Origin of the sequence: Pelomonas sp. Root405 (assembly GCF_001425165.1) — a bacterium.
Classification (GTDB): Bacteria; Pseudomonadota; Gammaproteobacteria; order Burkholderiales; family Burkholderiaceae_C; genus Pelomonas.
This window is the reverse complement of sequence record NZ_LMDU01000005.1, coordinates 1-81,083: the sequence shown is the minus strand read 5'-3', so window position 1 is coordinate 81,083 and position 81,083 is coordinate 1. Positions and strand designations below refer to the sequence as shown.

The 81,083-nt window shown below is 68.9% G+C and carries 71 protein-coding genes and 2 pseudogenes; 50 read left to right on the top strand and 23 right to left on the bottom strand.

Annotation, left to right across the window (positions count from 1 at the left end; all coding sequences use genetic code 11):
- Window positions 1-9: 9 nt before the first annotated feature.
- The 8 genes and pseudogenes from ASC81_RS28275 to ASC81_RS08815 form a co-directional block, all read left to right on the top strand.
- Window positions 10-1,043 (top strand): annotated as a pseudogene (locus ASC81_RS28275) (glycoside hydrolase family 1 protein); the annotation flags it as partial.
- 1 nt (window position 1,044) lies between these two features.
- On the top strand, window positions 1,045-1,209 hold the full coding sequence (locus ASC81_RS28270) for a family 1 glycosylhydrolase (RefSeq protein ID WP_369820847.1): 165 nt from the start codon (window positions 1,045-1,047) through the stop codon (window positions 1,207-1,209).
- A gap of 87 nt (window positions 1,210-1,296) precedes the next feature.
- Window positions 1,297-2,775: a GH1 family beta-glucosidase gene (locus ASC81_RS08840; protein WP_082536382.1), complete on the top strand. Its 1,479-nt coding sequence runs from the start codon at window positions 1,297-1,299 to the stop codon at window positions 2,773-2,775.
- Entirely contained in the window at window positions 2,772-4,214 is a 1,443-nt protein-coding gene (locus ASC81_RS08835; RefSeq protein WP_056265459.1) for an MFS transporter, read from the top strand. Before ASC81_RS08840 ends, ASC81_RS08835 begins: the two co-directional genes overlap by 4 nt.
- Entirely contained in the window at window positions 4,211-5,809 is a 1,599-nt protein-coding gene (locus tag ASC81_RS08830; protein WP_056265456.1) for a family 43 glycosylhydrolase, read from the top strand. Before ASC81_RS08835 ends, ASC81_RS08830 begins: the two co-directional genes overlap by 4 nt.
- Window positions 5,806-7,389, top strand: a complete 1,584-nt coding sequence (locus ASC81_RS08825; RefSeq protein ID WP_056265453.1) for a cellulase family glycosylhydrolase — start codon at window positions 5,806-5,808, stop codon at window positions 7,387-7,389. The genes ASC81_RS08830 and ASC81_RS08825 overlap by 4 nt, the downstream gene beginning before the upstream one ends.
- Window positions 7,386-8,534 carry a glycoside hydrolase family 5 protein gene (locus ASC81_RS08820; RefSeq protein WP_056265450.1) on the top strand — a complete coding sequence of 383 codons (1,149 nt, stop codon included), beginning with the start codon at window positions 7,386-7,388 and terminating at the stop codon, window positions 8,532-8,534. Before ASC81_RS08825 ends, ASC81_RS08820 begins: the two co-directional genes overlap by 4 nt.
- A gap of 113 nt (window positions 8,535-8,647) precedes the next feature.
- Window positions 8,648-11,167, top strand: coding sequence for a response regulator (locus tag ASC81_RS08815; protein ID WP_056265446.1), 2,520 nt, complete (start codon window positions 8,648-8,650; stop codon window positions 11,165-11,167).
- On the opposite strand, the gene ASC81_RS08810 is transcribed toward ASC81_RS08815, so the two are convergent.
- From ASC81_RS08810 to ASC81_RS08800, 3 genes are all read right to left on the bottom strand, one after another.
- Window positions 11,164-11,646, bottom strand: coding sequence for a hypothetical protein (locus tag ASC81_RS08810; RefSeq protein ID WP_056265442.1), 483 nt, complete (start codon window positions 11,644-11,646; stop codon window positions 11,164-11,166). The two genes, ASC81_RS08815 and ASC81_RS08810, sit on opposite strands and share 4 nt — an antisense overlap.
- A gap of 7 nt (window positions 11,647-11,653) precedes the next feature.
- The gene (locus tag ASC81_RS08805; protein ID WP_056265439.1) at window positions 11,654-12,331 is read right to left on the bottom strand and encodes an NIPSNAP family protein; all 678 of its coding nucleotides are present in this window, start codon (window positions 12,329-12,331) and stop codon (window positions 11,654-11,656) included.
- A 70-nt stretch (window positions 12,332-12,401) separates the two neighbouring features.
- Window positions 12,402-12,872 (bottom strand): Lrp/AsnC family transcriptional regulator, encoded by a 471-nt coding sequence (locus tag ASC81_RS08800; protein ID WP_056265438.1) that lies wholly within the window; start codon window positions 12,870-12,872, stop codon window positions 12,402-12,404.
- 99 nt (window positions 12,873-12,971) lie between these two features.
- Between ASC81_RS08800 and ASC81_RS08795 the strand changes: the two genes are divergently transcribed.
- The 6 genes from ASC81_RS08795 to ASC81_RS08770 all read left to right on the top strand — a co-directional run bounded on the left by ASC81_RS08795 (window position 12,972) and on the right by ASC81_RS08770 (window position 18,625).
- Complete coding sequence (locus tag ASC81_RS08795; protein ID WP_056265435.1) at window positions 12,972-13,346, top strand: VOC family protein; 375 nt, start codon at window positions 12,972-12,974, stop codon at window positions 13,344-13,346.
- Between the two features lie 123 nt (window positions 13,347-13,469).
- Complete coding sequence (locus ASC81_RS08790; RefSeq protein ID WP_056265432.1) at window positions 13,470-14,255, top strand: DUF1521 domain-containing protein; 786 nt, start codon at window positions 13,470-13,472, stop codon at window positions 14,253-14,255.
- A gap of 13 nt (window positions 14,256-14,268) precedes the next feature.
- Window positions 14,269-15,399 (top strand): hypothetical protein, encoded by a 1,131-nt coding sequence (locus ASC81_RS08785; RefSeq protein ID WP_056265429.1) that lies wholly within the window; start codon window positions 14,269-14,271, stop codon window positions 15,397-15,399.
- Between the two features lie 60 nt (window positions 15,400-15,459).
- Complete coding sequence (locus ASC81_RS08780) at window positions 15,460-16,113, top strand: hypothetical protein (protein WP_056265426.1); 654 nt, start codon at window positions 15,460-15,462, stop codon at window positions 16,111-16,113.
- Between the two features lie 113 nt (window positions 16,114-16,226).
- Window positions 16,227-17,810 (top strand): TIGR02594 family protein, encoded by a 1,584-nt coding sequence (locus ASC81_RS08775; RefSeq protein ID WP_056265422.1) that lies wholly within the window; start codon window positions 16,227-16,229, stop codon window positions 17,808-17,810.
- A 32-nt stretch (window positions 17,811-17,842) separates the two neighbouring features.
- On the top strand, window positions 17,843-18,625 hold the full coding sequence (locus tag ASC81_RS08770) for a hypothetical protein (RefSeq protein ID WP_056265419.1): 783 nt from the start codon (window positions 17,843-17,845) through the stop codon (window positions 18,623-18,625).
- 27 nt (window positions 18,626-18,652) lie between these two features.
- On the opposite strand, the gene ASC81_RS08765 is transcribed toward ASC81_RS08770, so the two are convergent.
- On the bottom strand, window positions 18,653-19,213 hold the full coding sequence (locus ASC81_RS08765; RefSeq protein ID WP_056265415.1) for a cysteine hydrolase family protein: 561 nt from the start codon (window positions 19,211-19,213) through the stop codon (window positions 18,653-18,655).
- Between the two features lie 215 nt (window positions 19,214-19,428).
- On the opposite strand from ASC81_RS08765, the gene ASC81_RS08760 reads away from it, so the two are divergent.
- Window positions 19,429-21,093, top strand: coding sequence for a LysM peptidoglycan-binding domain-containing protein (locus ASC81_RS08760; protein ID WP_056265412.1), 1,665 nt, complete (start codon window positions 19,429-19,431; stop codon window positions 21,091-21,093).
- An 11-nt stretch (window positions 21,094-21,104) separates the two neighbouring features.
- On the top strand, window positions 21,105-21,662 hold the full coding sequence (locus ASC81_RS08755; protein ID WP_056265409.1) for a hypothetical protein: 558 nt from the start codon (window positions 21,105-21,107) through the stop codon (window positions 21,660-21,662).
- 20 nt (window positions 21,663-21,682) lie between these two features.
- Here ASC81_RS08755 and ASC81_RS08750 read toward each other — a convergent pair whose 3' ends face one another.
- From ASC81_RS08750 to ASC81_RS08705, 10 genes are all read right to left on the bottom strand, one after another.
- Window positions 21,683-22,408: a DUF6683 family protein gene (locus ASC81_RS08750; RefSeq protein ID WP_156391928.1), complete on the bottom strand. Its 726-nt coding sequence runs from the start codon at window positions 22,406-22,408 to the stop codon at window positions 21,683-21,685.
- 41 nt (window positions 22,409-22,449) lie between these two features.
- Window positions 22,450-24,117 (bottom strand): hypothetical protein, encoded by a 1,668-nt coding sequence (locus ASC81_RS08745; RefSeq protein WP_156391926.1) that lies wholly within the window; start codon window positions 24,115-24,117, stop codon window positions 22,450-22,452.
- The gene (locus tag ASC81_RS08740; protein ID WP_056265400.1) at window positions 24,095-25,750 is read right to left on the bottom strand and encodes a hypothetical protein; all 1,656 of its coding nucleotides are present in this window, start codon (window positions 25,748-25,750) and stop codon (window positions 24,095-24,097) included. Before ASC81_RS08740 ends, ASC81_RS08745 begins: the two co-directional genes overlap by 23 nt.
- A 110-nt stretch (window positions 25,751-25,860) precedes the next feature.
- Window positions 25,861-26,589, bottom strand: a complete 729-nt coding sequence (locus tag ASC81_RS08735; protein ID WP_056265397.1) for a DUF6683 family protein — start codon at window positions 26,587-26,589, stop codon at window positions 25,861-25,863.
- A 51-nt stretch (window positions 26,590-26,640) separates the two neighbouring features.
- Window positions 26,641-27,984 (bottom strand): PD40 domain-containing protein, encoded by a 1,344-nt coding sequence (locus tag ASC81_RS08730; RefSeq protein WP_156391924.1) that lies wholly within the window; start codon window positions 27,982-27,984, stop codon window positions 26,641-26,643.
- 69 nt (window positions 27,985-28,053) lie between these two features.
- A complete protein-coding gene (locus ASC81_RS08725; RefSeq protein ID WP_156391922.1) occupies window positions 28,054-28,737 on the bottom strand; it encodes a hypothetical protein in 684 nt (227 codons plus the stop codon).
- A 163-nt stretch (window positions 28,738-28,900) separates the two neighbouring features.
- The gene (locus tag ASC81_RS08720) at window positions 28,901-29,602 is read right to left on the bottom strand and encodes a DUF6683 family protein (RefSeq protein WP_056265389.1); all 702 of its coding nucleotides are present in this window, start codon (window positions 29,600-29,602) and stop codon (window positions 28,901-28,903) included.
- A complete protein-coding gene (locus tag ASC81_RS08715; protein ID WP_056265386.1) occupies window positions 29,599-30,249 on the bottom strand; it encodes a GNAT family N-acetyltransferase in 651 nt (216 codons plus the stop codon). Before ASC81_RS08715 ends, ASC81_RS08720 begins: the two co-directional genes overlap by 4 nt.
- Window positions 30,246-30,539, bottom strand: coding sequence for a flagellar biosynthetic protein FliO (locus ASC81_RS08710; protein WP_056265383.1), 294 nt, complete (start codon window positions 30,537-30,539; stop codon window positions 30,246-30,248). Before ASC81_RS08710 ends, ASC81_RS08715 begins: the two co-directional genes overlap by 4 nt.
- A 12-nt stretch (window positions 30,540-30,551) precedes the next feature.
- The gene (locus ASC81_RS08705; RefSeq protein WP_056265380.1) at window positions 30,552-31,760 is read right to left on the bottom strand and encodes a flagellar biosynthesis protein FlhB; all 1,209 of its coding nucleotides are present in this window, start codon (window positions 31,758-31,760) and stop codon (window positions 30,552-30,554) included.
- Between the two features lie 392 nt (window positions 31,761-32,152).
- On the opposite strand from ASC81_RS08705, the gene ASC81_RS08700 reads away from it, so the two are divergent.
- From ASC81_RS08700 to ASC81_RS08545, 32 genes are all read left to right on the top strand, one after another.
- Window positions 32,153-32,830 (top strand): lytic transglycosylase domain-containing protein, encoded by a 678-nt coding sequence (locus ASC81_RS08700; protein ID WP_056265376.1) that lies wholly within the window; start codon window positions 32,153-32,155, stop codon window positions 32,828-32,830.
- Window positions 32,827-34,809 (top strand): flagellar biosynthesis protein FlhA, encoded by a 1,983-nt coding sequence (locus ASC81_RS08695; protein WP_056265373.1) that lies wholly within the window; start codon window positions 32,827-32,829, stop codon window positions 34,807-34,809. Before ASC81_RS08700 ends, ASC81_RS08695 begins: the two co-directional genes overlap by 4 nt.
- Window positions 34,806-36,686, top strand: coding sequence for a type III secretion system outer membrane ring subunit SctC (sctC, locus tag ASC81_RS08690; RefSeq protein WP_056265370.1), 1,881 nt, complete (start codon window positions 34,806-34,808; stop codon window positions 36,684-36,686). Before ASC81_RS08695 ends, sctC begins: the two co-directional genes overlap by 4 nt.
- Window positions 36,687-36,691: 5 nt before the next feature.
- Window positions 36,692-37,687, top strand: coding sequence for a hypothetical protein (locus ASC81_RS08685; protein WP_056265367.1), 996 nt, complete (start codon window positions 36,692-36,694; stop codon window positions 37,685-37,687).
- Window positions 37,688-37,747: 60 nt separating this feature from the next.
- Window positions 37,748-38,044 carry a hypothetical protein gene (locus ASC81_RS08680; protein ID WP_056265363.1) on the top strand — a complete coding sequence of 99 codons (297 nt, stop codon included), beginning with the start codon at window positions 37,748-37,750 and terminating at the stop codon, window positions 38,042-38,044.
- Window positions 38,041-38,436 (top strand): hypothetical protein, encoded by a 396-nt coding sequence (locus ASC81_RS08675; RefSeq protein ID WP_056265359.1) that lies wholly within the window; start codon window positions 38,041-38,043, stop codon window positions 38,434-38,436. The genes ASC81_RS08680 and ASC81_RS08675 overlap by 4 nt, the downstream gene beginning before the upstream one ends.
- Window positions 38,433-39,164, top strand: a complete 732-nt coding sequence (gene sctJ / locus ASC81_RS08670; protein ID WP_056265353.1) for a type III secretion system inner membrane ring lipoprotein SctJ — start codon at window positions 38,433-38,435, stop codon at window positions 39,162-39,164. The genes ASC81_RS08675 and sctJ overlap by 4 nt, the downstream gene beginning before the upstream one ends.
- Window positions 39,157-39,672, top strand: a complete 516-nt coding sequence (locus ASC81_RS08665; protein WP_056265350.1) for a hypothetical protein — start codon at window positions 39,157-39,159, stop codon at window positions 39,670-39,672. Before sctJ ends, ASC81_RS08665 begins: the two co-directional genes overlap by 8 nt.
- Window positions 39,669-40,310: a FliH/SctL family protein gene (locus tag ASC81_RS08660; RefSeq protein ID WP_056265346.1), complete on the top strand. Its 642-nt coding sequence runs from the start codon at window positions 39,669-39,671 to the stop codon at window positions 40,308-40,310. The genes ASC81_RS08665 and ASC81_RS08660 overlap by 4 nt, the downstream gene beginning before the upstream one ends.
- Window positions 40,307-41,638 (top strand): FliI/YscN family ATPase, encoded by a 1,332-nt coding sequence (locus tag ASC81_RS08655; protein WP_082536379.1) that lies wholly within the window; start codon window positions 40,307-40,309, stop codon window positions 41,636-41,638. The genes ASC81_RS08660 and ASC81_RS08655 overlap by 4 nt, the downstream gene beginning before the upstream one ends.
- A gap of 73 nt (window positions 41,639-41,711) precedes the next feature.
- On the top strand, window positions 41,712-42,185 hold the full coding sequence (locus ASC81_RS08650) for a hypothetical protein (protein WP_056265339.1): 474 nt from the start codon (window positions 41,712-41,714) through the stop codon (window positions 42,183-42,185).
- A gap of 4 nt (window positions 42,186-42,189) precedes the next feature.
- The gene (locus tag ASC81_RS08645) at window positions 42,190-42,801 is read left to right on the top strand and encodes a hypothetical protein (RefSeq protein WP_056265336.1); all 612 of its coding nucleotides are present in this window, start codon (window positions 42,190-42,192) and stop codon (window positions 42,799-42,801) included.
- The gene (locus tag ASC81_RS08640; RefSeq protein WP_056265334.1) at window positions 42,798-43,805 is read left to right on the top strand and encodes a hypothetical protein; all 1,008 of its coding nucleotides are present in this window, start codon (window positions 42,798-42,800) and stop codon (window positions 43,803-43,805) included. The genes ASC81_RS08645 and ASC81_RS08640 overlap by 4 nt, the downstream gene beginning before the upstream one ends.
- Complete coding sequence (locus ASC81_RS08635) at window positions 43,802-44,860, top strand: sensor histidine kinase (protein WP_082536378.1); 1,059 nt, start codon at window positions 43,802-43,804, stop codon at window positions 44,858-44,860. The genes ASC81_RS08640 and ASC81_RS08635 overlap by 4 nt, the downstream gene beginning before the upstream one ends.
- Window positions 44,857-45,498: a response regulator transcription factor gene (locus ASC81_RS08630; protein ID WP_082536377.1), complete on the top strand. Its 642-nt coding sequence runs from the start codon at window positions 44,857-44,859 to the stop codon at window positions 45,496-45,498. Before ASC81_RS08635 ends, ASC81_RS08630 begins: the two co-directional genes overlap by 4 nt.
- The gene (locus ASC81_RS08625; RefSeq protein WP_056265325.1) at window positions 45,495-46,175 is read left to right on the top strand and encodes a hypothetical protein; all 681 of its coding nucleotides are present in this window, start codon (window positions 45,495-45,497) and stop codon (window positions 46,173-46,175) included. The genes ASC81_RS08630 and ASC81_RS08625 overlap by 4 nt, the downstream gene beginning before the upstream one ends.
- 8 nt (window positions 46,176-46,183) lie before the next feature.
- Window positions 46,184-46,843 carry a type III secretion system export apparatus subunit SctR gene (sctR, locus tag ASC81_RS08620; RefSeq protein ID WP_056265322.1) on the top strand — a complete coding sequence of 220 codons (660 nt, stop codon included), beginning with the start codon at window positions 46,184-46,186 and terminating at the stop codon, window positions 46,841-46,843.
- A 114-nt stretch (window positions 46,844-46,957) separates the two neighbouring features.
- Entirely contained in the window at window positions 46,958-47,233 is a 276-nt protein-coding gene (gene sctS / locus ASC81_RS08615) for a type III secretion system export apparatus subunit SctS (RefSeq protein ID WP_056265319.1), read from the top strand.
- On the top strand, window positions 47,233-48,018 hold the full coding sequence (gene sctT, locus ASC81_RS08610; RefSeq protein ID WP_056265315.1) for a type III secretion system export apparatus subunit SctT: 786 nt from the start codon (window positions 47,233-47,235) through the stop codon (window positions 48,016-48,018). The genes sctS and sctT overlap by 1 nt, the downstream gene beginning before the upstream one ends.
- Window positions 48,019-48,113: 95 nt before the next feature.
- Window positions 48,114-48,569: a hypothetical protein gene (locus tag ASC81_RS08605; RefSeq protein ID WP_156391918.1), complete on the top strand. Its 456-nt coding sequence runs from the start codon at window positions 48,114-48,116 to the stop codon at window positions 48,567-48,569.
- Window positions 48,570-48,600: 31 nt separating this feature from the next.
- A complete protein-coding gene (locus ASC81_RS08600) occupies window positions 48,601-48,822 on the top strand; it encodes a hypothetical protein (protein WP_056265307.1) in 222 nt (73 codons plus the stop codon).
- Window positions 48,815-49,417 carry a hypothetical protein gene (locus tag ASC81_RS08595; RefSeq protein ID WP_056265304.1) on the top strand — a complete coding sequence of 201 codons (603 nt, stop codon included), beginning with the start codon at window positions 48,815-48,817 and terminating at the stop codon, window positions 49,415-49,417. The genes ASC81_RS08600 and ASC81_RS08595 overlap by 8 nt, the downstream gene beginning before the upstream one ends.
- A 102-nt stretch (window positions 49,418-49,519) precedes the next feature.
- Window positions 49,520-49,984 carry a hypothetical protein gene (locus tag ASC81_RS08590; RefSeq protein ID WP_056265299.1) on the top strand — a complete coding sequence of 155 codons (465 nt, stop codon included), beginning with the start codon at window positions 49,520-49,522 and terminating at the stop codon, window positions 49,982-49,984.
- A 33-nt stretch (window positions 49,985-50,017) separates the two neighbouring features.
- Window positions 50,018-50,353 (top strand): hypothetical protein, encoded by a 336-nt coding sequence (locus ASC81_RS08585; protein ID WP_056265296.1) that lies wholly within the window; start codon window positions 50,018-50,020, stop codon window positions 50,351-50,353.
- Window positions 50,354-50,453: 100 nt separating this feature from the next.
- Window positions 50,454-50,834 (top strand): hypothetical protein, encoded by a 381-nt coding sequence (locus tag ASC81_RS08580; protein WP_056265293.1) that lies wholly within the window; start codon window positions 50,454-50,456, stop codon window positions 50,832-50,834.
- A gap of 67 nt (window positions 50,835-50,901) precedes the next feature.
- Entirely contained in the window at window positions 50,902-51,990 is a 1,089-nt protein-coding gene (locus ASC81_RS08575) for a DUF3616 domain-containing protein (RefSeq protein WP_056265292.1), read from the top strand.
- A 175-nt stretch (window positions 51,991-52,165) separates the two neighbouring features.
- Window positions 52,166-52,420 (top strand): hypothetical protein, encoded by a 255-nt coding sequence (locus tag ASC81_RS08570; protein WP_056265289.1) that lies wholly within the window; start codon window positions 52,166-52,168, stop codon window positions 52,418-52,420.
- 153 nt (window positions 52,421-52,573) lie between these two features.
- Window positions 52,574-61,045, top strand: a complete 8,472-nt coding sequence (locus ASC81_RS08565) for a hypothetical protein (RefSeq protein WP_156391916.1) — start codon at window positions 52,574-52,576, stop codon at window positions 61,043-61,045.
- On the top strand, window positions 61,045-64,290 hold the full coding sequence (locus ASC81_RS08560) for a hypothetical protein (RefSeq protein ID WP_056265284.1): 3,246 nt from the start codon (window positions 61,045-61,047) through the stop codon (window positions 64,288-64,290). The genes ASC81_RS08565 and ASC81_RS08560 overlap by 1 nt, the downstream gene beginning before the upstream one ends.
- A gap of 3 nt (window positions 64,291-64,293) precedes the next feature.
- The gene (locus ASC81_RS08555; protein ID WP_056265283.1) at window positions 64,294-67,602 is read left to right on the top strand and encodes a hypothetical protein; all 3,309 of its coding nucleotides are present in this window, start codon (window positions 64,294-64,296) and stop codon (window positions 67,600-67,602) included.
- Window positions 67,603-67,635: 33 nt separating this feature from the next.
- On the top strand, window positions 67,636-68,556 hold the full coding sequence (locus ASC81_RS08550) for an aldo/keto reductase (RefSeq protein ID WP_056265463.1): 921 nt from the start codon (window positions 67,636-67,638) through the stop codon (window positions 68,554-68,556).
- Window positions 68,553-69,146 (top strand): hypothetical protein, encoded by a 594-nt coding sequence (locus ASC81_RS08545; RefSeq protein ID WP_056265280.1) that lies wholly within the window; start codon window positions 68,553-68,555, stop codon window positions 69,144-69,146. Before ASC81_RS08550 ends, ASC81_RS08545 begins: the two co-directional genes overlap by 4 nt.
- A 499-nt stretch (window positions 69,147-69,645) precedes the next feature.
- Here the strand turns inward: ASC81_RS08545 and ASC81_RS08540 are convergent, their stop codons facing one another.
- The 9 genes from ASC81_RS08540 to ASC81_RS08510 form a co-directional block, all read right to left on the bottom strand.
- Window positions 69,646-71,202, bottom strand: coding sequence for an SGNH/GDSL hydrolase family protein (locus tag ASC81_RS08540; RefSeq protein ID WP_156391914.1), 1,557 nt, complete (start codon window positions 71,200-71,202; stop codon window positions 69,646-69,648).
- 125 nt (window positions 71,203-71,327) lie between these two features.
- Window positions 71,328-71,513 (bottom strand): phage integrase N-terminal SAM-like domain-containing protein, encoded by a 186-nt coding sequence (locus tag ASC81_RS26490; RefSeq protein ID WP_082536376.1) that lies wholly within the window; start codon window positions 71,511-71,513, stop codon window positions 71,328-71,330.
- A 1,013-nt stretch (window positions 71,514-72,526) separates the two neighbouring features.
- Window positions 72,527-73,063, bottom strand: a complete 537-nt coding sequence (locus tag ASC81_RS27805; protein WP_162253755.1) for a hypothetical protein — start codon at window positions 73,061-73,063, stop codon at window positions 72,527-72,529.
- A 626-nt stretch (window positions 73,064-73,689) separates the two neighbouring features.
- On the bottom strand, window positions 73,690-74,286 hold the full coding sequence (locus ASC81_RS26935; protein WP_156391912.1) for a hypothetical protein: 597 nt from the start codon (window positions 74,284-74,286) through the stop codon (window positions 73,690-73,692).
- 293 nt (window positions 74,287-74,579) lie between these two features.
- Window positions 74,580-76,004, bottom strand: a complete 1,425-nt coding sequence (locus ASC81_RS08530; protein WP_156391910.1) for a hypothetical protein — start codon at window positions 76,002-76,004, stop codon at window positions 74,580-74,582.
- Entirely contained in the window at window positions 76,001-76,387 is a 387-nt protein-coding gene (locus ASC81_RS08525) for a hypothetical protein (RefSeq protein ID WP_056265270.1), read from the bottom strand. Before ASC81_RS08525 ends, ASC81_RS08530 begins: the two co-directional genes overlap by 4 nt.
- Window positions 76,377-77,546 (bottom strand): hypothetical protein, encoded by a 1,170-nt coding sequence (locus ASC81_RS08520; RefSeq protein WP_056265268.1) that lies wholly within the window; start codon window positions 77,544-77,546, stop codon window positions 76,377-76,379. Before ASC81_RS08520 ends, ASC81_RS08525 begins: the two co-directional genes overlap by 11 nt.
- Window positions 77,547-78,052: 506 nt before the next feature.
- Window positions 78,053-78,676, bottom strand: coding sequence for a tyrosine-type recombinase/integrase (locus ASC81_RS08515; RefSeq protein WP_056265265.1), 624 nt, complete (start codon window positions 78,674-78,676; stop codon window positions 78,053-78,055).
- A gap of 162 nt (window positions 78,677-78,838) precedes the next feature.
- Window positions 78,839-79,384, bottom strand: coding sequence for a fatty acid desaturase (locus ASC81_RS08510; RefSeq protein WP_056265262.1), 546 nt, complete (start codon window positions 79,382-79,384; stop codon window positions 78,839-78,841).
- Between the two features lie 929 nt (window positions 79,385-80,313).
- On the opposite strand from ASC81_RS08510, the gene ASC81_RS08505 reads away from it, so the two are divergent.
- Window positions 80,314-80,652, top strand: coding sequence for a hypothetical protein (locus ASC81_RS08505; RefSeq protein ID WP_056265260.1), 339 nt, complete (start codon window positions 80,314-80,316; stop codon window positions 80,650-80,652).
- A 171-nt stretch (window positions 80,653-80,823) separates the two neighbouring features.
- Window positions 80,824-80,985, top strand: a pseudogene (locus ASC81_RS08500) (IS30 family transposase); the annotation flags it as partial.
- Between the last annotated feature and the right edge of the window lie 98 nt (window positions 80,986-81,083).

Genomic DNA, 81,083 nt, shown 5'->3' with positions numbered 1-81,083 from the left:
TATCACCGCCTGTTTGCCAGCATGAAGAAGCACGGCATCGAGCCCTGGGTGACGATGTTCCACTGGGACCTGCCGCAGGCGCTGGAAGACCGCGGCGGCTGGGCGTCGCGCGTGACGGTGGACGCGTTCGCGCGCTATGCCGACACCATCGTCAAGGCCTTCGCCGGCGAGGTGAAGCACTGGATCACGATGAACGAGATCCGCTGTTTCACGCAGCTGGCTTATGGCTACGGCACCAAGGCGCCCGGCCGCACCGAGAGCGCCGCGGTGGTCAACCAGACCTTCCACCATGCGCTGCTGTGCCACGGCCATGGCGTGCGGGCCGTGCGCGAGTTCGGCGGCGCCGGCGCGGTCGTCGGCCTGACGGACAACCTCGATGTCTGCATTCCCGTGACCGAGACGCCGGCCGACATCGCCGCGGCCAAGGCCTGGTTCCTGCAGATGAACGCGCATGTGCTGGGCGCCATGCATGCCGGCCGYTATCCCGCGGAGTACCTCGAACGCGTCGGCCCGGATGCGCCCGATGTGCGGCCGGGCGATTTCGACCTCATCAGCCTGCCGACTGACCACCTCGGGCTGAACATCTACACRGGGACCTATGTGCGCGCCGGCAAGAACGGCGCCGCCTTCCAGGCCCTGCCGCCGCCCGTCAACTACCCACGSGCCGACAGCCCCTGGCTGCGCCTCGTGCCCCAGTCCATCTACTGGGCCACRCGCTTCGCCGCGGAGTGCTACGGCCACCAGGCKCTCTAYATCACCGAGAACGGCTGCGGCTACAACGACGAGCCGGTCGTCGACGGCGAGGTGCTGGACCTGCACCGCCGCGACTTCCTGCGCAAYCACCTGCGYGAGGCCCACCGCGCGATTGCCGACGGCGTGCCGCTGAAGGGCTACTTCCTGTGGTCGTTCATCGACAACTACGAGTGGGAAGACGGCTACCAGCGCCGCTTCGGCATCGTGCATTGCGATTACGCCACGCAAGTGCGCACGCCCGCTTTCACCGTCGATAGGGCCGCGCAGCTTGGCGCGCAGGTCGAGGATCTNCTGAAGGGCTACTTCCTGTGGTCGTTCATCGACAACTACGAGTGGGAAGACGGCTACCAGCGCCGCTTCGGCATCGTGCATTGCGATTACGCCACGCAAGTGCGCACGCCCAAGCTGTCGGCGCGCTATTACGCCGATGTGATCCGTGAACGCCGAATCCTCTGAAATGAAGCGGGTCGAGCCAAGCCCTCTATATTCCCTCGCGCCGCAGCGGGCCTCCGCCCCCCATGCGGTCTACCGAGGACCATCCAGATGACTTCTTCTCGCCCCCTGCGCCGCCGCCAGCTCCTTGCCGCCACCACCCTGCCGGTACTCGCGCCGGCCGCGTTGGCCGCGACGCCACAGCCCCTTTCTGCGGCCAAACTGACAGCGTTGACATACGCCAGCGCCTTCCCTGCGGATTTCGCCTTCGGCGTCGCTGCGGCGTCCGCGCAGATCGAGGGCGCGGCCTTCGAGGACGGCAAGGGCGAGTCCGTCTGGGACCGCTTCGCCCGCATCCCCGGCAAGGTCTACCAGGGCCACACGCCCGACGTGGCCTGCGACCACTACCACCGCTTCGACGAAGACTTCGCCTTGATGGCCTCGCTCGGCATCAAGAAGTACCGCCTGTCCCTCGCCTGGCCGCGCATCTACCCGAATGGCGACGGCGCGCTGAATCAGAAGGGGCTGGACTTCTATCACCGCCTCTTCGCCAGCATGAAGAAGCACGGCATCGAGCCGTGGGTGACGCTGTTCCACTGGGACCTGCCGCAGTCGCTGGAGGACCGCGGCGGCTGGACCTCGCGCGTCACGGTCGATGCGTTCGCAACCTACGCCGACACCGTCGTCAAGGCCTTCGCCAAGGACGTGAAGCACTGGATCACGTTGAACGAGATCCTCTGCTTCACGCTGCTGGGCTACGGCACCGGCACCAAGGCGCCGGGCCGCAAGGAGAGCGCCAAGGTCGTCAACCAGACCTATCACCACGCGCTGCTGTGCCACGGGCACGGGGTGAGGGCCGTGCGCAAGTTTGGCGGCAAGGGCGCCGTCGTCGGCCTGACCGACAACTGCGCCGTGTCCGTGCCCGTGACGGAAACGCCGGCCGACATCGCCGCCGCCAAGGCCTGGTTCATCGACCGCAATGCGCAGATCCTGGGCGCCATCCAGGCCGGCAAGTACACCGCCAACTTCCTGGCGCGCGTGGGTGCCGACGCGCCCGACGTGCAGCCCGGCGACTTCGCCCTCATCAGCCTGCCGACCGACTTCCTCGGCCTCAACATCTACAGCGGCACCTTCGTGCGCGCCGCCAAGACCGGTGCGACAGATAGCGGCTACGAAACGCTGACCAACCCCACCAACTATCCCCGCGCAGACAGCCCCTGGCTGCGCCTCGTGCCGCAGTCCATGTACTGGGCCACGCGCTTCTGCCACGAGGTCTACGGCCACGCCGCGATCTACATCACCGAGAACGGCTGCGGCTACGACGACGAGCCCGTCGTCAACGGCGAGGTGGTGGACCTGCACCGCCGCGACTACCTGCGCAGCTACCTGCGCGAGGCCCATCGCGCCATTGCCGACGGCGTGCCGCTGAAGGGCTACTTCCTGTGGTCGTTCATCGACAACTACGAATGGGAAGACGGCTACCAGCGCCGGTTCGGCATCGTCCACTGCGACTTCAAGACGCAGGTCCGCACGCCCAAGCTGTCTGCCCGCTATTACTCCGACGTCGTGAAGACAAGAAAGATCCTGTGAACGCCAGCACCCTCCACATGGCGCAGCTTGCGCCAGCGGCCAGCGACCGCCTGCCCATGCGGCAGAAGGTCGGCTTCGGCCTTGGTTCCATCCTCGACATGTGGGGGCACTGGCTCTACCCGTCGCTGGCCTTCCACGTCTTCAACATCTTCCTTGGCGTGGCGCCGGGCCTGATCTCGACGGTGCAGATGGTCAAGATCTTTATCGACGCGGCCAGCGATGCGATCTTCGGCTGGATCTCGGACAACACGCGCACCCGGTACGGCCGGCGGCGCCCGTTCATCCTGATCGGCGGCATCCTGGCCGGCATCGGCCTGCCGCTGATGTTTGCCGTCGGCAAGGGCTGGACGGACATGCAGTACTTCGCCTTCATGCTGGTCAGCATGGTGATCTACGTGCCCATCATGAGTTGCTTCAACATGCCCTGGGTCAGCCTCGGCTCGGAAATGACGCCCGACTATCACGAGCGCACGACCGTGATGGCCATCCGCAACGTCATCCAGAAGGGGCCGGAGCTGGCGATGTTCTTCGCCGCGCAGTTCACGACGCTGGCCATCTTCAACGACCCCGACACCGGCAAGCCCGACATCCTGCGCGGCGCGCAGACCTATTGCGCCATCCTGGGCGCCATCATGGTGGCGGTGTCCATCGCCATCTTCCTGATGGTGCGCGAGCGCTACTACGAAAAGCTGGTGTCGCGCACGCAGACCCACATCCCGTTTGCCGACACGCTGTGGCGCACCCTGCGCTGCCAGCCCTTCCGCCATGTGCTGCTGATGGCGCTGGCCTACGGCATCGGCACGGCGATGGTGGGCGCTTTGGGCTACTACGCCACGGTCTATTACGTCTGCCAGGGCGACATCGTGCTGGCGACGAAATGGAACACCGCGATGGGCCTGGCCGGCATGGCCTTCGGCTTCGCGGGCATTCCGTTCTTCTGGTGGCTCGCACGCCGCTTCGGCAAGCGCGCGGCCTTGGCCACGGTGCTGGCGTTGGCCATCTGCGCCTTCATTGGCGACTGGTGGTTGTATGACCCGGCGCGGCCCTACCTGCAGCTGTTCGCCTGCGGCTTCGTCGCCTTCACCGGCGCGGGCTTCTGGACGCTGTACAACGCCACCATCGGTGACGTGGTGGACTACGACGAAGCCCAGACCGGCCAGCGTCGCGAGGGCTCGTTCTCCGCCTGCCAGTCGTGGATCACCAAGGTGGGCATCGCCCTGGGCGTGGGCGCTTCGGGCTGGATCCTGCAAGCCACCGGCTTCGATTCCAAGCAGGCCATCCAGACGCCCGAGGCCATCTTCTGGATACGCATCCTGCTGTCTGGCATCCCCGTTATCGGTCTGGTGCTGGCGCTGATCGCCATCCTGCGCTTCCCGCTGACGGAGGCCCGCATGCTGGAGATTCGCGGGCAACTCGAAGCCACGCGGGGCAAGGTATGACGATTTCACGACGCACGGCGCTTCAAGCCGCACTGGCGGGAACGGCGGTCAGCCCTGCACTGGCCGCACCGCGCTTCGCCGCCGGCATCGAAGGCCAGCGCAAGGCCGACCTGGGCAACGGCACCTACCTGAACCCCATCGTCGCCGGCGACCACGCCGACCCGACGATCCTCAAGGACGGCGCCGACTACTACATGACGTTCTCGTCCTTCCAGTCTTACCCGGGCGCCGTCATCTGGCACTCGCAGGACCTGGTGAACTGGACGCCGATCACGGCTGCGTTGACGCAGCCCATCGGCACGGTGTGGGCGATGGACCTCATCAAGCACGCGGGCCGCTTCTACATCTACATCCCGGTGCTGCAGGACAACGGCACGGGCGTCTACGTCATCCATGCCGATGACATCCGCGGCCCGTGGAGCGCGCCTGTCGACCTGAAGATGCCTGGCTGCATCGACCCCGGCCACGTCGTCGGCGAAGACGGCAAGCGCTACCTCTTCGTCAACGGTGGCCGCCGTGTGCGGCTCAAGGACGACGGCCTTGCCACCGACGGTCCGCTGGAGGACAACGCCTGGAAGCCCTGGCAGTACCCCAAGGACTGGGTCGTCGAGATGTTCGCGCCCGAGGGCCCGAAGCTGTTCAGGCGCGGCGAGTGGTTCTACCTGATCTCGGCCGTCGGCGGCACGGCCGGCCCACCCACCAGCCACATGGTCACCGTCGCCCGCTCGCGCTCCGTGCACGGCCCGTGGGAAGACGCCCCTAACAATCCCATCGTGCGCACCGTCAGCGCCAGCGAACCCTGGTGGTCGCGCGGCCATGCGACTGTCGTCGAAGGGCCGGCAGGCGACTGGTGGATGGTCTATCACGGCTATGAGAACGGTTTTCGCACGCTCGGCCGCCAGGCGCTGCTGGAGCCGGTCGAGTGGACGAAGGACGGCTGGCTGCGCGCCAAGGGCGGCACGCTGGACCGGCCGCTGCCCAAGCCCCGATTGAGAAGTCCTGGCGGCAAGCCGAGCAAGGCCGGCTTCGCACTGTCCGACGACTTTTCCAGCGGCAGGCTGGGTCTGCAATGGGCCTTCCACGCGCCCAGCCCGGATGAAGCCAAACGCCTGCGCTTCGAAGACAAGTCGCTCCTCATCCGCGGCAAGGGCAAGGCGCTGCCCGACTCCTCGCCGCTGACCTGCCAGGCCGGCGACCGCAGCTACGAGGTCTCGGTCGAGCTGGAGATCACCGGAGGCGACCCCAATAGCCACGGCGGCCTGGCGCTGTTCTACGAAGAGCGCGGCCACGTCGGCATCGGCTTCAGCAGCACGCAGATGTTCACCTACGGCTACGGCCAGGAGCATTCGTGGATGCGCGAAAGCATGGCCACCCGCCGCGTCCATATCCGCCTCGTCAACCGCGAGAACGTCGTCACCTGGCACTACTCGCACGACGGCGGCAAGACCTGGAAACAGCATTCATGGCAGATGGAGGTCTCGGGCCTGCATCACAACGTGTTCGGCGGCTTCGTCAGCCTGCGGCCAGCGCTGTTCAGTGCCGGGGCCGGAGAAGTGCGCGCCCGCAACTTTGTCTACAGAGGACTTCCCACATGACTTCGCTCCGTTCGCTCCGCCGCCGCCAACTGCTTGCAGCCGCCGCGCTGCCGCTCATGACCACGCCCTCTTTTGCCGCGCCGCAGAAGCGCCGCATCGTGCTCGACCTAGCCCAGGCCACCCAGCCGCTGGACCGATTCTTCGATCACTGCGTCGGCGCCGACTACCCCGGCACGACCTTCCGCCCCGATGCGCTCGCGCAGTTGAAGACGACGGTGGACGAGCTGGGCTTTCGCTACCTGCGCTTCCACGCGATCTTCCACGACGTGTTCAAGACGGTCACGCGCGACGCCGCCGGCAAGCTGGTGTTCGACTTCACCAACATCGACAAGCTCTACGACTCGATGCTGGCGAGGCGCATCAAGCCCTTCATCGAGCTGGGCTTCACGCCACTGGCCCTGAAGACCTCGGACAACAAGATCTTCTATTGGGAAGGCAACACCTCCCATCCCGAACCGACCGGATGGGTCGCGCTGATCGACGCCTTCACGCGCCATCTGCTGCAGCGTTATGGCGAGAAGGAAGTGCGCACCTGGTATTTCGAAGTCTGGAACGAACCCAACCTCGACGGCTTCTGGGAGAAGGCCGATCAAAAGGCCTACTTCGATCTCTACACGCGCACGGCCAAGGCCATCAAGGCCATCGATCCGCAGCTGCCGGTCGGCGGCCCGTCCACGGCCGGCGCGGCGTGGGTGCCGGAGTTCCTGGCGCATGCCAAGGCGACCAACACACCGGTGGACTTCATCACCACTCACACCTACGGCGTGGACGCAGGGTTTCTGGACGAGTACGGCGTGGAAGACCGCATGCTGTCGCCCAGTCCGGATGCCATCGTGGGCGACGTGCGGCGCGTGCGCAAGGAGATCGAGGCTTCGCAACTGCCCGGCCTGCCGCTGTTCTTCACCGAGTGGAGCACCAGCTACAACCCACGGGACCTCGTGCACGACAGCTACATGAGCGCGGCCTACGTGCTGACCAAGCTGAAGCAGACGCAGGGCCTTGTGCAGCACATGAGCTACTGGGTCTACAGCGACCTGTTCGAAGAACCCGGCCCGCCCGACGCGCCCTTCCACGGCGGCTTCGGGCTGATGACGCGCGAGGGCGTTCGCAAGCCGACCTGGTTCACCTACAAATACCTGGCCGCGCTGCAGGGCAAAGAGGTGCCGAGCAGCGACCCGTTCAGCTGGGCGGCGAGCGACGGCCAGCAGGTCAACGCCATCCTCTGGGACTGGCGCAACACCGACCAGAAGGTCAGCAACCGCAGCTTCTTTGGCAAGCCGCGGCCGTCCAAGGACGTCGGCACGGCCACTGTCGAACTGCGCAACCTGCCGCCCGGCCGCTACACGCTGACGCAGCGCCGCACGGGCTACGAAGTCAACGACGCCCATACCGCCTACCTGAAGATGGGCTCGCCCAAGAACCTCGACGCGAAGCAGCTCGCCACACTGCAGGGCCTGACGACGGACAAGCCCGAAGTTCGGCGTGAGCTGGTCGTGGGCGCCACCGGCACGGCCACCGTGACGCTGAAGCTGCGCAGCCACGACGTCGTGTTGCTGAGCCTGCAGAAGGCAGGCGCATGAAGCGACGCAACGCGCTCGTGGCGCTGCTGCCGCTGGCGGGCTGCGGCGGTGGCGGCGCGGAAGCTGCATCCACGCCCGCACCGGCACCGGCACCCGCACCCACCGGCATGCGCGACCTGACCAGCCTGCAGTTCAGCAAGCTGATGGGCTCGGGCTGGAACCTCGGCAACGCGCTCGAAGCCATCGGCGGCGAAACCGCCTGGGGCAACCCGGCCACCACGCAGACCTTGATGAACGCCGTCAAGGCCGCCGGCTTCAAGACCGTGCGCATCCCCGTGTCTTGGAAGCAATACGCCGACGCCAACGACAACATCAGCGCAACCTGGATGGCGCGCGTCGCCGAGGTCGTGGGCTTCGCGCAGAAGGCTGGCCTGTTCGCCATCATCAACATCCATTGGGATGGCGGCTGGATGCAGCCCACCTTGGCCGCCCAGGCGATGGCCAACGCGCGCATCACCAAGTTCTGGACGCAGATCGCGAATCACTTCAAGGGCCATGACGACACGCTGCTGTTCGCCGGCACCAACGAAGTCATGGTCACCGACGACTACAGCACGCCCAAGGCCGAGTACGTCATGGTGCAGAACGGCTTCAACCAGGCCTTTGTCGCCGCCGTGCGCGCCACCGGCGGCAACAACGCCATGCGCCATCTCGTCGTGCAGGGCTTCAACACCAACATCGACCACACCCTCGCCTTCGCCGTCATGCCCACCGACTCGGCCAGGGACAGGCTGATGATGGAAGTGCACTACTACGACCCCTTCAACTTCACGCTCAACGAGAAGAGCACCACCTGGCAATGGGGCGCCGGCGCGACCGACCCCAAGGCCAGGGAAGCCGGCTTCGATGAAGCCTGGGCCGACGCGCAGTTCCAGAAGATGAAGACGGCCTATGTGGACAAGGGCATCCCCGTCATCCTTGGCGAATTCGGCGCCATCCGCCGCACCGAGTACCCGGGCGCCGAGGCGTATCGCCTGGCCTGGAACAAGCACGTTGCCCGGTCGGCCTGGACACGGGGCCTGGTGCCGGTCTACTGGGACGCCGGTGCGGCCACCCAGAACCACAGCATGGGCCTGTTCAACCGCACCAGCGGTGCGCAGGTCTACCCCGAGCTGATCAAGGCCCTGGTCGACGCGGCGCGTTGACCGACGCGCGGCACGCTGCCGGCGTAACGTTTGCAAGCGCCACCGAAAGCCGCGACGCACATCGACTATCCTGTTAGCGAGCGCCCTCAACACGGGCGCGGCACGGAGCCGATGTGCAACCAAGCGGCCAACCCCGGGAGGGTGGTGCTTCTTTCGAGGAGGGCGCAGCCCGGAGCGGGCCGGCCTTCCTGCTGGACCAGCCTGCCGGCCCGCGCGAGCGCCGCCATGCGCTGATCGTCGTGCTGCTGTCGGTGCTGGTGTTTGCCGCCCTGGTGCCCTTTGCGAAGGTGAAGCTGGCGCCGGTGCCGGCCTTCATTCCCATTTACCAGTCGGCCCTGGTGCTGACGGACCTGATCACGGCCGTGCTGCTGTTCGGCCAGTACCGCATCCTGCGCTCGCAGGCCCTGCTCGTGCTGGGCTGCGGCTACCTGTTCACGGCGCTGCTGACGACGGCGCACACACTGAGTTTCCCGGGCCTGTTCAGCACCACCGGCCTGCTGGGCGCCACGACACAGACCACCGTCTGGCTCTACATGCTCTGGCATGCGGGCTTTCCGGTCTTCGTGCTGGGCTACCTGGCACTCAAGACGCGACCCCGGCTGGCCGTGCCGGCGCAGCTCTGGCCGGCCGTCACGCTGGTGGCCGGCGCCGGCTGCATCGCGCTGACGACGCTCGGCCACGCCTGGCTGCCCGACCTGCTCGTCGGTGGCCGCTATTCGCTGACCTTCCAGCTCACCGTCGGCTGCGTCTGGGCCCTCAGCCTGGTCGCGCTGGCCGCGCTGTGGCGCCAGAAGCCGCGCACCGTGCTCGACCTGTGGCTGATGGTGGTCTGCCTGGCGTGGTTGCTCGACATCGCGCTGGCGGCCATGCTGAACGGGGCGCGCTTCGACCTCGGCTTCTACGCCGGCCGCATCTATGGCCTCGTCGCCTGCTCGGTCGTGCTGCTGGAACTGCTGCAGGAAAACAGCACGCTGTATGCGCGCCTGTTCAAGGCCTACGAAGCGCGCCAGCAGCAAAGCGAGGCCCTGGCCATCGCACGCGACGAGGCCCAGGCTGCCAATGCGGCCAAGAGCCTTTTCCTGGCCAGCATGAGCCACGAGATCCGCACGCCGATGAACGCCGTCATCGGCCTGACCAACCTCGTGCTGGAGACCCGTCTGGACCCGCGCCAGCGCGACTACCTCGGCAAGGTGCAGACCTCCTCCAAGGCCCTGCTGACGCTGCTCAACGACATCCTCGACTACTCCAAGATCGAGGCCGGGAAGATCACGCTGGAGGCCGAGGAGTTCAGCCCCGAGGAGCTGATCGAGAACGTCGGCCACCTCTTCTCCGCGCGACTGGAGGAGGCTGGGCTGGACCTGATCTTCGAGTTCGACGAGCGCCTGCCCGACCGCCTCGTGGGCGACAGCCTGCGCCTGACGCAGGTGCTCAGCAACCTCCTGGGTAATGCCATCAAGTTCACGCCCAAGGGCGAAATCGTCGTGGGCGCTGAAATGCGCGGCGAGCAGGGCGGCCGCGTGCACCTCGCCATCAGCGTGCGCGACACTGGCATCGGCATGTCGCCCGCGCAGGTCGGCCAGCTCTTCCAGGTCTTCGGCCAGACCGACGCCTCCATCGCGCGTCGCTACGGCGGCACCGGCCTGGGCCTGGCCATCTCCAAGCGACTGGTGGAGCTGATGGACGGCAGCTTCGACGTCCGCAGCGAGCCGGGCAAGGGCAGCACCTTCAGCTTCAGCTGCAGCTTCGGCAAGGCCAAGCCGGGCGCCGAGCGCATCGACCTGCACCGCATCCGCGGCATGCGGGCGCTGGTCGTGGACGCCCAGCCCACCGAGCGCCTCGTCCTGCAACAGATGCTGCAGAGCTGGCGCTTCCAGGTCGGGGTCGCCTCATTTGGCGACGAGGCCCTGTACCGCCTGCGCCAGGCCGACCCGAGTCACCCCTACGAGCTGCTGCTGATCGACTGGAAGACCACGGGCGCCGACTTCGTCGACGCGGCCTGCCGCATCGCCGTCGAGCGCGGCGCGCCGGCGCCGGCCGTCATCGCGCTCGGCAGCCTGCATGCCAGCCTCGGCGTTGCCGAGGAGCTGCAGAGCCGGCCCGACGCGCAGGTGCTGGTCAAGCCGGTCACGCCGTCGCGCCTGTTCGATGCCCTCGCCCAGCTGCAGCGCCGCGCGCCGGTGGTGGCCAGCCCTGCGGTGGCCAGCAGCAGCATGGCCGACCTGGCCGACAGCATGCGCGCCATCCATGGCGCACGCGTGCTGCTGGTCGAGGACAACCCCGTCAACCAGCAGGTCGCCTGCGCCTTCCTGGAGATGGTCAAGCTGCAGGTCGAGGTGGCCGAGAACGGCCTGGAGGCCATCGAGCGCATCCGGCACGAGGCCTTCGACGCCGTGCTGATGGACATGCAGATGCCCGAGATGGACGGCCTGACTGCCACGCGGCTGATCCGTGCCATGCCGGAACACGCGCGCCTGCCCATCATCGCGATGACGGCAGGCGCCATGGAGACCGACGTGCAGGACTGCCTGGCCGCGGGCATGAACGCCCACGTCAGCAAGCCCATCGACCCGCGGCAGCTGGTGCGCACGCTGCTGGCATGGGTGCCGCCGGCGGCGCGCGGCCAGCAGGCCTAGGTCGCCAGCCGCTCGAAGTCCATCACCCAGTTCGTCTCCCAGGTCTGGCCGCCGTCGGCCGAGAAGGCCTGCTGCCAGCGCGGCTTGGCGGTGGCGGTGTCGGTCCAGCGGAAGCGCACGCGCACGGGCTGGCCGCGCAGTTCGTCGTCGCACTGGAACTCGCCCACGCCATCGACAAAGCCACCCACGACCGGCGGATCCAGGCGATGCGGGTTGCGGCTGTCGATCCACCAGATCGACCATTGCCGCGTGGCCGGGTCGAAGGTCCGCATGGATGCCGCGCGGTAAGGCCCGGTCGGCAGCTCCAGCACGTTGTCGTCGATGTTGCCGAGGCCGCCGAGCAGCGGCCACATGCGGCAGTTGCCGCTGAAGCTCTCCCACTCCTCGCAGCCAAGCAGGCGCTCTTTCAGGCGGCGGTGGCTGATCTGCCAGTGGCCGATCAGGAAGTCAAAGTCTTGCGGTGTGGATTGGTTATTCATGGCGATGTCAAAGGCGGATTGCGGATCGGTTGGTGGGAGACAGGCGCAGATGCTGGCTGGCGCGCGCCTGCCAGGGCTGCAGGCGGGTGTCGATGTCGTTCGCCCAAGCCTCCGCAGCGGCAGCGTCGCTGAACAGGGCCAGGGCGACCAGCACCGGCTCGCCCTCACGCAGCGGCAGGCGCGGGAAGTTGTTGGACGCCGCCTCGCTGACATACCAGGCCAGCGCCGCGGTAGCCTGGCAATGCGCCAGCAGCGCGGCGTCGGCCGGTGCCTTCAGGTGCAGCACGAGCACGCGCAACAGCCCTCGCGCGTCGCCTTCGACGCATGGCGGATGGGGCAGCGCTGCACCGTCCCAGGCCGGGCGCAGCAGCAGCACGTCGTCGGAGTCGATCATGGTCGCGTTGGCCGCATCGCGGTGCGCCGCCCAGGCCGGGCCACCGTAGAAGGCGGGCAGCGCATCGCCGCGTGCAGCCATGTCGGCAAAGCCACGGAACCAGACGAAGCGGTCGGCGTCATCCAGGTCGCGGAACTGGCCGAGCACGCGCATGCCGACCGCCTCCTGCGTATCGACGAACTCGCGGTCGAACAGCTCGATCAGCGTGTCGCGCTGGCCGGGGTGTAGGGTGTACTGGCGCAGCTCGACGACACGGCAGTCGGGCGCGGCAGGGAGAGACAACGATGGCATCGGCAGGTTTCCACGGGGTTCAGCGAGCGCCGCAGTCTGCGCCGCCTCAGCTGACAACCTGCGGCAGCAGTCAGTCGGCAGGCACCGGCAATGCGAGCCCGCGCTTGAGCACACCCATCGCGACCTGCGTCGTGTAGCGGCGCACGTTGGCGTTGTCGGCCAGCAGCCGCGCCATCAGCGCCTCGTAGGCGGTCGCATCGGGCGCGGTGACGACGAGCACGAAGTCGGCCTCGCCGGTCACATAGAAGGCCTGCTGCACCGCCGCTTCGGCGTCCAACCAGGCGCGCAACCGCGCCATCAGCTCGGGCCGCTCGCTCTCGACCTGAAGGCCGGCGATGAAGGTCGTGGGCCGCCCGACCTGCGCCGCATCGAGCACGGCGACCTGCCGCACGATCACGCCCTGCTCGCGCAGCCGGCGCAGGCGCCGCTGGATGGCCGACGGCGACAGGCTGACATGCTCGGCCAGTTGCTCGGCGGTCAATGCCGCGTCCTGCTGCACAAGAGCAAGCAGCTGGCGGTCGAAGCGGTCCAGGTCAGTCATCGAGATTGCGGCCAAACGGCGGGAGGGCGGCCGATCTTGCCGCAAATCGTCGCGGTCCCGTTTCTAGGATGACGGGCTTTCCCACTGGAGTTCTTCCCGATGATCGACCACGTGTCCCTGGGCACCCGCCGCTATGCCGAATCGGTGGCTTTCTACAGCCAGGTGCTGGCGCCGCTCGGCATGGCGCTGCTGCGCGACACCGGCGCCGAGGCCGCCTTCGGCACGCCCGAGCGCTGGTGCTTTTTCCTCTACCCGGTGCCGGACGGCGAGGCCGTCGCGGCACGCGGCGCTCACGTCGCGCTGGGCGCACCGGGCCGCCAATCGGTGGCCGCCACGCACGCGGCCGCACTCGCTGCCGCGGCCCGAGACATCTTCACGCCGCGCACGCGGCCCGACATCAGCGACACCTACTTCGGCGCGATGTTCCATGACCTCGACGGGCACCGCATCGAGGTGCTGACCCACGACGCTTGACGGCGTCATTGCGGCCGACCCTAGCTGCGGCTGCCCCGAATTGCGGGTGGCCGCAGCTAGCGGGGTTGAACGGTTACGAATGCAATGGCATCGCGACTGAATCAAACCCCTGAGGAGCTTTCAATGACCACCATCCAAGCGACCAGCACGGCGTCGCTCAGCACCACGTCAGCCCTGTCCGAGTCCAACCCGACCAACGCCAGCACCAAGATGGAAGGCGGCAAGGCGGTGTTCGAGAACGACAACTACCGCATCACCGCGGGCGACAACAACGAAGTCCACATCTTCAACAAGAAGACCGGCGAGGACTACAAGATCTGGGGCGACCCGCACGTCAACATCGACGGCAAGCACGAGTTCGACTTCTGGGGCACGACCACCTTCGCGCTGGAAGACGGCACCAAGGTCACCATCGAGACCACGCCCTGGAACGGCAACCAGAACGCGACGGTGGCCAGCACGGTCAACATCACCAACGGCGACTACGGCGTGCAGATCAAGGGCGTGGACACCAACAAGGTGGGCGACCTCAAGATCAACGAGGCGAAGGGCTGGGGCGAGACGCTGGACTGGACCCACGACGACGGCAACGTGCTGCAGGAGAACCCGGCCGGCAAGGGCTTCCTGGCGGTGGACGCCGACGGCAAGATCCAGAAGGTCGACCAGAACTACATCAACAAGACCGACCTGCAGCTCAACGCCGGCAAGCCGGCCAAGCCGGTGGACCAGGGTGCGCAGGACCGCGCAGCCGACTTCGTCAAGGACCTGTTCAGCATGTTCAGCGGCCTGCTGTCGGCCTCGTTCACTGGCGCCTTCCTGGGCGCGCTGGCGGCCTCCAGCGAGAGCCGCGAACCCGCGGCCCGCGATGCCAACCGCTTCTCGCTGACCTTCGTCCGCCTGGACTTCTGAACGGGAGACCGCCATGAGCGTGCAAGCCCTTGACGGCGGCGGTTCCGCCGTACGGTCAACGCCGGTCACGCGCGACCCCGCCGCCGAGGTGGTGGGCCGCGCGACCGACCCGCGAACCGGCCAGGTCGACACCCAGCGCCTGGCTGGCTGGGTGGTGGACGCCCGCCGCAGCGACCCGCAGAACGCCGAGACCGCACACGCGGCCATCGAGCGCAACCTGCTGGACTCGGGTCGCCTCGTCGAGCTGGGCCACTATCACGAGGACCTGCGCCAGGCGGCCGCTGCTGGCGGCACGCCGCCCGCAGCGGCGGCCGGCGCCGACCCCATCCCGGGCGCGGGCCTCTGGGCGGCGGGCCAGGGCATGGTGCAGGGGGGCGGCCAGGTGCTGCGCGACAACCCCATCCTCGTCAAGCAATGGGAGGCCACGACCAGCGCCTGGACGGGCCGGGGCGGCTTCACCCGCGGGCTGACGCAGCTGCTCAATGACGGCGGCATCCAGATCGCGCCGGGCGTCAATGCGTCGCCACCGGGTTCGCTCGGTCGCACGTCGGGCGTGCCGTCGGCGGTAGCCAACAACACCAACGGTTCGCTGGCGCGCGACGCCATCGCCGACCGCTGGCGGGCCGCCGGTGCCGACGTGCGCGTCGAAGTGCCGGTGCAGAACGGCGCGCGCGTGGTGGACGTGGTGGTTCAGCCGCCAGCGGCCGACCCGCGCATGGCCCAACGCATCGAGATCGAGTCCAAGGTCGGCCGCACCGGGTTGGGCAGCAGCATCCGCGGCCAGGTGGCGCATGACGTGGAGCGGCTGCAGGCCAACCGCACCATCCGTGGCGGCGGCCAGCTGCTGGAAAACGTCGGGCGTGTCGCACGGCCCGTCGGTGTCGTGCTGGACGCCATCTCCCTCACCCAGGCCTACAAGGCCGACGGCAATCGCATCGGCGAGAACACCGGGCGTACAGCGTCCGGCGTCGCCGGCGGCGCGCTCGGGGGCTGGGGCGGCGCCGCGGCGGGTGCGGCCATCGGCACGGCCATCTTCCCCGGCGTGGGCACGGTGGTCGGCGGTGTGGTCGGCGGCATCGCCGGCGCCTTCGCCGGCGACACGGCCGGCAAAGGCATCTTCGATACGGTAAAAGGCTGGTTCTGACCCTGGCCTGCTCTTGAATGGGCGGCCCACGAGGCCGCCCATTTTTCTTGCCTGCTCACCATGATGAACCTCATTCAGCGCTGGTTCTCCCCACCCCGGGCTACCGGCTGGGATTTGGGCGACTACCCGCCTTTCGAACTGCCCCACCCCGGCTCAGGCGCCGTGCTCAGCGAGAGCCAGGCGCGGCAGAACTGGGTCTATTGGCAGGCCACGCTCGCCGAGCGCCAACGGCTGCTGCGCGACTGGCTGCTGGCCCACCACGGCCCCGACCCGCAGGCGCTGCAGGGGACTGACTACTCGAAGGCGCTGAAAGCCTGGGCCAAGGCGAACTTCGCCAAACTGCCCGCCTTCGCCAGCCTGCCGAAGCACAAGCCTTGGCCCGACTGCACGCGCAGCGGGCCCTTCATCGTCTACAGCCTGCTGGGCGACCTGGCGGCCAGCCTGGGCGAAGCCATCATTCGTGGCAACGGGCATTGGCGCTGGGGGCTGAACCTCGACGCCACCGACCTGGCCGACGACATGGCCACATCACGGCGCGTCGTGCTGCTGGCCGACCTGAAGCGCCCGACGCCGGAAGCCAGCGAGGCGGTACTGGACCTGGAGGACATCGTCTTCTCGGCCCATCGCTTTCCCGAATCGGTGGACTTCATCCACCTGGACAAGTGGTCGACGACCGTGGGCGACGCGATCGCCGGCCGGCACTACGACTTCTGACTCGATTGCGGCCAACCCCAGCTGCGGCTGCCCCGAATTGCGGCCAGCACTAACTGGCGGACACAGCGAAGTGGGACTGCAATAGCGCTTCCAGCCCTCGATCAGGAAACGCCATGGCAGCCGTCCAGACCTACCGCGTGCAAAGCGGTGACACCGTCACAGAGATCGCCCAGCGCAACGGCGTGTCGGCCGAGGCGCTGATGCGCGCCAACGGCATGGACGTGTCCCGCGCCGACGGCCGCATGGGCAGCAGCCCGCGCGACCCCGACCGACTGCGGGTTGACCAGCAGCTCGTCATCCCCGTGGCGACGCCAGGGTTGGAACGCAGCCACCGCGTGGTGGCCGGCGAGACACTGGCCGGCATCGCCGACCGCTGGGACGTCAGCCTGCCGCAGCTGCTCGCGGCCAATCCGCAGTTCGACGCCGGCAAGCTCGGCGCAGGCCGTGGCGCCGGCGCGGGCCGCGACCCCGACCGGCTCGCCATCGGCGATCTCATCCACCTGCCCGGCGCCCATCCGGGTGCGCCGACACAGCCGCCCGCTGCGGCCGCGCCGACCGCCACGGCCACGGCAGCCCAGGCTGGCGGCACGCTGGACCTGCGCCGCTTCACCGACCCGGCCCTCGGCTCCAACGCCGCAGCGGCCATCGTCATCGGCCATGCGGAAGGCACGCGCCGGCCCGACGGCGGCTTCACCGCGGCCTATGGCGGCCACACCGACCCCGGCAACGCGGCGCACAACCGCGGCTCGTTCTCGTACCAGCACGCGGCCAATAGCCCCGCCGACGCGGACCGCCGCCAGCTGCAGACGCTGCAGGGCCAGCTGCCTGCCTACGAGGCCGCTGCGCGCCGCGCCGGCCTCGATCCCTCGAACGCCCGCCTGGCCAGTGCCTATCTCGACCTCTACAACCAGTCGCCCACCGCGTCGCAACGCTTCCTCAACCAGTTGGGCACGCTGCGCGGCCAGCCCATCACCGCCGCCACCCTGACCAACTTGCGCGTCAACAGCTTCGTCGACGCCGCCACCGGCGAGCGCTTCCGCCTGTCCAACGGCAACCTGGCCGGCGGCGGCTTTGCGACCATTGCCCGCAACCAGCTCGGCCGCGCGCCGACCGAAGCCGAGGTGCAGGCCGTCATCCGCGCCGACCAGCAGCGCCGCACCAACGCGGTCGAGACGGCGCTGGACCGACAGGGTCTGCTGACCCAGGCCCCGGCCGCTGTACAGGCCGCACAGCCGGCCCCGGCCGCCGGCGTGCCGCGCCACCTGGCCATCGCCCGCGGCGAGCTTGGCACGAACGAAGTGCGCGGCGGCCGCGACAACGCACGCGTCGTCGAGTACCACCAGACCACCAGCCTGCGCGCCCGCGACGACGAGACCGCCTGGTGTTCCTCCTTCGTCAACTGGAGCATGGAGCAGGCCGGCATCCGCGGCACCGACAGCGCCGCCGCGCGCAGCTGGCTGAACTGGGGCAACGCTGTGCCCATGAACTCGGCCAACGTGCGGCCGGGCGACGTCATCGTCTTCCCACGCGGCAACAACCCGGCGCAGGGCCATGTGGCCATCGTGTCGGAAGTGCTGGCCAACGGCACGGTGCGCGTCGTCGGCGGCAACCAGGGCGTGCGTGGCGAGAACTACGACGGCGTCACCTACTCGGACCGGCGGCTCTCCGACGCCATCGGCGTACGCCGCGCCCCTTGATAACCTCGGCGGCCAGACTTCCTGACCGCACGATGCCCTTCATTCACCGCGCCCTGCTGGGCTTGGCCCTGCTGGCGCCGCTCGCCACGACTCATGCGGCGACGGATCTGCCGCCGACGCAACTCGTTTGCCAACCCGACGAAGTCCACAGCTTTCGTGTCAGCCGCGATGCCGCCGGCGCCCCGCTGCAAGTCAGCCTGAGCGTCAGCGCCGGCGCCCGCGAGTGCGACTTCGCCAGCACCGGCCCGGCCGTGGCGCAGGCCGACGGCAGCTGGCGCTTCGACTGGACGGACGCCACGCTGAACCAGCGCCAGCGCGTCGACGTTCGGCGCGCGGGCGCCGACGGCTACAGGCTGGCCTTCACGCCCGCCGCCTGCGGCGCGCTGCAGGTCCCGGCCACAGCCACGCTCGCACCCACGGCCGCAGGCTGCGCCGTGTCGGTCGACCGCGACGGCGCCTTCGTGCAGTTCTGGCGCCAGCTGCGCGATGCGCTGGCCCGCGGCGACGGCGAGCTGCTGCAGCGCCTGTCGCTGCCACAGCTGGAATTCGTCGAGGGACCCGACATCGTCAAGGCGCCCTCCTCCGTCATGCGCCGCGCCGCGCGCTGCCTGCCCGACGTGACCGCGACCACGCAGCGCCTTGACATCCGCAGCATGATTGCCGGCAACACGCCCCCGCGCCTGGACATGCCGCCGCTGTCGCGCAAGGGCGAAGGGCGCATCGACTTCGCCGGCGCGATGAGCCTGCGCTGGACACCCCAGGGCTGGCGCATGGACGGGTTCAACGCGAGCCGGGATGTGTTTGCCAAATGCTGAGGCATTGGCGCGACGCGACGGCGTCGATCAGCGCAGGGGTTCGAGCGAGCTGAGCAATTCGCTGGTCGTCACGACCGTGGCGTACTCGCCATGAAGATTGGAGAGGGCCATCGCATGCACATCCTCCGCGTTGCGCCAGACTCCGGCGAAGTCGGCCTTTGCGAAGGCGAACGTCGCGTCTGACACTACATAGGTCTTGAAGCCAAGATTGCCGGCCGTGCGCGCAGTTGACTCAACCGAGTTGTTCGTACTGACGCCGACGATGGCAACGGCGTTCATGCCTCTGGCGTGCAGCCAGCGCTCCAGTCCCGTATTGATGAAGGCATCCGGCACGTTCTTCTCGACCACATGCTCCGTATCGAGCGGTGCAAGCTCCGGCTGGAACTCTGCGCCAACTTGACCCGGCCAGAAAGGTGAGCCGGGCGCTCTCGAGATGTGACGTACGTGAACGACTGGTGCTTTGGTTTCTCGCCAAGCGGCAAGCAGCGTCGAAATGGCTTGCTCGGCTCCCGCATTGTTGCGATCACCAGCGGCGGGTTCGCGCATGCCGCGCTGCATATCGATGACCAGAAGCGTTGTGGGGTGCATGGGGCTGTTTGTGCGTTCTAACAAGTATCGACCGCGCCAGGAACGCTTTCGCGGATAGATCGTCAACGAAGCGGAAGGGGCATCACGGAAATGCTCCGCCACGTTGCGGCCGACCCTAGCTGCGGCTGCCCCGAATTGCGGCCAGCCGCAGCTGGCGGGCAGAGGCGGCAGCATATGCAATGGGGCACGACCCAATCATCCCGCGAGGACATCCCGTGCCCCAAGCCATCGAAGCCACCGGCTCGCGCCCCACCAGCCTGCCGCCGCCCGCCGACACCACCGTTTACGCCCAGCGCGGCGACCGCCTCGCCGATGTGGCGCAGCGCTACGGCGTGGACGAGAGCGCCCTGCGTGACGCCAACCCGGCGCTGGCCCTCGCCCAGTCGCTGCCGCTCGGACAGCCCGTCAGGTTGCCCGAGCCCCAGCCCACTGACCTGAACCCGGCCGTCGCGGGCATCGCCGGCGCCGGCGGGCGCGAGGGCCTGGTGCAGGCGTTGCAGAGCAAGGCCTACCAGGCCGGCCAGGTGGCGCCGCAGCAGGCCTTCCACGGCACGCTGTTCCGCGCCGGGTCGACGACCTACGAACAGACGCTTCTCAACCACAACTTCGGCTCGCCCGGCCGCTACAACGCCGGCGGCCAGGGCATGCTCTACACCTCGCCCGACGCGGCGAGCATGCTGCACGAGAACGCGGCCTATGCGTCGGGCGGACGCCACCCGCTGGCCGGCAAGACCGTGCTGGAGGTGGACTTGCGCGCAGCGCCGGACGCGCGGGGCCGCGGCGGGGTCAGCGACCTGGCCGAAGGCGCGCGCCGCGTCGGCCTGCCTGTCGACGCCCTCACCGAGAGCAAGGGCGGCAAGTCGCCCGGCCTGCTGCATCAACTGACAGGCGAGCATCCCTACACGCTGCCGCAGCAGGCATCCAAGGGCGCCTCGGACGCCGGCGCCAGCGCGCTGCGCGCGCCGTCGGCCACCGGCGGCGCGCAGATCGACATCGTGACCCGCAACGCCCAGCCCGCACAGCTCACGCCGCAGCGCATCACGCGCTTCGATGCGGCGGGCAACGCAGCGCCTACGCAAAGCGCAAGCGGCGTCGTTCAACCCATGCCGGCCGATGCGCGGCCCTACGTCGATGGGCCGCTCAACAAGGCGGCGGGCGTGCGGCCGCCGATGGATGCAAGCGCCAAGTTCCCCAAGCTTGCTGCGGCCGACCAGCCCGGCCGGCCGCTGCAGGCCGCCAACCAGGCGCCTGAAGAGCTCAGGTCAGGCCGCCTGGAGCCGGCCCGCCGGGCCTTTACCGGCGCCCCGGAAGGCTATCCGCGCGCTTCTTCTGCACGCTATGGCGCCGTCGGCGGCGGCGCCGCCACCCTCATCGATGCAGGCGTGCGCGCTGCGCGCGGTGAGCAGGTGGCTGTCGGCCAGGTGGCCACTTCCACGGCCACCCATGCTGCGGTCGGCGGCGGCGCGGCCAAGGCGGTCGACCTGCTGGCACCGCGCATGGGTCTTGTGAAGGCCGGCGGCGCGGTTGGCGGGTTGGTGCAAGCCGGCGTCAGCGGCTACACGAATGTGCAGGCCTACCGCGCCGGGCAGATCAATGGCTCGCGCGCCGTGGCCAACACGGTGGTGGACACCGGCACCGCGGTCGCCGCGGGTGCGGCGGGCGCCTGGGCCGGCGCCGCCGTGGGCTCGGTCGTGCCGGTGGCGGGCACGGCGGTGGGGGCGGTCGTCGGCTTCGGCGTCGGTGTCGGCGCGCACTACGCCATCGGCGCGCTCGACAAAGCCACCGGCTTCACCAGTGCCGCCAAGGACAAGCTGGCATCGGGTCTGCAGTCGGTCGGCGACGGCGCATCTAAGGCCTGGAACGCCATCAAGCCCTGGTAAGGTCCGGGCCCATGCCCGATCCCCACCTCGACCTGCAAGCGCTGCCGCCCCAGCTGCAAGCTGCGTTGGAACGGGCCTGGCCGGGCAACGCCGAGGCCCAGCGACGTGCCCTGCTCGGCCCGGTGCGTGAGGGCGGCTGGCAAAGCGTGTGGCCCAACCTCGTCTGGCCCTGGATGCCGGCCAGGCGCTGGTGGCGGCCGCGCGAGGCGCGGCGCTGGCGCGAGCTGTTCGAGTGGCATTTCAGCGCGGCGCGGCGCGATGTGCTGGAGCAAGAGAAAGGGCCCCAGCTCTTCGACCCGGCACAGCCCTTCTTCGACACGCCCTGGACGCGGCCCCAGGAGGCACTGCACAGCCCCACGCCCGAGGTCTTCAGCGACGCGGAGTACTGGGCCATCGCCATGCAGCTCTTCAGCGGCGACCTGCCGCTCGCCGAATCGACGGTCCGTGCCTGGGCGCGCGACCTGATCGCCCGCAAGGCCACCCAGCGTGGCCGGCGCCGCGACAACTGGTGGACGGAGACGCTCACGGTGGAGCGTGCGTCCGCAACGGGCGACCTGGGCTCGCTCTAGGGCCTGCACCCCGCCCGGCTCTAACGCACCACCAGCCCCTGCGGCCCGATCTGGATGCGCTCGACCGCCAGCCCCACGCCGGCTTCCAGGTTCGCCTTGGCCGCGTTGCGGAAGTGGACTTCTTCGTTCGGGCTGGGCTTCTGATTCAACTGCTCGCGGTAGACCGCCATGAAGGTGCCCACCATCGCCAGCTGCTCGAACATGGCGCGCTTGGCGGCCGGGCTGCTCTGCGTGAAGGCGGCATTGCGCGACAGCAGGCTCTGCATCTGCAGCACCAGCGATTTGAAATCTTCGTCGGGCACCTGCTGCTGCATGAAGGCGGCGTAGTTGCCGGCGATGAAGGCAGCCACGCCGGCGGCGACGTCATTGGGCGTCAGGCCGAGCTGCTTCTCCAGCTTCTGCCAGAACAGGAAGGACTCCTGGAAAGCCTTGGTCATCGCGGCACGGTGCTGCGCCGGGAAGCGCTGTGACAGCTCGGCGGCGGACTGCTGCAGCTGCGGCGGACCGTTCACGACGATGGGCGCGTCGAAGCTGCCCAGGCCGGTGGCGCCAGGCGCGACCGCCGGTGCCGGGCTGAACGCCGCCGCGCCACCGGTCGTGGCGGCAGGTTTGCCGAGCATGCTGCGCATCTGCTCGGCCAGGCTGATGGACGGCGCGACCTGGGCCGTGGCGGTGCCGGCGGCACAGGCCAGCGCGGCCAGGGTGACACGCACGCGCAGGCGAAGGCGAAGGGACAGATGAGTCAATCGTCGCAATTCAGGCTCCAGGAACAAGGGATGGGGTCGCATCACTTGTCGGCGCGGCGCAGGCTGCCGTCGCCGACGTAGATGGTCTTCTGGTCTGCGTACACGGCGAAGCTGAGCAGGCGCTCGCGGCGGCCGTCGTCGTAATGCAGGGTCAGCACGAAACCGTCGAGTTCATAGCGCCCGCGTCGGCCGGCGCCGTCGTCCCGCTTGCGCGTGCTGAAGGCGCCTGCGCCGCCCGTGGTGCCACCGGCGGTGCTGCTGCTGCCGCTGCCATCACTCCGCGACGACCCGGAGATCACGGCACCCTGGGCGGCTGCCATGCCACCGGCGCTGGACAGCGAGCTGTGACTGCGCTCGAACCGGCCGTCAGGCGTGAAGCGGATGCCGCGCGTGGACGAGGTGCTGCCGGTGAAGAGGTTGCCGTGGAAGCTGCTGCGGCTGAAGTAGCCATCCAGCCGCGTGCCCGCCGGCCAGGGCCGCACGGCATGGTGCTTCACGGCCTGCCAATCGCCGGCTGGGCGGCCGTCATCGTCCTGGACCTGCATCTCGTAGCCCTTGCCGGCGCTGCGCCAGCGGCCCCAGCGCTGCGGCTCGAGCTGGCGCGAGGGGGTGACGGCGAGTTGGTCCGGCGGCATTTCGGTGCGGCGGTAGGCCGAGCCGTCGCGCAGCAGGAAGCGCACGTCCTCCTCCCACGTGCTGCCATTGCTGTGGTTGCCTTCGCCATGGATGACGATGGCGGCCAGGTCCCTGTCGGGAATGCCCTGGCCCGGGGCGGTCAGCACGCGCTGGAGCGGCACCGGCGCTCGGATCAGCGCCTCCTGCGGCAGCGGCGACGGCGTGAGCGCGGACGGGTCGGTCACCACGGCGCCGTCGGACAGGCGCAGGATTGATCGGTCCACCGACTTGGGCAGGCCACGCAGCACGACCTCGCGGCCCACCCATGCTTCCGCGGCGAAAGTGAGGTTGACCCGCGCGCTCGCTCGCCGGTCGCCCTGGATCTGGGCCAGGTAGTAGCCGCTGTCCGGGTCGTCCAGGTCGCGCCGCATCACCCGTCCCTTGACGTAAACCCAGCCGATGTCGCGCCGCGCCCCTTCGGCGTTGGCATAGCTGAACCCGCCCTTGTGCTGCGCCGCGAATGCGCGCACCTGGCTGGGCAGCATCACCTCGCCGCGCGGCGTGCCGGGGGCTATGGCCAGCGCCTCCGGCTTGGCGGCCAACCCGCCCTGCACCACCGCCACTGCCGTGGCCGTGGCGCGCGGATACAGCGCTGTGACGTCCATCGCCGGCGTCTGCAGATCGCGCATCAGCTGGGCGCAGATCGGGTCGGGGGCGGCCGCCTCCAGCACCTGCCTGCGCATCGGCCCGGTGATGCTTTCGAGCGATTTGGTATCGCTGCGGCGGCGCTGAAGGCCGGCCACCACCTGCCGCAGCGGCGCCAGCTGGTGGCGGCCGCGCCAGGCCACCCAGGTCTCGCGCAACTGCGGTGCCGAGGGCGCGCCGATGTCCTCGCAGGCGTCGACGGCGGCTTCGGACATCACATCCAGCAGCGTTGCATCGACCAGCTCCTTCAGCGCTGCGGGGTCGCTGGCGAGCGACGGCGCACCGGTGGCAGCGAGCGCGGCACAGGTGACCAACGCGCCGCAAGCGCCGCGCAGCGCCAGCCACACGGCGGCGGCCAAGCCGGCCTCACTGCGCCTTGTCGCGGTCATAACTGCCATCCCGCAGGTACACGCCACGCTGGCCCTCGCCCACCGGAAAGCTGAGCAGCCGCTCCCGGCGGCCGTCGTCGTAGTGCAGCGTGATGGTGAAGCCGTCCAGCTCGTAGCGGCCGCGGCGGCTGGCGCCGTCGTCCTTGCGGAAGCCACTCACCGCGCCGACATCGCCAAGGCCCGTGCCGACCGTGCCGCCGCCCACGCCGCTGCTGCCTTTGCCGTCGCCGGAAGTCGATCCGCCGATCACCGTGCCCGTGATGGCCTGCAGGGTGCCGGTGCTGGACATGCCGTAATAGCTGCGCTCGAAGCGGCCGTCGCGCGTGAAGTGGATGCTCTGCGTGCGCGACAACCCGCCGAAGAAGCTGCTGCCCGTGAAGCTGCTGCGCGAGTAGCGGCCGTCCAGCCGCTCGCCCTTGGGCCAGGGCCGCACCGGCTCATGCTGCTCGGCTTTCCAGCCGCCCTCGGGTCGGGCGTCGTCGTCCTGACTTTGCATTTCATAGCGCTTGCCCGCGCTGCGCCAGCGGCCCCAACGCTGCGGCTCCAGCCGGCGCGAGGCCTCCACGTCAAGTTGGTCGGGCGGCACGTCGGTGCGGTTGTAGAAGCTGCCGTCGCGCAGCAGGTAGCGCACGTCCTCCTCCCAGCGCGTGCCGTTGACGTTGTTGGCCTGGCCATGGACCACCACGGCAACGAGGTCCTTCTGCGCCAGGCCACCACCAGGGGCCGTCTGGATGCGCTGCTGCAGCACTTCCTTGCGCGCCATCGGCGCCTGCGGCAGCGGCGAGGGCAAGAGGCCCGCGGTCTGCGTGACGACGGCCGCATCGGCCAGGTTCAGGGACTCACCCGTCAAAGAGGTCACCACGCCGCTGAGCACGATCTCGCGGCCCACCCAGGGCTCGGCGTTGACATCGAGGTGGATGCGCTGCTCGGCATGCCGGTCGCCCTGCGATTGCTGCAGGAAGAAGCGATGCGGCCGGCTGGGCTCGCGCGCCACGCGGCCCTTGACGTACACGGTGCCGAGCCGCCGGCGCGCGGCCTCGTCGGACACGGCCAGCCATCCGCCATGCCTGGCCTTCAGCGCCGGTACCTGGCTGGGTAGCAGGAACTCGCCCCTCGCCGCCTCGTGCGCCATGGAAGGCCGCGTCGGGGGTGACACCACCTTCAGCGTCACCAGCGCCTGCGCTGTCGGGCGCGCCAGCGGGTACAGCGCGGTCACGTCCATGCCGGCGCCCTGCCAGTCGCGTGCGAGGGCGGCGCAAGCCTGGTCGGGTGCGGGGTCGCCCAGCACGCGCTGGCGCATCGGGTCGATGAGCGTGTCCCACTTCGGCGTCTCTTGCATGCCCGTCACCACCATGCGCAGCGGCGCGATCTGGTGCCGCTCGCGCCAGGCCACCCAGGCGTCGCGCATGGCCGAGGCAGACGGTGCGCCGATGTCCTCGCAAGCGTTCAGCGACGCCTCGGACATGACGTCCAGGCTTACCGCAGAAACGAGCTGCTCCACGGCTGCCTTGTCCGCGGCCAGCGCTCGCGGGTCGGGTGCCGCCTGGGCAAATCCGGCGGCCAGCGCCGCAACGGATGAGAACAGGGCAAAGGGGCGCGCTCTGCGGGAGCAACAGGCAGGAAACTGCGTCATGTGGGGCGTGTCAGGCGATTCATACAGGCTCGCCCATGAATTGCTAACGACTCCACGCGTTGCCTGCTTCACGGCGCACCGCGGGCCGGCCGGTCATCGCGACGGACGCCTCAGCGCAGCTGCAAGCCTTGACTCGTGAAGCGCACGGTGTCGGCCGAGCTGCCCAGGATGACGCGCAGGTTCTCGCGGGCGGATTGCCGCAGATTGGCCACGACGTTGGCGGGCTGCTGCTGGGTGGTCTTGTTGGCAAGCGCCATGAAGGTACCCAGCATCGCGCATTGCTCGTACAGGCGGCGCCGGTCCTGCGGGCTGAGCTGGGCGAGCATCTGCTGCACCGACGCGCTGTTGCGCAGCTGGTGGCCGGCAGCTGCCACGCTCTCATCGCTGAGCTCCGTGCCGGTCATGGCCATGTAGTTGCCCGCCACGACCGCGGCGATGGCGCCACCGACATCGTCCTTGGGCCAGCCGAGTTTTTGCTCAAGCTGGTGATAGCCCGGCATCAGCTGGGCGTAGATCTTCTCCAGCTTGGCGCGCTGTGCGGCCGGCACGGCCTGCGCCAGCTCGGCCGCGTTGCGCTCCACCTGCGGCGCACCGAGCGGAGGCTGCGGCTGGCGGGCCGCCTGCTGCGCGTTCGGGTGCGTGGCGTTGATCAGCGACTGCTGGTTCAGGAAGGTGGTGCTGATGAAGTTCGACGTCGGCGCGTTGTAGGTCTGCGCGAACTCCATGATGTATTGGGCGCGGGCCGGCAACACGGCCAGGCAAGCCACCGCCGCAAAGGCGGTGCAGGCTCGGCGAAGGAATGCCGGGCGGGTCGCCCGGCTCGCAACGGCGTTGATCATCAAGGTCCTCTGCATCAAGTCACGGGCCGACCGCAAGGGATGGCGGCGGCGTCATGGCAGCCAGCGTACCGTGGAACAGGTCGTGACCCACTCCCCAGTTCCGCCGGTCATCGCCTGCATCTTCACGGCGAAATCGTGCTTCACGTTCGGCCAGGTGAAGGCCAGCGGCTGGGCTTGCGCTGCCGGCAGCACATAGACGGGGCTGGTGGCGCAACCCGTGGTGCCGACGATGCGGGAAGCGCCGATCTCCGACTGCGGGAAGACCGCTTCCGCCGAGCTGCCGCTCATGTAGTGCACAAAGGCCAGCCACTGGCCGTCGGGCGACCACGTCGGGCTGCCGAACCAATGCGCCAGCGGGCTCGTCGCGTCGGCCACGGCCGTCATCTGGCGCAGATCGCTGCCATCGACATTGGCCGTGAAGATGTGCGTGTCCATGTCGTTGCGGCGCTTGACGCGCCAGGTCAGCGCGATCTTGCTGCCGTCGGGGCTGACGGCCAGACTGCTCTGACCGGCGACATAGCTGGTGTCATCGACGGCATCGTTGGGCGGCAGCGCCAGGCGGGCGACCAGCTCTGACGTCGTGGCGGCCGGTGACGAGCGCCAGAGCTCGTTGGCCTTCAGGTAGAGGTAGCGGCCGTCGGGCAGCCAGGCCTGGGGTTCGCCGGTGACGGTGGCGCCGTCCAGCTGCGAGCCGCGCTTGCTGACCGACATGGTCAGCGCGTCCAGCACGGTCAGCCGGCGTTCGGTACGGAAATCGTCGCCGTACTGGGCCAGCACCCAGCGGCCATCGGCTGACACGGCCGGCTCGCTCAGGCCAAGGAGGTCGGACACCGCCAGCGCACCGCCGCGCGCCGCCAGCGTGGTGGCATCGAACAGCGTGACCGGGTAACTGCTCTCACCGGTGTTGCGCGTCAGGCGCACCAGCGTCCCGCCGCCCTGGGCGACGGACCAGACATCGAAGCTCGCGGTGGCCGATCCGGGCAGGCCGGTCTGCATGCCGGTGGACAAATCCATCAACCGCGCGGCCCGCCCGTCGGGCGCGTTGACGAGCAGGCGGCCGGGCAGCGTGCGGCTGGCGTAGGTGTAAACGGGCGGCGTGCCGGGGGTGGGGGCCGGCGCGGGTGTAGGTGCTGGCGTCGGCGCAGGGGTGGGTGCGGGCGCAGGGGTGGGTGCGGGTGCGGGCGCAGGTGCCGGCGTCGGCGCAGGCGCAGGCGTGGGTGCAGGCGCGGGCGTGGGCGCAGGTGCCGGCGTCGGCGCAGGGGTGGGCGCCGGCGCGCTGTCGCCAGAGCCACCGCCGCCGCCGCAGGCCTGCAGCATCGCGACCGCAAAACCAACGAAGCTGGCTTTCAGGGTGTTCGACGGAGCAGGTGCGGGGGGCAGGGATCTGGCAGTCATGTGTTGGCGCGGGAAATGGCAAAAAACCGGAGTGCTCTTGCAGCACTCCGGCGTTCGGGGTTGAAGCGATTACTGCTTGCGAGCGACCGAGGACATGGCTTCACCGATGGCCTTGATGGCCGTCGAGAAGGTGTTCTGCAGCAGGCTGAACTCCTGCGACGTGGCCTGGAACTCGGCATTCAGCTTCTGCATTTCCTTGGCAGCTTCTTGCTGGGCCTCGTTGCCGCCACCCGTCTTGGTGTTGGCGATGCGTTGGCTCAGGTCGACCAGCTTGCCGGCGCGCTCGCCCATGGTCTTGCCCATGGCCTTGGCGATGGCGACCAGCCAGCTTTCGGCCGAGGCCTTGCCGCTGTCCTTGCCTTCGCCCTTGAGTTCCTTGGTGACTTCGGCAACGATCTGCTTGGCGGCGTCCTGGATGAACTGGTCCATCCAGTCGCCGGCAGCGGCCTTGGCCTGGCCGGCGGCTTCGGGGGTCACGCCTTGCTGGCTCTGGCTGAGCAGGTTCTGCACCGCGCCGTCGATCTTGCCCTTGACCTCTTCGGCCAGGAACTTGGGCATGCCATGTTCCTTCTGCAGGGTGTCCACGGCTTGCTTGGTTGCATCGCCCAGGGCCTGCTGCAGCATGCCGCCGATGGCCTGGCCAATCATGGCGCCGAGCGGGCCACCAAAGATGCCGCCGACGATGCCGCCGATCGAGCCGAGGATGCCGCCGGCGCCGCCGCCACCGAAAACGCTGCTAACTGCTGATCCCATGTTGATCTCCAAAAGAATGTTGGGTTGCGCGGCAAAACTGCCGCAACGATTGATTGAGTTCAGAGCATCTGAATCCGGAGGCGACTGAAGAAAACACCGGATTCGCTGCGTGTCTTGTCGGCAAGGTTTTCTTGACCAAACTCTGCGGCGCTGACGGATTGAATTAAACGGGGTCGGCCCCGCGCTGCCTATCTGCGGCTGCTCCTAATTCGGCGCCGTTGACGCTAGGGTTGGCCGCAATGGACCCATCCAAACCCCTCAACACAGCGCACAACGCGGGCAGGTCCAGCCCGAGTTGCGCCTTCAGGCTGTTGCGCGCCATCCAGGTGGCCGAGGCCGGGTTGGCGCCGCCCTGGCGGCTGGCCTGCACGGTCCACTCGCCCAGCGCGACCGCCAGCGTCGCGAAGCGCTCGAAGACGTCTTGACGCTCCGCCAGCGGCACGTCCTCCCAGGGCAGTTCGTCGATGACCCAGGCCCTGAGCCACTGCGTGATGGCCTGCCAGCGCTCTGCACTCAGCGGCTGCTGGTCAAAGGCCTGACGGCAGGCGCCGAGGTAGGCCGCCAGCGCGCGGCCGAGGTCGTCGTCCTGCGTCAAGTGGGCGTCCATCTGACGGAACTGCTGCAGACAGCGTTTGGCCAGTTCGCCGTGCGCGGCGGGCTTGCCGGCGCCCAGCATCTCAGCCAGCGCCGCCGCGGGCACGTTGCCAATTTGCACGGCGCGCGCCGGCAGCCGCCAGCGCGTGCCGGTCGCCTCACCAGCGCCATCGGACAACGGGGCATGCGCCAGGCGCGACAGGGTCAGGGCTTGCGTCAGGCGGGCGGCCAGGGCGTCCTGCCAGGTGTGGGGGTTGGTGGAGCGGGTCATGGTGGACTCAAGGTGGATGGCAGCGTGGCGCGCCGCTGGCGGCGCAGGCGGTCCCTGCGGCTGAGCACCTGAACGTGCGACCAGGTCGCGGCGTCCAGGGCGTGGTAGTCGGACAGCTGGCCCTCGTAGGGCGCGCGGCTGCGTGGCGTGAAGCCGAGCGCGGCCAGGCAGCCACGGGCAGCGCGGTTTTCGGGGTGGCAGATGCCCCAGACGGTGCGCAGGCCCAGGCTCACAAAGGCGTGGCGCAGCAGCACCTCGCCGCCGCTCAGCGCCAGGCCGCTGCCCCAGTGCTCGGGGGTCAGCCGGCTGCCCAACTCGACATCGTCGGCACGCAAGCCGAACGCCTCGTTGTCAGGGCTTGCCTGCACGGGCATCAGGCTGAACCAGCCGGCAAAGCGCTCGGCACCGTCGTCCGCCGGCACCGCACAGCGCCAGATGCCCAGGCCGGGGTGGCGGCGATAGAAATCGCCCAGACAGAACGCGAACTCCTCCGCCCAGCGTGCCTCGTGCAGCGGCTGCTCGTCGGGCAGCAAGGCGCGAACGCGCGGGTCGGCGTGCAGCCGCTGGATGTCGGCCGAATCGCCAGCGACGAACTCGCGCAGCAGCAGCCGGTCGCAGCGGTGCGAGAACGAGGTGATGGTCGTCATGCGTCGGCGCCCGGTTCGGGTCGGCCCGGCTGAGGCCAGCGTGCCAGCAGGCTGATGCCGCCGGCCGTCACGCCCAGCATCCAGCGCTCGCCGGCATGGTCGAGCAGCACGACTCGCTCGCGAGTTCCAACTGGCAGCGCGCGCACGAAGCGCAACGCGTCGCCGGGCTCCGCCTTGGGGCTGCCGAAATCCTGCAGGCGCCGCCAACCGCGGATCAGCAACCAGGCCAGCAGTAGCACGAAGGCCAGCGCGACAACGGTGCTGGCGATGTTGAGCATCAGGTCTTGCATGAGTCGTCGGCGTCAGGCGGGCACGGCCCGGGGGTCCAGGTCGGGGTGTCGGGTCAGGTCTTCACCCGGCGCGGGGCGGCTGCGCGGCGGCTCGGGCGGCACTTCATCGCGCCGGTGCGGGTCGGCGCGGGCGGCCTCCCACTTGAGCTGGTCGCGCACGCCGTCGGCCCAGACGATGACCTCGGCCAGCACGTCGAAAAGGTCGGGCGGGATGACCTCGCCGGCCTCGCAGCGCGCGAGCAGCTCGCGCGCCAGCGGCACATTGCGCACGATGGGCACGCCGGCATCCTCGGCGGCCTCGCGCATCGCTCGGGCGACATGGTCCTCGCCCTTGGCGCTGACGGTGGGCACGGGGCAACGGCCGGGCTCAAAGTCGATGGCGATGGCCACATGGGTCGGGTTGACGACCAGCGCGTTGGCGCCGCGCGCGGCCGCTGCCTGGTTGCGCTGGCTCCACTCCGCGTGGGCCTGCCTGCGCTGCTGCTTGAGGTGCGGGTCGCCCTCGCTGTCCTTCATCTCCTGCTTGATGTCGCGCATGCTCATGCGCAGCTTCTTGGTGTAGCGGTGGCGGGTCCAGAAGGTGTCGAGCATGGCCACGCCGGCAAAGACGCCCACCGTCCACGCCAGGGTCTTGACGGTGGCCTCCCAGATCAGCCCGCCCAGGTGCTGGGCCGGTCGGTCGGGCGCCATCGCCAGCCGCATCGCGTCAGGCAGCAGCACCAGCGCCACGGCCCAGCCGATGCCCACCAACAGCGTCGTCTTCAGGATGCCCTTGAACAGCTCGACGAGGTTGTCGAGCGAGAACATGCGCTTGATGCCCGCGGCCGGGTTCAGGTGTTCGAGCTTGGGGGCCACCTTCTCGAAGGCCAGCACCGGGCCGGCCTGCAGGTACTCGACCAGCGTGCCCAGCACCGCCACCGGGATCATCAGCAGGCCCACGAGCAGCACGGCCAGCTCCAGGCTCTGCCAACCTAGCAGCGCGGCCACATGACCAAAGCCTTCGGCGCGCCAGCCGGCCGCGATGCGCACGAACATCGCCTCGCACAGCGCCGCCGCGCGCTCGCCGGCCAGACCCACGCATAACGCCCCGGTGACCAGCCACACCAGCAGCGTGGCCGTGCTGGTCAGCTCCCGTCCCTTGGCGATGTCGCCCTTCTTGCGGGCGTCCTGCAGGCGCTTGTGTGTCGGCTGTTCGGTTTTGTCGCCGCTGTCGTCGGCCATGGCTCCCTAACACCTATTTCTAGGGGGTGCAAAAGTTGATTGTGAAAACTTGTTTACATCGCTTTGCCCAGACCTACTTCTAGGGGGCGCTTCTCCATGCCATTCGCATGGGTGTTGCAGCGGCGGGACCGAACGATGCCCGGTCTTCGGATTGCAGCGATGCACCAGATGTTTCCACGCGTAAACGTGGGGGGGCCTGGTCTGCATACAAAGGGTGCGATGTCTACGGGTTAGTCAGTTACGTCTGCTTTCAAGAGTCAACAAGGGGCCAGGCCTTGCCTCCATAGTCCGGCCCGTTCACGGAACAGGGAAGACCAGTGCTCGGACTACAACGGCTCAGTCATGTCATGGCAACCGCTGCGTTAGGCGCAAGCCTTGCGAGCGCGCAGGCCGTGGCGGGCTGCCAACCGCAGCAAGCCGAAGCGCTGCTCGACGCAGCCCCCGTGGTCGGCACCGGCGGCTTTGCACTGTCCGAGCGGCTGTGCATGGCCACCGTCGTCAGGAGCGCGGTGCCGCTGGTCGTTGCACAGGCGGAAACGGCGACGGTGCGTGCCGAGGCACCAGCGCCAGCGCCGGTGCTTCAGCGCGCAGCCGTGACCCCACCTACGCCGAAGCCGGCACCGGTCCACCGCGACGCCGCGGGTCAGGCGCGCATCCGCGCCCTGGCGCCGCTGATGGCCGACGTCGCCGTGCGGCACGACATCGACCCCCTGCTGCTGCATGCGGTGGCCCACATCGAATCGCGCCACCAGGCGCAGGCGATTTCACATGCCGGTGCGCGCGGGCTCATGCAGGTCATGCCAGCAACCGGCCGCGGCCTGGGCGTGGCGGATGCGCGCGACCTGCTGACGCCGCAGGCCAATCTGGAGGCCTCGGCCAAGTACCTCAAGCGCCTGCAGGCCCGCTTCGGCAATGACCTGGTGCTGGTGCTGGCCGCCTACAACGCCGGCGAGGGCGCCGTCGAACGCCATGGCCGGCGCGTGCCGCCCTTTGCCGAAACGCAGGCGTATGTCCGCAATGTGATGGCCGTGTATGCCGAGCTGCGGCGCTGGTTCGGGGACCGCGCATGAACTCGCGTCCTGATGGCCTGTCAGGCTACTTCGCGGCGAGCGACCAGCCGCGCGAAGGGCTGATCGCGCGCTTCAGCGATCTCTTCCTGGTCGCGGGCATCGTCGCCATCGTCGCGCTGATGGTGCTGCCGCTGCCGCTGTGGCTGATCGACCTGCTGGTGGCCGTCAACATCGCATCGGGCCTGGTGCTGATCCTGATCGCCGTCTACGTCAGCGGGCCGCTGGAGTTCTCGGTCTTTCCCAGCGTGCTGCTGATGACGACGCTGTTCCGCCTGGCGCTTTCCATCGCCACCACGCGGATGATCCTGCTGCATGCGGACGGCGGTCACATCATTGCGACCTTCGGCAAGATGGTCGCGGGCGGCAACCTGGTGGTGGGCCTGGTGGTGTTCCTCATCATCACCGTGGTGCAGTTCATCGTCATCGCCAAGGGCGCCGAGCGCGTGGCCGAGGTGGCGGCGCGCTTCTCGCTGGACGCGATGCCGGGCAAGCAGCTGTCCATCGACTCCGATCTGCGCTCCGGCCTGATCGACAAGGACGAGGCCAAGCGCCGCCGCCGCACGCTGGAGCTTGAAAGCAAGCTGCACGGCAGCCTCGACGGCGCGATGAAGTTCGTCAAGGGCGACGCCATTGCCGGCATCGTCATCATTCTCATCAACCTGCTCGGCGGCCTGGCCATCGGCGTGCTGCAGCAGGACATGAGCATGGGCGACGCGGTGCACCGCTATTCCATCCTCACCATCGGCGAGGGCATGGTGGCGCAGATCCCGGCGCTGCTGGGCGCGATGGCGGCCGGCCTGCTGGTGACGCGCACCAACGATGACGAGAACGACCGCCACCTGGGCGACGCCATCCGCAAGCAGCTCGGCGCCAAGCCGCGCGTGCACCTGATGGCGGCCGGCATCTGCGTGCTGCTGGCTACCGTGCCGGGCTTCCCGCCGCTGGTCTTCGGCGCGCTCGCGCTGGTTTTCGCAGCCGCAGGCCTGATGCTGATGCCCCAGAGCCGTGACTGGCTGACCGAGCGCATGCCCAACCTGCGCAGCAAGCGTGCGCAGGCCGAATCGGCCGTCGTTCGCATCGCCCAGCCGCGCGTGCGGCCGTCGGTGCCGCTGCTGCTGGAGCTGCCGCAAAAGCTGCTCGCTGACGGCGGCCTGGCCGTGACGCGCGCCGTTGAAACCATGCTCGACGATCTGCAGCTCGACCGCGGCCTGCCCTTGCCGCGCGTGGCGCTGCACGGCCGCGTCAATCGCGAAGGCTGGCGGCTGCTGGCCCACGAGGTGCCGCTGGCAGAGGGCACGCAGGCCGACGACCCACAGCTGCTCGCCGAGCACGTGCGCCAGGCCTTGCGCCGCAACGCGGCGCTGTTCATCGGCATCCAGGAAACCAGCGAGCTGCTGACCCGCGCCCAGGCCGACCTCGCCGACGTGGTCAAGGAGGTGCTGCGTGCGCTGCCGGTGCAGAAGGTCACCGAGGTGCTGCGCCGCCTCGCCTCCGAGGAGGTCTCGATCCGCAACCTGCGCGACATCCTCGAAGCGCTGGCCGAGGCCGCGCAGCGCGAGAAGGACGTGCAGGCGCTGACGGAAATGACCCGCATCGCCCTGCGCCGCCAGACCCACCACCGCGTCTGCCCGAGCGGCGAGCTGCAGGCCCTGCTGCTGTCGCCCGAGCTGGAAGCCCTGATGCGGCAGAACCTGCACGTCAGCGGCGGCGTCACCCAGCTCGCCATCTCGCCCGATGTGGCGCGCCAGTTCTCCGCAGAAGTGCAGACCCAGATCGTCGCGCTGCGACCGCAGGCCATCGTCTGTGCCATCGACCTGCGCTGGCACCTGCGCAAGCTCGTCGAGGCCGAGTGCTTCGACACCCCCGTGCTGTCCTTCCACGAATTGCTGCCCACGCTGAGGCTCACGCCGCTGCACCATTTGCCCTGCCCCCAAGCGCTACCGCAGGCCTCCCCCCAGACCGCGCTTCTCGCCGCATGACATCCACACTCCGTTTCGCAGCCGCCAGCGCGCTGCTGCTGGCCCAAGCTCTGCCCCTGTCGGCTGCACCGCTGCCGGAAGGCCTGCGCCCCGTCAAGCTGGAGGCCCGCGACCAGCCGATCGAGCAGTTCCTGCAAGGCCTGTTTTCGGGCACCGACATCCCGGTCGTCGTCAGCGGCGTGCAGGGCCAGGTCAACGGCCGCTTCGAGGGCACGCCCACCAAGCTCCTGCGCGACCTGAGCCGCGCCTACAACCTGCTGAGCTACTACGACGGCGGCGTGCTCTACATCGCCACGGCGGGTGACACGCAGACACGCAGTTATCTGCTCAGCCCCGCCACCGCCGCCCAGGTGCAGCGCGCCGCCCAGGCGTTGCAGCTGCCGGATGCGCGCAACACGCTCAAGTTCGGCGGCGACGGTGCCTTGCTGGCCGTGGGCGCGCGTCGCTTCGTGCAGCAGATCGACGAGCTGGTGCGCCAGGTCCGGCCCACAACGGCAGCGGCGGCCGTCAACAGCTGGATGCCCCAGCCCCAGCAGCAGCCCCTGCCTGACTACCGCATCTTCTACCTGCGCTATGCCTGGGCGCAGGACGTGCCGATGAGCTTCGGCGGCCAGCAGACCACGCTGCCCGGCGTGGCCAGCATCCTGCGCTCGCTAACCGGCCAGCCGGCCAAACCGCGCACCCAGGTCGCCAGCGACCCGGCGCGCGCCCAGGGCAGCCAGCGCATGCGCGGCGGTTCGCTGCGTGCCGGCGGCGGCAACACCACCACACTCGGCCTGGTCGACGAGGCCGCACCCAGCGTGCGCGGCGCCGACACGCTGGTGGCCGCCCTCAGCGATGCCGGCTATGCGATGCCCGCGGCGACCTCCGCGGAGCCGCCACCGCCACCGCCCGACTTCGCACCGCGCATCGAGGCCGACCCCCGGCTGAACGCCGTCATCGTGCGCGACCTGCCCGAGCGGCTGGAGCGTTACGCGGCGCTGATCAAGTCGCTCGACGTCGAGCCGCAGTCGCTGGAGATCGAGGCCACCATCATCGACATCAACACCGACCGCATGCGCGAGCTGGGCATCAACTGGCGCTACAACCGCGGCCTGTCCAGCCTGATGTTCGGCAACGGCACGGCCAGCGACAACCGCCTCAACGGCCGCGTGGACCCGACACCCAGCGCCGAGGGCGGTGTCATCTCCGCCGTCATCGGCGACCGCTACCCGTTCGTCGCCCGCATCACGGCGCTGCAGAGCGACGGCGCGGCCAAGGTGGTCAGCAGCCCGCAGGTGGTCACGCTGTCCAACGTCGAGGCGGTGTTCGACAACAGCTCGACCTACTACGTGCGCGTGGCCGGGCGTGACGAGGTGGACCTCTTCAACGTCACGGCCGGCACGCGGCTGCGCGTCACGCCGCATGTATTCAGGGACGGCGACGACACCCCGCGCATCAAGCTGCTGGTGCAGATCGAGGACGGCGGCCTGACCGGCCAGAGCGTGGACAACCTGCCCATCGTCGAACGGTCGGGCATCAACACCCAGGCGCTGATCTCTGAGGGCGAGAGCCTGCTGATCGGCGGCATGGTGCGCGACAGCTCCAACGCCGGCGTCGACAAGGTGCCCGTGCTGGGCGACATCCCCGTGCTGGGCAACCTCTTCAAGACCCAGCGCAAGGGTGGCCAGCGCATCGAGCGCATGTTCCTCATCACGCCGCGCCTGGCCAGCAGCAAGGCGACCGCCGACGTGATGGAGAAGGCCCGCCAGCCGCTGCCCAACCCGGCGGCGCCCAACGCGTCGACCGCGCCGGTTGCGCCCGCAGCGTCCGTCGAGTCGACGACGACAACGACGACCCAGGCCGTGGCCAGCGAAAGCACCGCACCCCAGGAGTGATCGCCATGCTGATGAAGCCCTTGCTCGAACTGCGCGTGCTGGCCGGCCGCCAGGCCGGTGCGCGCGCCCGCCTGGAGCCGCAACAGGACCTGCTGATCTGCAGCCAGAACGCCGGCAACCAGGGCGACACGCAGTTCGCGGACATCCTGCTGTCCAGCCAGCTCGACTTCCATGCACGCCTGACACCGACGGGCCCCGACCGGGTCGGCCTGCAGCTGATCTCCGGCCACGCCGTGCTGGCCGAGCGCGCGCTGGAGCCGGGCATCACCGTGCACGCCTGGGCGCCCGGCCAGCCGCTGGAACTGGGCGACACCCGCGTGGCGTATGGCCCGGCCGACCAGGCGCACTGGCCCGAGCCGGTCTTGCACGATGGCCCCGAGCTGCTCGCCGGCAGCCAGGCCCCACAGCGCACGCCCGCGCCCGCCGCCCAACCGCGCCCGTTCATCGAGGGCGTGCTGACGGCGCTCGGCCTGGTCATGGTGACAGGCGGCGTCATGCTGGCCTGGCAGGGCGGCACGCTGCGAGAGGCCGGCCAGGTGGTCGCCAAGGTCATGCCAGCGTCCCCGGCCGCACCCGCCACCGCTGCCAGCCCGGCCGAGCAGCTGGCCGGCGTGATGGACGTGTTCCGCCTGCACGGCGTCAGGGCTCAGGCCGCCTGGTCGCCCGACGGCGAGCTGGTGCTGCGCACCCAGGAGCGCGACGCTGCCAAGGTACAGGCCGCCGCCGATGCGGCCCGGCGCGATGTCGCCCGGCTGCCCAAGCTGCGTGTCGACAACCAGCCGCCCGTCGTGGCCACCGCCACACCGGCACCGCCCGCCGAGGACCCGGCCAAGCGCCTGGTCGCCGTGGTCGACAACACCGACAGCCCCTACTTCGTCACCGCCGATGGCGCCCGCTACTTCAGCGGCGCCCTGCTGCCCAGCGGCCACCGCGTCGTGCAGATCGCCGAACGCAGCGTGACCGTCGAGCGCGACGGCCAGCGCACCCAGTTGACGCTCTGAACACGCGCCGATTTCCGTCGTTCACCCACCCTTCCCCTGCCACTCCCATCAGGAGCTTCCATGTCCAACTCACTTCTCAGCTCTCTCGCCGCCGCACCCGTCACCGGTTCCAGCACCGGCAAGACCAGCGGTGGCTCCTGGTTCGAAGCCATGGCCGACGCCTGGGGCCAGGCATTGGACAAGCAGGCCGCCGACATCGAAGCCAAGTCTGCCGGCATGGGCCAGGGCGCCGACAAGCCCGCGGACGTGACCGAGCTGACCGCCATGTCGCTGAAGATGAGCTTCCTGGCGAACAGCTCGCACACCGCCATCGCGACGGTGGGTTCCGCCCTCGAAACCATGGCGCGCAAGCAGTGACATCCGGCCTCGCCATCGCCACCGCGGTGCCCGAGGTCCAGCTCGGTGCGGGCGCGTCGCTGTCGGCGCTCGGGCAGCTCGGCCCTGCCGATGCGGGTGGCTTCGAGCGCGCGCTCAGCAGCGCCATGCAGCGCATGGACGCGCGCGCGGTCGAGCCGCCTGCGGCCGCCATGCAGCGCCTGGTGCAGCCACTGGAGCACATCAATGCCGAAGCGGCGTCCCTCGGCCGCGACGCCCGTGCTGCTGCCGCCTCGGGACAAGCCCTGACCCCCGGCGAGCTGGTCAACCTGACCGTGCGCTGCCAGGAGTTCATGTTCCATTGCCAGCTGACTTCGAACATCGCCAACCGGACCTCTGAAGGTCTCCAGCAACTCTTCCGCCAGCAGTCATGAAGCCACTCCGAAGCCTTCTTCCGCTGACGCTCCTCACCCTGCTCGCCGCCTGCGGCGAGCAGGCCCTGTACGCCAAGCTCGACGAACGCCAGGCCAACGACATGGTGTCGGCGCTGAGGCTGGCCGGCGTGCCGGCGCACAAGAAGGCGCGCGAGGACGGCTTCGAGGTGACGACCGGCGAGGACGACTTCGCCCGCGCCGTGCAGATCCTCAAGGCCCAGGGTCTGCCGCGCGAGGACTTTGACAGCCTGGGCAAGGTCTTCAAGCGCGAGGGCTTCGTCTCCACCCCCGTGGAAGAGCGCGCGCGCCTGATGCACGCGCTCTCGCAGGAGCTGTCGCACACGCTGACCAGCATCGACGGCGTGCTGCAGGCGCGCGTGACGCTGGTGGTGCCCGAGCGCCATCCGCTGTCCGACAAGGTGCAACCCTCGTCAGCCTCCGTGATGATCAAGCACCGCCCCGGCTTCGACGCCGAGGCCCTGCTGCCCAAGGTGCGCGCGCTGGTGGTCAACAGCGTCGAGGGGCTGCCCTACGAAAGCGTCTCGGTGGTGGCCTTCGTCGCCGAGCCCACGCCGGTGGCGCCACCCGCCACCGCGACCCAGGCCAGCGTGCCGCTGGTGCTGGCCATCACGCTGGGCACGGCCAGCCTGGGCGCGGCCGGCGTGATGGCCTGGCGGCGCCGCAGGGCCGCGGCACAACTGGCCCTGCCGGGAGCCGCCCATGACTGACCGCCAGCTTCGCGCCCAGGTGGCGCGGCGCCTGCTGGAGGACGCCCCCGCCGAGGCGCGCACGCTGACCTGGGCGCAGCTCGACGCCGCGCCCGCCTGGCTGGCGTTGGAGCGCAGCGAGCTGCTGTCGCTGGCGCTGCGTTGCGGCTCGGTGCTGGCCGCACCGGCGCTGCGGCTGTGGATCGCCGGGCCACTGCGCGAGCTGGCCCGCACGGCGCTGGGCGTGCCCTGGTGGCGGGCCGTGCGCGACGCGCAGGACTGGCCGCCGCTCCCTGACGGTCTGCCCGGCGGCTTGAGCGACTGGCCCGATGTGTCGACGCCCGCCGCCTTGAGCCAGCAGTTCACCGAGGCCGGCGCGGCCGTGCTGATGGCCGGCCTGCCGCATGGCTCGCTGCGCCACGCGGCCAGCCGCCGCCTCGGGCCGGTCGCAGCCTGGGTCATGCCGCAGGCCACGGCGCTGGCGGTGCTGCACGAGACGCTGGCGTTGCAATCCAGGGTGGCTGCATGAACGCGAACAGCTTCATGCTCTGGCATCGCGACCCGCAGGCGCGGCTGGGCATCGCGTCGGACCGGCGCGTGCTGCGCGCCGCCGAAGTGCCGGCTTTGCAAGATGCGCAGCAGTTGCTGGCCGACCTGCGCGAGCTGTCAGCGCAGGAACAGGCCCGCGTCGACCAGGCTTGCTCCCAGGCGCGTGCCGAGGGTCTGGAGCAGGGCCTGTCCCAGGCCGAGGCGCAGTCGCGCGCCGAGCTGTCGAACGCAATCGTCCAGCTGAGCCGCGCCCACGAGGCCGAGCGCCAACGCCTGCAGCAGTCGGTCGGCGCTCTGGCGCTGGAGGTGTTCCAGAAGCTGCTCGGCGAGCTGCCGGCCGAGGAGAAGCTGGCCCGTCTGGCGACCCAGGCCGCGCGCGAACTGCTGCCGGCGCGCACATGGCGGCTGCAGGTGCATCCCAGCCAAGCCGCGGGTCTGCGCGCGGCACTGGTCACACTCGACCCGGACGACAAGGCCGGCCTGAGCGGCGCCGAGATCGTCGGCAATGCCGAACTGGCCGAGGACGACTGCCGGCTGACCACGGAGTTCGGCAGTGCCGATGCAGCGTTGCCCACGCAAGTCGAGCGCCTGGCCCGGGCCTGGGGATTGCGGCCATGACGATGGCACTCGACGCGACCAACCCCGACGCGCTGCGCCGCAGCCTGCAGCGCCTGCGCACCGTCGCGACCCTGGGCCGCGTCGTGCAGGCGGGCGGCACGCTGATGCGCGCCACCGGCGTGCAGGCCCGCATCGGGCAAAGCTGCCGCGTCTTCGACCCGTTGCAACCGCAAGAGGTGGGCCTGCTGGCCGAGGTCATCGGCTTCCAGGGCCACGAGGCTGTGCTGGCGCCGCTGGGGTCGCTGCAGGGCGTGCCGGTGGGCGCGGCGGTCGAGGTGCTGAACGATGTCGCCCAACTGCCCAGCGGCCGCGGCGTGCTCGGTCGCGTCATCGACGCCTTCGGCCAGCCGCTGGACGGCGGCCCGCCGTTGAACCACCTGCCGCGCGTGCCGCTGTATCGCGACGCGCCTTCGCCGCTGCAGCGCCGCCCGGTGCACGAGCCGCTGGTCTGCGGCGTGCGCGCCATCGACGCGCTGCTGACCGTGGGCGAAGGCCAGCGCGTGGGCATTTTCGCGATGGCCGGCGGCGGCAAGTCGACGCTGCTGGGCATGCTGGCGCGCAGCACGCGGGCCGAGGTCAATGTCATCGGCTTGATCGGCGAACGCGGCCGCGAAGTGCGCGAGTTCCTGGAAGACAGCCTGGGCGCCGAGGGCCTGGCGCGCTCGGTCGTTGTCGTCTCCACATCGGACCGGCCGGCGCTGGAGCGCGTGCGAGCGGCCCACGCGGCCACGGCGATTGCCGAGGGCTTTCGCGCCGAGGGCGCGCGTGTCGTGCTGATGATGGATTCGGTCACCCGCTTTGCACGCGGCCTGCGCGAGATCGGCCTGGCGGCCAACGAGCCGGCCGTGCGGCGCGGCTATCCGCCGTCGGTATTTGCCGAGCTGCCGCGGCTGTTCGAGCGCGCCGGCAACGACGCCCACGGCAGCATCACCGCCTTCTACACGGTGCTGGCGGAGGACGAAGAAGGTAGCGACCCGGTGGCCGAGGAGGTGCGCTCCATCCTCGACGGCCACCTGGTGCTGTCGCGCGCGCTGGCCCAGGCCCAGCACTACCCGGCCATCGACGTGCTCGCCAGCGCCAGCCGCGTGTTCACGCGCGTGACGTCTCCGCAGCAGCAGCGCGACGCCGCCCACCTGCGCGCGCTGATGGCGCGGCACAAGGAGGTCGAGTTCCTGCTGCGCGTGGGCGAATACCAGGCCGGCAGCGACCCGCTCGCTGACCAGGCCATCGAGCGCATGCCGCAGATCAAGGCCCTGCTGCAGCAGGGATCGCACGAGGCCAGCGACTGGGACGGCTGCCTGCAGCATCTGCGGGAGATCGTGTCGTGAGCGCCGCGCCGGGCCGCCCCAAGCAAGCTCATTCCCGCTTGGCGGGACAGGCCGCAGGCCGAAGGGTGCACCAATGAACCTTTTGTCGGCCACGGACGCCCGCCAATGGCTTCGCCTGCGCCAGCTGCGCGTGCAGCGGGCCCGCGAGGCACTGACACAGGCGCAGCGCGAAGAGGCGCAGGCCCGCGCGGTTGTCGAGGACCGCGAGGCCCGCGTGGAGCATGGCCGCAACCTGATCGCCGAGCTGGCCCGGCAATGGGGCGGTGCCGGCTGCGTCGGCATGCCGCGCTGGCGCGAGCAGGTGGTGGCCCATCGCGAAGCGCTGGCCGAACGCCTGGAGCGCGACGAGTACGCGCTGATCGATGAGCAGGCGGCGCTCGCCCGGGCGCAGGACGCCGTGCGCCAGCGCCGCGCCGAGCTGGTGCGCGCGGAGGCCCGCGAGGCCGCCGTCGATGCCACGTTGAAGGACCAACGCCGGCAAGCCAGCCAGGCGCGCGAACAGCGCGCCGAGCTGGAAGCCGAAGACGCCTGCCGGGCATTGCATTGAGCCTATGAAACTGCTGCCCATCCACCCAGCCCTGGCCGCCCTGTTGCCGCGTCTGCAGCACGGTCTGGCGTCGCCCGATTCGCTGCCGCCTCAGGCGCTGCCCGTCCCAGCCCACGCCGCCGAGCCCGACTGGCGCAACGCCCTGCTGCGGCTGCGCGCGCGGGACGAGGAGACGACGCCACCAGCCGAGCCCGAGCCCGAAGGCCAGCCGCTCGCAACGCTGCCCGTCACGCGAACGCCGCCCCAGCCGGCGCCCGATGTACCGGTGCTCGTCGGCGCCGTGGCGCCGTCCACGCCGACCACCGAGAAGGTCGTTGCGCTGCAACAGCTCGCCGAGGCCAACACCGCTGCCGTGCCGGTGGCGCGCACCTGGCAGGTCGATCTGCCCGCCACCGCCGCGGGGCAGACCTGGCAACTGCACGTCGAGCAGGCCCAGCCGCTGGCACCGCTGAACCTGGAGCTGCGCGTGCCGCCGGTCGCGCAATCGCAGGCGCGCCAGCAGTTGAGCGACCTGGACAAGCGGCTGCGCGAGGTCGGCCACGACGTGCTCCGTCCCCGCCTGACCGATGTGCGGTCCGGCAAGCGCTTCCCGCCGCTGGATGAGGTCGAGCAATGAGCGGCATTGGCGCGATTCAACCGGTGTCCGCCGCTGAAACCTGGGAGGCGTGGCAAGCGCTGATGCATGCGACGTTGGGCGACGCGGTGACCCAGCCTCATCTTGCAGGCGACATGCACGCCGATCTGCAGGTCCAGCCCGCCGCCGAGGCGACGCTGGAAGCGACAGCCCATCCCGACGTGGCGCCGGCGCCCGTGTCGGCACCGCACGAGACCCCTCGTGCAGCGACGGCACTGCCGGTCCAGCTCGCTGCAGCCGGCCTGCCTGGCGACCAGCCGGTGGCCGCGACGCGGACGGTCGACGCGAACGCGGCGGTGCTGCCGATGGCGCCGGTGCTGCTGACGCCGCTGGCCTTGCAGGGCGGGCCGGAGCTGCGCTGGCGGGTGCAGGACGCATCGGCCTGGCGAGCGCTGTTCGACGACGCCGGTCGCGATGCGCCGCACGACGAGGCAGACCTACACGAACCGTTGCCCTTGGCCGACAGCGACGCCGACAGCGAGGCCGAGGCCGAGGCCATGCCGGCCTGGGCGCAGGTTCTGCTCGCCCGGCTGCGCGGCGCGGCCGCTGATCCCGCCTCGGCCGATGCACTGCGCCCCGCGCTGCAGGCCTGGCGCCTGGGCCTGCCGGTGCTGCTTGCCAGTCCGGTTGGCCTGGCTTGCCTGCTGCCGAGCCGTGACGCCGGCACCTGGCAGTGCCGACGCTGGCCCGCGCGCTGGCGCGCTGCCCGACCGGCCATCGGCGAGCGCTGGTGGGCCGTGCGCGTGGGCCTGTCGGCCCAGGGCCGTGCGCGGACGCTGCGCGAGCTGGTTGGTGCTCGCGCGCTGGCGCCGGGCCAGGTCAGCTGCGAGCTGCGCCTGGACGACGTCGCGCCCGGCATTGCGCAGTGGGCCGAGGTGCTGGTGCAGGCGCCCGCCAGCCCCAGCCTTCGGGCCCTGCTCGGCGCGCGGTCGTCGCTGACCTGGCTGTTGTGCAACCAGCCGTTGTGGCCGCAGGAGAGCGCATGACACGTGTGGATGCGACGCTGATGCATGCGCTGGGTGACCTCGGCGAGGCGCTGGCCATCCTGGAGGGCGACTTCCTGGTGGCGCTGAACGCGCCCATGCAGGCCCTGCTGCCCGGCGAGCCCGGCGGGCTGGCCGAAGACTGGGCGCTGCCGCTGCACGGCCTGGCCACGGCGCTGTCTGCACCGCTGGGCGCGCGCACGCGCTGCGGCGTCAGCGGCGAATACGTGGCCCAGCGCGTGGCGCTGGATGCGCGCCATGTGCTGCTGCGCCTGGACGACGAGCGTGAGCGCCTGCATCACCTGCAGCGCCAGCTCGACGATCGCGAGGGGCTGCTGTTCACGTCGCGATCGCTAACCGTGAGCGAGATGGGCAGCGTGCTGGCGCACGAACTCAATCAGCCCATCGGCGCCACCGTCAACCTGCTGCGCGGCCTCAAGCTGCGCCTGGCCCGCCGCCACCCGGAGAGCACCGACGAACTGGCGGCGCTGGACAAGGCCGTTCAACAGGTCAGTTATGCGAGCCAGATCATTGGCCGCATTCGCGAGTACACGCAGTCGCGCCAGCCCAAGACCGAGCGGCTGGACCTGGTCGACCTGGTGCACCAGAGCCTGGCCTTGCTGGACTGGGACCTGCAGCGCGAGTCCGTGCGCCTGGTGCTGCGCCTGCCGCTGACCGAGGCGCCCGTGCAGGGCGATGCCGTCATGCTGCAGCAGGTGCTGATCAACCTGCTGCGCAATGCGCTGGACGCGCTGCGGCTGGACCGGCCGACCGAACCCGTCATCGACATCGAGCTGCAAGTGGAAGCCGGCCGCGCCGAGCTGCGCGTGGGCGACAACGGCCCCGGCATCACGCCGCAGACCGAGGCGCGCCTGTTCGTCCCCTTCAGCTCCACCAAGCCCAACGGCATGGGCCTGGGCCTGTCCATCTGCCGCTCGCTGATCGAGATGCACCAGGGCCGCCTGTGGTTCACGCGGCGAGAGTCCGGCGGCTGCTGCTTTCACTTTGCGCTGCCCCTGATGGCGGCGACCTCACCCACCCTGGAGAAGACGGCATGACACCTCGGCAGATTTATGTGGTGGACGACAACCACGAGTTCCGCGACTCGCTGCGCTTCTGGCTCGAAGGCTTTGGCTGCCAGGTGCGCGACTGGGGCGACCCGCGCGATGCGCTGCAGTCCCTGGCCCGCGTGGCCGTGGGCACCACCTGGCCCGAGTCGACCTGCCTGATGCTGGACGTGCGCATGCCCGAGCTGTCGGGGCTGGACCTGCACGACGCGCTGCGCGAGCGCGGTATCCACCTGCCCGTCATCTACATGAGCGGCCATGCCGACGTGCCGCTGGCCGTGGCCGCGATGCAAAAGCGCGGCGCCGTCTCGCTGCTGGAGAAGCCGCTCGACGACGTGGCCCTGAGCGCGGCGCTGGACCGCGCCTTCGCGCCGACCGACATGGACGCCGGCATCGACGCCGACGTGGAAGGCTCGCGCGAGGAGTTCGAGCGCCGCTCGCAGACGCTGTCGCCGCGCGAGCGCCAGGTGCTGTCCCTGGTGGTGAAGGGCCTGATGAACAAGAACATCGCCGACGAGATCAAGCTGTCGCTCAAGAGCGTGGAGCTGTATCGCTCACGCGGCATGCGCAAGATGAAGGCGAAGTCGGTCACGGAGCTGACCAGGATCATGGTCAGCAGGCGCGCATGAGCTCGATCCCGCAAGCCTCGACACAGGCACTGACCTGGCATTACCTGGCGGGCCCGGCGCGGTTGTGCATCAGCGCGGGCGAGTTCACGCCCGGCGACCTGCCGCCTTGCGCCGCCGAGGCGGCCGTCGTGCTGGACTTGGCGGGCGAGTTGCTCGATGGCCTCGCTGCGGCGGGCCTGCTGGGCGACGTGCCATGGCAATGGGTGGCCGCCACGGGCGGCATGATCACGGGCGGCGCCCAGGCCAGCTGGCGCGGCGCCGAGGCGGAGGCACGGCTGTCCCTGCCCTGGGCGGCGCTGCGCGCACTGGCCGCGCCGCCTGAAGTCCCAGGTCTGCAATGGCAGGCGACGCCGGCCGAATGCCTGATGGCGCAATGGCGCCTCGGCGACGAGGAGCTGGCGGCGCTGGAGCCGGGCGGTCTGCTGCTGCTGGAGGAGCCGGTACGGCCCGAGCCACGCGCTCGTGGCGAGTCGGCCGCAGGTGATAAGCCCTGGCAACTGGTCGCGCGCTGGGAGCAGCCGCTGACGCTGGATGTCGTGATGGGCTGGTGCGGTCCCGTGCCGGTGCCGCCGCCGCATTGCCAGCTCATCGACGCCGCGCGGCCGGATGCGGTGCGCGCCCGCGGCCGCCTCGTGCCCTGGGGCACGGGTCAGGCTTTCCGAATTGACGCGATCTAGTCCGGTCCATGGATCTCAGCACCTTCACGCCGGCCTCGGCCCTCATCACCGTCATCCTGCTGGCCCTCGCGCCTTTCGTGGCGGTGATGGTCACGTCATTCACCAAGCTCGTCGTCGTGCTCAGTCTGCTGCGCAATGCGATGGGCTTGCAGCAGGTTCCGCCCAACGTCGTCATGAACGGTCTGGCGCTGATCCTCAGCATCTATGTGATGTACCCCGTCGGCTTGCAGATGCAGGAAAGCCTGAGCGCCTCGCCGGGCCTGGCCAAGGGCTCCACCAGCGAGATGCTGGCCGCCGCAGACACGGCCAAGGAGCCGCTGCGCGAGTTCCTCATCAAACACAGTCGGCCACTGGAGCGCGCCTTCTTCCTGAAGACCGCACAGCGCAGCCTCAAGCCCGAGCAGGCCGCCAAGCTGACGGACCGCGACTTCCTCGTCATCGTGCCGGCCTTCACCGTGACCGAGCTGACGGTGGCCTTCGAGATCGGCTTTCTGATCTTCCTGCCCTTCCTCGTCATCGACTTGGTCATCTCCAACATCCTGATGGCCATGGGCATGCAGATGCTGTCGCCGACCACCGTGTCGCTGCCGTTCAAGCTGCTGCTGTTCGTGCTGATCGATGGTTGGGTGAAGTTGACGCACGGCCTGGTGTTGACTTACCAAGCATGAAAGTCCAAAGGCAACCACAGAGCCACGGAGGCACAGAGGTAATGCAGAGCGGCTGTTCTCCGTGTCTCTGTGCCTCTGTGGTTGCGTTCCTGCCTTCGCTTCACTCCACATGACATGAACAGCGACGTCATCCAACTCACTCAACAGGCGCTGTGGCTGGTGCTGCTGCTGTCGGCGCCGCCCATCATCGTGGCGGCCGTCGTCGGCCTGCTGATCGCCTTCGTGCAGGCGGCCACGCAGTTGCAGGAGCAGACGGTGCAGTACGTGGCCAAGTTCTTCGCCATCGTCATCACCATCTTCATCACGGCCTCGCTGCTGGGCGGCAGCCTTTACCAGTTGGGTGACAAGGTGTTCAGCGAGTTCCCGGGCATGGTCAAGATCAAGCACTGATGTATGAGTTCTGGGTCAGCCACCCGGCGGATGCGGCATTGCTGCTGGGTCTGTCGACGATGCGGGTGGCGGTCGCCTTCCTGCTGGTGCCGCTGTTCACGCAGGACCTGATCCCGGCGCTGATCCGCAACGCCATCTTCCTCGCGCTGGGCATGCTGGGCCTGCTGGTGCAGGAGCTCAAGCCGCTGAACCTCAGCGGCTGGCAATGGGCGCTGCTCTACGGCCGCGAGGCCATGATCGGCGCAGCCCTGGGCTTTCTGTTCGCGGGCCTGATGTGGTCGTTCGAGATGGCCGGCCAGCTGATCGATACCAAGGTGGGCTCGTCGATGGCCCAGGTGCTCGATCCGCTGTCAGGCCACCAGACCTCGCTGACCGGCGCTTTCCTTGCGCGGCTGGCGAGCTGGGTCTTCATGGCCTCGGGCGGCTTCATGCTGTTTGCTGCGCTGCTGCTGGACAGCTTCGCGTTCTGGCCAATCCATGGCGACTGGCGGCTGATCCCCATCGGCATGCTGGCCTTCGAGGCCGAGTTCGGCCGCATGCTGCGACTGGCGCTGCTGGTGGCCGCGCCGTCGCTGGTGCTGCTCTACCTGGTGGACGGCGTGCTCGGTTTGGTCAACCGCTACGCGCAGCAGCTGAATGTGTTCAGCCTGTCCATGTCCATCAAGGCCGTCGTCGGGCATCTGGTGCTGCTGCTGCAGCTGGGCAGCCTGGTCGCGCTGTTGAACGAGGAACTGCTGGCCCGGCCCAGTGTGGTGATGGACCTGCTGAAGCGCTTGTTCGGCTGAGCCGCTAACCTTCAGAAACAGCAGCGACCGCAATTGCCTGCGCCGCCGGACTGGCCTGAAATGGGGCGGCAACACCACACCGCACGGCATCCATCATGAGCAACGTCAATAGCACCCGGTCCGCCGGCCCCATGTACGGCAACGCCGACAGCAACAGCCAACCCGTTCTTCTTGACCCGCTGCCGGCCGACCGGGACCTGGAGCTGCCCGAGCCCCTGGCCGACGCGGTGGACGGCCTGCTGCCGGAGGCGGTCGATGGCTGGTTGAGCGTGCTGCCGCTGCCCACCTACCGCGTCACCGGTGCGGTGCGGCGCGACACGCCGACCGAGGCGGTGGAGACGCTGACCGTGAACCTGAGCCGCCAATCCGCAGACCGCATCAGGCCCGAGGACACGCTGCAGCGCGACGGCCAGCGCGTGTTCGTCAACGAAGGTGATCGGCAAGCCCGGCCGCCGACGCTCGCCACCGTGGCCCAGCAAGACGCCGCAGCAGCGAAAGGCGACTTCGAATTAGGGGCAGCCGCAATCGCCAGCCGCCGCCAGTCTCGTTAAGCTGAAATCCACTGCCTCACACCTAACGGCCATGATCGGCGTCATCCCGTCACCCACCTCCCCGCTGTTTTCCACCGCCCCGCTGCGCCCGCTCACGGCGCCCGCAGCGGCCGGCCATGCGGGCGGCGCGGCCTGGCTTGATGGCCTGGGCGCCGGCGGCCCCGCCAGCCTGCGCGCCGACGTTGCCGCCGACCAGCGCGGGCTGTCGGTCCAGCAACACGCCGAGCGCGTGCTCGCCGCCCTCGTTGCCTGAACTGCTGGCCGAACCGCGCTGGGCCGATGCGGCCCAGGCCTTGATCGGCGGCTGTGTCGACCTCGGCCCCCGTCAGGAGGGCGCGGTCGCTCTGATGGAAACCGTCTGCAGCGGCCTGGGCGACCAGCTCTACCCGGCCTTTCTGCGCGTGCTGGCCGAAGTCAACCTGCGCGGCGAATACGCCGCCCGCGCCGCCGTGGCGCAGACGCTGACCCAGGCGCTCTGCCAGGGCCGCCTGCCCAGCGGCTCGCGGGCGGCCTGGGGGTCGTTTCAGCCCAGCGCGCAGCGGCGCAGCCTCGGACCCATCGAGTACCTGTGCTTGGCCGCCTGGCCCGGGCGTGAACAGGCAACGCTGTCGCCCGAGCAGTTCCAGACCCTTGCCGGCGCGGTGATGGACCTGCTGGATTGCGACGCCGAGGCGCGCCGGCTCTACGCTGACCATCTGTCTGCCGTGGCGGACGATCCGCTCGACGGCACCATGCCGCGCGAGGTCCGCTCGGCACTTCGGGCGCTGGCCCAAAGCTGGCGCGGGCATCCGGATGCCAGCCAGGCCTGCAAGGCTTTCGTCGATGGACTCAACCGCGCGTTGCGCTAGCCCGATGTATCTTGCTACGGTGCGTTACAAAGTCTGCCTGGCCGCTGTGTGCGGAGGCGCGCATTGAGGCGTTAACTTCCGTCCACTGGAGTGAGCCCCGCCATGAAACCCATCGCCCGCACCCTGATCGTTCTTGGCCTGGTTGCCGCCCACGGCCTTGCAAGCGCCGGCCCGCGCCATTACGGGCACTCGCACCACCGCCATCATCATCACCACCATCGTGGCGCGGGCCTCGGCGGGCTGGTGCTGGGCCTGGCGGTGGCGGTGCCGTTGATCGCGCTGGCCAACCAGGCAGAACGAGACCGGCAGCCGGAGGTGGTCTATGTGCCGCCGCCCGCGCCACTGCCGCCCCAGCCGGTTTATGCACCGCCGCAGGCGGTCTATGCGCCGGCCCGACCGGCTCCCGTCATCTACCCGCGCAACGGCCAGGGTCCCGATCAGCTGGAAGCCGACAGCCGCGAGTGCAACCGCTGGGCCACCACGCAGCAGGCCGCCATGTCCGATGCCGGCGTGTTCCAGCGCGCCGTCGAAGCCTGCATGGACGGGCGCGGCTACACGCTCCGCTGAGCTGTACACCGGGCGGCGGACAATCCGCCCTCGATGCCGCGCCGACACCCCCGCGACCACTATCACGTCTACGTCGTGCTGCTGGCCGAGCGCGTCTGGAACGAGCCGGCCTTCCGCGCCGCCAACCCCGACCACGACATCGTCAAGCCCTGCCTCTATGTCGGCATGACCGGCCTGGACCCGGACCTGCGCTTTGACCGCCACATGGCCGGCGTGCAGGCCAACCGCTTCGTGCTGAAGTACGGCGTGCGGCTGATGCCGGAGCTGTACGAGTTCTACAACCCCATGCCCTATGACGCGGCGCGCGACATGGAGGTGGAACTTGCCATCGGCCTGCGCGAAGCGGGCTATGCGGTGTGGCAAGCCTAGCGTCCGTCCTCCCATCCTCCGGCTGAGCGCTCAGCCGAGAACCGAAATACAAGATACAACCGGCTGCAATCGGCACCGGTGATTGATAGAGACTTGGCTGATGACATTGCTGATCAACGACACACAACCCAAGCTGACCTCGGAGCAGACCCTGACCGGCTGGCGCCGGGAGTTCTGCGTCGAACTGCTGGGCGACGGCCAGGCACGAATCTTCCTCCGGGCCCTCGAAACCGCGTCGCTCAAGGCCACCGAGTTGCGCCAGGGCATCCTGTTCCACCGCGTGGGCGCCAGCTTCACGGACCTGGAAGGCTGCGTGGAGGCCGCCCGCGACGCACTGGAGCGACTGGCGCGCACCGCGGTGCGGCAGCAGCCGACGCAGGACAACCTCTTCGCCGCAGTCACCTACGACCGCATGGCCTGGGATGCGGTGGTGGAAGTCGTGGAGCGCTGGCAGCGCCGCCGGCATGCTGTCTCGGCGTGAAGCGCTGGTGCATCCCTCAGCTCGGTTGAGCTGCTAGGCTGGCCGGCCCAACCCGATCAGCCATCCCATGCCCAACAAGCGCAGCGCAAACGCCGTCCGTCTGGAGTTTTCGACCGGCTCCCTCGTCCAGTCCAACCTGTCGGGCGCAGCCTTCACCGGTGACTGGCTCTGGGTCGCCGGCGACGAGGCCTGCGGCATCGACCGCCTGCGCCGGCTTGAAGCCCAGGGGACTGAGCGCCTGCGGTTCGGCGAGGTGCGCGATTTCGCATTGGCCGACCTGCTCGACCTGCCGGGCAAGGCCGATGAAGAGGCCGACCTTGAAGGCATGGCCGTGGCCGATGGCTTCCTCTGGGTCGTCGGATCGCACGGCCTGAAGCGCAAGAACGCCAAAGCCGACAAAGACGATGCGGCCAATGCCAAGCGCCTGGCCAAGGTCGCGCTGGACGGCAACCGCCGGCTGCTGGCCTGCCTGCCCATCGAGGTCGACGACAAGGGCGAGCCCTGCCTCGTGCGGCAGTCGCGAGACGGCAGGCGCGCACTGCGACTCAAGGGGGACGCCGAGTCCAACCTGCTGACCCGCGCGCTGGCCGATGACCCCCACTTCGGACCCTACCTGGCGATCCCTGGCAAGGACAACGGCTTCGATATCGAAGGGCTGGCGGTGCATGGCCGGCGGCTTCTGCTGGGGCTGCGCGGGCCGGTGCTGCGAGGCTGGGCGGCGCTGCTGGAAGTCGAGATCGAAGCCCATGACGGTCACCTCGCCCTGGCACCGCTCGACGACGACGGCACGCTGATCCGAAAGCATTTCCTTCAACTGGACGGCCTGGGGGTGCGCGACCTGCATTTCTCCGGCGACGATCTCTTCATCCTGGCCGGCCCGACCATGGTGCTCGACGGCGAGATCCGGCTCTACAAATGGGCTGACGCAAAGACCTTGCTGGCCGGGATCACCGAACCGATCCGCTTTGAGCCGGCACTGACCAGCTCGGTCACCTTGCCGCACGGGCGCGGCAGCAACCGGGCCGAAGCGGTGTGCGACCTGCCGCCTGAACTGGCCGCAGGCAAGCCGAGCTGGCTGGTGCTGTACGACGCGCCGGGGCCGGACCGCAAGGACGGCGAGCACGCCGTCTTCGGCGACTTGCTGCAGCACGGCTGAGGGCATTCGGGCCCAGAGCCGGGCCGCCCGGGCCGGCCCGGTGCCCGATGCCCACCCATCCCAGCATTCCGCAGCTCATCCGTTCATGACGGCGATTTGTCGCGCGGCGCTCGCGACAAGGGAAGCGGTTGCAGACACTGCAATCACTGACACAGCCAACCCCCCGGAACCCACCATGAACACCGCCGCCAAGACCTTCGCCGTTGCCATCGCCGCCGTCACCGCTGCTGCTGCCATCGGCATCGGCCTGGCTGACCGAACGGCAGCTCCCGCGACCGAAGTCGTGAAGCTGGAGCGTGTGGTGGTGGTCGGCAAGCGCGCGGACGCGCCGGTCGTTGCCAAGCTGCCGCGGGTCGTCGTCGAGGCGCGCCGCGCCCGGCCCGTCGAGGCGACGCTGGCCTCGGCCCAGGCGTCGGTCTGGCTGGTCTGAATTCCCGCCGTCGTCAGTCACCCACCCGCCGCTGGCGGGTTTTCTTTTGCCTGAACAGACCCTAGGGGGTTGCGGCTCGCCACCACCAAGACCATCCTCGGCCGCCCGTGAGGACAAGCCGCTGCAGACGCAGTCTGGTTAATGGAGGTGCCCATGGCCCGCACTGCCGGCATTGCGCTGGTCGACCTGTTCGACATCACCGACACCATCAACTCGGTGCTGCCGCAGTCGGTCAGCGACTTCATCGAACGCTTTGTCGTCGTCGGCCACCAGGCCTCGTCGTCGGACGGCGCGGTCTTCCACACCGGCTCGCTGCAGGCCATCGCCACGGCCATTGACGAAATCCCGACCGAGTTCAACATCGGCATCGGCCGGCTCAGCCTGCCGCTGATCAACACCGGCATCCCCTTCCAGCTGGCCTTCCAGCGCAGCGCCGTAGCGAGCGGGAGCAACCTCGAAGGCAGCGCCGACGTCTGGCGGCTGGATCTGTCGCTGGAGGTCTTCAACCTCATCGTCGACTTCCTGCAGCCCGCCATCTACGTGCCCGAGACTGGCACGACGCCGCGGCACCTGGTGCGCGACCCCAGCCGCAGCGAGGTGCGCATCACCGGCTCGGCCGTGCTGCGCATCGAGCAGCCGGCCGGCGGCGCGCCGCTGGCGGTCAAGTTCATCGACCAGCCCGACCCGCTCGACCCGGCCGCCGTCAGCGGCGCCGTGGCGACGCTGAGCTGCAGCCCGCCGCACTTCTTCATCGGCGGCAGCGAGTTCGGCCTGTCGGTCGGCCGGCTGACCTTCGACTTCTCCGACAGCTTCAGCCCGCCCGAGATCATCGAGCGCAACCAGGGCCCGGCCTGGACCGGCGTGGCCATCCGGGAGGCCACCCTCTACGCACCGCGCAACCTGCCGGGCATCGGCGACCTGTCCGGCGGCGTCAAGAACCTGCTGATCGGCTCGCCCTTCGGCCTGCAGGGCGAGATCGAAGTGCAGTTCGGCCGCACCGCCCTCAACCCGTCTGCCTTCAACTTCGTGCAGGTCACCGACAGCGGCGACCAACCGTTGGCCATTTCCGGCAGCGGCGCCTCACGCATCGTTCAGATCGAAGGCTCCGAAGACCAGCAGGTGACGGTGCACGCCGGCTTCGTCACCACCGCGCCGCCCGACCCCAGCGTGCCGACCGGCGGCCTGGTGGAGTGGGACGCCGAATGGCGCTGGGCCGGCGGCGCGGCGCAGACGGGCGACGCCTCCAGCGCCAGCGTACGCCACGGCCAGTCGCTGAAGGTCACGCCCATCGAGACGGTGCGCGTCGGTACCGACGAGAACGACTTCCGCCACCCCGAGATCACCTTCCGCTTTGTCGCGGGCGGCGACGCGCCCGTCATCGGCGCCACGGTGGGCACGCAGAACTTCGTCAACGTGACCCATGTCGGCGGCACGCGCGAGGCACTGGGCACGGTCACGCTGACGGCGACGTCGGGCGGCGGCAGCGGCTCGCGCTTCGAGTGGGAGATCGTCAACGTGCCGCAGCGCAGCAGCAGCGCCAGCTTCCCCATCGACCCGACGCTGCTGGTCGGCATCCAGACCGTCATCCTGCGCGAGACCGTCACGCTGGCGGGCGGCCAGGAGCAGGTGCGTCTGGCGCGCACGCGGCTGCACACGCTGGGCAGCGGCGAGCTGCTGGTCGGCTGCGAGGCGGGTGTGTACAACGCGGCGGACCCGACCACCGCGCTGGCGCTGACGGCCGTCGAAGGCACCTTCGACCTGAGCGACTTCCATGCCGAGGGCGGGCTGTTCCCGACGCTGGAGCAGGCCGAGATCGACAGCGCCGACCCCAGCCTGATCGACGTGCCCACCGATGGCCTGGCGATGGTGACCATCACGCCGGCCGCGGCACCGCCACCACCGCCGCCAGCCACCGACCGCCATGTGCAGGTGCTGATGGACTACGACCTGGCGGTCGAGCTGAGCTGGGGGCCGCTAGCGCCGGAAGGCGCAACGGTGTCGTTCTCGCAGACCGCCCTGCTGGCCTGGGCGGCGCGCTACCCGGGCGCCAAGTTCATCGTCGTCGGCCGCTGCGACGACATCGGCACCGACAGCTACAACGCCAGCCTGGCCACGCGCCGCGCCGACCGCGGGCGTGCGCTGCTGTCCACGCTGCTGACTGGCCAGAGCGGCACGCCGGTACCCGCGGCCAGCATCTTCTCGCGCGGCGAACAGAGTCAATTCACGGGCGCGAGCGCGGCTGGTGACACCGAGGAAGAGAACGCTGTGCCGCCGATGCGCGCGGTCGAGCTGTCCGAAGCCGCCGAAGGCACGCCGGCCAACGGCCGCCTCATCCACGCCGACATCCCCGCCTCGACGGGCTGGGAAGACAAGCGCATCGATGCCCACGAGCCGCAGCGCGACGACTTCCGCCGCATCGACATCTACGCCATCGGCGGCACCGCCGGCGCGGGCAGCGAGCGGCCCGACGACAACGCCACCGTCGGCCCCACACTGCGCCGCTCCCTCGTGCCCGCCGCCGGCCGCGACCCCGCCGCCGTCCCGCCGGGCTCGCCGGCGATGGACTACCGCGTCAAGCTGCGCATCGTCTGGGACAGCCCGACGGTCAGCCAGCTGTCCGATGCGATCCCGACGCTGGCCGAGGCCGAGTTCGCCTGGACGCCGCAGCAGGCGCCGCTGCCCGCCATGCCCGGCAGCGGCGACGCCGTCGAGCTCAGCCGCGAGGTGCTGACCGTCTTCGTCAACTGGACGCACGACCCGCGCACCGGCTACACCAAGGCCGCCTTGGGCATCAAGAGCGAGGGCGATCCCGACGGGCTGATCTCCACCACCACCAAGCCGCTGATCGCCGCGCTGGCCTTCGGTCCCGCGCTGTTGTCGGGCGTGAACGCCGACACCGACCTGATCGGCAGCGGTGCGCGCATTGCCGCGCTGATCGCAGCGGTGGGCTTCTCCGAGGTCGACCTTGGCGGCGGCCCGCTGGTGGGCGACGGCTCCAAGGCCGCCATCACCTCGGCGGCCTTCGAAACTGAGATGCGCTCCATCGCCGACCCAGGCGCGGCCATGCAGGTGCGCGTGGTGACCGACTACGTCTGCACCTTGCACATCAACGGCGGCGTGCTCGGCATCAAGACCGCGGCCGACAAGCCGATGAAGATCCGCTACAAGCGCGTCGGCCTGCAGTACGACACCGCCAAGACGGGCTGGGAGCGCTTTGGCCTGGTCTACGACACCACGTCGATGGAGATCGAGGACCCCGGCCGATGGCAGATCGACGGTGTGCTGGGCAGCCTGCTGCGCATCGTCGAGGTCGCGATGGGCCGCGGCTCGGTGTGGATCGAGGGCCGCATCGCCATCGCGCTGCAGATCGGCATCATCGAGATCAGCGAGGCCATCATCCGCCTCACCTTCCGCGACGGCCAACCGCTGCCCGACTTCGAGCTGCGCGGCTTCGTGCTGAAGGCCGACATCCCGCAGGTGCTCAAGGGCGAGGGCCGCCTGCGCATCGAAGACGGTGGGCTGATCCGCGCCGGCGTGGCCGCCGAGCTGATCCCGCTGGGCCTGGGTGTCGAGGCCGCACTGGCCATGGGCATGCCGCCCGAGATCGCGCCGTCCATCTTCCTGTCGCTCTATCTGGGCGTGCAGTTCTCAACGCCCCTGCCGTTGGCCCAGTCGGGCATGGCGATCTACGGCTTCAAGGGCCTGTTCGTCATGAACGGCCAGCGCAAGCTGCCGGCCAACCCCGACCCGGTCGGCCGTGAGCTGGACTGGTGGCGCACGCCGCCGGAGCAGAAGTACGAGCCGCACAAGGACCAGTTCGCGCTCGGCGTGGGCGTCGTCGTCGGCACGCTGCCGGACGTGAGCTTCTGCGTCAGCTGCGCGGGCATGGTGGTGGTGGCCTTCCCCGACGTCGAGGTCATCCTCGGCGTGGACGTCAACATCGTCGAGGTGCCCGACACCGAGGTCAGCGACGAGGGCGGCGCCAGCGGCACCATCACCGGCCTCATCGTCATCGACGACGAGGCGGTCAAGCTGGCCGTGTCGGCGCAGTACACGATCCCGAGCGTGCTGGAGGTGAAGGTGCCGTTCTCCGGCTTCTTCCCCTACCTCGGCACGGGCAAGAAGGTCTATGTGCGCATCGGCTCCGACGGCCAGGTGGCGCATGGCCGCTTCGGCGAGCCGGTCACGCTCAAGCTGCTGCCCGGCACCATCGACGTGCAGGCCTGGACCTACCTCATGATCGAGGAAGGCGGCCTGCCCGCGCTGGGCGGCGACGTGCGCTTCACCTTCGACGGCTTCGCAGTCGGCTTCGGCGCGGGCTTCGAGATCAAGTGGAGCGCCGGGCCGATCAAGCTGGAGGCCTCGGCCAAGGTGCTGATCGGTTTCGGCACCGCGCCGCTGCTGCTCAAGGGCGGCATCTTCGTGCGCGGCGAGCTCGACCTCGTCGTCCTTTCCATCTCCGCCCGCGGCGAGCTGATCCTGGAGGCGCGCCAGATCGGCAACGACATCGCCATCCGCATCGACGGCGAGTTCTGCGGCGAGGTGGACTTGTTCTTCTTCTCGATCTCGGGCTGCGTCGGCGTCAGCTTCGACTTCGGCCCCGACATGACGCCGCCGGTGCCGCCCAGCCCCGTCAAGGGCATCAGCCTGACCGACCGGCGCGACCACATCATGGGCGTGGGCGCCACGGGCGCGCCGCTGGCCGCACCGGTCGTCGTCGTGCCGGCCGACCCGTCCGACCCGGCGCAGGTGGCCGCCGCTGCTGCCGCCTCGGCCGGTGTGGCCGGCAACAATACTGTCTGGCCCGACACCGCGCCCGTCATCCACTTCTCGCACTACGTCGAGAACGCGATGCCGGCAGCAGCCCAGTTCAAGCCCGGGCCGACGCCGACCCAGCCCAAGTGGACCGGCTCCAGCCAGCTGAAGTACGCCTACCGCCTGGACAGCGTGCTGCTGAAGAAGCGCAGCGACGGCACGGTCGTGGCCGGCACGAAGCCGCTGCAGTCGGTGTGGGCCAGCACGCCCTACCGCCAGCCCGATGCCTCGGGCGGCGCCAACCCGCTGCCGAGCGAGCACGAGGGCCCCAACCTCAAGCTGCTCGACTGGAACCCCTGGTCCTGGGTCGTCAACATGAGCAACGGCGGCGCCGGCCAGCCGGGCGCGCCGGGCGACACCGTCGGCACGATCTGCGACCCCAAGCCCCTGCCAGCACGCGCCTGCGTGCTGGGCCGCGACGCCAGGCGGGCCGGGCTGAACAAGGTGCGACTGCGCCAGCAGACGCCGGCGCCCGGGCCCTATCCGAGCCGCTTCTTCGTCACCGGCGAGCCGGTCATCCGCGCCGGCACCGCCGTCATCCGCGGCCAGTCGCTGATGACACTGCTCGGGCTGTCCGGCGGCACGCTGGTGCCGGGCGAGGTTGTCGCCCTGCCCTTCGCCGCGCTGGAAGACGGCGAGTCGCTGACGCGCGGCTACCGCCTGCCCGCACTGCGCCGCGCCGTCGCCGGCGGATCGCTGGCCGAGCTGCCGCTGCCGTGGGAGGGCCTGTTCGACCAGCCCGTCACGCAGCCCAGCGTCACGTTGATGATCTGCGATGCGCCGGGCCACGGCCGCCCGGGTGGTGGCGACGACAACCCCGGTGGCGGCGATGGCGACGGCCGCGTCTGCGACGGCTTCCGCGGCGTCAAGACTCGCAACGACGTCGCCGAGGTCGTGCGCCAGGGCTTCCGCATCCTGCCGCTGCAAGCCAAGGACACGCTGGACCTGGTCGACCAGCTCGACACGGCCATCGACCCGCTGGTACCCGGCCGCGACGGCAGCGCCGAAGTCCGCCTGCCGGAGCGCGGCGTGGCCATCCGTTTCGCCACCGCCGTGCGCGGCGTCGAGCTGCACCTGGTGCTGTTCGGTGGCCCCGTCAGGGCGCGTGCGCTCGACGCCACCGGCCGCGAGATTGCCAGCGACACCATCAGCCCGCCGGCCCGGCGCGCGCCGCAGGTGCTGCGCCTGCGCGCCGACGGCATCGCCGTGGTCGAGCTGGTCGGTGGCAGCAACGAGGCGCTGCTGTTCAAGGTCTGCGTGGAGGGTGGCAAGGACGGCGGCAAGACCTGCGAGTCCTTCGACGGCCTCAAGCCCGCCGACAAGGCCTTCGACCGCATCGCCCACCGCGGCTTCGTGTTCGTGCCGCTGAAGAAGGGCGAGCCGCTGCGCCTGACCGATGCGGTCGACCAGCGCACGCTGCCGCCACGGCGTGGCAACGACGGCGACGCCGAGATCTTCTTCCCCGCCGGCGGCATGCGCGTGACGCTGCCGCATGCCTGTGCGGCCATCGAGCTGCACCTGATGGTGTTCACGCGCGACGGCATCAAGGCCGAGGGACTCGACGGCAACGGCCAGGCCGTCGCCGGCGACGGTGGCAGCGCGCCCCAGGGCGAGCCGCTGGTGCTGACACTGCGCGCCAAGCCGGGCGAGGCCATCGCGGCCATCAACATCCACGGCGGCGGCGGCGAGGCCCTGCTCTACCGCATCTGCTGCCTCGGCGGCGACGGTGCGCACCGCTGCGTGGACTTCGACGAACTCGACCGGCCGGCGCGCGCCGTCGCACGGGTGGTGCATGCGGGCATCGCGTTCGAGGCGGCTTCGGGCAAGCCCGAGCTGGCGCTGGTCGACCTGGTCGACGAAGCCGCCTCGCCCGACCGCGCCGGCCGCGACCAGCGCCGCGAACTGCGCTTCCCCGGCCACGGCCTGCGCATCGAGTTGCCGGCGGCTTGCAGCCGCGTCGAGCTGGACCTGATGCTGTTCGGCACCGGCCCACTGAAGGGCCATGCACTGGACGCCACCGGCGCCCGAGTCTGGCGCGGTGAGACCGGCCCCGAGGCCAGGCGTCCGCAGCGGCTGGATATCCGCGGCCGCGGCATCCGCGTCATCGAGCTGTTCGGCGCGACGGAGATGGCGGCGCTCTACCAGCTCTGCCATGAGATTGACAAGAACGCGCCTGACGAACCGCCGCCGGACGACGACGACTGCGGCAAGACCACGCGACTTGCGCTGTCGGCCCCGTATGCCGAGCGCGCCCAGGCCATGATCGCCAGTGGCAACGCCATCGCCGCAGTGCAACCGACCGCAGTCGTCACCGGCATCGTCGGCACCAGGCCGCGCGACGCCTGGGCCGGCGAGGTCATCGAGCAGCGCCGGGGCCGCGACGGCCGCGGCTGCGTGCTGATGCGCTTCACGCCGCGCGCCGGCGTCACCGGACCCTGGAATGGCTTGCGCATCCAGGTGCCGGCCGGCAAGACGGTCACGCTGGTGTCAGTCTGCGGCGTCGACCAGCGCGCCGCCGACGCCCACGCCAGCGACAGTGCCGTGCAGGCCAGCCTGCTGAACATCCTGGCCACGGTGATGTCATTGCCCGTCGAGGAAAGGCGCGAGATCGTGTTGGCCCCGGCCACCGAATACCAGCTGGAGATCGGCTGGAGCTGGCAGGTCTGGCAGCCCGAGGACCCGAACGAGACGCCGCCCGACCCTGACCCGACCGCCTGGGTGGCCGGCACCACCGACGTGCTTCGCTTTGCCGCCGCGCCTGATGCGGGGGTCACGCCGGTGCAGCAGGACGGGATCAACGAGCATGTCTTCGATGCGCGCGACGTCGGTCGCTACCTGATCGGCGTGGAGCCGGCGAACGGCCGCGCGACGCAGTTCACCGGCGACCCGATCTGGGTGCATTTCGAGACCGGCCACGTCAAACAGTTGTTGGAGCAATACGGCCGCACGCTGGCCATCGAGATCCGCCGCACCGACCCCAAGCCGCAGTCCACGCCGGCCGCGCTCAACGCGGTGCTGGAGCCGCTGGTGGTCACGCTGGCCTGGCTGGCCCTGCCCGATACGCTGCAGCCGGTCGGCTACCAGCTCATCCACGCCGCGATGGCAGAGGCGCCCTGCCTGCCCGGCCCCGGGCCGATGGGCGGCGCCAGCGTGGCGGTGACGGCGCCGCTGGAGCCCGAGGCCGACTACGACCTCAACGTCGTCGCCAACAAGGGCACCGACCGCGCCGTCGTGCTGGCCACGCGCTTCCGCACCTCCCGCTATGCCTCGCCAGCGGCGATGCTGGATGCGCTCGGTTATGGCGCCACGGCCACCGGCCTGTTCCTGCCCGACGACCTGATCGTGCCGGACGGCGCAGTGCTGCCCGCCGGCGGCTTCGTCGAGGGCGATGCGGCGCTGGATGCAGCGCTGGCGGCCATCGACGCCGAGACGCTGGCCCTGCCCGAGCGCGAACCCAAGAGCTACGTGCTGTGGCGCTTTGACGCGGCCACGACCAGCTGGCGCATCGAGGGCCTGCTCGTCGACAGCATGGAACCGATGAAGCGCGAGCTGACGCAGATCGTCAGCGGCGTGGCGCAAGCGGGCGTGCGCATCGAGCCCACGTCCGCGGCAGTCGGCGCGCAGACGCTGACGCTCTACCGCGCCAACAGCCGCTGGACGCGCGTGTGGCTGAAACCGGCCGTGCCGTTTACCGTACCGGCCACGCCCGAGCCCACGCTGCGGCTGAGCTTCACGACGCCGCAAGGCACGGTCAGCGGGACGCGGCGGCTACGCAGCGTGCCATCGCTGCTTGAACGGGAGGGCCTGTGATGCCGCTGCACCTCGTCTCGCCGACGCTCTTCAACGCGCACGCGCTGCCGGCCGACCCGGCCGACACGCACCTGCAGCCCGGCATCCACCTGCGTGTCGACGCCCATCCGCAGCTTGGCCTGCCGGTGGCGCCCTACATCGTCTGGCGCGCCGTGCTGCGCGACGGCCGCCAGGTCAAGCTGCGCGACGACGTCGTCTTCGTCGACAGCCGCGGCCGCGTGCTGACCGCCCCCTTCACGCTGACGCCCGACAACCCGGTGACGGCGCACATCGCGCTGGCGCCGGGGCAGACCTGCGTGTGGGCGCGCGCCAACGCCGACCCCGGCGGCCGGCAGCCGGGCCCGCCGGTCATCGGGCCCGGGCCGCGCCTGGTGGCCACGCGCCTGGACGGCTCGCGGCGGGCGGCTGCTCCTTCCTCAGCGGATGCAGCGGCGGCCACCAGCGGCATGACCGCTACCGCCTTTGTCACGACGCTGCAGGGCCCCGCGCCCGTGGCCACACGCATCGCGCCGCCCTATGCCTTCGGCGCACCGGGCATCGTGCAGATCCAGCTGCAGGGTCGCGGCACGGTGGTCGGCGTCGTGTGGTTCGAGCAGCGCGACGTCGGCCGGCTCGACTGGCAGCCCTTCACGCTGCTGAACCTGCCGCATGCCGGCGGGCCACGCTATCTGCCGATTGCCAACCCCATCCTGCGCGCCGAGGCGCGCGTTCTGCAGCAGGCGCCGCAGCGCCGCCCACTGCAGGAGACGCTGGGCATGGTGGCGCCGGCCTCCGCGCCGGTGGAAACGCCGCTGTGGGAGGCGCGCCGAGTGAACTCGCTGGCGCTGCCACTGCAGCCCGACCTCGACCGCCTGATCACCGACCTGTCGGTGTCGCCGCTGGAGATGACGACCTCCACGCCAGTCAGCGACGAGCGCGGGCGGCCGCTGGGCAACTTCACGCAGCGCTGCCTGGACCGCGTGCTGCAGTCCCGCTTCGACCCCGGCTGCGCCGCGCTGTTCGGCCACAAGGCGCTGGACAACGAGTTCAAGGAACCGGCGCCGCTGCTGGTCTTCTACTGGGTGGCCGGCTTCTTCCAGGACTTCCCGCCGGCCAAGGACCCGACGCAGCGCGACCCCTTCTTCGACGCGCTGCTGGCGCAGATCGGCGGGGATGTGCGCTTCCCGACCAGTAGCGCCTGGGTCGGCGCCTGGATCAAGCTGGCCTCGGGGCTGGACGTGCCGCTCGACAAGAAGCTGCTGCAGACGCTGCAGGAGATGGGCAACGTCGTCGGCCTGGGCGCGTTGGCGGTGGCCGACCGCAGCGCCAGCCCGGCGCCCATGCAGCCGCCGCTCATCACCGCCCACAACCACATGGGCTGGGTGCCCGCGCCGGTGCCGCAGGCGCGCCGTGAGGTCGAGCTGCAACTGGCCGGCGTCGGCGTGGCCGCGCTGCTGGCGGCCGAGAAGCAGACGCCCGACGGCGGCGCACAGCGCGACAGCCTGCACAAGCGCAATGGCGACGGCTTCCACCTGCCGCTGGTGCTGGGCCGCAATGCCGCCGACGAGGAAGCGCTGCCGCCGCCCGCACCGGGCACCGGCCAGCTGGCCGACCGCCAGGCCAGCGCCGACGCGATCCGTTACGGCGTCGCGCAGCAGGACGGCTTCGGGCGTTGGTCCGGCTGGGCCGAGGTCGTCAACCCGCCCGGGCCGCGCCCCAGGCCGCCGCGGCCGGTGTTTCGTGCCATGTATGCGCAGCCTGCTAACGCGGCCCTCAGCGGTGGCGAGGTGCGCGTCATCGTCGAGGTGCCGCCCTTGGCCAGCCTGGCGCCGGCCAGCTTCGCGACGCAGCAGTTCGAGCTGGTCGTGACCGACCAGACCACGAGCGGCGTGTCCACGCAGACCCGCCTCATCGCCACGCCGCTGGCGCCGCCAGCGACGCTGGACTTCACGTTCAACGGCCCGCTGCTGGCCGCCACCGAGACGCGCAAGCTGCGCCTGGTGGCCCGCTGGCGCGACACCGCCAGCCAGTTCTCCGAGCCCAGCGAGCCGGCCGTCATCACGATGCACGACCCGCGCCCGCCGGTGCAGATCCCCGTGCCCGACGTGCTGATGTACTCGGGCCGGCCCGACGTGACCGGGCTGTCGAGCGTCGAGTTCAATTGGACGCCCGCTGCGGGCCAGGCCAACGCGGCCATCTGGTACAGCGACGAAAACCGCATCGTGCGCCACCTGAGCACGGCGGCTGCCGGCTCGCCGGAGGCCGCACTGGCCGCAGCATTGGCCGGCACCACCGACCCCGCCGCCCGCGCGACGCTGATCCGCAACCAGCCCGCGCTGGCGGCCGACCATCTGTTCGAGCGCCTGCAGGGTGTCGTGTTCGACGGCGCCGCCGGGCAGAAGACCTTCCGCCATGCGGTCAGCGGCAGCCTGCGCGTGCTCAACGTCTACCGCATCGCGGCGGAGAGCGCCTCGGGCGCGCGCACGCCGCTGACCTCGCTGCCGCTGCTGATCTTCGCCGTGCCCAATGCCGACCCGCCGCCGCGCCCGGTGCTGGCCGTCAAGCCGGCCGCCATGGCCGACAACGACGCGACCTATGCGGTCGAGGTGCGCATCACGTTGACCGTCGGCATGACCGAGGCCGTGCAATGGCGGCTGCGGCGCTCGCTGGTCGGCGCGCAGGACCTGCAGCGCATGCCCGTCGTCGCGCTCGGCCCCATGGCCGCGCCGGACGACAAGGGCCGACAGACGGGCATTTATGTCGACGCCGGCCCGGTGCAGATCTCGGCCGCCGCCACGCTCAAGCCCTGGCTGCGTTACTACTGGGTGGCCGAGGCCCAGGGCGCGCCGGCCCCGGGTTCGGTGGCCGCCGGCCGGCCGGTGCCGGGTGCATGGGGTTCGCCGTCCGACCCGGTCAGCGTCATGCTCGTGCCGCCGCAGCCACCGGCCCCCGTCGCGGCGCTGGCGGCCAGCGGCAGTGCGGGGGCGGGCGGCGGTTTCGTTGGCGTGCGGTTGACGTTCACGCACCCTCACGGGCTGGCCGGTGGGGCGCTGGGGCCGTACAAGCTGCGCGTCATGCGGCGCGACCCTGGGGCACCGCTGCGCGTCTTCGGCGAGGTCAGCGCCGAAGGCGACGGGCCCTACAGCATCGACGGCATGGACCCGGCCAATGCCGCCGGCGAGGCGCCGGCCGGCAGCGTCTATCGCCTTGTTGTCATCGATCCCATCGGTCGCGAAAGCACGGCCGCTGAAACCACACTGGTTTGAATCATGGCCACCCTGTCACCCGCTCCCGACACCCTCGGTCTCGCATCACCCGCCCTCGGCCCCTGGTTCCGCGACGGCAGTGCGACCACGCCGACGCTGGCGGTGCCGGCTGCCAATCTGGCGGTCGCGCTCAGCCTGCCGGCCGGCATGGAATGGCGTGCGCCGGCGGGCGGCCTGGCCTCCTGGGCTTTTGCCGCCACGCCACGCCCGCCGGTGCTGACGGCGCTGCGCGGCGGCGATGGCGAGAGCGCCTTCGGCGACGGCAACCTCGTCGTCCTGTTCACGCTGCTGCCCGAGGTCGAGGTGCGGCTGGCCGCGCTGTCGGCGCAGATCCCCTCGCCCGACGGCGTGGCCGTGCCCGCGGGCGCCCCGGGGCGGCCGGTCGTGCGCCACCTCGCGCTGGAAGTGCCCCAGGCTTCGGCCGCCAGCGTGAGCGACCTGCAAAGCCTGCGCGAGAACGACTTCGCCTCGGACCTGGACGATGACGAGAAACGCGCTGCCTTCCTCGGCCTGGACGCCAGCGGCAGCGCCCTCGCGAATGCCGACGAGCCAGTGCGCGAGCTGCACCGGCCCGACAAGTCCAACGCCGTCATCGTCAAGAACCGCAGCGGCGCGGCGCTGTCGTGCATGCTGTGGGCCTTCGACGACCGCGGTCGCGCGCTCGACGCCGGCGCCGTGGCCGCGTGGTGGGCGCATCTGGCCAGCGCGCCGGTGTTCGACAACCTGTGGGCGCACGGCGCTGCTGCCGACCAGCGCACCGCCCCTGTGGCGGCCAGCCGCAGCGTGCTGTTCTGCACCGCGCATGAAGGCGGCCTGCCCGAGGCCCAGCGCCTGCGCCTGGACCTCACCGACCTGACCCGCGTGGGTGGCGCGCTCTACACGGCCGGTGCCGCGCCGGCCATCGCGCTGACCACGTCGCCCAGCCCCGATGACCTGCCGCTGCCGCGCCTGGCGGTATTGCCGAATGGCCGCTTCGCCGCGCCGCCGGGCGCCACGCCTTTTGCAGGCTGGACGGGCAGCGCCTGGCCGGCCGGGCTGGCGCGCGACTTCGTGCGCGTCGCGGTGGTCGACCTCGAAAGCCATCTCGTCGGCGTCGGCCGCAGCGACGCCGTGCAGAACGACCCGCGTCAGCGCATCGCCGTGCTGCGTAACACTGCTGCCACGCCCATCCTGACCACGGCCGATGCGGCCCATGCGGCGCTGCTTGGCACGCTGTCGACAGGCTCGCCCGCGCAGCTGATGGCGCCGGTGCTGGACACCTTCTGGGGTTCGCTGACGGCGCCGTCGCTCGGCAGCGGCACGCCGCCCGCCACGCTGGCCTTCAGCGTGCACGCACTGCAGGGTGAAGGCACGGCCAGCGGTGCCACTGCCGCCAGCCAGCGCATCGCCGTGCGCGTGACCGGCCTGCCGGCCAACGCATGGGTGCGCATCTGGCCCAAGGGGCTGGACACCGAGACCGGCCAGCATTTCCGCCTCGACGGCGGCGCCGGCCGTGCCGATGGCACCGGCCGCGCCTTCGCCGTCTTGGCGCTCCCCGACGGCACGGCCGCGCTGCAAGGCATGAGCTTCGACGCGCTGGTCGTCACCGATGCTGACGCCAAGCTGCATGTCGAGCAACGCTTCGACCGGCCGGCCATCGCCAGCGGCGCACGCCCGGCGCTAACGCCACCACCAGGCGGCCTGGCCGATGGCCGCACCGCGTGGATGTGCGAACAGGGCGCAGCGCTGGTGCGCAGCAGCGGCCAGTGGGGCAGCGGCCAGACGCTGCTGGCCGTGCCAGGCGACGAAGCGGCCGGCGCCTATGCGCTGGTCGACACCACCAGCACCGTCGCCGCCGATGCCGCGGCATCGACGCTGCGCAACGCCGCCGGCACGGGCGACCGCCTCATCGTGACCGCGCCGGCCTTCCTGTCGACGCCGGAGGGCGAGGTCGTCGATGCGACGGGCCCTGTCGGTGCGACCGGCGCGACGGTGCTGCACCGCACCCGCAACGGGCTGGCCGACGGCATCACGACCTTCGGCCGGCCGGTGGCCATGATGGAGCGCCGCGAGGCCGCGGCCGTCGACCCCGCCGGTGGCACGGGTGCGGTCGGCGCCGCGCCGGGACTGGCCTCGCTGCACGAGGCCCTGCCCGGCCAGCTCGGCCACCCCGGCGTGCCGGCCGCGGCCGAGGTGCATGCCACCGGCGCCGCGCTCGCCGGGCCTGCTGCCGTGCCGCTGGCCACGCTGATGCGCGAGCGCGCGGCGGCCGACCTCGCGGGCTTCGTGGGCCAGGCGCAGCGGCCTGTCACCGTGCCGTCCGACCCGGGCGGCACGACCACCTTCACAGCCGTGCTGGAGACATTGACGCACGGCGTGGCCGGTGACGCGCAGTTGCGCGCCTTCGTTGCCGCGACCAGCGGCTTCACGCCCGGCGCAGCCTGGACAAGCCTGAAGAACAGCATCGAATCAGCCGTGCCCACGGTGGACTTCGACCCCATGATCGACACCGCCACCTTCGATGACGACGCCCTCGCCGCCGCGCTGGACCAGGTGATCCTCAAGACCCGCGACGGCGCCGCGCAGGCCGCGCGCTCGCTGGCCTCGGCAATCGGCCGCGCCGAGGATTTCGTCTACGTCGAGACACCGGCGCTGGACCCGCTGGCCGCCGGCAGCGGCGACGGGCTCATCGACCTGGTCTCGGCGCTGACCACGCGCCTCGGTGAGCGCCCGGCGCTGGCCGTCGTGCTGTGTGTGCCGCAGAAGTTCCTGCCCAACCAGCCACGCAAGCTGGAAGCCGTGCGCACGGCGGGCGTGCGCGCGGCGCTGAAGACGCTGCTCGACGCAGCGCCCGCCAACGTCGTGCTGTTCACGCCCACGGCCGGCCCCTCGCGGCCGCTGCACATGGCGTCGACGACGGTGGTGGTCGACGATGTGTGGCTGCTGACGGGCAGCACCCACCTGTGGCGGCGCGGCCTGAGCTTCGACAGCTCGCTGGCGGTCGCGCTGTTCGACGAAGCGACCACGCGCGGCCGGTCCGCGGCGCTGCGCCAGGCGCGCCGACAGCTGATTGCCGACCGGCTCGGCGTGGACGTCTCGCTGATCGGCGACGACATGGCGCAGCTGCGCGCGACGATCAACCGCCTCAACCTCGCCGGCGGCCTGCAGCGCGTGCAGCCCAATGTCTACCCGGCGGCCGCCGACACCACTTCAGCGACGGACCTGCAGATCTGGAACCCCGACGGCCGGCCAGGCGGGACCAGTGACTGGCTGCTGCTACTGGGCGGGCTGACCGGCACCGCGGCCGACGAGGTCAACAACGCCATCCGCTGAAGGCGGTCTTTCTCGCGGCTTAGGATGGCCGCCATGCCCCATCCTTCGCTGCAAAGCCGTCGGCAGGCGCTGTGCGCACTGGCCACCATCGCCACGTTGCCACCGCTCGCGCAGGCGGCGGCACCGCTGCTGACGCGGCCCCTGCCCGGCGGCGGCGAGGCGCTGCCGCTGGTGGGGTTGGGCAGCTGGATCACCTTCAACGTCGGCGACGACCCGCAGGCGCTGGCCGCCTGTACCGAGGTGATGCGTGCCTTCTTCGCGGGCGGCGGCCGCATGATCGATTCCTCGCCGATGTACGGCTCGGCGCAGGCGACCATCGGCCACGGCCTGAAGCGCTTGGCCGGCGCGCCGGTGTTCTCGGCCGACAAGGTCTGGGTGTCGCCCGGCGCACGCGGGCCGGCACAGGTCGAGACGTCGCGCCGGCTGTGGGGCGTGCCACGCTTCGACCTGCTGCAGGTGCACAACCTGCTGGCGTGGGAGGAGCACCTGCCCATGCTGCTGCAGATGAAGGCGGCCGGTGCGCTGCGCCATGTCGGCATCACCACCTCGGAAGGGCGGCGCCACGCGGACCTCGAACGCATCATGCGCACGCAGCCCATCGACTTCGTGCAGCTGTCTTACAACCTGCTCGACCGCGAGGTGGAGCAGCGCCTGCTGCCGCTGGCGCAAGAGCGCCGCATCGGCGTCATCGTGAACCGGCCCTTCCGTCAGGGCGCCCTGCTCGACCCGCTGCAACGCCACCCGCTGCCCGGTTGGGCAAAGGAGCTGGGCTGCGACGGCTGGGCCCAGGCGGCGCTGAAGTTCGTCGTCTCGCACCCGGCCGTCAGCTGCGCCATTCCGGCCACCACCCGCGTGGACCATGTGCTGCAAAACCTCGGCGCCGCGCGCGGTCCGCTGCCGAACAGCGCGCTGCGGCAGCGCATGGCGGCGGATGTGAAGGCGCTGCTCCGATGAGCGAGTGGTGGACCTACCGCCCGTCGGACTTCCTGCTGTTCTCGGCGCGCACCTACTGGCGGCTGTTCGAGCTGCACAACGCGCAGTGGTGGCCGCTGCACCTGCTTGCGCTGGGACTGGCGCTGGCGGCGCTGTGGTGGCGCTGGCGCAGTGGCTCGGCGCGGCCGCTGCTGCTGGTGACCGCGGCGGCCTGGGGCTTCGTGGCCTGGGCGTTTCACCTGCAGCGCTATGCAGGCATCAATTGGGCGGCGGGCTGGCTGGCCGCCGCCTCCGCGGTGCAGGCCCTGCTGTTGCTGGCGCTGGCCGCTGTTCGTCACCAAGGCCACCAGCACAGCACCTCGCCACGCGCCGGCCTTGCGTTGATGACCGCGGCGCTGCTGATCTACCCTTTCGCCGGCCTGGCTTTCGCGCGCCCGTTCGCGCAGGCAGAGGTGTTCGGCCTGGCCCCCGACCCGACGGCGCTGGCGACCCTCGGCGCCCTGCTGCTCAAACCGGCCACGCCACGCCTGCCGTGGCGGCTGGCCTGGGTCGTGCCGCTGCTTTGGCTGGCCCTCAGCGGCATGACGCTGTGGGTGATGCAGGCGCGCTGAGGTGAGACCCCTCGGCCAAGGAATACCTTGGCCGGGCCTGCTCTGCGCGCGGCGGCTGCAGAGCCGCGGCAGACACAGGCCGTCCTTGGCCGCCGCCCGTGGCGCCTCGGCTGGCGGTCGCGTGTTGACCGCTATGCAGCGGGTGCGGTCGGTCGCAGACGGCCTAGCCGCGGCAGCAAAGTGCCCAAAGCCGAAGTTGACCCAGCTACCGCGATAGGGTCGCCGCCGACGTCCGGCACCAGCAGCCGATTAACCGCTGCAACCGGTACCGGTCGTTCGAAGGGCCCGCAGCTAAATGAACTGACCCCAGAAAGTTGAAGCGGATACGAGGCTCCAATGCGCCTGGCGAATCTTCAAGATGGTCGGACTGGACGCTCACGCAGAGCCGCCGCACCCGCTCACTGCAAAGAGGCACTCGATAGGCTCGTCCGGCAGCAGCAGGGCACGCATCGATCGGGCGCAGCCGAGGAAAGATGCTCCCGCTTCCGCGAGGAGGCTTTCAGCGTGTGACCGTGTGAAAGGTTTCGGTATATGTGGTCGTGCCGCCGGCGCCGCTGGCGGACCAAGTGCAGGTAGTCGGATATCCGATCCAGGCCGCAGCCGCGACCTCATTGACGGGCTCGTCGACGTCAGGGCTACCCGCGATAGGCACACCGCTGGTTAGGGCGACAGCAGCGTTCGGCGCGCTCAATCCGGTTCCTTGCGCAGTGCAGTAGCGCGTCAAACTGAATGCGCGCTCGGCCTTCCACGTCGTGTGGAAAGGTTTCCCGGCAACCAACGGCATGGGGCTCCGCGTGACCGTTATGACGGGCTTCTGGGCATCCGGAACCGGCGTGGTCGTGTACGTGTCCGGATAGGTGACCGTTCCTGCATGACCCGTAACGGTCCACATGCAACTCGCCGGAACTGGCCAGTTGTTCACAATGGTCGAATAGCCGGCCTGCACGAGTTCCGCCAAAGGCCCGCCGCCGTTGAAACCGTTCGGATCATCACTGCGGCATTGATAGGAGACTGCGGTCGCGTCGGTGGTGCTCCAATTCGTCACGTGCGGCCTGCCAACAATCAGCGTCTGGAAGTCCTTTCCAGGCACCGGTTCGAGCTTGTTGCTCGCATTCAGCGGAGCACGCATCAATGTCAGAGTCGGCAACGGCGTCGGTGCGCCCGTCATGAGCCGGTTCATCGCGTCGCGGATGACCGCGGCGAGCTTGTTCGAATAGGCCTGCGTGGCATGCAGGCCATCTGGCATGTCGCTCTTGCGGTGGTCCCCGTCGCAGCGCGTCGGCACGGAGAAAAGGTGCGCGACTTCGACGCGGCCCGAGAACTCCGCTTTCATCTCGTTCCCGACCCTGGCTACAGCGTTGGCGTAAGGCGCCAACAGCGCGTCCGGATGCGGCAGACGAGGGGCGAGCCAGCTGAGCAGATCGAAGCTGCAGACGCGATGCGGCTGGACCAGTAGGACCTGGCGCCCGCTCATCTTCATAGCTTCGCGTACCGCGTACCGGAGGTTGCTCGCGAACTCCGCCGGGCCATTCGTGCGGTTCTGGTCAACGTCTTGCCAGGCGTCATTGACGCCATGGGCAATCACGATTTGCTTGGCGCCGTCATTCCCCATCTGATGCCACCAAGGTGTGTTCAGGCCATCAGTACCAGCGATCAGCTGACGAAGGCTAGTTCCGTTGACCGCGCGCTGGCGGTGCCGGCCGGTATTTACCGCCCTGGGTAGAGTCGTATTGAGCGTCGAACTCACAACTGTGGTCGTGCCATCGGGATTCGTGATGCGCGCGTTGCAGGCAGAGATTGCACGGCTGTCGCCATACCAAGTTTGCTTGTAGACCCAGTCCCAGCCCATCTCGCCGGGCTCTTCTCCATAGATGAAATAGGTGCCGTACTGGCCGTTTTGGTTCGTATATACCCATCGACCCGAGGTTGAGCAGTCGGGGTCGACATAGTTCACGTCGAACGCGACCGCTGATTGACTCAAAACGCAAAGGGCTGCGGCGGACAGGACGTGGCGCCAGCAATGCCGGGTAACGGGTGTATGGATGATATTCAGCATGGGCGGGAGGTTGAAGGACGGTATGGCTGCGAAGAAGCCACAGCGTGAAGACCGGGCCCAACCGAACGGGGCATCACAACTTCTACAAGATTCCACCCTCGGTTGCTTGCGGGAGCAAGGTCGTGTCAGCATCGTATACATGCCCCGTGATGGAAATGTTGGTGATGTCCCAGGAGGTGGTGGGCCTTCACCTCGTCGGCGCTGAGCAGTTCGGGGATGCGGTGGTAGTGCCGCGCCAGGCGAGACACGGCGTCGACGTAGGTCTCATTGGTGCGCGGCGCCATGCCGCGCAGTTGCAGCGCGTCGAGCATGCGCTGGCGAAGGGGCTGATCTTCGTCGGGGCGGTATCAGCCATGACGGCTCTCCTTGACCGGCTCGAGCACATGCCCGCATTGGTCAAGGTACGCAGCTCAGACTCCGTTGGCTTCCCAGCCAGCAGGCCACCGCGTCAGCGGTTTAGTTCAACGCCTATTGCCTGGTGCTGATGGGCAGTCGTCCGGGCGCCGAAACAAATCGCGCAGGCCGCCAAACCGGCCCCGCAAAAGCCTTCAAAATCCACCCCGGCGTAACCTCTCCCGGACGCCCGTTCTACTCACCTGTGGCTGGCTCCAATATGCCGAACATCGGTGGCCCTGTTACGGCGGTCGGTGACAGGGCACTTGGAGGTCGTAGATCGCCGCTCCCAGCATGGCCGGCAGCGCCAAGCGTCCCGCGGTGCCGCTGTCAGGTACTCCGTTGCCATACCTCACGTTGCGCCCAAGCCGCTTCCGGCCGGGCGGAGTGCCGCACCTGCTGGTGGCCCAGTGGGATAGCACCTCCGGGATGTGGTTTGCACAGCTTTAAGCCGACCGAGGGCGTGCATATGGCCCTGGTATCTCACCAGAACCCGCCTACTTTTCAAAGGCTGGGAAGGCGATTGGCTAGTTATTGAGTGATATCGTGAACGCGAACTTCACACGCTCCGCGTTGACTAGCTGACGATGCCGTAGTCCATATCTTCGACGTACGAACCGTTATAGATAGTGCATGCTCCCGTTCCATACGCGCTTACAGTACCCCCGGACATCTTGGCTGAAAGTGCCATAGCTAAAATTGCTCTGCCAGCGGCGGTGTTGCTGTTGAAGGCTAACGCATTCGCATATGAAGAACTTACGCAAGAAGCTGGGGACGAACTTAGGTTTCGATCAAACATAACCATGCCTCTGCCATCCTTATCGACGCGGACCGCAGAGACCTTTCCGAGCACATATCCGATCGCTTCCGCCTTCAAAGTTACGCAGAGAGCTAGCAGCACTAAATATTTAAAACGCATTTCAATCTCCTACTAAGTTGTCGTTGGGAAGCGCTTATTCGCTAAGCAGTAGTTCAAGCGCGGGCTGAAGTTGGCTGGCTTCCCTTGAGCCTCGACTGCAGGATCCGTGCGGTTCCGGATGCCAAATTTGAGGAAATATTTCGCGGCGTTACCATTAAACGTTTCGAGAGTGATGGAATAATCACCTACGGGCAAAACCGGCAGCACAAAATCAGCGTTACCATAAAAGCTATATGATAGATTGCTTGTGCGAGGTCGAAGCCAAAGTTTGATGAGGCCTAAAGATGTATGTCCTGGCTCAACAAAAGCGGTAAAGGTAACACTATCACTTGTAGGGAAGCACCCCCATGTATTATTTAATAGTGCACTCGATGAGAACGTGCCCGTCACGGAAATAGGGTTCGTTTGACCGGCAACGAATTCACGCGTGAAGGAAGAAGTGCCGAGCGAGTAGCCGCACGCCTGGTCTTGAGCCGTCCCACGTCCAGGCAATAATGCTGCCAAAATGCACATTGCGAATCGTGCTGGGAGCAAGGAATCGCCCTTCATAGTTGAATCTCAGGTGAACCCTCTGCAATATACCGTCCATACAGCAAAACGCAGCACATGCAACTTTCATCGGGGACATTTGTTAACTTGGGATTGACGAAGCGACTTGCCCTTCGGAGTGCCGGTGGGTTTCACGACATCGGCGGCTCTCACGGACCCGCACAATGCGCAGCCACTAGCGCCGCGGGAACATACTGCCGCCCGTATGCCGGCCCTTGCGGGCCGCCTTTGCCTGGCCGACAGCAGGATATGCAGACCCTTCCTAGCGTTCTGGTATTGGCTGCGAGGCCGAACCATTTGCTGCAGCGGACGCTGAGCGGCAGCGTTCTGGAAGCTCGTTAGGCTTATGCCGACGTCCGCTTCGGGCACATTCCTGACCGTCGTCATCGAGTCGGCGGCCGTAGATGTGCAATCTGTTCTCTGTGGCGCTGCATGAATGCCGTCCGCCTCAATCCGCTTGATTAACGGGGAAGTCCCTGTAGAGGCGTTAGCGGAGTAATCGGCCCGCCCTGCCGCAAATCGTTCCGAAGAAACAGCCCTTCTTCATAGCGCGAAGTCATGGAAGTTCGCTTCCTTCAGGGTGTTTCTTGAGAGGCCGCGCCCCGGTGCGACCGTACGGGTGCCGTTCAACCTGGAGATGACCTTTCTTCACGAACTTGCGGCTTTGGCGGGGGCAGCCCTTGCGATACGCGAATCTCATCCCGCATGGCAGCAATTACGGCCAAGTACTCTGGTCCTGGGATATCCCACCAGTTTCTCTGCGGTGCATTCTTGGGCGCTTGCGTGAGGCTGTCGACAGCCTCAATAACTTTCTGGCCAAAATGTAGCTTTGCCAGCTGCATCGTGGAGACGTAGTTCGCATGCAGTTCTACATACTCCTTGTGCAGGTGTGAAGTCGCTGCCAAGTCATACAGCTTGCGGCAGGGGAGGGTGGACTTGCCGCTCTTTTTCGCCTCGGTAGCACAAGCGCTGGATTCCTCACGCAGAGCTGCATCGTCCTCAACGATCTGCCTGAGTCGGGCGACTCTCGCACGGGAGTTGGCTAGCACGCTTGTACGTTCAAGTACCTTCACGCGCTGTTCAAGCACAAGCTTCTGTTGTTCTATGTGGCGCTCTTCAGCGCGCTGATCCGCCGCCATCTTCGAGCCAACGAATGTTCCGGCAAGCGTTCCAACCGCGGAGACGATCGCCCCAACCAGTGCGGCTTTGAGTTCTGGTGACATGAGGGTTCTCCAGGTTGTTGACCGCAGAGTGGTGATTGCGCGGCCTAGACAAGATGGCTTCGTGATCTGAGGCGGCCCGCCCCCTGCGATGTCGTAGGTTGTTGGCGCCGACGACAAATTGACCCGCAGCGCCGACTTTCGCCTGCCCCTACCAACTAACGTCGTGTACCGAGCAGCAGCGTCAAGCGGCGTTGCTCGCGGGGTCAGTCAGCGGTCGGCAGAGCTTCTGCAAATGGGTCATTCCGCGATTGGCGCACATAGCAAGACAGCATCCCCCATGCCCGCGATGCCCTTCAAGGCCCGAAAGCTCCGGTTGACTCCGACGATGAGCCGAACTTCAGCCCGCCCAGCACGAACGGCGAGTTGTTGCCGTTCTTCTGGCCGCCCCGGCCCCCGATGGACACGACCAGCCACAGATCTTTGGAGACCATCAGCTCGCCGCCGATGGCCAGCTTGCGCGCTTTCTCGGTGTCGCCGTTATCAAAGCGGCCGCGTTGCCAGCTGGCTTCGATGGACACGTTGCGCGTGTCGGAGCCGTACTTGGCGCCGAGTGCGAGCATGTCGCCGCGCCGCAGCATGAAACCGCGCGGGTCCGAAGTGCTGGCCACTTCTTCGCGATTGGTGCGACGGTAGTGGAAAAGCGCCTGAGAGCGTCCCTCGCTCTCGCGCTGGCTCAGGTCGGTATGGTCGTCACCATTGAGGTTGAGGCTGTAGGTCGTCCAGAAGCCGTTCGCACCACGGTGAGTGCCGCCACCCCGGTTATGCACGGCTTGCGCCAGACCGCCGGTCCAGCGGGTGCTGTTCCACGTCGCCTGCTTGAACTGTTTGCGGCACTTGTCGAAGTGGGCGGACAGCTGCTTGGTGGCCTCGGCCATGAACGGCTTGGGGTCCTCCCCCTTGAACTGCGCCTTGAGGGCGTCGCCAACCCATGGCGGGAGCTTGCTGCCGTCGCCCAGCATTTCGTCAGTACTCTTGGTGAAGCAGCCTGCTAGGGCGCTGCCCCTGTTGCGTGGATCGCCTTCATCAAACAGCACGAACGAAGCCCCCCCAGCGGCCCGAGTGACGCTTCCAGAGGCAGCGTCCTGCTTGATGGCGCCGAAGGAAAGCTGCACGTTGGAGAGCGCGCGTATACGCCCGTCCATCTGGTAGTCCTGCAACGAGGTGGTTTTGCCATAAGCCAGCATGTAGGGTGCGATGTCGAAGCCCACGCCCTTTCCGAGCTTGTCATCGTTCGAGAGCGATTGCACAAGTGACACCGCGAGGTCACGGGGCGCCTTGGGCTGCAGGATGGTCTCCGGCGTAGCGCCCAGCACCGCGAAAGCGGGCGTAGTGGGCACGGACATATCCACCCTGTAGTTCTTGAAGTTGTTCAGCACCTCGGCCTTCTTGTCCTGTAGCTTGAACGCGGCGGCAAGGGTGGCTGCCGGCGATGAAGCGGCACCGGCCGGGCTGGCTGCCGCTACCGGGGCAGCCTCAGCCGCCAGTGGCTTGGGCGCTGCCGCTGCTGGCTTGGGCGCCGCCGCCGCGACCGGTCCGCCGTCGTTCACCACAACCTTGCCTTCGTTCAACACGAGCTGTAGCCTCCCATCGGGGAGTTCTTTCCAGGCTGGCGGAGGTGTTGTTGATCCGGCCGGCCGGCTGATGGTGATCACCACCTCCTGGGCCGCACAAGCAAGTGCCGCCAGCGTTGCGAGCGAGGCGATGGCCAGGCGCTTCATGCTTGCACCTGCAATTGCACCGAGCACAGGAACGTCGCGGCCGAGCCGCCATCGTCGGCGTGGATGGTCGTAGTCATGGGGGTGTCCTGCCCGTCCTGGATCAACCGCGCGGTGACCGCGAACTGCCCCGCCCCGTTGGGATCGCCGATACCACCGACCACTACGACGAACCAGCCGTTGCGGCCCTGCCAGCCGTCAGGCAAGGGGTGATCAAATTCCACCTCTTCTGGCGTTCGCGCCTGGACGATTGTTAGGGCCCTGGAGATGTCCATATCGGGCGGAACCAAGGCAATGGTGTAGGACGCCAGGTTCGCAAAGCCCACGAGTACGTCGACGACAGGCGCCGTTCCCTGGGGGTTCAAGACCGCAATCTCAATGGCCATGCAATGACTCCCGAAGTTGCTGGGCGGTATCGGCGCTCTCGCCCGGTTTGCCCAAGAGATAAACCAGCGTGCTGACGCCGACCACCGCCGACCAACTCTTGTCGACCGGGGTCACCGTGCCATAACGGATCAGCTCATACCAGACGACGAACAGCACGAGGGGATTGAGCAACACGCTCTGAACCCGATGGAACGCCAGCCCGTCCTTGTCGTGCAACAGGTCTTTCAGGACGCTGACGGAGCCCGGCGGGTTCCGGGCATCCTTGAGGCGATCGATCAGCGCGCCGACGCCGGTGCCGACACCCGCAGCGGCGACCATGAAGGCGAGACCACCATCGGCGAGAGACGGCAGCGCACCTGTGTGTAGCAGCGTCAACACGATCGCCGCAGTCATCGTGAGCACCCAGCAAGCCAAGATCAGTCGAGACAGGCTGAAGCTCTTGTCGGGGCCGCGCCCCCGGTCCCGCAATGCCTCGCCCCGAAAGGCAAGGCTTAGCAGGATGAGGCAGAGAATTGCTGCGGTGATCCCGTAAGCAAAGCCCCCATGGCCCATGCGCAGATTTATGCTTCCGTCGGGCACTACCGCAAGCTCGGTGCCTGCAAGACCGATGCCGACGCTCACGGGACGCACGTTCCCGTGTAGCCACGCCCGTTGGAGTAGTTCGTTCCAACTGGCGGCGGACTCTGGCGTGCGGTCCAGCCGATAGGAGACGGTGATGGAGTCCGCCCCGGCTTTGCCGGCCACGTAGCGGCCGGTGGTGGCCAGCCCTTGCAAGGGCAAGTGGTCGATGTAGAGCACGGGCTGGCTGGCGCCGCCTATGCATTGCGCAATATCGTCGCGAAGCTCCAACCGAAGCTTGATCTCATCTCGGGGCGCGATAGTGGCGGGATCGCTCTCAAGCCGCAGCGTCGCAACCGCTTGATATGTTGTACCGGCCTGGCCGGGCGAGGCACTCGCCGCAGGGTCGGCCTTTGCGGCCTTGGCGGCTTCGGCTGCGACCTTAGCCCTCTGGCGTAGTAAGGCCTCGATCGGGCAACTTGGCCGGGCTGCCGCGGTCTGTGCTGCCAGGAGATCAACCAAAGGGTTCGCCACCTGTGCATGCGGCACCTGTGAGGCGAACAGCAACATGAGGATGAAGATGAGGCGGACCTTGACCATGGAGTGCGATGGTCGGCGACGGTCTCGCGCACCGTCATCCCAAAATGTGAGGACATCTTGGCCACAGCGGTTTGCGATTGACAAGCCTGGTGTCCAGCTGCAGGGGCTCACCGGGCCTAGTGCTACTTCAGCTTTGGGTCGATAGCGCCCGCCCGTGACTTCGAGTAGCAGACATTCACTGCGGGTTGAGGGGGCAAGCAACGACCTCGGCATCTGGATGGCTGCTACACGCTCGACAGGGGACATCGCCGCTGGCGCGTCGACCAGTGAGCCAATGACAGCTTCCTGTCCCGAAACGAGAACTCACCGACCCGTCTTGGGTGACGGTAACCGCTGCGGGGCAGTCCATCGCCGTGCATCTGGAACTTCGTTTTTGGGCACTTTGCACCCGTCCCGTCTGCACCTGCCGGCGACTCCTTGTGGCCGGGACCTTCCACCGCTCCTGCATCCGGAGAGCCGCCGTTGCCAGCGGCCGCCCCCGCAAGGGACGACCGCCGTCGGCTCCTTTAGATTTCCGTCTGCTCCGAGATCTCGAGTGCGTCATCGACCTCGATGCCGAGGTACCGCACCGTCGACTCGAGCTTGGAATGCCCGAGCAGCAGCTGCACGGCGCGAAGGTTCTTGGTCCGCCGATATATCAGCGTTGCCTTGGTCCTTCGCATCGAATGCGTCCCGTAGTCGGCAGGGTCTAGCCCGAGTTCCTCGACCCAGCCTTCCAGGATTCGAGCGTACTGCCGCGTCCCCAGATGCGGCGAGCCATGCATGCGACTCGGAAACAGGAAGTCCCCGGATCTCAGTCCAGCTTGCTTGATCCACCGCTGCACGGCCTCGCGGGTCACCGGCGTGATCTCGAACTGAACGGGGCGCTGGGTCTTGTGCTGCATCACCACCGCGCGGCTGGCCACCGTGTCACCGTGACAGACATCTCGCACCTTAAGCGAGACGAGGTCGCATCCACGAAGTTTGCTGTCGATGCCGAGGTTGAACAGCGCGAGCTCGCGCACGCGGTTCTCCATCTGAAGTCGGACCCGAAGTGCCCAGATGTCCTTGACCTTGAATGGCGCCTTCTGGCCGACGATCTTGCCCTTGTTCCACGGCTCGCGAGACAGGGTGTTGGCTGCTGATCCCATGATGGTCTCCCATCGAGTTGAGGGTCATCAAGCTTGCGCCTTGGCCGCACTGATCCTTTTGTGTCTGTCGGGTGTGCCGGTGACTGCTTCATGCCACGCATCGTGAACCCGGCGCCTGGCCGAGGATGCCGGCAACCGCACAGCACCCGTCAACGCGCTCAGCTAACCGACAGGCTCGTCGGCAACCTCCAGCCCATCCATCCCACCCCCGCTCACCACCAGGTCCTCGCAACGCTCCGTCGCCCTGGGCGTGTTGGTGCGGCTCACGAGCCCGCAGCGCTTCATCTGCATCAGGACCCACCAGCCTGGATCCAGCTGGCCGGGATCCAGCCCCATGCGGGCTGACTCGGGGTAGGCATGGTGGTTGTTGGGCCAGCACTCACCGTGCGTGAGGAATCCCCAGCCTTCCAAGTTGGCGGCCTGCACCGCGGCGTCTCTCACCAGCCAGCGCCCCGGCCCCGGGTTGTGCGCAAAGTAGGTCACCACCCAATGGCTGGTCACGCTCACCGCCACCCGCACGGCCACGCCCCACACCGCCCAGCTGATACCGCCAATCGCGTACAGCAACGCGCCCAAGGCGAGCTGATGCAGTGGCCAGGTCGCTTCCATGAACCGGCACCAACGGTCTTGAGCAAACTCGGGCTCGATAACGAACGCCGGCGGCTTGGCGAACTCGAAGCGGCAGTGCAGTTGCCAGAACGCATCCACCCACAGCCCGCGCCTGTGCGCGAAGAAGTCATGGCACTAGGGCTGGCGCTGCGCCCAGTCACGGATGTCGTGGATCTTCAAGATGCCGAACGGCCCAGCCATGCCCACGAGCACGCCCAGCCACACGAGCCAGCGCTCCACGGGCTTGGGGCTCGTAGACGATGTGCAGCGGCTGGCCGCGACTGATGAGTTTGCGCAGGACCTCGTCCAGCGACGCGAGGTCGCCCTTGATGCTGCCGACATGCCGGATCTCGGCGTCGCGCGGCGCATCTGCCACGGCGATGTCGATCGCTGTCCTTGTGAACGTCCAACCTGACGAACAGGGTGCTAGATTCCTTGCCCATGGCCCGACTCCTTGCTCACTCGCAACGCCCCGGCAGCCCACCTGCCAGGTGCCTTGGTGTAGCTCTGCAGGCCTCGCGCCTGCAACCTACGGCATCGCAAGGGGCGGGCCGCCCTTCATCGCGAAGCCATCTTGTCTAGACATACTCCAGCTATGAGAAACCGTGCAGTTGGGCATCTGAAGCTGGCGACGGTTGCTTGCCTGTTCGGTGCCTTGGCCACGGTGGCTGCCATCGCGTCAACTTCCTCGGCTTCTCAGTTTTTCGAACGCATTCCTTTGGGGTCACTTGGCTGGTTGGCATACGTGGTTCTTGCCGTTGCCGTCTTAGCCGTTGTCTTCATTGCGTCCGCAATCGGTGTGGTTGGCTGGTCTGTTTGTTATTCGCGGCACATGTCTCTGAGTGACAGGGAAGAGGCCTTCCTTCGGACGTATCGCAAAGGTTCGTGGGCTCGCATCGGGCTCGTCCTCGTTCGGCTATCGGAGAGGTGATGTCTAACATGTCAATTGACGCGGACGCACACCTGCTCCGCCTCCGGCTCGCAGTTGTACGCCGGTCATCTTCACGTTAAGCGGCGTCCTGAACGAAATGATCTCTATTGAGACCACTCGCTACTCAACTGTGGTGGCGGCTTTCGCGGAACGCTACCCCCTGGCGATCGCCTTGCTCGATAAGCGCGCCCAGGCGCGCCCTATCTCTCAGTGGTGTACCAATGCCAAACTGCTTCGGGCTATCAACTTCTCATTGCGTGATGGCAAGGCAGAGTTACTAGGCTTTCACGACGGGCCACGCAACATGTGGGCATCTGCCGATGCGCTCGCTTTGGTCGAGGAGCTCGCAGCCAAGCATGTTCTTCGGTTCGAAGTTCTTTCGGTGCGGCTCCCGCCCCTGCTGGCCCGTCTTTTTGGGCGACGGAATGCCGCTTAACCTGTCATTGCATCCAACCCTGACCGGCTGCGCCGTCCGGTTGGCTGAACTCCGACGTTGAGCGGCAGCTTTCGGGGCTTGGTAGGCCTGTGCCGGTGTCCGCTTTGGGCGGCGGATTCAACCGGTCGGCGCAACACACTAACAACTGCTCAGGCAGACGGAGCGTTGCAAATGAAGCACCGGACACGAACGTATTACACCGCCACCCAGAAGGCACTGATGTGGGAGCGTTGGAAGGACGGCTGGACGCTTCATGAGATCGGCAAGCTGTTCGACCGGCCGCACACGTCGATTCAAGGCATCTTGTCGAAGACGGGTGGCATTCGACCGCCCTGATCTTGCCCCTGCATAACCGGACACGGTCTATGCGCTGGTTGGCGCGCTCCCGGTCTGGGTGACGCGCTGTTGATGTTGCCTGAACTCCCTGGGTG

Coding starts and splice junctions, on each gene's coding strand:
- ASC81_RS08695 (WP_056265373.1), top strand. CDS start 32,827: ATGAACTCGCGTCCTGATGGCCTGTCAGGCTACTTCGCGGCGAGCGAC.
- ASC81_RS08765 (WP_056265415.1), bottom strand. CDS start 19,213: ATGCACCCCACAACGCTTCTGGTCATCGATATGCAGCGCGGCATGCGC.
- sctR (WP_056265322.1), top strand. CDS start 46,184: ATGGATCTCAGCACCTTCACGCCGGCCTCGGCCCTCATCACCGTCATC.
- ASC81_RS08770 (WP_056265419.1), top strand. CDS start 17,843: ATGCCCTTCATTCACCGCGCCCTGCTGGGCTTGGCCCTGCTGGCGCCG.
- ASC81_RS08630 (WP_082536377.1), top strand. CDS start 44,857: ATGACACCTCGGCAGATTTATGTGGTGGACGACAACCACGAGTTCCGC.
- ASC81_RS08745 (WP_156391926.1), bottom strand. CDS start 24,117: ATGACCGCGACAAGGCGCAGTGAGGCCGGCTTGGCCGCCGCCGTGTGG.
- ASC81_RS08640 (WP_056265334.1), top strand. CDS start 42,798: ATGAGCGGCATTGGCGCGATTCAACCGGTGTCCGCCGCTGAAACCTGG.
- ASC81_RS08575 (WP_056265292.1), top strand. CDS start 50,902: ATGCCCAACAAGCGCAGCGCAAACGCCGTCCGTCTGGAGTTTTCGACC.
- ASC81_RS08645 (WP_056265336.1), top strand. CDS start 42,190: ATGAAACTGCTGCCCATCCACCCAGCCCTGGCCGCCCTGTTGCCGCGT.
- ASC81_RS08720 (WP_056265389.1), bottom strand. CDS start 29,602: ATGACCCGCTCCACCAACCCCCACACCTGGCAGGACGCCCTGGCCGCC.
- ASC81_RS08635 (WP_082536378.1), top strand. CDS start 43,802: ATGACACGTGTGGATGCGACGCTGATGCATGCGCTGGGTGACCTCGGC.
- ASC81_RS08505 (WP_056265260.1), top strand. CDS start 80,314: ATGATCTCTATTGAGACCACTCGCTACTCAACTGTGGTGGCGGCTTTC.
- ASC81_RS08520 (WP_056265268.1), bottom strand. CDS start 77,546: ATGGTCAAGGTCCGCCTCATCTTCATCCTCATGTTGCTGTTCGCCTCA.
- ASC81_RS08625 (WP_056265325.1), top strand. CDS start 45,495: ATGAGCTCGATCCCGCAAGCCTCGACACAGGCACTGACCTGGCATTAC.
- ASC81_RS08600 (WP_056265307.1), top strand. CDS start 48,601: ATGATCGGCGTCATCCCGTCACCCACCTCCCCGCTGTTTTCCACCGCC.
- ASC81_RS08780 (WP_056265426.1), top strand. CDS start 15,460: ATGATGAACCTCATTCAGCGCTGGTTCTCCCCACCCCGGGCTACCGGC.
- ASC81_RS26490 (WP_082536376.1), bottom strand. CDS start 71,513: ATGCTCGACGCGCTGCAACTGCGCGGCATGGCGCCGCGCACCAATGAG.
- sctS (WP_056265319.1), top strand. CDS start 46,958: ATGAACAGCGACGTCATCCAACTCACTCAACAGGCGCTGTGGCTGGTG.
- ASC81_RS27805 (WP_162253755.1), bottom strand. CDS start 73,063: ATGAAGGGCGATTCCTTGCTCCCAGCACGATTCGCAATGTGCATTTTG.
- ASC81_RS08565 (WP_156391916.1), top strand. CDS start 52,574: ATGGCCCGCACTGCCGGCATTGCGCTGGTCGACCTGTTCGACATCACC.
- ASC81_RS08660 (WP_056265346.1), top strand. CDS start 39,669: ATGAACGCGAACAGCTTCATGCTCTGGCATCGCGACCCGCAGGCGCGG.
- ASC81_RS08650 (WP_056265339.1), top strand. CDS start 41,712: ATGAACCTTTTGTCGGCCACGGACGCCCGCCAATGGCTTCGCCTGCGC.
- ASC81_RS08790 (WP_056265432.1), top strand. CDS start 13,470: ATGACCACCATCCAAGCGACCAGCACGGCGTCGCTCAGCACCACGTCA.
- ASC81_RS26935 (WP_156391912.1), bottom strand. CDS start 74,286: ATGTCACCAGAACTCAAAGCCGCACTGGTTGGGGCGATCGTCTCCGCG.
- ASC81_RS08680 (WP_056265363.1), top strand. CDS start 37,748: ATGTCCAACTCACTTCTCAGCTCTCTCGCCGCCGCACCCGTCACCGGT.
- ASC81_RS08570 (WP_056265289.1), top strand. CDS start 52,166: ATGAACACCGCCGCCAAGACCTTCGCCGTTGCCATCGCCGCCGTCACC.
- ASC81_RS08545 (WP_056265280.1), top strand. CDS start 68,553: ATGAGCGAGTGGTGGACCTACCGCCCGTCGGACTTCCTGCTGTTCTCG.
- ASC81_RS08585 (WP_056265296.1), top strand. CDS start 50,018: ATGCCGCGCCGACACCCCCGCGACCACTATCACGTCTACGTCGTGCTG.
- ASC81_RS08530 (WP_156391910.1), bottom strand. CDS start 76,004: ATGAAGCGCCTGGCCATCGCCTCGCTCGCAACGCTGGCGGCACTTGCT.
- ASC81_RS08825 (WP_056265453.1), top strand. CDS start 5,806: ATGACTTCGCTCCGTTCGCTCCGCCGCCGCCAACTGCTTGCAGCCGCC.
- ASC81_RS08735 (WP_056265397.1), bottom strand. CDS start 26,589: ATGATCAACGCCGTTGCGAGCCGGGCGACCCGCCCGGCATTCCTTCGC.
- ASC81_RS08730 (WP_156391924.1), bottom strand. CDS start 27,984: ATGACTGCCAGATCCCTGCCCCCCGCACCTGCTCCGTCGAACACCCTG.
- ASC81_RS08590 (WP_056265299.1), top strand. CDS start 49,520: ATGAAACCCATCGCCCGCACCCTGATCGTTCTTGGCCTGGTTGCCGCC.
- ASC81_RS08560 (WP_056265284.1), top strand. CDS start 61,045: ATGCCGCTGCACCTCGTCTCGCCGACGCTCTTCAACGCGCACGCGCTG.
- ASC81_RS08840 (WP_082536382.1), top strand. CDS start 1,297: ATGACTTCTTCTCGCCCCCTGCGCCGCCGCCAGCTCCTTGCCGCCACC.
- sctT (WP_056265315.1), top strand. CDS start 47,233: ATGTATGAGTTCTGGGTCAGCCACCCGGCGGATGCGGCATTGCTGCTG.
- ASC81_RS08655 (WP_082536379.1), top strand. CDS start 40,307: ATGACGATGGCACTCGACGCGACCAACCCCGACGCGCTGCGCCGCAGC.
- ASC81_RS08705 (WP_056265380.1), bottom strand. CDS start 31,760: ATGGCCGACGACAGCGGCGACAAAACCGAACAGCCGACACACAAGCGC.
- ASC81_RS08555 (WP_056265283.1), top strand. CDS start 64,294: ATGGCCACCCTGTCACCCGCTCCCGACACCCTCGGTCTCGCATCACCC.
- ASC81_RS08805 (WP_056265439.1), bottom strand. CDS start 12,331: ATGCCATCGTTGTCTCTCCCTGCCGCGCCCGACTGCCGTGTCGTCGAG.
- ASC81_RS08800 (WP_056265438.1), bottom strand. CDS start 12,872: ATGACTGACCTGGACCGCTTCGACCGCCAGCTGCTTGCTCTTGTGCAG.
- ASC81_RS08685 (WP_056265367.1), top strand. CDS start 36,692: ATGCTGATGAAGCCCTTGCTCGAACTGCGCGTGCTGGCCGGCCGCCAG.
- ASC81_RS08795 (WP_056265435.1), top strand. CDS start 12,972: ATGATCGACCACGTGTCCCTGGGCACCCGCCGCTATGCCGAATCGGTG.
- ASC81_RS08540 (WP_156391914.1), bottom strand. CDS start 71,202: ATGCTGAATATCATCCATACACCCGTTACCCGGCATTGCTGGCGCCAC.
- sctJ (WP_056265353.1), top strand. CDS start 38,433: ATGAAGCCACTCCGAAGCCTTCTTCCGCTGACGCTCCTCACCCTGCTC.
- ASC81_RS08830 (WP_056265456.1), top strand. CDS start 4,211: ATGACGATTTCACGACGCACGGCGCTTCAAGCCGCACTGGCGGGAACG.
- ASC81_RS08710 (WP_056265383.1), bottom strand. CDS start 30,539: ATGCAAGACCTGATGCTCAACATCGCCAGCACCGTTGTCGCGCTGGCC.
- ASC81_RS08515 (WP_056265265.1), bottom strand. CDS start 78,676: ATGGGATCAGCAGCCAACACCCTGTCTCGCGAGCCGTGGAACAAGGGC.
- ASC81_RS08665 (WP_056265350.1), top strand. CDS start 39,157: ATGACTGACCGCCAGCTTCGCGCCCAGGTGGCGCGGCGCCTGCTGGAG.
- ASC81_RS08775 (WP_056265422.1), top strand. CDS start 16,227: ATGGCAGCCGTCCAGACCTACCGCGTGCAAAGCGGTGACACCGTCACA.
- ASC81_RS08810 (WP_056265442.1), bottom strand. CDS start 11,646: ATGAATAACCAATCCACACCGCAAGACTTTGACTTCCTGATCGGCCAC.
- sctC (WP_056265370.1), top strand. CDS start 34,806: ATGACATCCACACTCCGTTTCGCAGCCGCCAGCGCGCTGCTGCTGGCC.
- ASC81_RS08820 (WP_056265450.1), top strand. CDS start 7,386: ATGAAGCGACGCAACGCGCTCGTGGCGCTGCTGCCGCTGGCGGGCTGC.
- ASC81_RS08740 (WP_056265400.1), bottom strand. CDS start 25,750: ATGACGCAGTTTCCTGCCTGTTGCTCCCGCAGAGCGCGCCCCTTTGCC.
- ASC81_RS08755 (WP_056265409.1), top strand. CDS start 21,105: ATGCCCGATCCCCACCTCGACCTGCAAGCGCTGCCGCCCCAGCTGCAA.
- ASC81_RS08725 (WP_156391922.1), bottom strand. CDS start 28,737: ATGGGATCAGCAGTTAGCAGCGTTTTCGGTGGCGGCGGCGCCGGCGGC.
- ASC81_RS08550 (WP_056265463.1), top strand. CDS start 67,636: ATGCCCCATCCTTCGCTGCAAAGCCGTCGGCAGGCGCTGTGCGCACTG.
- ASC81_RS08785 (WP_056265429.1), top strand. CDS start 14,269: ATGAGCGTGCAAGCCCTTGACGGCGGCGGTTCCGCCGTACGGTCAACG.
- ASC81_RS08715 (WP_056265386.1), bottom strand. CDS start 30,249: ATGACGACCATCACCTCGTTCTCGCACCGCTGCGACCGGCTGCTGCTG.
- ASC81_RS08605 (WP_156391918.1), top strand. CDS start 48,114: ATGAGCAACGTCAATAGCACCCGGTCCGCCGGCCCCATGTACGGCAAC.
- ASC81_RS08525 (WP_056265270.1), bottom strand. CDS start 76,387: ATGGCCATTGAGATTGCGGTCTTGAACCCCCAGGGAACGGCGCCTGTC.
- ASC81_RS08580 (WP_056265293.1), top strand. CDS start 50,454: ATGACATTGCTGATCAACGACACACAACCCAAGCTGACCTCGGAGCAG.